Here is a 113376-nt window from a genome sequence, read left to right as displayed (position 1 = left end):
GCCAGCGGTAGCGCCACAGATAGGGCAACAGGCGGCCGACGGTGCCCCAGTCGCCGCGAGGGGCGGGGGTGGTGCCAGCCGAGATTGCCGGTGGCACGGTTGATGCTGAAGTGGAGGATCGCAAGCGCAGGACCGAGAATGAATGCCGATCTGTTGTACCCCATGGATGCCATGACCCAGGATTCAAGCCCTTTTCCCACTGCCGCGGCCTTTATCGGCGAACGCCAGTTGGTGCTGCGCATGATGCCCATGCCGGCCGATGCCAATGCCAATGGCGACATCTTTGGTGGCTGGATCATGGCCCAGGTGGACATCGCTGGCTCGATCCAGCCGGCGCGCCTCTCGCGCGGCCGCGTGGCCACCGTGGCGGTGAACCAGTTCATCTTCAAGCAGCCGGTGTCCATCGGCGACCTGCTGAGTTTCTACGCCACCGTTACCCGCGTGGGCCGCACGTCGATCACTGTCAATGTCGAGGTGGTGGCCGAGCGCGACCCCGAGAACCTGCACGCGGTCAAGGTGACGGAGGCCAACCTCACCTACGTCGCCATCGACATGCAGGGCAAGCCCCGGCCTTTTGCGACCGGCAGCTGAGCCACGATCAGCTCGGCCAGCACCATCGCCCAGCGCCGGTATCCCTCCGCATTCGGGTGGAAGCCGTCCTCGGCGATCAGCGCCGGCGCATGGCGGCGCATGTCCTCGGGCAGTTGCACGAGCTGACGTGCCGGCTGTGAACGCAGGGCATCTTCCAGCGCGCGGTTGAGGCGGCCCGCCTGCTGGCCGAAGAACCAGCGCAGCGGCTGAGGCAGCAGCGGGAAGGCGTGCATCGGCGGCACCGCGCAGTGCAGGCTCAGCCGCACGCCGGCGCGCTCGCGGGCCAGGCTGTCGATGCCGTCCAGCGCCTGCCGGCTCAGCGCCGGTGCCTGCTGGTCGACGACATCATTGACGCCCAGCGTCGTCACCAGCACATCAGCGGGTGTGAGCGTCGCGGCTTCGAGTTCGGCCAGTGCCTGCTCGCTGCGGTGGCCACTGCGCGCCACCAGTTGCCAGGCCACGGGCGCGCCGAGCCGGTCGGCCAGCGCATGCGCCAGTTGCATGGACAAAGCCTCACGCTGGTGCGTGGTGCCCACGCCTGCAGCGGAGGAGTCGCCGACGATGAGCAGGCGCAGTGCCGGCTCGCCGTCACCGACCTGGCCGGCGCGCGGGCCGGCCGCTTCAGGCAGGCGCAGCGCAGTCGCACGGACACGCCGGCCCTGCAGGATCAGCAGCGGCCCGAGCGCGACTCTGGCGACGGTCAGGAAAATTTGGTGAAGTCCGGCGCGCGTTTCTGGAAGAAGGCCTGGAAGGCTTCCATCGCCTCGGGGCTGCGTAGGCGGGCGCCGAAGATCCCGGCCTCGCGCGTGATCGCGGCCTTGACCGCCTCGCGCTGCGCGTCGCGGATCAGCTTCTTGCTGTCGCGCACGGCGCCCGGCGCCAGCGTGTTGAAACGCTCGGCAATGCGGCGCGCATGGTTCAGCACCTCGCTGCCCGGCAGAACGCGATTGGCGATGCCGCATTCCACGGCCTGCTCGCCGGTGAAGGGGTCACCCAGCAGCAGCTTCTCGGCCGCGCGGCGGTTGCCGATCAGCTGCGGCAGCACGACGCTGGACGCAAACTCGGGCACCAGGCCCAGCGCCACGAAGGGCATGGCCAGGCGGGCGTCGTCGGCGACGAAGACGAAGTCGCAGTGCAGCAGCATGGTCGTGCCGATGCCGATGGCGGCACCGGTAACGGCGGCGACCACGGGCTTGGTGCTGTCCACCAGCGCGTGCATGAACTGGAAGGTCGGCGCGTCTTCGCCACGCGTCGGGCCGGCCATGAAGTCTTCGAGGTCGTTGCCCGACGTGAAGATGCCGGGCTGGCCGGTGATCAGCACGGCGCGCACGGCCGGATCGGTGTCGGCTGCGCGCAGCGCATCCGCCATGGCCTGGTACATGGCCTGGGTGATGGCGTTCTTCTTCTCGGGGCGGGCGATCTCGATGGTCGCGACGCCGTTGACGGTGTAGCTCTTGATGGTCATGAAACTTCCTTCAAGCAGTGGCGGTCTTCGCGTGGAACTGGGTCCAGTGATTGGCCAGATGCATCAGATGGGCTCGCTCGTACTGGGGCTTGGTCAGCTCACCGTAGGCGAAATGAGGCCGCAGCGTACCGTTGAATTCGGCGAACGCGTCCATCGCGTCGAGCAGGCGCTGCACCGAGGTCTTCAACGCCTGCGAGGCGTCCAGCGCCGGTGCGCCAGGGATGGGCTCGTCCAGGCTGTGGCTCATCGCGCCGCGCGCGTTGAACACCGAGAACGCGGCCGAACCGATGGAGGAGCGGAACCAGGCGCCCTTGAGCGCCGGGAAGCCCTGCATCGAGAACTCGATGCTCTGGGCCAGATGCTGCATGACCTGGCTGAGGTTCCAGGGGTTGCCCTGCACGACCTTGGGCGTGAAGAGCAGTTCCAGCACGGCTTGCTGGGCTTGCTTCCAGCTCCTGAAGGTCGTCAGCTCGCCGGTGCAGCCGGCAAGCTGTGTGGCCACGACCGGCGCCGCGAGCAACACCGTGGTGGTCTTGAGCGCGCGGCGACGGTTCATGGTTTACAGCCTTTCGAAGATGCCAGCGGCGCCTTGGCCGGCGCCAACGCACATTGTGACCATGCCGTACTTGCCGCCGATGCGGCGCAGGTTGTGGATGACCGAGGCCGCGCGGATGGCACCGGTGGCGCCCAGCGGGTGGCCCAGGGCGATCGCGCCGCCGTTCGGGTTGACCTTGCTGCGGTCCAGCACGATGCCCTTGCTGTCGAGGTCGTTCAGCACGGCCAGCGACTGGGCGGCGAAGGCTTCGTTCAGCTCGATCCAGTCCAGGTCGGCGGCGGTGATGCCGGCGGCCTTCAGCGCGACGGGGATGGCGGCGATGGGGCCGATGCCCATGATCTCGGGCGGCACGCCGCGCACGGCGAAGGAGACAAAGCGGGCCAGCGGCGTCAGGTTGTAGCGCTTGAGGGCCGCTTCGCTGACGATGAGCAGGCCGCCGGAACCGTCAGAGGTCTGCGAGCTGTTGCCGGCGGTGACGCTGCCCTTGGCGGCGAACACGGGCTTGAGCTTGGCCAGGCCTTCGAGGCTGGTGTCGGGGCGGGCGCCTTCGTCGAGCTTGACGGTGCGGGTCTTGGTATTGACGGTGCCGTCGGCGAGATTGGGCGTGCGCTCGACGACGTCGAAAGGCGTCATCTCGGCATCGAAGTGGCCGGCGGCCATGGCGGCCACGGCGCGGCGGTGCGATTCCACCGAGAACTGGTCCTGCGCTTCGCGGCTGATCTTCCACTGAGCAGCGACCTTTTCGGCCGTCAGGCCCATGCCGTAGGCGATGCCGATGTTCTCGTCACGCTCGAAGATCAGCGGGCTCAGGGACGGCTTGTTGCCGCCCATGGGGATCATGGACATCGATTCGACGCCACCGGCGAACATCACGTCGGCTTCGCCGACGCGGATGCGGTCCGCGGCCATCTGCACGGCGGTGATGCCGGAGGCGCAGTAGCGGTTGATCGTCACGCCGCCGATGGTGGGGCCCAGGCCCGCCAGCACCGAGGCCACGCGGGCGATGTTCATGCCCTGCTCGCCTTCGGGGAAGGAGCAGCCGACGATGGCGTCTTCAATGGCGGCCGGGTCCAGGCCCGGGGCTTGCGCCAGCACGGCCTGCATGACCTTGACGAGCATCTCGTCGGGGCGGGTGTTCTTGTAGAAGCCACGGCCGCTCTTGCCGATGGGCAGACGGGTGGCGCTGACGATGTAGGCGTCTTGAACTTGCTTGCTCATGGTCTTTCCTTTACTTAAGCCTGGGGCTTTTCTTTGGGCACCCAGGCCCAGACAAATTCACACTCGATCGGCTCGATGCCGGCTTCGTCGGTAACGGTCACGGCGACCTTGACCTCACCCTTGGTTTCGTTCGCCATCGCGAAGCGCTGCGCCGCCGTCAGGTGCGCCTTGGCGACCAGGCCGCCAGTCGCACGCTTGCGGAAGTTCACCTGCAGCGACTTGCACAGCGGCAGGCAGTCGTCACGCACATTCATGCCCACCACCATGCCGGTGGCGGTCTCGGCGAGCAGCGACATCGCGGCCGCGTGCACGCCCTTGATGTGGTTCTGCACCGGGCGCTTGTTGGCGACGCGAATCTCGCTGCGCTCGGGGCTGAGCGCAATGAAATCCAGCGATGCAGTACCCGTGAAAGGCACTGCACGGCGCAGCGCGAAGTTGCGCGCGGCGCCCCGCAGCGGCCCGGGCAGGCCGTCCAGCTTGGCGAGGGTGCGTTGAAGCCGGTTCACGGTTGATCTCAGTTGCGGACGGGCTTGCCCGTTTGCAGCATCCCCATGATCCGCTCTTGCGTCTTGGGGTTGTCCAGCAGCGCGCAGAAGTGCTTGCGCTCCAGCGCCATCAGGTATTCCTCGGTGACGAGGGAGCCTGCCTCGACTTCGCCACCGCAGACCACGTCGGCAATCGCCGCGGCCAGGTGGTAGTCGTGCGCGCTGACGAAGCCACCGTCGCGCATGTTGGCGACCTGGCCCTTGATGGTCGCGATGCCGCTGCGGCCGGCGACGGGGAACAGCGCTTTGTGCGGCGGGCGGTAGCCGGCCTCGGACATGCCGATAGCGGTGGCCGTGGCCACGTGCAGCAGCTCATCCTTGTGCGGCACGATGATGTCGCTGTCGAGCAGGAAGCCGTTCTTCTTGGCCTCGTGCGCCGAGGTCGCGACCTTGGCGGTGGCCGCGGTCAGGAAGCCGTCCTTCAGGAAGCTCAGGATGTCGGCTCCAGCATTGCCGGCGGCGGCCATCTCGGCGGCGCGGCGGGCGATGTAGGTCAGGCCGCCGCCGCCGGGCACCAAGCCCACGCCGACTTCAACCAGGCCGACATAGCTCTCGACGTGGGCAACGCGGCGTGCGCAGTGCACAGCCAGCTCGGCGCCACCGCCCAGGGCAAGGCCACGCATGGCGGCGATGACCGGCACGCTGGCGTAGCGCAGGCGCAGCATCATGTCCTGCAGCTTCTTCTCTTCCGGCGCGATGCCCTTGCTGCCCATCTTCATGAAGACGGGCATCAGGCTCTCGAGGTTGGCGCCAGCGGAGAACACGTCGTCCGGGCTCCAGATCACCAGGCCCTTGTAGTCGGCTTCGGCAATCTCGACGGCCTTCAGCAGGCCCTCGGTGACGGCCGGGCTGATCAGGTGCAGCTTGGCGGTGATGGAGGCGATGACGACGTTGCCGTCCAACGTCCAGACGCGCACTTCCTCGTTCTTGAACAGCTCGGTGCCCGACTTCAGCGGATCGGCGGCGCCGGAGCCCAGCAGGGACTCGGGGAAGGCTTGACGCTTGTAGACAGGCAGCTCGCTGCGCGGCTTGAACTTGCCCTCAGCGGCGCTCCACGAGCCGGCCGGCGTGTGCACGCCACCGGCTTCGGCCACGGGGCCTTCGGTGACCCACGCGGGCAGCGGCGCGCTGGACAGCGTCTTGCCTTCGGCGATGTCGGCGGAAATCCATTCAGCCACTTGCTTCCAGCCGGCGGCTTGCCACAGCTCGAAGGGGCCTTGCGTGGTGCCGAAGCCCCAGCGCATCGCGAAGTCGATCTCGCGAGCCGTGTCGGCCACGGTGTTCAGGTGCACGGCGGCGTAGTGGAAGCTGTCGCGCAGGATGGCCCACAGGAACTGGGCCTGCGGGTTGGTGCTCTCGCGCAGCAGCTTCAGGCGGTCGGCCGGGGCCTTCTTCAGCATGCGGGCGACGATCTCGTCGGCCTTCTTGCCGCCGGCGACGTATTCACCGGTCGCGAAGTCCAGGCGCTGGATGTCCTTGCCGACCTTCTTGTAGAAGCCGCCACCGGTCTTCTGGCCCAGGGCGCCCTTCTCGATCAGGCCAGCCAGCACCTTGGGCGTGGCGTAGGTGCTGTAGAACGGGTCGTCCTTCAGGTTGTCCTGCATGGTCTTGACGACGTGGGCCATGGTGTCCAGGCCGACGACGTCCGCGGTGCGGAAGGTGCCGCTCGACGCGCGACCCAGCTTCTTGCCGGTCAGGTCGTCGACGACGTCCACCGTCAGGCCGAACTTCTCGGCCTCGATCATCGTGGCCATCATGCCGGCGATGCCGACGCGGTTCGCGACGAAGTTGGGCGTGTCATGAGCGCGCACGACGCTCTTGCCCAGCGACGTGGTCACGAAGGCTTCGAGCTGGTCCAGGATTTCCGGCTGCGTGGTCGGCGTGTTGATCAGCTCGACCAGGGCCATGTAGCGCGGCGGGTTGAAGAAGTGAATGCCGCAGAAACGCGGCTTGATTTCTTCGGGTAGCACTTCGGATAGCTTGGTGATGCTCAAGCCCGAGGTGTTGGACGCCACGATGGCGTGAGGCGCCACGAACGGCGCGATCTTGGTGTACAGGTCGAGCTTCCAGTCCATGCGCTCGGCGATGGCCTCGATGATGAGGTCGCAGCCCTTGAGGACTTCCAGGTGCTCTTCGTAGTTGGCCTGCTGGATCAGCGACGCTTCGCTGCTGTCGCCCAGCGGAGCCGGCTTGAGCTTCTTCAGGCCGTCGACGGCCTTGGTGACGATGCCGTTCTTGGCACCTTCCTTGGCGGGCAGGTCGAACAGCACGACCGGCACCTTGCAGTTGACGAGGTGGGCGGCGATCTGCGCGCCCATCACGCCGGCGCCGAGCACGGCGACCTTGCGGACTTGGAATCGACTCATGGGTTCTTGCTCCTTGGAATCTGATGAATTTGCGGGACTGACCAGGCGGGCTTGCCCGACTGCTCTGTCCCCAACTGACTTGTTACTCGACGCGAATCCACGTCTGCGTGCGGTAGAAGGGGCCGATGTAGCCGCGCATCTCCAGTTTCTTGCCACCGTCCACCGGCTTCAAGCGGGTGCGGTAGGTCTTGCCGTTATTGGGGTCGAGGATCTCGCCGCCGCCCCAGGTGCCCTCACCCTCGGCCTTCACGCCGCGGATGATCTGCAGGCCGACGACAGGCTTGTCCTTGCGGTCGTCGCTGCACTTGTCGCACTTGGAGTCGCCGGGATCTTTCGGGTCCAGCAGCTTGTCGATGCTGCCAACGAGGGTGCCCCCCTGTTCGCTGATGCGGACCAGCGACTTCGCGGTTTTGCCGTCGTCATCGATGGTCTTCCACAGGCCCACGGGGGTGGTTTGCGCGAACGCAAACGCGGGCAAAAGCAGGGCAGCAGCGAACAGGAATTTCATCGGGGCATCCTTGTCGTCAAGTCGGCAGATCAGAACAGGGCTTCTTCCATTTCCATCAGCGGCGCCAGACCGGCACGCGCGGTGCGGATCAGGCTCGCCGTCTCGGGCAGCAGCTTGGCAAAGTAGAAGCGCGCCGTTGCCAGCTTGGCCGTGTAGAACGGGTCGCCACTGTCCTTCTTGGCCAGCGCGATCTTGGCAGCTTGCGCGAAGAAGTAGGCAAACGTCATGTGGCCAACCACGCGCAGGTAGTCCACCGCCGCGGCACCGACTTCGTCGGGGTTGCCGAAGGCCTTCATGCCCAGTTCCTGCGTGAGCTTGTTGACCTTGTCGCCGAGGTCGGCGAGCGGGTTCACAAACTCCTGCATGGCTTCGTTCGTGCCTTCCTCTTCGACAAAGGCGGCGATCTTCTTGCCGAACTTCTTCAGCGTCGCGCCGTTATTGCCCAGCACCTTGCGGCCCAGCAGATCCAGCGACTGGATGGTGTTGGTGCCTTCATAGATCATGTTGATGCGCGCGTCGCGCACGAACTGCTCCATGCCCCACTCGTGGATGAAGCCGTGGCCACCGAACACCTGCATGCAATGCGACGTGGCCAGCCAGCCGTTGTCGGTGATGAAAGCCTTGATGATGGGCGTCAGCAGCGCGACTTCGGCGTCGGCATCCTTGCGCTCGTCCTCGTCGTCGCTCTTCAGCGCCTTGTCGAGTTGCAGCACCGTGTAGGCCTGCAGCATGCGACCACCTTCGGCGAAGGCACGGGCGGTCAGCAGCATCTTGCGCACGTCAGGGTGCACGATGATCGGGTCGGCGGGCTTGTCCGGGGCCTTCGGGCCACTCAGCGCGCGCATCTGCAGGCGGTCCTTGGCGTAGGCCACGGCGTTCTGGTAAGCCACCTCGGTCAGGCCGAGGGACTGGTTGCCCACGCCCAGACGGGCCGCGTTCATCATGACGAACATCGCAGCCAGGCCCTTGTTGGGCTGGCCGACCAGGCTGCCCACGGCGCCTTCCAGCACGATCTGCGCGGTGGAATTGCCGTGGATGCCCATCTTGTGCTCCAGGCCGGCGCAGAAGATGCCGTTGCGCGAGCCCAGCGAACCGTCGGCGTTCACGTTGAACTTGGGCACGACGAACAGCGAGATGCCCTTGGAACCCACGGGCGCGTCCGGCAGGCGGGCCAGCACCAGATGGATGATGTTGTCGGCCATATCGTGCTCGCCGGCCGAGATGAAGATCTTGGCGCCGGTGATCTTGTACGTGCCGTCGGCCTGCGGTTCGGCCTTGGTACGCAGCATGCCGAGGTCGGTGCCGCAGTGCGGCTCGGTCAGGCACATCGTGCCGGTCCACTCGCCGCTGGTCAGCTTGGGCAGGTAGGTGGCCTGCTGTTCGGGCGTGCCGTGGGCGTGCAGCGCTTCGTACGCGCCATGGCTCAGGCCAGGGTACATGCCCCATGCCTGGTTGGCCGAATTGAGCATTTCGTAGAAGAACTGGTTGACCGTGTGCGGCAGGCCCTGGCCGCCGAACTCGGGGTCGCAGCTCAGCGCCGGCCAGCCGCCTTCGACGTACTTGGCGTAGGCCTGCTTGAAGCCCTTGGGCGTGGTCACCTCGTGGGTGCTCTTGTCGAGCGTGCAGCCCTCGGCGTCGCCACTCAGGTTGATCGGGGCAAGCACCTCGGCGGCGAACTTGCCACCTTCCTCGAGCACCGCGTTGATCGTGTCGACGTCGATGTCGGCGTGGGCCGGCAGCATCTTCAGTTCGTCGACGACGTTCAACAGCTCGTGCATGACGAACTGCATGTCACGCATGGGCGGGGTGTACTGGGGCATCGGGTACTCCTGGAACTACGGTGGGGTGGTGAATCAGTCAGCGCCGGGTGGCGCCGTGCTTGGATGCGAGGCGGCTGCGGTCGACGTCCAGGCCCAGCGGGGTCGCGTAGAACTGGATGGTTCGCTCGAAGCCGTTGCCGGCGCGTGACAGCGCGCCGGGGATGCGCATGAAGCGCGCGTCGTGGTGCAGCGAAAGGATCAGGCCGTGCAGCTCGAAAACGATCTGGTCGACATCGGCATCGGCACGCAGATGGCCTTCGCCCAGCGACAGCGCGATGGCCTTGTGCAGCGCCGCATGCCAGGCCTTGACCATGCCGACCAGTGCATCGCGCACCGGGCCGGGCCGGTCGTCGAACTCGACGGCGCCGCTGATGTAGATGCAACCCGAATCGACCTCGACCGACACGCGGCGCACCCAGCGCTCGAACATCGCACGCAGCCTGGGCAGGCCACGCGGTTCGCGGATGGCGGTGAAGAAGACTTCCTCTTCGAACTTGGCGTGATACTCCGTGACGACCGCGATCTGCAGTTCCTCACGCGAGCCGAAGTGGGCAAAGACGCCCGACTTGCTCATGCCCGTCACGTCGGCCAGCGCGCCGATGGACAGGCCTTCCAGGCCCATGTGCGAGGCGAGACCCAGTGCGGCTTCGAGGATGGCCGCGCGGGTCTGCTGCCCTTTTTGCAGCGAACGCGCGACGCGTACCGGCTTCGCGGCGCGCAGCGGGGCGGCTTTCTTGGCAGGGACAGGTAGCGTGGACACAGGGGCAAGGAATAAAACGAACGATCGTTCTATTTTGCAGGTGCCTCCCGTGACAGCGCCAGCTTGCCCCAGCGATTTCCTAGGGTGATGTGCCTAATACTGCCGCCAACCTAGGGAACACCCGGGGGCGTCGGCTGTCATAGGCCCGCGCTTGAGCGGCAGGTCGCTTCTGAAGTAGTCTCGCGGTTGGAGGTTGACTTCTGTGGATGTGCTCCAACTCGACGTCTCTGGCCGCCCCCAGGCCTGGATCACGACCCGCGAAGCGGCCGTGATCTACGCCTGTGACGGCGTTGCCTGGACGTTGGGCGACCCCTGCCAGGTGCTGCGCGGAGGTTGGCAACGCATCAGCGGCCGCCAATCGCGCATCGAGGTCCACCCCATCATCGCCGTGCGCGGCGCCGTGCCCAGCCGGGCCTGGCGCCAGGCGCCGGCGCTGACCAACAGCAAGCTCTTCGTGCGCGACCGCTTCGTCTGCGCCTACTGCGGCCACCACGGCCTGCCCGAAGACCTGACGCGCGAGCACATCCAGCCCACGTCGCGCGGCGGCCGCGACACCTGGATGAACTGCATCACTGCCTGCCGGCCCTGCAACGGCCGCAAGGGCAGCCGCATGCCCGAAGAGGCGCACATGAGCCTGCTCTACCTGCCCTACGTGCCCAACCTGCACGAGGACATGATCCTGCGCGGCCGCCGCATCCTGGCCGACCAGATGGAGTTCCTGCTGGCCAGCGTGCCGCGCAGCTCGCGTTTGCACGGTTGACCGCAAACGGTAAAGAGTTGTAGCTGAGGGCATCGGGGCGTCAACGGCGGGACAATTCGACACGTTGGGCTGCTGTTCTGCCCAAGGAGTATTCGAATGTCCAAGCTCATGACTTCCCTCACCCTGGCCGCGGCCCTGGTGCTTTCTGCCTGCTCGACGACCAGCCCCGACGTCGTCCAGCGCGGTGACGCGCAGCGCCTGTCGCAAGTGCAGGACGCGACCGTGCTGTCCTCCCGCCCCGTCACCGTCGATGGCTCGCAGAGCGGCATCGGCGGCGTGGCCGGCGGCGTGACCGGCGCCATCGCCGGCAGCTCGGTCGGTGGCCGCCGTGAAGGCCAGGTCGTCGGCGTGCTGGGCGCCGTGGCCGGTGCCGTCATCGGCAACGCCATCGAGCGTTCGGCCACCCGTGAAGACGCGCTGGAAATCATCGTCCAGCTGCGCAACGGCGAACGCCGCGCCATCATCCAGGCCAAGGGTGCCGAAGCCTTCAACAGCGGCGATCCGGTCGTGCTGGTGACGACTGGCGGCAAGACCCGCGTGACGCGCGCACCGGCCGTCGTGCCTGCCGCGCCGGCCGCCAACGGCTGACCGGCAGCCGGTCGCTCAAGGGCCGGCGTCCCGAACAGGGACAATCCGGCCCATGAACATGAAGAAAACCGATCTCGAGCGCCTGGCCGGCCTGAAGCTGGACAGCGCGATGCGCGGCAAGGCGGCCCCCGGCCGCTTCGGCGCCGCCGCCGCTGCGCTACCCGACCGCAAGGCCCAGCGCCGCCTCGACGCCGCTGCCGGCCTTGTCCCCTTTGCGTGCAAGCTGCCCGCCGAGCTGACCGAACAGCTGCGCGAGCGCGCCACTGGCCATGAAGGTGGCTTGAACGCGCTGGTGGCCGAGTTGCTGGCCAAGGGGCTGAAGGGATGAGTGATCTGGACGAACCGGTCTTCGAAGCGCGCCTGTGGCGCGACAACGGCTGGACGGCCCAGGTCATCAAGAACGAAGACGACGAGGGCTGGGCCGTCGCGATGTTCAAGACCGGTGAGAGCGAACCCGCGCTCGTCGGCCCCTGGACGATGGGCCGCGACAAGAAGAACCCCAAGCCGCTGGACGTCAACGCCTTCAACACGCTGGTGAAGACGGCCTCCGAAGTCATCCGCCGCCACGAGCAGCAGCTGCATGCCCAGCTCAACAAGGCGCTCTACGTGGCGCGTGATGGTGTCTGGCTGAAGATCACGCTGGAGATCGTGCCCGCCGAGGACGACCCCTACGCCTGGCTCAACGCCTTCGACGCCGCAGGCGAGCGCCTGGCCCAGGTCAAGGTTGCGGCGGGCTTCAAGCTCAGCCAGAGCGCCGCCGAAGCCTGGGTGGACAACGGCTACGAGCGCCCCGCCGGCCGGGACTGACGACATCAACTGAAGGTCCGATTGCGGCCAGACGCGGCCCGGCTGTGTCTGAAGAATGGCGTGTATCCCCAACGGAGCACGCCATGTCCTTTCGCATCACCGGGCTGTCAGCCCAACCCTTCGAACATCTCTTCGGCCTGAGCGACGCCGAACTCGGCGCTCATGGCGCGCTGCGCTACCAAGGCGAGGGCCTGCCTGACCGCGTCGAGTTGCGCGACACCACGGGCGACGAGACCGTGCTGCTCATCAACCACGAGCACCAGCCCGCCGACACGCCCTACCGCTCGCGCCACGCCATCTTCGTGCGCGAACAGGCCGGTTCGCCCTTCGACGCCGTCGACACCGTGCCCGACGCGCTGCGCCGCCGCCTGCTGTCGCTGCGCGCCTTCGACGCGGCCGGCTTGATGGTCGATGCCGACATCGTCGACGGCACGGCCATCGAGGGCCTCATCGAGCGCCTGCTGGCCCAGCCCGAAGTCGCCTACGTCCACGCCCACTTCGCGCGCCGCGGCTGCTACGCAGCGCTGATCCGGCGCGTCTGATCCGCCCCCCGCGGTCGCGGGGGTCCCCCAAACTCGAAGCCCTTGGTGCGGCCGGGTGGCGGATAAATTCCGGCGAGCTGATACCGGAGACTTGCCATGCCCTCGATGCCCCGCCTGCCGCTGCTCGTCGCCACCGCCCTGCTGGCCGCCGCTCCCGCCTGGGCAGCGACGCTCTACACGCTGCCGGCACCGACGGCCGCGCTGGAGACCAACAGCGCCGTGACACTGGACTTCGCTGCCGGCGCCGGTGCGGGGCAGGTCGACTTCACGCTGGCCGGCTACGACACGCTCGACGGCGACAACGGCTACATCGACATCCTGCACGTGACGCTGAACGGCACCGAAGTCTTCAGCGGCACCTGGGACCTCGGCGGCGGCGGCGCCAACCGCGTGCTGCTGGACCCGAACGGCGCCACGGTCGGCACGGTCGCCAGCCAGCAGCTGACGATCAGCATCCCGCTCACGCTCACAGCCGGCAGCAACCAGCTGGTGTTCAGCTACGAAAGCCCCACCAGCTTCGAAGGCTCGGGCCGTTCCGGCTTCCAGGGCCTGGGCGACGAGGGCTGGGGCCTGAACGCCGTCACCGTGGCGGGCGTCGTGCCCGAGCCTGCCGGCAGCGGGCTGCTGCTGGCCGGCCTGGGCGTGATCGGCTGGCTGGCCAGCCGCCGCCAGCGCTGAGTCAGGCCAGATCCACGACGCGCAGCACGGCCGCGTCGCGCGGCAGCGTCGACACCCGCGTGCCGTCGGGCGCAATGACCACGCTGGCGCCAAACCCCTGCGGCCCGGGCAGGTTCAGCCCCTCGGGCCAATTGCTCTGCAGCACCCAGGCGCCCAACTCGCGCGCCAGGTGCTGCGCGCCCTCGCGATAAGCCGCGCACAGAGCCGCCTGCTCGGCGTCCGATTCACCGATATAGCTGGGCCAGAAGATCACCCGCAGGCCGGCATCTCCCGCGGGCAGCGCGGCCCGCAGCTCGGCGAGCAGTGCATCGCCGTCCAGCATCTCCCGGCAAAGCACCGAGGTCGCCAGCAGGCCACCGATGCCCGTCCAGCCGCGCGTGCCACCCGGCGCGAAGAACGTCGCTTCACTCGGTGTGAGGCCGCGCTTGTGCACGCGGCCGAGCTCCTGGCCGGTGGCGTCGATGTACACATGGCTGTTGAAGACCGCACCGCCCTCGCCCAGCGTCGGCAGGCCGATGGCGGCAGCGATGCCGAAGCGGGCGCAGGCGGCGCGCAGCTGGCCCTCGGCATCGGCCAGCGCAGCGGCGTCGAGCAACTCGGGCAGCCGGCGGTGGAACCCGGTCAGCGCCAGCTCCGTGCAGACGCAGCCCTCAGCGCCTGCCGCAGCCGCGGCCTCCAGCGTTGCCACCGTCTCGGCCAGATTGCCGGCCAGCGTCCAGTGCATGCGCGGCTGGGCGACGGCCCAACGCACGACACCCGTCAAGCCGCCATCTCGAACGTCAGCCCCGCACGCTCATGCAAGCGACGCACCAAGGCCAGGCCCATGGCGCTGCCAGGTGTCCAGACACCCCCCGGCGTCGCGTCGCGGCCCACATCCTGGGCCAGGCACAGGGCCGTCTCGCTGATGAGCTTGCAGGTCGAGCCATAACCGGGGTCACGGTCGCCCTTGACGATGGCGCGCAGCGTCTCGCCCCCCGCCGACTTGCCGGTGAACCAGAGCACGTAATGCCCGGCCTCGCGAGCGGCTTTGTCCGGGCCGTCGCCGGGCTGGGTCAGCACGAAGCGACGCAGCAGCGCACGAGTCGGCGTGAAGCCAAGCGCCAGGTTCTGCAGCTTGGTGAAGCGGGCCAGCGCGACGGCCTTCTTGCGGCCCTTGTCACCCTGGCCGGGCTTGCCGGTCAGCAGCTTCTCGCTGTAGATGAAATCCTGCCCCCACGGGTGGCCGCGCAGCGCGTTGCTGCGATGCACGTTCTTGGTGTTGATGGTGGCCATGAAGAAGGGGGCGCTCCAGGCGTCGGCCCAGTCGTCCAGCTCGGCGCCCTGGCCGCTGGGCTGGCGCGGGCCCTTGAAGCCCGGCGTCAGTGCAAAGGGGTTGGCCATCAGCTTGAAGAGCTGCGGCTCACGGCGCACGGCCTCGATGGTCTCCATCATGCTGGCGAAGGTGCCGCCCGAGGCCGTGCCCTTGACACGGGCGACGCGACCGCGCACCTCGGCCAGCGGCGCACCGAAACGCGCTTGAGCCTCGGCCTGCAGATAGACGACGCCCAGGTCAAACGGGATGGAATCGAAACCGCAGGAGAACACGATGCGCGCACCGCTCTTCTGGGCCAGCGGCGTCAGCTTGTCGATCATCCGGGCCATCCACAGCGGCTCTCCACAGAGGTCGACATAGTCGGCACCGCCCTCGGCGCAGGCGGTGGCGAGCGGCTCGCCATAGAGCTGATAGGGGCCGACCGTCGTGATGACGACGCGGGTGCGCGCGACCAGGGCCTTGAGCGCCGCGACATCGCTCGCATCGGCCTTCAGCAGCGCAACAGACGGCGGCAGATGCAACTCATCACGCACCTTGCCGAGCTTGTCGAGGCTGCGCCCGGCAATCGCCCAGCGCGCACCGGCAGCGCCGCTGAGGTGCAGGTATTCAGCGACGAGACGGCCGGTGAAGCCGGTCGCGCCGAAGACGATCAGATCGAATTCCTTGCTGTCTTTCACTCGCCCTTGCCTTTCATCGCCAACCACTCGCTGCGCAACAGCGACAGCGCATGGCAGTCCACATACTCACCGGCCACGAAGACGATGCCGCGCTGCACCCCCTCGTGCTTGAAGCCGCACTTCTCGGCCACGCGCCGCGAGGCATGGTTGTGCACCGACATGCCACAGGACAGGCGGTTCACCGGCCAGTTCTCGAACAGGTAGTCCACCAGCAGCGCGGCCGCCTCCGAAGCCAGCCCCTGGCCGCGCATCGCGACGTCGGCCATCGTCCAGCCGATCTCGCGCGCCGTCGTGTAGCGGGCCGCAGCGAAGTGCACCACGTCACCAATGACGCTGCCGTCGTGCAGGTGACAGATCAACAGGCGCTCAGCATCCTCGTTGGCAAAGCCGTTGTCCTTCCAGCGCTGGTCCACAGCGTGCGGCGTCATCATCCGCGTGCCCAGAAAGTCGCCGTAGATCTGCGGGTCGCCGCGCGTGCGTTTGAGCCAGGGAAGGTCGTCCTCCGTCAGGTAGCGCAGGCCGACGCGTTGTCCTCTCAACATGGATCTCGTCCTTGAATAAAAAAGGCCCTGCCGGAGCCGGGCCTGGGCAGAGTGTCTCTTCTTAGAAGTGGATGCCGCGCATCATCTGCTGCATCGCGATGGCTTCCGGTGACAGCCCCGACTTGCCCGACTTGTCGCCCTTGGCGGCGGAGCTGTCGGGGAACATGCGGAAGGTCGTGTTCATGACGATCTGCGCGATGCGCGGCGCGGCGGCATGCAGCATCTCGCCCGAGATGCCCAGGCGCGTGGCGATGCGCACCGGCTTGTTGATGCAGGCCTGCGCAATCATGTCGCCGGCCTCCTCGGGCGCCAGCGTCGGCACATTCTTGTAGATCGCCGTGGGGGCGATCATGGGCGTGCGCACCAGCGGCATGTTGATGGTCGTGAAGGTCACGCCGGTGTCGGCGAACTCGCTGGAAGCGCAGCGCGTCCAGGCGTCCAGCGCGGCCTTGCTGGCCACGTAGGCGCTGAAGCGCGGCGCGTTCGTCAGCACGCCGATGGAGCTGATGTTGACGACATGGCCCTTCTTCTTGGCCACCATGCCGGGCAGCAGGCCCATGGTCACGCGCAGGCAGCCGAAGTAGTTCAGGTCCATCGTGCGCTGGAAGTCGTGGAAGCGGTCGTAGCTGCTCTCGATGGCGCGGCGGATGGAGCGGCCGGCGTTGTTGATGAGGAAGTCGACGCCACCGAACTCGTCGTTGCACCACTGGATCAGCCCGGCGCAGCCGGCCTCGTCGGCGATGTCGCAGGCGTAGCTGTGGACTTGCGCGTCCTTGCCCGCCGCAGCCTTGATCTCCTTGACCGCCTCGGCCAACTTGACCTCGTCACGCGCGCAGATCAGCGTGATGGCGCCGGCCTCGGCGAACTTGATGGCTGCGGCCAGGCCGATGCCCGAGGAACCGCCCGTCACCAGCACCACCTTGCCGCCGGTCGCGCCACGCAGGCTGCGGTCGATGAAGAGGGCCGGGTCGAGATGGCGCTCCCAGTAGTCCCAGAGCCGCCAGGCGTAGTCGTTCAGGTCGGGGCAGGCGATGCCCGAGCCCTTCAGCGCGGCCTCGGTGTCGCGGCAGTCGAAACGGGTCGGGTAGTTGACGAAGGTCAGCATGTCCTCGGGGATGCCGAGATCCTTCATGACCGCGTTCTTGATGCGGCGCACCGGCGCCAGCGCCATCAGGCCCTTCTTCACGCTCTTGGGGATGAAACCCATCAGCGCGGCGTTGATGAACAGATTCATCTTGGGCGCGTGCGCGGCCTTGCTGAAGATGTCCAGCACGTCGCCGACGCGGTAGCCCTTGGGGTCGACGAGGTGGTAGCAGCCGTGGGCCTTGGTGACCTTGTGCGAGATGTGGTCGAGCGCGTCGACAACGAAGTCCACCGGCACGATGTTGATGCGGCCGCCTTCCAGGCCGACGCTGGGCAGCCACGGCGGCAGGATCTGGCGCATGCGCTGGATCAGCTTGAAGAAGTAGTAAGGCCCGTCGATCTTGTCCATCTCGCCAGAGGTGGAGTCGCCCACCACGAGCGCCGGGCGGTAGACCGTCCAGGGGCGCTTGCACTCCTTGCGCACGATCTTCTCGCTCTCGTGCTTGGTCATGAAGTACGGGTGATCGAGGTTCTCGGCCTCCTCGAACATGTCCTCGCGGAACACGCCTTCGTACAGGCCTGCCGCCGCAATCGAGCTGACGTGGTGCACATGGCCGGCGTCGATGGCCTGCGCGAACTCAACCATGCTGCGGGTGCCCTCGATGTTGACGGCGACCTGCGACTCCTCGTCGGCGCCGAGGTCGTAGACCGCGGCCAGGTGATACAGATGGTCGATCTTGCCTTTGAGGCTCTTGATGACGTCGCTGGCGACGCCGAGCTTCTTGCTCGTCAGGTCGCCGTAGACGGGGATCGCGCGGGTCTTGCTCACGCCCCAGTAGGCGAGCAGGTCGGGCAGCTTGGCTGCACTCTCCTCGCGCATCAGGAAGTGGACCGTGCTGCCGCGTCGCGCCAGCAGCTTCTTGACGAGCCGCTTGCCGATGAAGCCGGTGGCGCCAGTGACGAAATACTGCATGCGGGTCTCCTGCTTGTTGGATGGGGTAATCGAGCTGATTCTTCACCAGCGCTCGTGGGCCCTCGCTGGGCACTTTCCCCAGGGCAGGGAGCCTACACGGTAGAGGACGTGGCCCGCGTTGAGTCTGGCAAGGGCGCAGGCAAGGCGCGAGGAGGCCGCGGGCTCGCGCCCGCAACGACGAGCAACGCCGCATGCGCCCTTGCCAGACTCAACCCGAAGGGCCGGGGCGAGTTGCGGGGCCATGCGTCGTTACCGGCTCGTTGTGGGTCCCGACCCACGCCTCGCCGGACGCCTAGCCTGGCCCCGCAACTCGCCCCGGCGCGGGCTACGCCCTCTGCCGCGTAGGCTCCCCACGTAGAGCGCACTCACTAGGAATGGCCGTGCTGGAGCGGGATGCCGCCGCTACAGTGCCACCAGCAATTCGCAAACTCGCAAGGACACCAAATGGTCAAGAAGCTCCAAAAGATGGCTGACAAGAAGAAGGCTGCTGCCGCCACCGGCTTCCCGGCTGGCCTGCTCGACAGCGCGATGGCACAGAACGTCAAGGACAGCGCCCAGCAAATCTGGGCTGCCGGCCTGGCTTCCTTCTCCAAGGCCCAAGGTGAAGGCAGCAAGGTTTTCGAGGCCCTCGTCTCGGAAGGACTCAAATTGCAAAAGAAGACCCAATCCGCCGCTGAGGAAAAGCTCAGTGCCGTGGCCAGCAAGGTCAGCGGCATGGCTGGTGACGTTGGCTCCAAGGCCGGCCAGCACTGGGACAAGCTGGAAAGCATCTTCGAACAGCGCGTCGCCAAGGCGCTGAAGACGCTGAACGTGCCGTCCGCCGGTGACGTGGACAGCCTGATCAAGCGCATCGACGCGCTGGCCGTGTCGGCCGGCCTGAAGAAGGCTTCGCCCGCCAAGGCTGCCAAGAAGGCCGTCGTCAAGAAGGCTGCCGCCGTGAAGAAGGCCGTCGTCGCCAAGGCTGCGCCGGCCAAGAAGGCTGCCGTCAAGGCCGTCGCCAAGAAGGCCGCGCCCGTGAAGGCCGCCGTCAAGGCCGTGGCCAAGAAGGCTGCTGCTCCGGCCAAGGCTCCCGTGGCCAAGAAGGCCGCTCCGGCAAAGACCGTGGCGAAGAAGGCTCCGGCCGCCAAGAAGGCTGTCGCAGCTCCGGTTGCCGCTGAGCCCGCAGCTCAAGCCTAAGCACCGCTAGCTCTCTCCCACCATGAGCCAACCAAGGATTGGGTTGGCCCTGGCAGGCGGAGGCCCACTGGGCGCCATCTATGAAGTTGGCGCCCTTTGTGCTTTGGAGGAGGCCGTCGACGGCCTGGACTTCACCGCCTGCGACGGCTACATCGGCGTCAGCGCGGGCGGCTTCATCGCCGCCGGCCTGGCCAACGGCATGACGCCGCGCCAGCTCTGCGCCGCCTTCATCGAGAACACCGCCGAAGCGCCAGACCGCTTCGACCCCGCCGAACTGCTGCAACCGGCCTGGACCGAGTTCGGCGAGCGCCTGCGCCTGTTGCCGGGCCTGCTGGCCGACGCCGCGCGCGAGGTGCTGCTGGAAGGCCGCTCCGTGCTGGGTGCCGTCGAGCGCCTGGGCCGCGTGCTGCCCACCGGCCTGCTGTCCAGCGAGCGTTTCGGCGAGGCGCTGCAGCGCGTCTTCGCCCTGCCCGGCCGCAGCAACGACTTCCGCAAGCTGCGTCACCGCCTGGTGCTGGTGGCCACCGACCTCGACAGCGGCGAGGCCATCCCCTTCGGCGCCGAAGGCTGGGACCACGTGCCCATCTCGCAGGCCGTGCAGGCCAGCGCGGCGCTGCCCGGGCTGTTCCCGCCGGTCGAAATCGATGGCCGGCATTACGTGGACGGCGCGCTGAAGAAGACGCTGCACGCCTCCGTGCTGCTGGACCGCGGGCTGGACCTGCTGATCTGCCTGAACCCGCTGGTGCCCTACGAGAGCGACCGCCGCTCCACGGCGCGCGAGGACCGCTCGCGCCGCGCCAGGAAGCTGGCCAGCAAGCTCGGCCGCCCGGCCGTGCGCGCGCTGCAGCCGCGCATCCACCGCCTGGTGGATGGTGGCCTGCCGCTGGTGCTGTCGCAGACCTTCCGCTCGCTGATCCACTCGCGCCTGGCCCTCGGGCTCAAAGGCTATGAGCTGACGCATCCGCAGACCGACATCCTGCTGTTCGAGCCCGACCCGCGCGATGCCGAACTCTTCCTGGCCAACACCTTCAGCTACAGCCAGCGCCGCCACCTCGCCGAACACGCTTACCAGGCCACGCGCGAGCTGTTGCGCGAACGTGCCGCGGTGCTGAAGCCCCAGTTCGCACGCGCCGGCCTGGCCCTGCGCGAGGACGTGCTGGCCGACCGCGAGGCACGCCTGCTGCCCGCGCCGGGCGAAACGCGCACGGAACAAGCCCTGCGCTCGCTGCGCGGGTCGCTGAGCGTGCTGGAAGCTCGGGCCCGCTAGGCGTCCACCAGCCGACGCGTGATCGCCGCGCGCAGTGGCGGCAGGTACCGCGCGGCGTCGATGACGGCGCGGCGCAGCGCCAGCACTGGCGCGCGGTCGTCCGTGAAGAAGCGCACCAGCGCGTTCGTGCCGGCATACAACGAGCCCGCCGTGCGGCGGTGCTCGGCCTCGTAGGCCAGCAGCCCACCCATCTCACCGGGGTCGCGGGCCGGGTCCAGGCGCTTCGTCAGCGCCTCAATGCCATACAGGCCCAGGTTGTAGCCGTGTGCCGTGACCGGGTGCATGCCCACCGCCGCATCGCCGATCAGCGCCAGGCGCGGCGCAACGAAGCGCTGCGCCCACACGGCCACCAGCGGGTAGACATGGCGCGTGCCGTCAACACGCATCGCCCCCAGCCGGCCCTCGGCCGCGGCCTCGATGGCCGCAGCCAGCTCCACCTCATCCATCGCTGCCAGGCGCGGCAGCTCGGCGTTGGCCACCGTCCACACGGCCGAGCAGCGTTGCCCCGTCTTGGGCAGCAGCGCCAGCGTGTGGCCTTCCAGAAAGCATTCCTGGGCCACGCCCTCGTGGCTGCGCTCGTGCGCCAGCGGCACGAGCAGCGCGCTGCGGCCGAAGTCTTGATGACGGGCCCCGATGCCCGCCAGGCGGCGCAGCGGCGAGAAGCGGCTGTCGGCCGCGACGACCAGCGGCGCCTCGTGGCGCTCGCCACAGCGCGTGTCCACGATGGCGACATGGGCCTCGCGCCGGAAGCCGACGACCGCGCGGCCGCACAGCACCTCGATGCCACGCTGCTGTGCGCCAACCCAGGCCGCCGCCCGAATGCGATGGTTGGCCACCAGCCAGCCGAGATCCTGCCCGCTCGACTCGAACGGCAGCGCCGTGCGCGACCCGCTGGAGCGCACGCTCGCTCGCCGCAGCGGTGCAACGTCGCTCAGGCGTTCCCACAGACCCAGGCCTTCCAGCACGCGGCGCGAGCGGTGGGTCAGCGCAATCTCGCGGCCATCGTCCGCCGGGCTCGCCAGCGTGGCGGCGTCGGACTGCTCCAGCACACGCACGGCCAAGCCGCGGTCATGCAGGGCACAGGCCAGCGCCAGGCCGGCGGGACCGGCGCCACAGATCAGGACTTGGGGCGAGGTGCAGGCGAGTTCGGTCATGGTCACGCAGCCTAGGCGGCCGGGCGCTGCGCCGCCTTGACCCACGTCAGGTGGCGTCGGCTTCGGCCTCGGGCTCTTCCAGCGTCTGCAGCTCGACGAGGCGGCGGTAGAGGCCGCCCTCGATGGCCATCAGCGCCTCGTGCCGGCCGCGCTCCTGCAGGTGGCCGTGGTTGAGCACGAGGATCTGGTCGGCTGCACGGATGGTGGACAGGCGGTGCGCAATGGCCACCACCGTCACGCGGCCATGCAGCGCCGTCAGCGCCTCGCCGACGCGCTGCTCGGTCGCGCTGTCGATGTTGCTGGTGGCTTCGTCCAGGAAGAGGATGCGCGGCGCACCGGCCAAGGCCCGCGCCATCGCCAGCAGCTGCTTCTGGCCGGTGGACACACGCGCACCGCCTTCTCCGAGCAAGGTGTCGTAGCCCTGCGGCAGCGCCACGATGAAGTCATGCGCACGGGCGGCCCTGGCCGCATCCTGGATGTCTTCTTCGCTGATGCCCGGCCGGCCCATCGCGATGTTGTCGCGCACCGTGGCCGACATCAGGTAGGGCTCCTGCGGCACCAGACCCACCGCGTCGCGGAAGGCGGCGTCGGGCACGCTGGCCAGCGGCTGGCCGTCGACGGTGATGTGGCCCTGCTGCGCCGTGTAGAAGCGCAGCAGCAGCGACAGCAGCGTGCTCTTGCCGCTGCCCGTGTGGCCGACGATGCCGACGAAGCTGCCCGGCGGAATGTCCACGCTGACGCCATGCAACACCGGCCGCGCCGGGTCGTAGCCAAAGCTCAAGGCCTCGATGCGGATGCCGCCCTGCGCAATCTCGCGGCCATCCTGGGCCGGGCCACGATGCTCGTCCTCCTCCAGCAGCGCCCGCACCCGCGACGCGGCGACCATGGCCTGCTGCAGCTGGCCGAACTGCATGGTGATCTGGATCAGCGGCTCGACGACGCGGGCGATGTAGCTGAGGAAGGCGTACAGCAGCCCCACCTCCAGGCCCGACAGCTCGCGCCGGCCGAAGCTGTAGATGACGGTGACGAGCAGCAGCACGTTCATCAGATCCAGCGCGGGCCGCAGCAGCCAGGCGTTGGCGCGCAGCTCGGCGATGCGCGACAGGCGGTGCTCGGCATTCGTCGCCTCGAAGCGCGCGGCGAAGCGCTCGGCCGCGCCGCTGGCCTGCAGCACCGCCATGCCGGCCATGCTCTCGGCCATCTGCGCATTGATGTCGCTGCGCAACTGGCGGGTGCGTGCCACAGCCGGTGCCGACAGCTTCTGGTAGCCCGCGATGATGAGCACCATGGCCGGCACCAGCGTCGCCACGATGAGCATCAGCCGCCAGTCCAGGAAGGCCATCGCGATCAGCGAGCCGAAGACGACGATGGTCGAGTCCAGCATCACGTAGAGCACCTGGCGGTAGAGCTGGTTCACCGCCTCGGTGTCGTTGGTGACGCGACTGACGAGCTGGCCGGTGATGGCCTTGTCGAAGAAGGCCATGGGCAGGGCCAGCACGTGGGCGTAGACACGCTCGCGCAGCCTCAGCACCGAGCGCCGCGCGACGCCAGCCATGCGCGACAGCTGGGCGTAGCGGATCCAGCTCGCGGCCCAGCCGGTCAGCAGCATCAGCGCGAGCAGCGTGGCCATCTCGGCAATGTCGAACTGGCGCGGCAGCAGATGGTGGTCGATGTAGCGCTTGCCGAGGATGGGGGCGAGCACTTCGAGACCGGCAGCGGCGACGAGCCAGATGCCGCCGCTAATCAGGTGCGGTCGCTCCGGCCGTGCAGCGTCCAGCAGCAGGCCCACGCTCTTCCACGGTTTCTCAAGCGGCTTCAAGGCTGGCCTCGATCTGTTGATAGCGCCATTGCGCTGCGTACCAGCCGCCCAGTTCCAGCAGCTGTTGATGCGTGCCGCGCTCGATGACGTGGCCCTGCTTCAGCACGATGACCTCGTCGGCGTCCATCACCGCGGAGAGGCGATGCGCGATGACGATGACGCTGCGATCCGGGCGCGCGGCGCGCAGCTCGCGCAGGTGGTCGAGGATGTCCGTCTCGGTGCCGGTGTCGACGGCGGACAACGCATCGTCGAGCACGAGCAAGGGCGCATCGGACAGCAGCGCCCGCGCGATGGCGACGCGCTGCCGCTGGCCACCGGACAACGTCACGCCCCGCTCACCGACTTCGGTGGCGTAGCCACTGGGCAGGCGCGCGATGTCGTCGTGCACCGAGGCTAGCTGCGCGGCAGCCTCGATCTCGGCCGGTGTCGCACCGGGCCGAGCCAGCGCGATGTTGTCGGCCACCGAGGCCGAGAACAGGAAGGGCTCCTGCGGCACCCAGGCGATGTGGGCACGCAAGCTGGCGAGCGGCAGATCGGGCAGCGCCACGCCGCCCAGCGTCAGCCGCCCAGCGTCGGGCTCGGCCTGGCGAAGCAGCAAGCGCACGAACGTGGACTTGCCCGCGCCGGTCGCACCGACGATGCCGAGCGTGCGGCCCGGCGCGAGCGCGAGATCCACACCTTCCAGCGCCGGCCGCTTGGCGCCGGGGAAGCGGAAGTTCAGCCCTTCCGCGCGCAGCAAGGGGTCTGCCGGCATAGCCACCCTGCCCTCGTCCGCCAGCGTCAGCGGTGCATCCAGCACCGGCGCCAACCGCGTCCAGGCTGCGCGGCCGCGCTCCAGCAGGGCCAGCACCCAGCCGGCCGCGAACATCGGCCAGATCAGTTGGCCGAGATACATCGTGAAGGCCGTCAGCTGGCCAATGGTGATCTCGCTGCGTGCCACCAGCCAGCCGCCCATCGCGAGCGCGATGGCCGTGGCCGCACCCAGCGTCATGCCCACGGCCGGCTCGTAGGCAGCCTCCCAGCGCTGCGAGCGAAAGCTGGCCTCGGCGGCGCGCTCGGCCAGCTCGGTGAACTGAGCCTCGCTGCGTGAAACCAGCCCGAGGGCACGCACCGTGCGCACGCCGGTCAAGCTTTCCTGCACCTGCTGGTTCAGGCCGCTGAAGGCGCCCAGCGAGTCCTGAGCGGCCTGGTGCAGATGGCCCGAGATCCACCAGAAGGCCAGGCCCATCAGCGGGAATGGCACCAAGGCGGCAAGACCAAGGCGCCAATCGATGCCCAGCGTCATCATGGCCAGCACCAGCACCAGCGTCTGAGTGCCGTCAAAGCCCGCCAGCATGGCCTCGCCGGCGGCCTGCTCGACGGCGTCGATGTCGTTGGTGGCCAGCGCCATCAGGTCGCCCGTGCGTTGACTCTGGAAGTAAGCCGGGCCTTGCAGCGCGAGACGCCCGTAGAGCCTCGTGCGCAACCGCGCACCGAGGCGGAAGGCTGCCTTGAAGAGGGTCAGCCGCCAGCCCACGCGCAGCAGGTAGATGGCAAGGCCAGCCACAACCAGCAGGCCGAGTTGCTGCAGCAGCGGCGTGCCTCGCAGGCCGCCGGCCACGAGGGCGTCAACTACATGGCCGACCTGGCGCGGAATCCACACCGTCATCGCCGCGATGCAGCTCAGCATGGCGCCGGCTGCGGCGTAGGCGCGCCAGTGCTCGCGGACAAAGCCGGCGAGCATGCGGGAGAGGGTGGAGGAGGCTGTAGCTGTGGACAACATGCGAGGGCGAGTGTCGCCCGGTGGTGAGAAGAATCAGGCGCGGAGCCGGCGAGCCAGTGCCATGACTGCAGTGGCCGACAGCGCGAATGAAATGCTCGGATCGAGCAAGAGGGGAAGCCACCAGAAAACGCGAAGTTCGACGTCGGGATGCATCGCAATCAGCAGCGTGGCCAGCAAGCCCGAAAGAAAGGGCGGCGCAAACGAAAGACTGCGTTTCCTGAACGCGGCATCAATCAGCGCACCCCAGTTCGCAACGATGAGCAACGCGCAAACACCCAGTCCGAAGTTGAACGCCCAGATCACCGCTGTCGCCCGCGCCCAGCGAACCACAACAACCCGGCCCACGTCAGCAGCCCATTGAGCAGCAGCAACTCTAGTCCGATCTGATACCCGCCCCAAGGCTGCCCGAAATCCAGCATCGCGCACAGCAGCGGTGCCGCCACGCACACGACTACCAGCGCGCGAGCCGAGACCTGGCGCGGCGTGAACATCGCGAAGGCAAACAGGCCCAGCAACGGCCCATAGGTGTAGCCGGCGAGCTTGAGGATCAGGAAGATCATGCTGGTGCTGTCCAACGCCTTGAAGCCCAGCACCAAGGCCAGGAACAGCACCGCGAAGCCCAGGTGCACGCGACGACGCGTGCTCACGTCCTCCCGCGGCAGGCGCAGCAGATCCAGGCAGGTGCTGGCCGTCAGCGCGGTCAGCGCGCCGTCGGCGCTGGGCAGCAGGGCCGATACCAGGGCCAACACGAAGACGACCTGCACCCAGGCCGGCAGGTGCTGCATGACGACGGTGGGGAAGAGCGCATCGCCAGTCACTGCGAGGCCATGCTCACGCGCGAACAGCGTCAGCAGCCCGCCCAGCAGCAGGAAGACCGCGACGACGACGAGCATCAGCACGGCCAGCACGAAGAGGTTCTTCTGCGCGTCGCGCAGCTTCGCCACCGACAGGCTCTTCTGCATCATTTCCTGGTCCAGCCCCGTCATCGCGATGGCGATGAACATGCCGGCCAGCAAGGCCTTGGCCGAGAAGTCGCGGCTCAGCGGGTCGCCCACCCAGATGCGGCTCAGGCCGGCGGCATCGAGCTGGGCAAAGGCATCGAAGCGCCACAGCAGCGCCACGCAGACGACGAGGCCGGTCAGCATGCCGGCGGTCTGCAGCGTGTCCGTCCACACCAGCGCCTTCACGCCGCCTTCGACGGTGTAGAGCAGGATCATCGCCAGCACCACGGCCGCGCCCACGGCGAAGGGCACACCGAGCGGCTGCAGGATGAGTGTGTGCAGCACCTGCACGACGAGATAGAGCCGCGCCGTCGCGCCCAGCGTGCGGCTCAGCACGAAGAAGGCCGAGCCCAGGCGCTGGGCGGCCGGGCCGAGGCGGTCGCCCAGCAGCCCGTAGATGGAGGCCAATTTGAGGCAGTGGTAGGCCGGCAGCAGCAGCATGGCGATGACGACGTAGCCGACGACCTGGCCGAGCGCGATCTGCAGATAGGTGAAGCCGCTGGTGGCCACCGAACCCGGCACGCTGATGAAGGTGACGCCGGACAGCGACGTGCCGATCATCCCGAAGGCGACGATCGGCCAGGGACTTTGCCTGCCTCCCACGTAAAAGCCTTCGGCGCCTGACCCGTGCGAGACGCTTCGCGCCAGCACCAACAGCAGGCCGAAATAGGTCAGGACCCCGATCAAGAGCAGCGCTGGCGACATGGGCCGCGATCATGCCCGAGTACGAGCCCGTTGCACGGCGCTGCGGGCCGCCCGCGGCGGTTGCGGATGCACCAAGCAAACAGGGGCCCGAAGGCCCCTGTGTCTTAGGCGGCGGCCCTATCGAGCCGCCGATGGATGCGCCCCGAACTCAGGGATAGCTGATCGACAGCGTGTAGCCCGTCGTGGTGCTGAAGCCGCTGTAGCTCTGCACCTTGATGTACACCGTGCGCGCGCTGGCACCGTTGGTGTAGGTGAGCGACTCGGAGGCCGTCGTACCCTCGGAAGAGGCCAGGCCCGCGCCCGAGGAGGTGACGAGGTAGAGGTCGTAGTCCACACCGCTCGGGCCGGTCATGTCGACACGGATCTTCTTGTTGGCCGGCAGGTCAACCTTGAAGTAGTCCTTGTCGCTGGCGCTGCTGATGAAGCCGGAGAGGCTTGTCGCAGTGCCGACGGCGTTCGCGGTGGCAATGGTGTTGTTGGACTCGGTCTCGGTTGCCGATGCACCAGCGTTGGTGATGGTGAAAGCCACTGCCGTGGAGGTGGCGCTGTTGGCCGCCGCGTCGAAGGCCTTGGCGACCAGGCTGTGCGAACCGTTGGGCAGCGTGCGCGAGTCCATCGTCATCGAGTAAGGCGGGGTGGTGACCGTGCCCTTGAGCGCGCTGTCCACCCAGAACTCGACCTTCGTCACGCCGACGTTGTCGCTTGCGGCAGCCGACAGCGTGATGTTGCCGCTGTTGCCGGTTTCGCTCGCGCTGACGGTCGGGGGCGTGACGTCGCCGTTGTTGGCGGCGCCCTGGTTCACCCAGATCGGTGCGGACCACAGGATCTTGCCGTCGTTCTGCGTCAACTTGGCGTAGTAGACGTGCAGGCCGTCGGTAGGCGTGTGGCTGTAGGTCGCGCTGTTGGTCAGCAATGTCATCGTGCCGTTGCGGCCCGGGACACCCTGCCACACCTCGACCAGCGACACGGTCTTGCCAGTGGTGCTGGCGAAACCGATGTTCAGGTTCAGCGCACCCTGGTTGTTGATGCGCGAACCCATGATGGCGCCATTGGCGCTGAACACGAGCTGCGAGTTCTTGTCATGCGTGGCGAACACGCGGCGGGCGCGAACGGCATCGACAAAGCTTTCCTTGGTCAGCGGCGTGCCGTTGGGGATGAGGATGGCCGTGCGGTTGGTGTACGACGCACCCCAGTTCGCGCAATGGTTGTCCTGGTTGGTGGCCGGCGCCACGTGGAAGCCGCGCTCCAGGATCTTCCTGAACGCGCTCTCGTAGCCGGAACCCGGTTGCTGGGTTTCGTCGTCCTTGTTGGAGAAGGCGCTGGTGTTGGAGATCTCGGCGAGCACCATCACTTCGTCGCCGTCGGCGGTGTAGCCGAAGTCGGTGCCGTTCACGACGAACTGGCCGGAGGTGTCGGGGTGATTGAACTGGCCCACCTGGCCGGCCGCGCGCATCGTGGTGTACAGCGTCGCGTAGTCGCCCTTGGCGATGAAGCGGTGGCCGTAGAGCTGGTTGCTCGGGTCGTACTCCCAGGAGTAGAGCTCGTCGCTGTTGAAGATGTTCAGGTGGCCGCCACCGCTGATGACGCCCCACTCCATGCCGTACATGGCCAGGAAGCCAGGGGTGGCTGCGGTGTAGTTGGTTGCCGTGGCCACGCCCGCGGTGTAGCGGTTCTTCGCGGTGGCGGCGGGAATGCTGCCCAGGCCCGAGCTGCCGTCGAAGTAGTGGTTGTGGTCGGTGTTGCCGAAGAAGTCCAGGCCCCGGTTCTTGGCATACGGGAAGGCGGTGTCCGGGCCGTACTGGCCAGTCTGTGCGGGCTGCGACTCGTTGCAGGTGGACAGGTTGCCACCGCCGTCGGAGTCGTTGGTCTGGCCATGCAGCGAGCCGAAGTAGACCGTGTAGGGCCAGCTTGCGATGGCCGCGGCCGACATGGCCTTGGCGCGAGGCACCTCACCGCCGGTCACCTGGCTGCCCAGGGCCATGGCGCGGTAGGCCGGCATCTTGGCAGCCGGGACGGCACCGACGACGAACTGGAAGGACTCGGTGTGCGGCGCATGGCCGTGCTCGTCGGCTGCGGCGAGGGACTTCACGCGTGCGTCGTCGGTCTCGCCCTTGGCGGCCACGTCGGCATCCACGGCGAAGGCGGTCAGGCGGGCCTCATAGACGCCGTCGGCCAGGGCGGCCTTGTCGGTGCGGCCGGCCCAGTCGAAGTCCAGCGTCAAGGGCTTGCCCTTGAAGCGCTCCACGCCGGCGTAGGTCTGGACGACCTTGCCATTGGGCGCCACCAGCTCAAGGCGGTAGGCGAATTGCTCGCCTTCCGGTGCGCCCAGGTAGTTCATCGACACGCTGAAGCGGCGAGCGCCGCTGGCCAGCTCGCTGACGAACGGAACCTTCAGCTCCGTCTCGAACTCATGGTGGTCCGGGTACTTGACGCTGGGGTGCACGGCAGCGGACTTGGACATGCTGTCCGTGGCCGCGGGGGTGACGGTGGCTTCCGGCGAGTTGGCACCGCCGCAAGCGGCCAGTAGCAGGGGAAGCATGCACGCGGTGAGCGGGCGCAGGGGGAAGGAATAGGCTTTCACGACGTCCTCGGCAGAGAGTGGGTCCAGGGCTTGGAAGCTTGGAAGAGCGAGCGGTAGCTCTCAGCTCACGCGGCGGCGGCGGGCCAGCAGGCCGATGGCGGCCAGGCCACCGAGCATCAGCGCATAGGTCTGGGGCTCGGGCACGGCGGGCGGCAGGTCGGGGATGGCGTCGCCGGACAGCAGCACGTTGTCGTAGCGGATGGTGCCGCCCGTGGCGTAGGTCTGGCCGTTGGCCGTCGGTGCGTAGGCGCTGGTGCCCGGCGCAAAGATGGACAGGAAGCGGACGCCGAAGTTCTCGTTGTTGTTGACGTCGGCGGTGTTGCTGAAGTCAAAGGTCAGGCCGTTGACGAACACCGTGGCCGAGGCGGACGGCATGAAGAAGTTGGTCGCGCTGAGCCAGGTGCTGCCGTCGGTCGTGTACTGCAGCGTCGTCCAGGCCGATGCGGTGTTGCTGTTGCGCTGGGCAAAGCTCAGCACCAGGTCGGTGTAGCCCGTCGTGTCAATCATGAACTGCACGCCCTTGGTCAGGCTGCCCTGGCCCTGAGCGGCGTACGTGGTGGTGTTCATGGCGCTGCCAGTGCCCGAGCCGCCCACCGACGCGAACGTCACGCCGCCAACGATGCTCAGCGAACCGCCATTGGCGGTCTGGGTGGCCTTGGGCGTCGTCGTGCAGTTGCTGGTGCAGCTGAAGGTGTTGAAGTCCCACAGCGCGACGGTGTCGGCGTGGGCGTGAAAACTGGCGGCGGCCAGCGCGGCAAGGGCAAGAAGACGGAGTTTCATGGCGGGCGGTGGTGAGGGTTAAAGCTAAATTGGCCGCCGTGAAGCGCCGTTAGGCCCAGCGGACCTTCAGAGCGTAGTGATGCTTTTTTTACGCAATAGGAAGACATTCCCCCGGGCATACCCCTATCGAAGCGTCACCAAGCTGTCGCCGAGGTGTCGCAAGGGCTTGTTTTTCCTCAGGAAAACGTGATTTTTCACGGTTGCGCCGGCCAAACCAAAGGCCATCGGCTCCCCGCATCCAAGGGGTCGGCCGACGCCGGCGCGTTGCGAAGAAAACACGCCGCCGAACGGCAGCGCCGGCTCAATAAGTCCGGCCGCCCTTGAACTGCGCGTGCTGGCGCCGTTGCAGCGTCGTACTGCGGCTCATCGCCTCGAAGCTCACGCGCGCATGGGCATGCATGATGGCGATGCCCAGGGCGTCGGCGGCGTCCTTGCCGGGCACGCCGGGCAGGTTCAGCAGCCGCTGCACCATGGCCTGGACCTGTTCCTTCTTGGCGTGTCCATGGCCGACGATGGCCTTCTTCATCTGCAGGGCCGTGTACTCGCTGACGGGCAGGTCGGCCGACACCAGCGCCGTGATCGCCGCGCCGCGCGCCTGGCCCAGCAGCAGCGTGGACTGCGGATTCACGTTGACGAAGACGATTTCCACCGCCGCGCACTGCGGCTGGTAGCGGGTCGTGACCTCGCGGATGCCGTCGAACAGGATCTTCAGCCGCGCCGGCAGGTCGCCGGTGGCGACGGCGTTGGTCTTGATCGTGCCGCTGGCCACATAGGCCAGCCGCGGGCCGTCGGCTTCGATGACGCCAAAGCCTGTGGTTTGCAGGCCGGGGTCGATGCCGAGAATCCTCACATCACCGCCCGAAATACCAGCGCGCGGAGTGGAAGAACACCGGGGCTGCGAAGCACAGCACCGCGATGCGATCCAGCAGACCCACGGCACCGGTGATGGAGCTGCGGTTGCCCCAGTACAGCACGCCGGCATCCTTCTTCAAGGCCTTCATGACCAAGCCGCCGAAGCCGGCGGCGGCGGCCGTCAGGAAGGCCATGGCGAGCGCCTGGCCGACCTTGAAGGGCGTGATCCAGAACAGCAGCGCACCGGCAACCGAGCCGGTGAGCGTGCCTATCCACCAGGCCCGCATCGAAAAGCTGCGGCTGATGCGCCGCGCAACGGGCCGCCGCCGCAGCGAGCGCGTGGCGATCTCCTGCGCGATCTGCGAAGCCGCAACGACCATGACGAGGAAGAACAGCAGGAAGGCGCCACGCCCCGTGTAGCCAGGGAAGTCCAGCAGCAGCAGGGCCGGCGCGTGCGACAGGCCGTAGACGCAGACCATGACGCCCCACTGGATCTTGGCGTTGCGCTCCAGGAAACGGTTCGGATCGTCGGCCAGCGCGCCCACGATGGGCAGCACCAGGAAGCCATAGACCGGCAGGAAGACGGTGAAGAGGTCGAAGAAGCGAGTTCCGCAGATCATGTACTGCACCGGCAGCAGCACGAAGAAGGCGACGATCAGCGTGCGGTGGTCGCTGCGCTGGGTGTGCATCAGGGTGATGAACTCGCGCAACGCCAGGAAGGAGAACAGCGCGAACAGCAGCGTCGCGCCCAGCGGCCCCGAGATCCACGCGACCCAGAACATGCAGCCGCCGATCCAGGCCGCGCGCAGGTCACGGCGCACGCGCTCCCAGGTGAGCTGCGACGCGACCCGCTCGTCCTCGCTGCTGCGTTCGCGCAGCGAGTTCAAGAAGAGCCCCCCCGTCAACAGCATCAGGAAGCCGAACAGCACGACGAAGAGCAGGGCCACCTGCTCGCTGGAATTGAGCTGCTTGAGCCAGGCCACCATCAGTCGGACTCCACCACACGGCCGACCAGGGCGGGGTCAGGCCGCTGCTCCATGACGGCTTCGCGGGCACGGCACAGGAAGTCGGCCTTGCTCTCGCCCGGCAGCAGCTGGATGGGCGCGCCGAAGGTCACCGTGCACAGGATGGGCACCGGCACGACCTCGCCCTTGGGCATGACGCGCTGCACGTTGTCGATCCAGGTCGGGATCAGCTGCACGTGCGGGAACTGCTCGGCCAGGTGGTAGATGCCGGACTTGAACGGCATCGGGTTGCCCTTGTTGGAGCGCGTGCCTTCTGGAAAGATGACGAGGGAGTCGCCTTTGGCCAGCGCCTCCACGAGGGGTTCCAGCGGATCCTCGTCGGGGTTGCTGCGTGCGCGGCTGACGTAGATGGCGTTGAAGACGGCCGTCGTCAGCCAGGTGCGAAAGCGCGACTTGGTCCAGTAGTCGCGCGCGGCGATGGCGCGGGTCTGGGCGCGCAGCTCATGCGGGAACGCGGCCCAGATCAGGACGAGATCGAAATGACTCTGGTGGTTGGCGATGTAGATGCGCTGCTCCGCCATAGGCGGGCAGCCCTTCCAGTGGCCCTGGGCGCCCGTGATGAGTCGGGCGATGAAGGCGAGCAACTGGCCGGTGAAGGCGGCTAGCGTCATGGGCGGGATTATCAGGGTCCGCCCACGGCGCCAGGGTCAGCGCCCGGACTACCAGTCGTCGCTGCCGCCGCCACCGCCGACGTCGCCGCCAGCACCGCCGCTGTCCCAGCCGTCGCCGCTGCCGAAGTCGATGTTGCGGCGGCTCAGTTCGTCGGCGGCGCTGCCGGCATCGCTGTCGAAGCTGCCGGGGACGATGCCACCACTGCCCGCGCTGCTCCCGCCATCGCGCGGCAGGCTGCGTTCGTCATGGCCGCCATGCAGCAGCTTCTCGGCCAGCATGCCTGCCGCCACGCCACCGGCCGCGGCCAGGCCCACGCCCATCAGGCCGGGGCCGCCGGACGTGGGCGCCTGCGGCATGCCGGGGCCGTAGCCACCACCCATGCCGTAGCCACCGGCACCGCCGGCTGCACCCGCGAATGCCGGTTGGCTCTGCGCCGCGGTGCGGTTGCGCATCCAGCGCACGGCCAGCGCGATGAAGATGACGACGCCCACGACCAGCAGCCAGACCGGCACGCCGCCGCTGCTTTCACTGCGTTCGATGGGGGCAGCACGCGGCGGTGGCGCGGTGGCGCTGATGGCGGCTGGTGTCTGCACCGTGGCCTTGGCGGCCTGCTGGCGCTGCAGCAGCTGCTCGAAGGCGCTGAACTTGGCCGGGTCGGCGAACTTGATGGCCGGGTCCAACGCGCGCGCCCGGCTGGCGTGCTCGCCGGCTTCCTTGAACTGGCGCTCGTGGGCCAGGATCTCGGCCAGCACATAGTGGGCACGGGCACTGTCGGGCTTGGCCACGAGCACCTCGCGCATCATCTTCTCGGCACCGGCGTAGTCGCCGCGCTGGGCGGCGGCCTGCACCTCGTCGACGTTGGGCAGGGCCTGGGCAACGCCCAGCCACAACCCGGACAGCAGGGCCATGCAAAGCAGCAGGAATCTGGGGAACTTCATCGCAACACTCCTCGAACCATCGCCCGCTCGCCACGCGAGCATGCAGACGACAGCAGTTTGCGCCCCTGATCTGGCGCCGAGCCGCCCGGTTTCAAGGCTTTACGCGTAGGACTAGAACCAATAGTCCGCCACGCAGCGGCCATCGCGAGGGAGGTCGTCGAAGCTGTCCAGGCCATCGAAATGGTCGATGGGGATGGCGGCCACCGCTTGCGGCTCCGCCAGGCGCAGGTTGACGGCGATGCGGCGGCGTCCGTCGTCTTCAAGGCGCAGCCCGCGCCAGAAGGCGACGCAGCCGCAGGTCGGGCAGAAGTGAAACTCCAGCGCCTTGCCGCGGGCATAGGCCTGGGTCGGGCCGCTGACGTGGATGCCCTCGTCCACGTAGTCATAGGCCCACAGCGTGCCGTAGCGGCGGCAGGCGGTGCAGTTGCAGGCAGTCGCGCCGTCGGGCTCGCCGTCGAAGCGCCAGTGCACGCTGCCGCAAAGGCAGAAACCTTCGATCATGGACGTCACTCCTGCGTTGCGGGACGCACCGCGGCCGCGTAGACCGGGTCGATGTAGATCTCACCACCGAACAGGAACTCCTGCCCGCCGACCTTGGCGAAACCGAAGCGTTCGTAGAACTCGACGGCACGCACGTTGCGATCGTAGACGCCGAGCCACAGCGTGCGTGCGCCACGCCGGCTCGCCTGCTCGTGCACGGCCTGCATGAGCCGCGCGCCCAGGCCCTGGCCGATGAAGCCCTGGCCCAGGTAGATACGCCACAACTTCAGCGGTGCCGGCCCCGCTACGCAGGCGGGTGCTGGGTCGGCGCTGAGGATGGCGTAGCCCGCCAACTGCTCATCCACCCAGGCCAGCAGCGTGGTGCAGGCCGGTTCGCGGATGACGCCAGCCATGACCTCGGGCTGGAAATGCTCGGCCACGTAGTCGGCGATCTCCTGCGGATCGCTCAGCTCGCGGTAGGTGTCGGTAAAGGCCTGGGCAGCGAAGGCCGCCAGCAGCGGGGCGTCCTCGGCCGTGGCAAAGCGGATGGCAGGAATCGTCGGCATGCCGACGATTCTCCTTGCCTCAGGCCAGCTGCACTGCCTTGCCGCCCAGGCGCTGGATCAGCCCACTCGTCAGCCGCGTGGCAAGCCCGTAGACCGTCAGCTGCGGGTTGGCGCCCAGGCTGGTCGGGAACAGGGAGCCGTCATGCACCGACAGGTTGCCGAGCTGCCAGTGCTGGCCGTCGGGCCGCACGACACCGCGGCCGGCGTCGGCGGCCATCGTGCAGCCGCCCATCACATGGGCGCTGCCGAGCGTGGCCAGGAAGGGCTTCATCGCCAGCGTGGCAATGCCGGCCTTGGCCTCGGCGAGGTTGGCATAGCCCTTGGCCTGCTCGTGCACCGGCCGCACCGTCTTGGCGCCTGCCGCGAACTGGATCTCGGCCATGGTCACGTAGGCGCGGCGGGCACCGTCCAGCAGATAGTCGGTCAGCGCGTAGTCCAGCACCGGTGAGCCGTCGCTGCGCAGCTTGACGGCGCCGCCGGCCGCGTCGGCATGGAAGCCATCGCGCAGCAGGGCGATCATCAGCTGGGTGCGTGGCATGTCGCGCGCACGCTCGACGAGGTCCGCACCGATGCCGCCGCCGTTGGTCAACGCAAAGGCCGGGTGTATCGGCGCGACCTCGAGCTTGTAGCCCACGGGGCCGTCGATGGCGCCGGTGTGCAGGAAGTGGTCGCAGAACACCGACAGCGGTGCCCCCGCCCAGCCGGCCACCTCGTGGTCGAACAGCGCGACGCCACCGGCCGTCGGATGCAGGAAGGTGCGCTTGCCGAGCAGGCTGTGGGGGTCAGGGGCGCTCGAGCGCAGCAGCAGGGCCGGCGAGTTGATCGCGCCGCCGGCGACGACGTAATGCTTGGCAGTGATGCGCACCGACGCGCCCGTGACGCCGCCGTCCAGCGCGACCGGCTCGGCCACGAGCGCAGCGACCTTGTCGCCCTGCAGTTCCAGCCGCGCGGCGCGTGTCTGCACCAGCATCGTCGCGCCCAGGTCGAGTGCCGCGGGCAGCGTGCTGACCAGCATGGACTGCTTGGCATTCGTCGGGCAGCCCATGCCGCAGGAGCCGAGGTTCCAGCAGCCCTTGACGTTGCGGCGCACGACCTTGGTCGGGATGCCGAGCTTGTCGGCACCGCGCTTGAGCACGCCGTTGTTCTCGTTGGGCTCGGTCAGCCAGTCGCCGATGTTCAGGCGCCGCTCGGCCTGCTCGAACCACGGCGCCATCGCGGCGTCGTTGAAGTCGGTGAGGCCGAACTTGTCGCCCCAGTAGGCCAATGCGTCGGGCGGCGTGCGGAAGGAGCCGGTCCAGTTGACCGTCGTCGAGCCACCCACGCAGCGGCCCTGCAGGATGTTCATCGCCTGGTCCAGCGTCTTGCGGCCGGCGGCCTCCTGGTAGAGCTGCGGGTAGGCGTCGGCCTCGCGCTGCTTGAACTGGCTGCTGGAGCGCAGCGGGCCTTCTTCGACGATGACGATCTTCAAGCCGGCGCGCGCCAGCATCTCGGCCGTGATGCCGGCGCCAGCACCGCTGCCGATGATGGCGACGTCGCAATCCAGCGTAGCGGGCAGCGCGGCATGCGGGCCGCCGTGCACCTTCCAGCCGCGCTGCAGGCCTTCGAGGATGGGGTCAGGCAGGCTACTCATGGAATCTCTCTCGGGCCGGGGTAGCCGGCCGTCTGCCAATTGGCGGGCTCGGTGAAGAAGACGATGGCGTTCAGGTCGCGCAGCGCGTGATAGACCTGCTGCTTGGTGTTGGACGAGGACAGGCGCATGGCATTCAGTGCCTGCTGCACGTCCGCGGCGCCGGCCTCGCCCCAGGGCTTGGACAGGCCGACGAGGGCGTAGCGCCCGGCCGCCGTGCTGAGCAGCCCGAGGGCGTCGGACAGTTCCTTGCGTGTGATCGCCGGCATGCCGGCCACGAAGGCATTGAGCCGTTCGAGCTGGGCGTCCAGTGCCGCCTCACGCGCTGCGCCTTGCGGCGGCAGCAGGTCGGCCAGCACGGCCTGTGCCGTAGCACGCATCAGCTCGCGCGAGCCGGGGCTGAGCTTGCCATCCACCAGGCCGGGCTTGATCAGCGCCACGCCCGCACCGGCCACGCCGATGACGACGGCGGCACCAATGCCTAACTTCAAGAATCGTCGGCGTTGCATCACACCACCTTCTTCAACAGGTTCAACAGGCGCTCGAAGGTCGCGCCATAGGGTGGCTGGAACAGCTTGGTGCCGGCAAAGCGCGACTGGATGAAGATGGGCTTCTCCTTGCTGCAGGTGCGAAAACCCCATTCGCCGTGATAGGCCCCCATGCCGCTGGCGCCGACGCCACCGGTGGGCTGCTCTTCCTGGCCGAAGTGCCAGAGGCAGTCGTTGATGGTCACGCCGCCGGCATGGGTCTCGCACATCACATGCTTGCGGGCCGCGCCGTCGCGGCCGAACCAGTACAGCGCCAGAGGACGCTCGCCGCGGTTGATGTAAGCCAGGGCTTCTTCGACCTTGTCGTAGCCGACGATGGGCAGCAGCGGGCCAAAGATTTCCTCCTGCATGACCGTCATCTCGGGCGTCACATCCAGCAGCAGGGTGGGCACCAGGCGCCGGTCTTCGGGCTGCTCGTCATGGCTGCGGAGCAGTCGCGCGCCGCGGGCGGCAGCGTCGTCGAGCAGGCCTTGCAGGCGCGCGCGGTGGCGCGGGGCGGCGATGCTGGAGTAGTCGGCATTGCCGGAGATGCGCGGGTACATGCGGCGCATTTCGGCCAGGATCTTCTGGCTGAGCGGCTCGACCATCTCCCGCGGCACGAGCAGGTAGTCCGGCGCCACGCAGGTCTGGCCGGCGTTGAAGAGCTTGCCGAAGGCCAGGCGCGACGCGGTCAGGTCGAGATCGCAACTGCGGTCAACGACGACGGGCGACTTGCCGCCCAGCTCCAGCGTCACCGGCGTCAGGTTCTTCGCCGCGGCCTGGGCCACCAGGCGGCCGACGGCCGTGGAGCCGGTGAAGAAGAGATGGTCGAACGGCAGTTCGCAGAAGGCCTTGCCGGCGTCGGCCCCGCCGGTGATGACTTGCATCTCCTCGGGCTTGAAGTACTCCGCCACGATGCGGGCCATCAGTTCGCTGGTGGCCGGCGTCAGCTCGGACGGCTTGATCAGCACGCGGTTGCCGGCGGCCAGCGCGGCGACGGCGGGCTCCATGGCCAGGTAATAGGGGTAGTTCCAGGGCGAGACGATGCCGACGACACCCAGCGGCTGGCGCATCAGCACATTACTCGCGGGCAGGAAGTGCAGCGGCGTGGCCACGCGCCTGGGTTTCATCCAGCGGCGCAGATGACGCAGCGCGTGGCGGGCACCGGCTTCGACGGTGAAGATGTCGGCCAGCAGCGACTCCTGGCGGGCGCGGTGGCCGAAGTCCTGGGCGATGGCGGCGGCGAGGGCCTCGCCGTGCTGGCGCGTCATGGCCAACAGGCGCTGCAGGCGGTCGCGGCGCACCTCGTAGGTCGGCATGCGCTCGGCCTCGAACGCACGGCGTTGCGCGAGCAGCGCCAGATGCAGGCGCTCCTGCAGGGCGGTGTCCATGGGCTTGTCTCCGGTTCTCGATCTAATGCGTCGAGGCTAACCGCAAGCCGGGCCCCCACCATCGGGGGAGGCCCTGGACTAGAGAAGTACGTCTAGAGCCAAATCAATGGCGGAAATGGCGTACGCCGGTGACCACCATCGCGATGCCGCGCTCATTCGCCGCGGCGATCACTTCGTCGTCGCGCATCGAGCCGCCCGGCTGGATGACACAGTTGGCGCCGGCGTCGGCCAACACGTCCAGGCCGTCGCGGAAGGGGAAGAAGGCGTCGCTGGCGACGGCCGAACCCTGCAGGCTCAAGGACGCATGCTGGGCCTTGATGGACGCGATGCGGGCCGAGTCCAGGCGGCTCATCTGGCCGGCACCCACGCCCAGCGTCATGCCACCACCGCAGAAGACGATGGCATTGCTCTTGACGTACTGGGCCACGGTCCAGGCGAACATCAGGTCGTCGAGCTGCTGGGCGGTGGGCTGCAGCGTCGTGACGACTTTGAGGTCTTCCTTCTTCAGGAAATGGTTGTCGGACGTCTGTAGCAGCAGGCCCGAGCCGACGCGCTTGCTGTCGCCAGCATTGCGGCCCTGGTCCCAGGGGCGCGGGCCGCCCGGCGGCAGTGCGATCTGCATGAGGCGCACATTGGCCTTGGCCTTGAAGATCTCCAGCGCCTCGGCGCTGAAGCTCGGCGCCATCAGCACCTCGACGAACTGCTTGGCGACGAGCTGCGCCGCCGCGCCGTCCACTTCGCGGTTGAAGGCAATGATGCCGCCGAAGGCGCTGGTGGGGTCCGTCTTGAAGGCCTTGCTGTAGGCCTCGGCGGCCGTGCCCGCCACGGCCACGCCGCAGGGGTTGGCGTGCTTGACGATGACACAGGCGGGCGTGTCGAAGCTCTTCACGCACTCCCAGGCGGCATCGGCATCGGCGATGTTGTTGTACGAGAGTTCCTTGCCCTGCAGCTGCTTGCCGGTGACGAGCGAGCCGGGTGCGGGATACAGGTCGCGGTACAGCGCGGCGCTCTGGTGCGAGTTCTCGCCGTAGCGCAGGTCCTGCACCTTCACGAACGTCGAGTTCATCTGCGCCGGGTACTCGGACTTGCTGCCGTCGTCCTGCAGCGCCGACAGGTAGTTGCTGATCGCCGCGTCGTACTGCGCGATGCGGTTGAAGGCGGCGACGCTGCAGGCAAAGCGCGTCTTGTCGCTGGTCTTGCCGCTGGCCTTGAGTTCGGCAAGCACGCCGGCGTACTGGGCCGCGTCGGTCAGCACCGTCACGTCGCCCCAGTTCTTGGCCGCACTGCGCACCATGGCCGGGCCGCCGATGTCGATGTTCTCGATGGCGTCTTCCAGCGTGCAGCCGGGCTTGGCGATGGTGGCTTCGAACGGGTAGAGGTTGACGGCCAGGATGTCGATGCGCGTGATGCCGTGCTGCTGCATCGCCGCCACGTGCTCGGGCAGGTCGGAGCGGGCCAGCAGGCCGCCGTGGATCTTGGGGTGCAGCGTCTTCACGCGGCCGTCCATCATCTCGGGGAAGCCGGTGTGCTCGGCCACCTCGGTGACGGGCAGGCCGGCATCGGCCAGCAGCTTGGCGGTGCCGCCGGTGGACAGCAGCTGGGTGCCGAGGGCGTGCAGTTCCTTGGCGAATTCCAGGATGCCGGTCTTGTCGGAGACCGAGAGAAGTGCGGTGAGTGCCATGTGGTCAGCCAAGGTTGTGATCGTTCAGTTTGCGGCGCAGCGTGTTGCGGTTCATGCCCAGCCACTGCGCGGCCTTGCTCTGGTTGCCGCCGGCTTCGCGCATGACGATCTCGAACAGCGGCTTTTCGACGAGCTTGATCAGCATCTCGTGCATCGAGTGCGGCTCCTGGCCGTCGAGGTCACGGAAAAAGGCTTCGAGGTTGTCACGCACGCAGGCGTCGATGGGGTTGGGCGGGGTGTTCTTCTGGGCACTCATGACAGAGAGCGAATAGGGTTTCAGGCGGCGCAGGCTTCGTGGGCCTGGCTGTCCTCGTCGTGGGGTTCGTCGTGGGCGGCCGCAGCAGGCGGCAGCCGGTCGTGGGTCTGGCCGAGTTCATCGAACCAGTCGCGCAGAGCCTGCAACTGCAGGTCGCAGCGCTCCAACGTGTTCATGTGCTGGCGGAAGGCTTCACCGCCTGGCAGGCCGCGCACGGCCCAGCCGATGTGCTTGCGTGCGCTGCGCACGCCGCTGAGTTCGCCGTACAGGCCGTAGTGATCGTGCAGATGTTCGGTGAGCACGTCGCGGGCTTCGACGACGGTGGGCGCCACCAAGTGTTCGCCCGTCGCCAGAAAATGTGACACCTCGCGGAAGATCCAGGGGCGCCCCTGGGCGGCGCGGCCGATCATCACCGCGTCGGCACCCGTGTAGGCCAGCACATCGCGCGCCTTCTCGGGCGAGTCGATGTCGCCATTGGCGACCACGGGGATGGTCAACGCTGTCTTTACCGCGGCGATCGTGTCGTACTCGGCCAGGCCCTTGTAGCCCTGCTCGCGCGTGCGGCCATGGATGGTCAGCATCGCGATGCCGGCAGCTTCGAACAGGTGTGCCAGGCGCAGCGCGTTGCGTTCGTCGGCACTCCAGCCGGTGCGCATCTTCAGCGTGACCGGCACGCCACGCGGCGCGCACACGGCCACCACGGCCTCGACGATCTCCAGCGCCAGCGCCTCGTTGCGCATCAGCGCCGAGCCTGCCCATTTGTTGCAGACCTTCTTGGCCGGGCAACCCATGTTGATGTCGATGATCTGCGCGCCGCGGTCGATGTTGTAGGCGGCGGCCTCGGCCATCATGGCCGCGTCGGTGCCGGCGATCTGCACAGCGATCGGCCCGGGCTCGCCGGCGTGGTCCGCGCGGCGCGACGTCTTCAGGCTGCCCCAAAGCTCCTTGCGCGACGTGACCATCTCGCTGACCGCGTAGCCCGCGCCCAGGCGCCGGCAGAGCTGGCGGAAGGGCCGGTCCGTCACCCCTGCCATCGGCGCCACGAAGAGCCGGTTGGGGAGAAGGTGAGGGCCGATTTGCACGAGACGTCTGCTTAAAAAAGAGGCGAGATTGTAGCCATCCGGTCTGAACGACCCGGCCCACAATGGTGGCATGGAAGCTTGGCTCTCGCAGTTCATCGGCAGCCTGCTCGCCGCCCTCGCCCTGCCGCAGGTCGGGCTCGTCGCAGTCTTCATCATCACTTTCGTCTCGGCCACGCTGCTGCCGCTAGGCTCGGAACCGGCCGTCTACCTCGTCGTCAAGGCTGATCCGAGCATGTTCTGGGCCGTGATTGCCGTGGCAACGGTAGGCAACACGCTGGGCGGCGTGACGAGTTGGTGGATAGGCTACGGCGCCGAGAAGGCCGTCGAGGCGGTCAAGCATCACGAGCCCTCGCACTCCCGCGCGATGCAGTGGCTGCAGCGCTTCGGCCCCAAGGCCTGCGTGATGAGCTGGCTGCCCATCGTGGGCGACCCGCTCTGCGCCGTGGCCGGCTGGCTCAAGCTGCCGTTCTGGCCCTGCGTAGGCTGGATGGCCCTCGGCAAGTTCCTGCGCTTTCTGCTCTACACCGTTGCCCTTATTTGGTTGATTCCGGAGACCTGGCTTTCATGACCACCACCACCGCTTACCAAGACCTGAGCGCGCGCCAGCAGCGCCTGCACCGCCTCGGCCACCTGCAAGCCATCGCGCAGTGGGACCAGGCCGCCAACATGCCGGCCAACGGCAACGAGGCGCGCAGCCTGGCGCTGGCCGAGATGGACGGGCTGCTGCATCAGCTGGCCACCGACCCGGCGCTGTCAGGCCTGCTGGACAGCGCCGCCAGCGAGCCACTGGACGACACGCAGCGCGCCAACCTGCGCGAAATCCGCCGCGCCTGGCGCGCCGCGAACGCACTTCCGCAGGCGCTGGTGGAAGCCAAGAGCCTGGCCAACAACCGCTGCGAGCATGCCTGGCGCAGCCAGCGCCCGGCCAACGACTGGGCCGGCTTCGTGCCCAACCTGCGCGAGGTGCTGAAGATCGCCCGCCAGGAGGCCGAGTTGCTGTCGCAGAGTGCGGGGCTGTCCAGGTACGACGCGCTGCTGGACAACTACGAGCCGGGCATGCGCTCAGCAGACGTCGAGCGCGCCTTTGCGCCGTTGCGCCAATGGCTGCCTGGGCTGATCCGCGACGTCATCGCCAAGCAGGCGCGCGAGACCGTCATCGAGCCGGTCGGCCCCTTCCCCACCGCGGCGCAGAAGGCCCTCGGCCTGGACGCGATGAAGCTGTTGGGCTTCGACTTCGCCGCCGGCCGCATGGACGAAAGCACCCACCCCTTCTGCGGCGGCGTGCCCGAGGACGTGCGCATGACGACGCGCTACCGCGAAGACAACTTCCTGCCCAGCCTGATGGGCACCATCCACGAGACCGGCCACGGCCGCTACGAGCAGAACCTGCCCCGCGAGCTGCTGGGCCAGCCCATCGGCCGCGCGCGCTCCATGGGCATCCACGAAAGCCAGAGCCTGAGCTTCGAGATGCAGCTGGGCAGCCACCCGGCCTTCGCCGGCCTGCTATCGCCACTGCTCGTGAAGCACTTCGGCGACCAGCCGGCCTTTGAGCCCGGCAATCTGCACAAGCTGCTGACGCGCGTGCAGCCTGGCTATATCCGCGTCGATGCCGATGAGGTGACCTACCCCGCCCACATCCTGCTGCGCTTCGACATCGAACGCGCGCTGATCGAAGGCCAGGCCGAGGTGGAAGACATCCCGGCGCTGTGGGACGCCAAGATGGCCGAACTGCTGGGCCTGGACACGCGCGGCAACTTCAAGGACGGCCCCATGCAGGACGTGCACTGGCCCGCCGGGCTGTTCGGCTACTTCCCCTGCTACACGCTGGGCGCGATGTATGCCGCGCAATGGTTCGCGACGATGCGGGCGCAGCAGCCCACGCTGGACAACCAGATTGCCAGCGGTGAACTGGGCGGTGTGTTCGACTGGCTCAATGCCCATGTCTGGCAGGTCGCCAGCCGCCACGAGACCCCCGAACTGGTGCAACGCGCCAGCGGCGAGGCGCTGAACCCGGCGCATTTCGAGGCCCACCTGCGCGGGCGCTACCTCGGCAACTGAACGACAGCTTGCCGACAGCCGGCACTGTGGCGCATACGCAAAAAAAGGCCGCTCCAGCCGGAGCGGCCTTAACTACTTCGAAGATCTCTCTTTCAAACCAACGACGCTTCCCCGGCCCCCCGGCCTTCTCCACGCGTGGCACCCGGTTCGTTGCTCTTCCCCGGACTGGGCCGCTGCAACTCGAACAGCGACCGTGAACCTATTCTGAGCATGCCGGGCCGCGCTGCCATCCCCGCAAGCCAAGGGGGGCCCGCAGATGGATGTGACGGGCGTCACAGCAGCAGGGCCAACCGCTCCAGGATCAGCACGCCGAAGAAGGCCAGGCCGGCAATCAGCGTCCATTTCATGATGACGATGCCCATGCGCCGCCAGCGCGCCTGGCCGGTGGCGATGGCGAGGGCGAAGCAGACGACAGCCGCGAACAGCAGCAGGCCAACGACGAGGCGGGCGATCAGCATTCGCTCACCAAGCTGGTGCGAGTTCGGCGAAGCCCTTGGGCGCCGCCCGCTCATCATCAAAGCTAACGACCTCGTAGGCCGACTCGTCCGCCAGCAGCGCACGCAGCAGCTTGTTGTTCAGCGCGTGGCCGCCTTTGAACGAGGTGTAGGCCGCCAGCAGCGGCATGCCGGCCACCTGCATGTCGCCGATGGCGTCGAGGATCTTGTGCTTGACGAACTCGTCGTCGTAGCGAAGGCCATCGGCGTTCAGCACCTTGTAGTCGTCCACGACGATGGCGTTGTCCATGGAGCCGCCCAGCGTCAGGCCACGCGAGCGCATCAGGTCGATATCGGCCGTCATGCCGAAGGTGCGGGCGCGGGCGATTTCCTTCTTGTACTTGCCCGAGCCCATGTCGAAGACGAACTGGCTGCCCGTGGCGGCCACGGCCGGGTTGTCGAATTCGATCTCGAAGCTCAGCGTGTAGCCGTGATGCGGCTCCAGCCGCGCCCACATCAGCTTCTTGCCCTCGCCCTGGCGCACCTCGACGGGCTTCTTGACCTTCAGGAAGCGCTTGGGCGCGTCCTGCATGACGATGCCGGCCGACTGCAGCAGGAAGACGAAGCTCGCCGCCGAGCCGTCCAGCACGGGCACCTCGTCGGCGTTGATGTCGATGACGAGGTTGTCCAGGCCCAGACCGGCGCAGGCCGACAGCAGATGCTCGATGGTCTGGACCTTGGGGCCGCCGGGGTCACCGCCGGGGCTGATGGTGGTGGCCATGCGGGTGTCGCTGACCGACGTGACGCCAACCGGGATGTCCACCGGCGGGCAGAGGTCGACGCGGCGAAAGACGATGCCGGTGTCGATGGGCGCGGGGCGCAGCGTCAGCTCGACCTTCTGGCCGCTGTGGATGCCCACGCCAACGGCGCGCGTGATCGACTTCAGGGTGCGTTGCTTGACCATCCTCGGATTGTCCCGGATCAGGGCTAGGCTTTGCGTTCGACAGGTAATCGCAACGACAGGCGCGTCCCCATGCCCGGCTGCGAATCGATGCGCAGCTTGCCACCCAGGCGCTGGGCCCGCTTGATCTGGCTCTTCAGGCCGCGGCCATGCTGGATGGTCTGCAGGTCGAAGCCGGCACCGTCGTCCTCCACGCGGATCTCGACATAGCTGCCGTGGTGACGCGTGACCATGCGCACGCGGCTGGCCTGGGCGTGCTTGAGGACGTTGTTCAACGCCTCCTGCATCAGGCGCAGCACATGCAGCGCGTCGGGCGGCTCCAGCCAGGTCAGGGGCGGCAGGTCCTGCACATCCCAGTCGAGCTTGAGGCCGCCGATCTGCAGCCTTTTTCCCAGGCGGTAGCGCATCGTCGCCAGCAGCGAGACGAGATCGTGGCCGACGGGCTCCAGCGAGTCGATGACGAGGCGCAGGTCGTCCACGCATTCGCGCAGCACCTCAACACACTGCTCGTGCGACATGCTGCCCTGCTCCATCGCCACCAGCGCCGACAGCAGCGAGGAGCCCAGGCCGTCGTGCATGTCGGCCATGATGCGCTGGCGCTCCAGCAGCAAGGCCTGCTGGCGCTCCACCTCGCGCAGCTGGGCGTTCTGCGCCTGCAGCACCGAGACCTGCTCGTCCAGATCCTCCTGCAGCTGGCTGTTCTCAGCCTTGACCTGCTCGACCGCACCCACATAACGCCGCTGCACCGCGTGCAGGAAGCTGAGCATGACGGCCAGCGTCGCGAACGGCATCAGGAAGAAGTGCTCGGGCCAGGCCCAGCCGGCCAGCACGGCGAGGTCATGGCCGCCGATGACGACGCCGATGATCAAAGCCAGCGCCATGATGCGCAGCTCGGTGCGGCGCTCGCGCCAGGCCAGGAAAGCCACCCAGGCCGTGCCGATGGCGGCCACGCCCGCCGTCACCGTGTACTGCATGACGACCATGTCGAGCTGGCGCAGCCACACCGGCATGCTGAGCACACTGACGATCAGCACGCTGGCGGTCAGTGCCCACTCCAGCCACAGCACGCGCCGACTTGCAAAGCGAAGCGCGAACAACAGCGCCGTCAGCATCACCCAGCCCATGGACGCATGCGTGGCCCACCAGAACCAGTCCTGGGCCCAGGGCGACACCGGCAGGCTCACGTAGTAGTGCAGATTGCGCACCATCCACGCGGCGGCCCCCAGGGCGAACAGGCCGTAGATGGCCTCGCCCGGGCGGCGCAGCCACAGCGTCAGCGCAAACAGGCCGAGCACGGCCAGCGTCAGGCTGACGGCCTGGGGCAGGCCAGTCTGTGCGCGCACCCGCCACAGCCAGCGTCTCTCCAGGTGTTCGCGCGGACCGACCCAGATACGTGACACCGCGTGATAGCTGCCCGCCGGCACCGGCAGCGCGACAACCAGCTCCAGGCCCTCTGCCCCGATGCCGGGCAGCGGTAGCCAGAGCGGCTGCACCCATTGCTCACGTTCGGCATGCTGGTTGTCCAGCAAAACCTGCCAGCCTCGGTCGGTCTTGGCCAGCACGGCGGCCGACAGCGTAACCAGGCGCGGCAGATAGAGCGCCATGGCGTCATCTCCGCCGGACGGCACGTGCAGGCGATACCAGCGCATCTCGTAGCCGCCCGTATCGCTGATCATGGCCGCACCGGGGCGGGTCAGCACATCGGGCATGGCCACATGCTTCCAGGCGGCGGCGCCCTCGGGTGGCAGCAGTTGGGCGGGCAGGTCGAGACGGTCGCCGCCGGCCACCGTGTGGTGGCGCAGCGCAGCCCACCAGGCATCGAGTTCGGCACGCGTCCAGGCCGTGGTGGCAAGTTCGGCAGGGGCCGAATCGTCACCGGCGACGCGGTTGCTGGGCTGGGGCAGGCGCTGCGCCAGCGTGGGCAGACATGCCCCCAACACCAGCATCAGCAGCCAGGCGCGCAGCATGAGACTTAACTCACGCATCCCTACGATTTGTTCTAGGCGTTGACATGGGGCGCGAGCATGCCACACAGGGTCAACCACCACAGCACCGCTCGGGGCTGCTGGGGCAACCGTTCAGCCGGTGCTGACCGGTAGGCTCTTGCGTGCCGCCTCGCGCAGTTCGCGCGACAGGCCGGCGTCGCCCACCGCACGAGACAGCAGCAGCGAGCCGACCAGCGTCGACAGCATGGCCAGAGCCTGCTCGCGGCGCTCAGCCGCGTCGGCCGCGGGCATCTGATCCTGCAGCGTCGCAGCCAGGCTATCGACGCCCTCGGCAAACACCTCGCGCACGGCCGGCCCGCCGCGCGCGGCGTCGCCCGCCAACGCGACGAGGCCGCAGCCCGCGCCGATGTGGTCGCGGTGGGTGTCCGACAGGTAGGCCTTGATCCAGGCCGACATGCTGCGGTCGGTCTGCTTCTTCCACTGCTCGCGGTTGGCCGCCAGCGCGCGCCGGCTGGCCTGCGCGGCCAGGTCGTCCTTGGACTCGAAGTGGCCATAGAAGCCGCCCCGCGTGAGGCCGGCGGCCTGCATCAGGTCGTTCAGGCCGATGCCGTCGAAGCCGCGCTCGCGGAACAACTGCGCGGCGTTGTCGAGGATGCGTTCGCGGTTCTCTTCGGCCTGGGCGCGGCTGACTTTCATCGCGGTCTCCTGGGGTCTTTGTGGAAGGGGCTTGACGCATTTTATATGTTGAACGACATTTATATCAATCATGTCGGTCGACATGAATAAACGGATTTGAAGGAACCGCCATGCAGCTCAAGAACGCCGTCGTCTTCGTCACCGGTGCCAACCGCGGCCTCGGCCGCGCCTTTGCCCAGGCCGCGCTGGCCGCCGGCGCCGCCAAGGTCTACGCCGCCGCGCGTGACCCCTCGTCCATCGACCTGCCGGGCGTCGTTCCCGTCGCGCTGGACGTGACCGACCCCGCCCAGGTGGCCGCCGCGGCCGCGCAGTGCGCCGACGTGACGCTGCTGATCAACAACGCCGGCATTTCGCAAGGCGCGGGGGTACTCGCCGACGACGCCATCGCCACCGCGCGCCGACACCTCGACACCAACTTCTTCGGCGTCTGGGCGCTGACCCAGGCCTTCGCGCCGGTGCTGTGGGCCAACGGCGGCGGCGCGGTGCTGAACGTGCTGTCGGTGCTGAGCTGGGTAACGCTGCCGGGCCTCACGCCCTACAGCGCCAGCAAGGCCGCTGCCTGGGCACTGAGCAACGGCCTGCGCCAGGAGCTGAAGGCTCAGGGCACGCAGCTGACCAGCCTGCACGTCGGCTACATGGACACCGACATGACGCGCGGCCTGGACGCGCCGAAGTCAGCGCCCGCCGACGTAGCCCGCCTGGCGCTGGAAGGCATCGAGGCCGGCGCCTTCGAGGTGCTGGCCGACGACATCAGCCGCCAGGTCAAGCAGAGCCTGTCCACCGCCGCACCGGCTTACGCCGGCTGACGCTTCGCTCAAGGAGATCGCCATGGTCGAGTCCCCTGCCCTTGCCGCGCGCACCACCGCACCGCTCGCGGCGCATGCCGACGGCCACCTGGCCGCCGCCCGCCATGCCTTCTCGGCGCCTGAACGCATCGGGCTCAGCGAGCAGGAGAAGGCCATCCTGGCCGGCGCTGCCGAGCCTCTGCTGCGCCATGAGGGCATCAAGCTCGCGCGCTGGACGCTGGGCAGCGGCCCGCGCGTCGTCCTCGTACACGGCTGGAACAGCCGCGGCTCGCATCTGCTGGGCTTCGCCCGCCCGCTGGTCGAGGCCGGCTTTTCGGTGACCCTGTTCGACCTGCCCGGCCATGGCGATTCCGGCGGCCACGCGGCCAGCGTCGTGCACGCCGGCCGCGCCCTGCGCACGGTGATGACGGCGGCCGGCGAAGTCCATGCCGTCATCGGTCATTCGATGGGCTCGGCCGCGGCGCTGCTGGCCTTCGCGCATGGGCTGCCGGTGAAGCGCAGCGTGCATCTCGCCGGGCCTTCATCGCTGACGCCGATGGTCAAGGGCCTGGCCGCGGCCCACGGCCTCGGGCCGGCGGATGCAGCGGCGCTTGCAGGCTGGGTGGAGGGCTTCATCGGCACGCGCATCACCTACGTGGACCTGGAGCGACTGCAGCACGGCCTGCGCCACCCTGGCCTCATCGTGCACGACCCGGAAGACCGCACCGTGCCCGTCGCGGCCTCCGAGGCCTTGCACGCGGCCTGGGCGGGTTCGCGATTCGAACGCGTCACGGGCCTGGGCCATCGCCGCCTGCTGGCGGACGCCGACGTCATCGCGCGCAGCGTCGCCTTCGTCGCCGAAGGGCGGCTGCAATGAGCGCGGTGCCTCGCCCCTGGCTGCTGACGCTGGCCGCGCTGTCCGCGTTGGGAACGCTGTCCACCAACATCCTGCTGCCGTCGCTGCCCGTGATGGCGCAGGCTCTCGGCTCGAGCGAAGCCGCGATGACGGCGGTGCTCAGCCTCTTCCTCGCCGTGTTCGCCGTGGCGCAGTTGATCGTCGGGCCGTTGTCCGACCGCATCGGCCGCCGGCCCGTCGTGCTCGGCGGGCTGGTTGTCTTCATCATTGGCAGCCTGGTGTGCGCGCTGGCAGGCGACCTGCCGCTGCTGCTCGCCGGGCGCGCACTGCAGGCCGTTGGCGTGGCGGCGGCTTCGGTGCTGGCGCGCGCCGCCGCGCGGGACCGTTTCGAAGGCCCGCAGCTCGCCGCGCTGCTCGGCCGCATCATGGTCGTCATGGCCGCGGCGCCGGGCTTCTCGCCGCTGCTCGGCGGCCTCGTTCAGGCGGCCTGGGGTTGGCGGGCCCTGTTCGTCGTGCTCGTGGTGGCCGGGTTGGCGCTCGCGGCGGCCTATGTCGGCATCGTCGGCGAGACGCTGCCCGCAGAGCGGCAACGGCACCAGCCGGCCGGCGCGCTGGCGCGGGGCTATGTCTTGCTGCTGGGCGACGCGCATTTCATGCGCCCAGCGCTCGCTACCGCCGCCATCCTGGGCGCGCTGTTCGCCTTCTTCGGCACTGCGCCGCTGGTGCTGGCGCGTGACTTCGGCTTCAGCGCCTTGCAGGTCGGCCTGTTCTTTGCCACGTCCGTGTTCGTCGTCTTCGCCGCGGGCCAGACCGCGCCGCGCTGGGCAGCGCGTTGGGGTGGCCCGACCGTGCTGCGCCTAGGTGCGGCGTTGGCAACACTGGGCGGCTTGACGATGCTTGTCGCCGGCGGAGCGGGTCTCGCTGGCTTTGCCGTCGCGGTGGCCATCTTCCTGTTCGGCATGGGCCTGGTGTCGCCCACGGGCACGGCGCTGGCGCTGACGCCGTTTGCGTCTCAAGCCGGTCAGGCGTCGGCGCTGCTGGGCTTTCTGCAGATGGCCGCCGCGGCGACGCTGACGACAACTGCGGCAACGCTGCCGGGTGCGCGCATGGACGCGTTAGCCCTGGTGCTGGCCGGTGGCGGGTTGCTGGCTTTGCTCTCAGGCGTTGCGAAGCCGGCTGCGGTGGTGGCACGCGCTTCCTGACAAAGCAAAAGGGCGAGCCTTACGACTCGCCCTTTCTAGAAAGAGAGTTAGGTTCTCAGTCAGCTTGCTTGCGCAGGAAGGCCGGGATCTCGATCTCGTCCATGCCGTTGGACGACAGCGCCTCGACCTTGGCGGCCGCGCTGCCCGAACGGCCATGGCGCCACACGCTCGGCACATTGGCGTTCGCGAAATCACCCAGGCCCAGACCGACATTGGCCTGCTGCGCCGTCGGCGTGGCCATGGCAACCGCCTGCGTCAGCACGGGCATGCCATCGGTGCCGTTGCGCACCACCGGCTGGGTCTGGATGACCTGCAGCGGCGCCTGCTGGCGGGCGCGGCCAGCCGTCAGGCCGGTGGCGATGACGGTCACGCGCAGCGCGTCGCCCAGGCTCTCGTCATAGGCCGTGCCGAAGATGACGTGCGCTTCTTCCGAGGCGTAGCGCTTGATCGCATTCATCGCGTTGCGCGACTCGCTCAGCTTGAAGTTGCTGCGGCCCGCGGCGATCAGCACCAGCACGCCACGCGCGCCCGACAGATCGATGCCTTCCAGCAGCGGGCAGGCCACGGCCGCTTCAGCCGCCTTGGCAGCGCGATCCGGGCCGGTGGCCTGGGCCGTGCCCATCATGGCCTTGCCGGGCTCGCTCATCACGGTCTTCACGTCTTCGAAGTCGACGTTGACGAGGCCGGGGATGTGGATGATGTCCGAAATGCCGCCAACAGCGTTCTTCAGCACGTCATTGGCGTGCGCGAAGGCCTGATCCTGCGTGACGTCGTCGCCCAGCACGTCGAGCAGCTTGTCGTTCAGCACGACGATCAGCGAGTCGACATTGGCTTCGAGCTCGGCAAGGCCCGCATCGGCCGCCTTGGCGCGCCGGCCGCCTTCGAAATCGAAGGGTTTGGTGACGACGCCGACGGTCAGGATGCCCATTTCCTTGGCGACGCGGGCAATCACCGGTGCGGCGCCCGTGCCAGTACCACCACCCATACCGGCGGTGATGAACAGCATATTGGCGCCGGCGATGGATTCGCGAATGCGGTTTTCGGCTTCTTCAGCCGCCGCCCGGCCCATTTCGGGTTTGGCGCCAGCGCCGAGACCCGAGGTGCCGAGTTGCAGCAACTGATCCGCCTTGGAGCGGTTCAGCGCCTGCGCGTCGGTATTCGCGCAGATGAATTCCACGCCTTGAACGCCCTGGGCGATCATGTGGTCAACCGCGTTGCCGCCGCCACCACCGACCCCGATCACCTTGATTTGGGTGCCTTGGTCAAACTCTTCGATCATCTCGATGGGCATATCAAACCTCCTACTGCAATTGTGCCGTGGCACACAATGATTGACTAGTTGCTGAAACAAATTTTTCGTATTTCATGGGGGTCAAAAATTCCCCATGAACCAATCTTTGATGCGGCTGAGCAGGGTTTGCACCGACCCAGCCTGCTGCGCCGCCTTGAAACCCCGGCTGCGCGACAGCCGCGCTTCTTCAAGCAGCCCCATGACGGTGGCGGAACGCGGGTTGGCGACCATGTCATAAAGGGCCCCCGAATAGGTGGGCAGGCCACGCCGGACGGGTTTCAGGAAAATGTCCTCGGCGAGTTCCACCATGCCGGGCATGACGGCCGATCCGCCGGTCAAAACGATGCCGCTGGACAGCAATTCCTCATACCCGCTCTCGCGAATGACCTGGTGCACGAGGGAAAAGATTTCTTCGACGCGCGGTTCGATGACGCCGGCCAGCGCCTGCTTGGACAACATCCGGGGGCTGCGGTCGCCCAGCCCGGGCACTTCCACTTGGTCGGACGGGTCGGCCAGCAGCTGCTTGGCGACGCCATATTCGACCTTGATTTCCTCGGCATCCTTGGTCGGCGTACGCAGCGCCATCGCGATATCGCTGGTGATCAGATCCCCGGCAATGGGGATCACGGCGGTATGGCGGATGGAGCCGCCGGTAAATATCGCCACATCGGTCGTGCCGGCGCCGATATCCACCAGCGCTACCCCCAGGTCGCGTTCATCGGCGGTCAGGGCGGCGTGGCTGGAGGCACTGGGATTCAAAACCAGTTGATCGACCTCCAGGCCACAGCGCCGCACGCATTTGACGATGTTTTCGGCCGCGCTTTGGGCGCCGGTCACGATATGGACCTTGACCTCCAGCCGGCCGCCGCTCATGCCGATGGGCTCTTTCACCTCATGGCCGTCGATGACAAATTCCTGCGGCTCGACCAGCAGCAGGCGCTGATCGTTGGGAATATTGATGGCCTTGGCGGTTTCGACAACCCGGGTCACATCAACCGGCGTGACCTCTTTGTCGCGCACGATGACCATGCCGGTGGAGTTCTGGCCGCGGATATGGCTGCCGGTAATCCCCGTGTAAACCCGCGATATTTTGCAGTCGGCCATCATTTCGGCCTCTTTCAGCGCCTGCTGGATGGACTGCACGGTGGCGTCGATATTGACGACAACGCCGCGCTTGAGGCCGGTCGACGGCGCCACGCCGAGGCCGGCGATGCGCAATTCACCGCCCGGCAAAACCTCGGCCACCACGGCCATGATCTTGGCGGTCCCAATATCCAGCCCGACGACCAAATCCTTGTATTCCTTGGCCATGTCCGTCCTCAGCGTTTTCTATTTACGGGTTTACCCGGAATTTGTGTCGTCACGCCGCGCAGCTTGACCGCGTAGCCGTCGGCGTGGCGCAGGTCGGCCGACAGCAGCGGGCTGCGGTAGGTCGCCGTGACCTGCGTGATGGAATTGGCGAAGCGGCCGAAACGGTCGACGACTTCCGTCGCGCTGCCGCGGCCGAGTTCGACGACGGCGCCGCTGCCGAAGGTCGCGCGCCAGGAGCCGCGGCCGGACAAGTCCAGGCGCTCGATGCTTTCGCCCAGCTTTTCAGCGGCCGGCGACAGCGCGCGCCACATCTGCAGCATCTGGCCCGCGGTCTGGGCGGGGCCGGCCAGCACGGGCAGCGTCTCGTCCTCGACGTCACCGAGGTTGGCTTGGAAGACTTCGCCGAAGCTGTTGACGAGGGCACGCTCCGCAGCGGCCTCGCTGCCGGAATCGGCGCCGTCGACACGGGCTTCCCAGTAGGCGGCGGCGCGGTGCTCTTCCAGATTGACCCTGAGCCGCATCGGCCAGATGCGCTGCAGCTGCGCATGCCGAACCCAGGGCACGGCCTCGAAGGCGGCGCGGCCGTCCTTCAGGTTCATGCTGAGGAAGGAACCGTGCAGGCGCGGCAGCGCATTCGCGCGCAGCGAGGCCACGCTGTTGCGGCTGACATCGCCCTCGACCTGGATGGCGCGCAGGTTGAACACCGGCAGGCGCACGACCCAGCGCAGCGCAGCCCAAGCTGCCGTTGCCACCAATGCCGCGACGAGCAGCGCCGACACCGCATTCATCAGGCGGACGTCGGACGGCAGCGCGGCGGTGGCGGCGGCGGAATTCATCAGTTCAAGCGCGATCAAGGCGTGCCTGCGACAGCAACCAAAGACACAGATGCGGGTAGTCGATACCCACGGCCTGCGCGGCCTTGGGCACCAGCGAGTGCGAGGTCATGCCCGGGCTGGTGTTCATCTCCAGCAGGAAGGGCTTCATGTCGGACTTGCGCAGCATCAGGTCGGCACGGCCCCAGCCGCGGCAGCCGAGCAGGCGGTAGGCGTGCAGCACGAGTTGGCCGATCTCGGCTTCGAGCGCGGCGGGCAGCGAGCCGAAGACGTACTGCGTCGTGTCGGTCTCGTACTTGTTCGCGAAGTCGTAGTTGCCAGCCTCGGCGCGGATCTCGATGACCGGAAGCGACACGGCGCCTTCGCCTTCACCCAGCACGGCGCAGGTCAGCTCGGGGCCTTCGATGCATTGCTCGAACAGCAGCTCGTCGTCGAAGCCCAACGCCAGCTCGACCGCGCCTTGCATGTCTGAATAGCCGGCGGCCTTGGTGATGCCGATGCTGCTGCCCTCGTGCGGCGGCTTGACGACGACCGGCAGGCCGAGCTCGTCGGGAATCGTGCGGATGCGCTCGCGTGTCAGCTCGGTGCGTGCGAGCGCCAGGTATTGCGGCGTCGGCAGGCCCTCGTTGGCCCAGATCCGCTTGGTCATCGTCTTGTCCATCGCGACGCCAGACGCCGTCACGCCGGAGCCGGTGTACGGGATGCCCAACCATTCGAGGGCGCCCTGGATGGTGCCGTCTTCACCGCCACGGCCATGCAGCGCGATGAAGGCGCGGGCGAAGCCCTCGTCCTTCAGCGCCTGCAACGGCCGCTCGGCGGGATCGAAGGCGTGCGCATCGACACCGATGGACTGAAGTGCGGCCAGCACGCCGTTGCCGCTCATCAGCGACACGGGCCGCTCGGCGCTGTGGCCGCCAAACAGCACGGCGACTTTGCCGAGACTCTTGGCGTCGATGTTCAGGTTGATGGGAGAGGTCATGCCGCGCCTCCTTGGAAATGCGCCGCCACGCGTCCCGGCAGGCTGCTCATCGAACCCGCGCCCATGCCGATGACGACATCGCCATCGCGCGTCAGTTGGGCCAGCGCGGCCGGCATGTCGGCAACGCTGGCGACGAAGTTCGGCGTGCCAACGGCCTGAGCCAGCGCGGTGCCGGTCGCGCCTTCGATGGGCGCTTCGCCCGCCGAATACACCTCGGTCAACAGCACGACGTCCGCGCCGCCCATCACGCGAACGAAGTCCGCAAAGCAGTCCCGCGTGCGGGTGTAGCGGTGCGGCTGGAAGGCCAGCACGAGGCGGCGGCCCGGGTAGGCGCCGCGCGCGGCGGCGAGCACGGCGGCCATCTCGACTGGGTGGTGGCCGTAGTCGTCGACCAGCTCGAAGCGGCCGCCGTCGGCTGCCGGCCATTCGCCATGCTTCTCGAAGCGGCGGCCCACGCCGGAGAAGCTGGCGAGCGCCTTCTGGATGTCGGCGTCCGCGCAGTCCAGCTCGGTGGCGATGGCAATGGCCGCCAGCGCGTTGCGCACGTTGTGCTCGCCGGCCAGGTTCAGCAGCACGTCGAGGTCAGCGGTGCCTTCACGCTGGCAGGTGAAGCGCATCTGCGCGCCGGCCAGTGCCTGCACGTTGACCGCGCGCACGCTGACGCCGGCGGACAAGCCGTAGCTGACGACGGGCCGCTCGATGCTGCCGAGGATGGCCTGCACGCCGGGGTCGTCCGCGCAGACCACCGCCGCGCCGTAGAAGGGCATGCGGTGCAGGAACTCGATGAAGGCCGCGTGCAGACGCTCGACCGAATGGTCGTAGGTGTCCATGTGGTCCTCGTCGATGTTGGTGACGACGGCCAGCACGGGGCTGAGCTTCAGGAAGGAGGCGTCGCTCTCATCAGCTTCGACGACGATGAACTCGCCGCCGCCCAGGCGCGAGTTGGCGCCGGCCGCATTGAGCTTGCCGCCGATGACGAAGGTCGGGTCCAGGCCCGCTTCGACGAGGATGGCCGTGACCAGCGAGGTGGTCGTCGTCTTGCCATGCGTGCCGGCGATGGCGATGCCGCGGCGCAGCCGCATCAGCTCGGCCAGCATGATGGCGCGCGGCACGACCGGGACCTGACGGCCGCGGGCCGACTGCACCTCGGGGTTGTCGGCGGCCACCGCGGTGCTGGTGACCAGCGCCTGTGCGTCGCCGATGTTGGGCGCGGCATGGCCGATCTCGACGCGCAGGCCCAAGGCCCGCAGCCGCTCGGTCGTCGCGCTCTCGACGGCGTCCGAGCCGCTGACGGTGAAGCCGAGGTTGTGCAGGATCTCGGCGATGCCGCTCATGCCGGCGCCGCCGATGCCCACGAAATGCAGCCGTTGAACCGCGTGCTTCACTTCAACATTCCTTCGATTTCGTCGGCCACACGGGCGGCCGCGCGGGGGCGGGCCAGCGCGCGGGCCTTCTCGCCCATCGCGAGCAGTGCCGTGCGGTCCAGGCCCGTCAACAGTTCGTGCAGCTTCGCCGGCGTCAACTCGCCCTGCGGCAGATGGATGGCCGCGCCGTGCTGGGCCATGAAGACGGCGTTATCACGCTGGTGCGAGGTGGTGCTGACCACCAGCGGCACCAGCACCGCGGCGCAACCCGCGGCGCAGAGTTCGCTGACGGTGATCGCGCCGGCGCGGCAGACGACGACATCGGCCCAGGCGAGCGCCGCGGCCATGTCGTCGATGAAAGGGCGTACTTCCGCCGTCAGGCCGGCGTCTGTGTAGGCCTGCCAGACGGCGCCGAGGTGGTCCTGCCCCGACTGATGCAGCACCAGCGGCCGCTGCTCTTGCGGCCACAAGGCCAGTGCCTCGGGCAGCGCCTGGTTCAGCGCTCGTGCGCCGAGCGAGCCGCCCAGCACCAGCACATGCAGCGGGCCCGTGCGTTCGGCCATTCGCTCGGCGGGCAACGGCAGTTCCTCGATCTCGGCGCGCACCGGGTTGCCGCTGACGACTGCGCCGGAGGTGGAGGCCGCAGCCGCGCCGTCGAAGCCGAAGGCGATGCGGCGGGCGAACGGCTTCAGCGCGAGATTGCTCTTCAGCATGGCCGCGTCGGCGTTGACCAGCATCAGCGGCCGGCCGGTGAAGGCCGCCGTCAGGCCACCGGGCAGGCAGACATAGCCGCCCATGCCCAGCACGGCCGTCGCACGGCGCTGGGCGAACACGCGACGCGCCTGGCCCAGCGACTTGAAGAAGCCGACAACACCGCGCAGCGCATGCTTGAACCCCTTGCCGCGCAGGCCGGCGAAGGGCAGCGCATCCAGCTCGATGCCGCGCGCGGGCACGAGGCGGTTCTCCATGCCTTTGGGCGTGCCGATCCACGACACGGTCCAGCCGCGGCGTTGCATTTCCTCCGCGACGGCGAGGCCCGGAATGATGTGGCCGCCCGTGCCGGCGGCCATCACGACGAGGTGACGTTCACTCATGAACGCCCTCCCCGCATCATTTGCCTGTTCTCGAGGTCGATGCGCAACACCACGGCCAGCGCCACGCAGTTCATCAAGATCGCCGACCCGCCAAAGCTCAGCAGCGGCAGCGTCAGCCCCTTGGTCGGCAGCGCGCCGAGGTTCACACCCATGTTGATGAAGGCCTGGCCGCCCATCCAGATGCCGATGCCTTGTGCGTACAGGCCCGCGAACACGCGGTCCAGCGCGATGGCCTGGCGGCCGATGAGGAAGCAGCGGCGGGTCAGCCAGAAGAACGCAAGGATCACCACGGCCACTCCAGCAAAGCCCAGCTCCTCGCCGATGACGGCGAGCAGGAAATCGGTGTGCGCTTCGGGCAGGTAGTGCAGCTTCTCGACGCTGCCGCCCAGGCCCTGGCCGAGCCACTCGCCGCGGCCGAAGGCGATGAGGCTGTGCGTCAGTTGGTAGGCCTTGCCCTGGGCGTACTTCTCGTCCCACGGGTTGAGGTAGGCAAAGATGCGTTCGCGGCGGAACTCGCTGAAGGTGATCATCAGCGTGAAGGCGCCCACCAACACCAGCGTGATCAGCAGGAACATGCGGCCGTTGACGCCGCCCAGGAACAGGATGCCCATCGCGATGGCCGCGATGACCATGAAGGCGCCCATGTCCGGCTCGGCCAGCAGCAGCAGGCCGATGAAGGCCAGCGAGATCGCCATCGGCGTGACGGCCTGGAAGAAGTTCTCCCGGGCGTCCATCTTGCGCATCATGTAGTTGGCCGCGTACAGCGCAATGCCGAACTTGGCCAGCTCAGACGGCTGGAAGTTCATGACACCCAGCGGGATCCAGCGGCGCGCGCCGTAGACGACCTTGCCGATGCCGGGGATCAACACACCCACCAGCAGCACCAGCGCCACGACGAAGACCCAGGGCGCGTAGCGCTCCCACAGCGCCACCGGGATCTGCACGGTGACGAGGCCCGCCACCAGCGCGAAGCCGATGGCCACCATGTGCCGCGTCAGGAAGTGCGTGGGCAGGTACTTGGAGAAGCGCGGGTTGTCCGGCATCGCGATGGACGCCGAATAGACCATCAGCAGGCCGAAGGCCATCAGCGCGAGCACGACCCAGACCATCGTGATGTCGAAGCCCTGCAGCTGGGTGGGCCGGCCGGCGGACGTGGACACCCAGTCGCGCACGGGCACGCTGGCGTCCTCGGCGTCGCCCTTCTTCCAGAGCGACTGCAGCTTGGCGGTGAAGCCGTTCAGCACCGCGTTCACAGCGCCACCCCGCGCTCGTCGGCGAGCTGCTGCACCGTGGCGACGAAGACCTCGGCGCGGTGGGCGTAGTTCTTGAACATGTCCAGGCTGGCGCAGGCGGGGGACAGCAGCACGCTGTCGCCGGATTGCGCCTGGCTCAGGCACCAGGTGGTGGCGGCTTCGAGCGTTGCGTGGCGCTGCAGCGCCACGCCGGTGTTGGCAAGGGCGGCTTCGATCTGCGGCGCATCGCGGCCGATCAGCGCGACGGCGCGGGCATGGCGCGCGACGCCATCGGCCAGCGGAGCGAAGTCCTGGCCCTTGCCGTCGCCGCCCAGGATGAGCACCAGCTTGGCCGGCGCGCGGTCGGCGCCCAGGCCAGTGACGGCGGCGACGGTGGCGCCGACGTTGGTGCCCTTGCTGTCGTCGAAGAACTCGACGCCGTCGATGCTGCCGACGGGCTCCACGCGGTGCGGCTCGCCGCGGTACTCGCGCAGGCCGTGCAGCATGGGCGCCAGTTCGCAGCCGGCGGCGCAGGCCAATGCCAAGGCGGCCAGCGCATTCGCTGCGTTGTGGCGGCCGCGCACGCGCAGCGCGTCGGCGGGCATCAGGCGCTGGATGATGAGCGGCTCTGCGTCATCGGTCTTCTTGCGCTTGATCGTCGGGTCCAGCTCGAGGGCGCGCACCAGCCAGGTCAGGCCGCCTTCGATGACGAGGCCGAAGTCGCCGGCTGAGTGCGGCGGGTTCAGGCCGAAGCGCACGGCGCGGCGCGACACCGTGCGGCCGGGCTTGCCGCGGCTGCCCTTGACGAACACCGGCGCGGGCACGAGGCCTTCGACTTCGGCGTCGTCGCGGTTGGAGACGATGACGGACTCGCGGCCGAAGATGCGCGCCTTGGCGCGGCCGTAGGCGGCCATGTCGCCATGCCAGTCGAGATGGTCCTGCGTCAGGTTCAGCACGGCGCCGGCGGTGGGCTCGAAGCCGGTGACGCCATCCAGCTGGAAGCTGGACAGCTCCAGCACCCAGACCTCGGGCAGCGTCTCGAACACCGGGCCGCGCGGCAGCGGCGGGGCGATGGGGAGTGGTGTTTCCTCGTCGGGCAGCACCGACTCGGCTTCGTCAGCCTCTTCGACGGGCACGTCTTCAATCTCGGCCGCGACCACTTCGGCCGGCGTCTCGACCCGTGCCGGGTCCGGCTCCTTGGCCAACGCCTCGGTCAGCGTGTCCAGCAGCGTCGGGCCGATGTTGCCGGCGATGGCGACTCGCTTGCCGGCCCGCTCCACCAGCAGCCCGGTCATGCAGGTCGTCGTCGTCTTGCCGTTGGTGCCGGTGATGGCAAGCACGGCGGGCGCGTAGCCATGCTGGGCCTTCAGCGCGGCCAGCGCGTCGGCGAACAGATCCAGTTCGCCGCGCACGGCTGGGCCATGCGAGTAAACAGCGGTGAGGCGTGCGTCCAGCGGCGACAGGCCGGGGCTCTTCAGCACGGCGTTGAAGCCCGACACGACCTCAGCCGTCAGCTCGCCGGAGATGAAGGCCGCCGTGTCGCCCAGCGCTTGTAGCTGCGGTGGCTGCGCGCGTGAGTCCCACACCGTGACCTGCGCGCCAAACCTCGCACACCAGCGCGCCATCGCCAGGCCGGAGTCACCCAGGCCCAGCACGAGCACGCGCTGATCAACGAGTTGCGGCAGGTCCAGCTTCATGCGCTTACCGGAGCTTCAAGCTCGCCAGGCCGATGAGGCACAGCAGCATGGTGATGATCCAGAAGCGGATGACGACCTGCGTCTCGTTCCAGCCGCTCTTCTCGAAGTGGTGGTGCAGCGGCGCCATCTTGAAGATGCGCCGGCCCGTGCCGAACTTCTTCTTCGTGAACTTGAACCAGCTGACCTGCAGCATCACGCTCAACACTTCGGCCACGAAGATGCCGCCCATGATGCCCAGCAGGATTTCCTGGCGCGTGATGACGGCCAGCGTGCCCAGGCCGCCACCCAGCGACAGCGCGCCGACGTCGCCCATGAAGACTTGCGCCGGGTGGGCGTTGAACCACAGGAAGGCCAACCCCGCGCCGGCCATCGCGGCGCAGAAGATCAGCAACTCGCCAGCACCCGGGATGTAGGGCAGCAGCAGGTATTTGGAGAACACCGACGAGCCGGTCAGGTAGGCGAACAGGCCCAGCGCCGAGCCGACCATGACGACGGGCATGATGGCCAGGCCGTCCAGGCCGTCGGTGAAGTTGACGGCGTTGCTGGTGCCGACGATGACGAAGTAGGCCAGCGCCACAAAGCCCCACACGCCCAGCGGCATGCTGATGGTCTTGAAGAACGGGATCAGCAGGTCGGCCTTGGGCGGCAGCTCGGTGGAGAAGCCGCTGCTCACCCAGCGGAAGAAGAGCTGAACGACGCCGAGAAAGCTCGTCTCGGACACGCTGAACGCGAGGTAGAGCGCCGCGACCAGGCCGATCAGCGATTGCCAGAAGAACTTCTCGCGGCTGCGCATGCCTTCCGGGTTCTTGTCGACGACCTTGCGCCAGTCGTCCACCCAGCCGATGGCGCCGAAACCCATCGTGACCAGCATGACGACCCAGACGAAGCGGTTGCTCCAGTCGAACCACAGCAGCGTCGAGATGCCGATGCCGATGAGGACGAGGACCCCGCCCATGGTGGGCGTACCGCTCTTGGCCAGATGCGCCTGCACGCCATAGGCGCGCACGGGCTGGCCGATCTTCATTTCGGTCAGGCGGCGGATGACCCAGGGCCCGAAGGCCAGCCCGATCAGCAGCGCCGTCATCGCGGCCATCACCGCGCGGAAGGTGATGTACTGGAAGAGGCGCAGGAAGCCCAGGTCGGGGTAGAGACCCTGCAGCCACTGGGCGAGGCTAAGCAGCATGCGTGTCTCCGGTGGTGGTGTTTTGCAGTGCAGCGACCACTTGTTCCATCTTCATGAAGCGCGAACCCTTGACCAGGGTCTGGGCCGCGTCGGGTTGTTCCTTGAGGGCCGCAATCAGCGCGGCGGTGTTCGCGAAGGCACGCGCCTTGGGGCCATAGGCCGCGGCCGCATCGCGGGCGGCGGCACCAGCCGTCCAGAAGTGAGCGATGCCGCGCTCGGCGGCATAGGCACCCACTTCGTGGTGGAAGGCCGGGCCGTCGTTGCCCACCTCGCCCATGTCGCCCAGCACCAGCCAGCCGTCGCCCGGCATGCCCGCGAGCACGTCGATGGCGGCGCGCACGCTGTCGGGGTTGGCGTTGTAGCTGTCGTCGATGAGCGTGCGGCCACGCGCGTCCGTCTTCAACTCGGAGCGGCCCTTGACGGCGCGGAAGGCTTCCAGGCCCTGGGCGATCGGCCCCAGCGGCGCCCCGGCGGCCAGCGCGCAGGCGGCGGCGGCCAGCGCGTTGCGCACGTTGTGCTCGCCGGCCATGTGCAGCGCCACCGGCACGCTGCCCGCGGGCGTGTGGATCTCCAGCGCCCAGTGCGTATTCATCCAGGCCGCATCACCCGTCACGTCGGCCTCGCCGCGCAGTGCAAAGCTCAGATGCGGGCGTGAGCCGGCCAGTTCCAGCCAGATCGGCGCGCAGGCGTCTTCGGCGGGGAAGACGGCGCAGCCACTGGACGCGAGCGCCTCGATGACGGCGCCGTTTTCGCGCGCGACGGCCTCAACGGTCGCCATGAACTCCTGGTGTTCGCGCTGGGCGTTGTTGACCAGGGCCACCGTCGGTTGGGTCATCGCAGCCAGCGGCGCGATCTCGCCCGGATGGTTCATGCCCAGCTCGATGACGGCGGCGCGGTGGCTGGTCTCGTCGTCGTGGCGCAGGCGCAGCAGCGTCAGCGGCACGCCGATGTCGTTGTTGTAGTTGCCCTCGGTGGCCAACGCACCCTCGCCCACCCAGGCACGCAGGATGGCCGCGATCATCTGCGTCGTCGTCGTCTTGCCGTTGCTGCCGGTGACGGCGATGACCGGCAGTTGCTGCTGGCGGCGCCAGGCGGCGGCGAGTTGGCCGAGCGCCGCCTTGGCATCAGGCACGAGCAGGCCAGGCAGGTCGGCTTCGGCGAGGCCACGTTCGGCCAGTGCCGCAACGGCGCCCGAGGCTTTGGCCTGGGCCAGGAAATCGTTCGCGTCGAAGCGCTCGCCGCGCAGCGCGACGAACAGGTCGCCCGCACGCAGCGTGCGCGTGTCGCTGTGCACGCGGGCGAAGCCGGTCGCACCGTCGCCCACAAGCACGGAACCAGGCAGCAGCACCTGCGCTTCGACCAAGGTCAGGAACGTCACAGACCCGCCCTTTCCAGCAGCGCCGCGCGCGCCTCGGCCACGTCGGAGAACGGCCGGCGCACGCCGTGCGCCTCCTGGTAGTCCTCGTGGCCCTTGCCGGCGACGAGCACGATGTCGCGTGCACCGGCTTGCGTGACGGCCGAGCGGATGGCTTCCTCACGCGCTTCGATGACGATGGCACCGGGCGCGCCGGCGGTGATGTCGGCCAGGATCTGCGCCGGCAGCTCGCTACGCGGGTTGTCGGTCGTGACGATGACGTGGGCGGACAGGCGCGCGGCAATGGCGCCCATCTGCGGCCGCTTGCCGCGGTCGCGGTCGCCACCGCAGCCGAACACGCAGACCAGCTCGCCACCACGCGCCTTGGCCAGGCCTTGCAGGGCGGACAGCGCCTTGTCGAGTGCGTCCGGCGTGTGGGCGTAGTCGATGACGACTTGCGGCAGCTCGCGGCCGTTGCCCACGCGCTGCATGCGCCCCGGCACCGGTGTCACGCTGGCCAGGGCGCGCGCCACGTCGGCCAGCGCATGGCCTTGCGCGCGCAACGCGCCGGCCACGCCGAGCAGGTTGGCGGCGTTGTAGTCGCCGATCAGGCTGGTCTGCACCGCGATGGCCCCACCCTCATCTCCGCCCTCTTGCAGCGTGAAGACCAGGCCTTCGCCGGTGTAGTGCAGATCGCGCGCCGTCAGGCGTGCATCCAGGCGCTCGACGCCAGTGGTCCACACATCCAGCGCCGCCAACTCGGCCGCGAGCGCGTCGCCCTTGGCGTCGTCGAGGTTGACGACCGCCGCGCGCAGGCCGGGAAAGCCGAACAACGCGCGCTTGGCCACCCAGTAGGCGTTCATGTCGCCGTGGTAGTCGAGGTGGTCTTGCGTGAAGTTGGTGAACACGGCGACGCGGATGGCACTGCCGGCCAGCCGCCCTTCGACGATGCCGATGCTGCTGGCCTCGATGGCGCAGGCCGCGAAGTCGTCGTCGCGCATGCGGGCGAACGCGGCCTGCAGCAGCACGGGGTCGGGCGTGGTCAGGCCGTTGTAGTCCAGCTTGGGCGGCTCGCCGATGCCCAGCGTGCCGACGACGCCGCAGCGCTTGTTCAGCGTCGCCAAGGCCTGCGCGATCCACCAGGCCGACGAGGTCTTGCCGTTGGTGCCGGTGACGGCGATGACGTCCAGCTTGTCGGTCGGCTTGCCGAAGAAGGCGGAGGCGATCTCGCCGGTGCGGGCCTTCAGGCCGGGCAGCGACGCGACGCGGGCATCGACGAAGCCGAAGCGCTCGACGTCGCCGTCTTCCACCAGGCAGGTGGCGGCGCCGGCGGCCAGCGCGGCGGCGACGAACTCGCGGCCATCACGCGCGTAGCCGGGCCAGGCGATGAAGGCGTCGCCGGGCTGCACGTGGCGGCTGTCGGTGCGCAGCGTGCCGGTGCACCATTCGGCGAGCCACCGTGCGGCGGCTTCGGGAGATTTGAGGCGGGTCAACATCATCGACCGCCGGGCCGCCCCAAGGGCGATGAAGCCCCCTCGGGGGGCAGTGAACGAAGTGAGCGTGGGGGCGTCATCTCTAGAAGCTTTCTTCCGTGGCCACGGCCTTCTGGTTGGCGACGATCTGGCTCTTCACGTCCAGGTCGGGCGGCACGCCCAGCAGGCGCAGCGTCTGCGCGGTGACCTGGCTGAACACCGGCCCGGCGACCTTGCCGCCGTAATAGACGCCGGCAGTCGGCTCGTCGACCATGACGGCCACGACGATGCGCGGGTTGCTGATGGGCGCAATGCCGACGAACCACGAGCGGTACTTGTGGCTGGCGTAGCCGCGGCCTTCCTGCTTGTGGGCCGTGCCGCTCTTGCCGCCGATGCTGTAGCCCGGCACCTGCGCGTCGGGCGCCGTGCCACCGGGGCCGGCTGCGGCTTGCAGCATCAGGCGCAGGTCCTGCGTGACCTTGGGGCTGAACACGCGGATGCCGGCGACCGGGTGGTCGTGCTGCTGGCGCAGCATGCTGACGGGGACGATCTCGCCGTCGCGCGCGAACACCGTGTAGGCACGCGCCAGTTGAAAGAGCGATGCCGACAGGCCGTAGCCGTAGCTCATCGTCGCCTGCTCGATGGGCCGCCAGGTCTTGTAGGGGCGTAGCTTGCCGCTGATGGCGCCAGGGAAGCTGATCTGCGGCCGCTGGCCCAGGCCGATGGCCGTGAACATCTCGTGCATCTCGCGCGGCTGCATCTGCATCGCGAGCTTGGTGGCGCCGATGTTGCTGGAGAACTTGATGACCTCGCGCACCGGGATGACGCCGTGCGGCTTGGTGTCGCTGATGACGGCACCCTGGAAGGCGTACTTGCCGTTGCCGGTGTCCACCAGGCTGTCGGGCGTGGTGCGGCCCGTCTCCATGGACAGGCCGGCAATGAAGGGCTTCATCGTCGAGCCCGGCTCGAAGACGTCGGTCAGCGCGCGGTTGCGCAGCTGCTCGCCCGAGAGGTTCTGACGGCTGCCCGGGTCGTAGCTCGGGAAGTTGGCCAGGGCCAGCACCTCGCCGCTCTGCGCGTCCAGCACGACGACCGAGCCGGCCTTGGCCTTGTTCTCGGCCACCGCGTCGCGGATGCGCTGGTAGGCGAAGAACTGCACCTTGGAGTCGACCGACAGGTCGATGTCATGGCCGTTGGCGGCGGGCACGATGTCGCCGATGTCTTCCACAACGCGCCCCAGGCGGTCGCGCACGACGGAGCGCGAGCCGTCGCGGCCCTGCAGCTCCTTCTGGAAGGCCAGCTCGATGCCCTCCTGGCCGCGGTCCTCGACGTTGGTGAAGCCGACGACGTGCGCCGCCGCCTCGCCCTCGGGGTATTTGCGGCGGTATTCGCGGTCCTGGAAGATGCCCTTCAGGCCAAGGGCCTTCACCTTGGCCGCCGTCTCGTCGTCGGCCAGGCGGCGCAGCCAGACGAAGCGCGACTCGGGGTTGAGCTTGGCCTCCAGCTCCTTGCCCGACAGGCCCAGGGCCTTGGCGAGCTCGCGGCGCTTGTCGGCGTCGGTGTCGACTTCCTTGGGAATGGCCCAGATCGACGGCACCGCCACGCTTGCGGCCAGCACCTGGCCGCTGCGGTCGTTGATGCGGCCGCGGCTGGCCGGCAGCTCCAGCGTGTGGGCGTAGCGAGCCTCGCCCTGCTTCTGGAAGAACTCGGTGTGCAGCACCTGCACATAGATGGCGCGCGCCAGCAGGCCGGCGAAGGCCAGGCCCACCAGGGCGACGAGAAAGCGCGAGCGCCACGGCGGCGTCTTGGACGCGAGCAGCGGGCTGGTGGAATAGCTGACGCCGCGGCCCGAGCCGAGGGCGCGCGCGCCGGACTTGTTGCCGCCCTTGCTCACGGCGCCACCCCGGAAGCAACGACGGCCGGCGAGATCAGCCGCATGCCCAGACGCTCGCGCGCCACCTGCTCGACGCGCAGGTTGGTGGCCTGCGCGTGGCGCTCGGCCTTCAGCCGCTCGGCATCGGCGGCCAGGCGCTGGCCCTCGTTCTTGGCACGCTCGCGCTCGGCGAACAGGCGGCGCGACTCATAGGCGCTGTGCACAAGGACGAGGCCGCTGGCCAGCACGGCCAGGATGAGGATGAAGTTGAGTTTGGCCATGTCAGCGCCGCCCGGCCGCCCGAAGGCGCTGGCGCACCCCCTTGGGGGGCAGCGAACGAAGAGAGCGTGGGGGCCTCATGTCAGCGCCTGGAGGTGACGGGCGGCAAGGGGGCGTCGGTGCGCTCCGCGACGCGCAACACAGCGGAGCGCGAGCGCGGATTGGCCGCCACCTCGGCATCACTGGGCTTGATGCGGCCCAGCGCGTTCAGGATCAGCGGCGCGGGTTCCGCAAACGGTGCACGGCGGTCGAACACGGGCTTGCTGTGCTCAGCGATGAAGGTCTTGACGCGGCGGTCTTCCAGCGAATGGAAGCTGATGATGGACAGCCGCCCGCCGGGCGCCAGCAAGCGCAGCGCCGAGTTCAGCCCTTGCTCAAGCTCCTCAAGCTCGCCATTGACATGAATCCGAAGGGCTTGAAAGGTACGCGTGGCCGGGTCTTGGCCGGGCTCGCGGGTCTTGACCGCGCGAGCCACGAGTTCGCGCAGCTCGTCGGTGCGCGTGAGGGGCGTACCGGTTTCTCGGCGAGCAACAACCGCCTTTGCAATCTGTGAAGCAAACCGTTCTTCGCCATAGTCTCGAATCACCCGTGCAATCTCGCGCTCGTCGGCGCCCGCGAGGAAGTCCGCCGCGCTCTTGCCCTGCGTCGTGTCCATGCGCATGTCCAGCGGGCCTTCGAAGCGAAAGCTGAAGCCGCGCGCCGGGTTGTCGATCTGCGGGCTGGACACACCGAGGTCCAGCAGCACACCATCCACCTGATGAACACCCAGGCCCGCCAGTTGATCGGCCATGTCGGCGAAGGCGCTGTGGACGATGGTGAAGCGCGGGTCCGTGATCGCGGCCGCCGCGGCAACCGCCTCGGGATCACGGTCGATGCCGATCAGCCGGCCTGCCGGGCCGAGCCGCGCCAGCAGCGCACGGGAATGGCCACCGCGGCCGAAGGTGCCGTCGACATAGACGCCGTCGGGGCGCACAAGCACGCCGTCGACCGCCTCGTCCAGCAACACAGTGGTGTGGCGGAACTCGGCGCTTTCATTCATCTCGGCGCCCATCAGAAGCTGAAATCCTTGAGCGCGTCGGGCAGTTCACCGGCCATCACTTCGGCCTCGTGGGCGGCATGGGTTTCGGCATCCCACAGCTCGAAGTGGCTACCCATGCCCAGCAGCATCACGTCGTTCTTCAGCCCGGCGCTCTTGCGCAACTCGGGCGAGACCAGCACGCGGGCCGCCGAATCGATGTCGACGTCCATCGCGTTACCTAGGAAAACACGCTTCCAGCCCGCGGCCGACATCGGCAAGGCGGCGACCTTGTCGCGAAAAGCTTCCCAGGTGGGGCGCGGAAACAGCATCAGACAGCCGTCCGGATGCTTGGTGACGGTCAGGCGCCCCTGGCAGATCAGCTGCAGCACCTCACGGTGTCGACTGGGCACACTCAGGCGGCCCTTGGCATCTAAGGCCAAGTTGGAGGCTCCCTGAAAGACGATTTCCGACACTTTTCACCACGAAAGAACACTTCCTCCCACTTTAAGTGCCGAGCCACCCCCGGTCAAGGTTCGGCACAAGTTTTTTCAATGAAATCAAGTACTTAGGTTGGCTGTTGTTTTATACAGCCACTCTAAAAAATCTTGTTTATAAATAAGGACTTGACGAGACATTGCGAAGTGGCGCTTGAACTAAGGCCCAAACCGGCTTGGCGTTTGTCCCCAGCAACTGCTCCACTCACGCGATTCGAGTGGGCCCAACCGCGGCCACGACTGCCGGGGTTTTGCTGCACAAATCACGGCATGCCTTTCGCGCTGCCAGCCCAGAATGCTTGGGCAGAGGCGATTTCTGATGAAATTTCAGGTTGTTTCAGCCCCCTTTAGTCAAGAACTCAAACCGGGGGCTCCCACCGAATATTCAAAACCGAGGCAGCCCCATGAATTTCTTGTCCCATATGCGCATCGGACAGCGTCTCACCGCTGGCTTCGCCGTGGTGATTGCCTGCCTGATGGCCATGGCCGGACTGGGCTACTTCGGCATCCAGACGCTGAACGGCGAGATCAGTCAGCTGATCAGCAGCGACTACAAGACGGTCGCACTGGCCAACCGGGCCAAGGCCGAGCTGGGTGACGCCTCGCGCAGCATGATGACCACGCTGATCATGACGGGCGAGGAGCAGATCAAGAAGGAACTGGACAACGTCGCCAGTCTGATGGGCGCCCATGAGAAGACCATGGCCGAACTCAAGCCCCTGCTGACCGATGAGGCCAGCCAGGAGCAACTCAAGGTGGTGGAGGAAGCGCGCGCCAAGTTCATGACCGGCCAGGCGGCCTTCGTGAAGACCGTGGCTTCGGGCGACACCGAAGGCGCGCCGCTGAAGTACCAGTTCTCGGTGCGCGCCGCCCAGGGCAAGTACATGGCGGCCCTGGACAAGCTGGTCCAGACCCGCAACGCTGCGATGGAAGAAGCGGGCCTCAAGTCGAACAAGGTGGCGGGCAAGACGGCCCTGCTGCTGCTGGCCCTGGCTGCGGGCGCGATCGCGGCCAGCGTGCTGACCGGCGTGCTGATCACCCGCGGCATCGTCAACCCGCTGCGTGGCGCGGTGAACGTGGCCCGCAAGGTGGCGTCGGGCAACCTGACCAGCGAGATCGAGGTGCGCAGCCGTGACGAGACCGGTGAGCTGTTGCAGGCCCTGCACGACATGAACGAGAGCCTCAAGGGCATCGTCGGCCGCGTCCGCGAGGGCACGGAGTCCATCGCGTCGGCGTCCAGCGAGATCGCCAGCGGCAACATGGACCTGTCCGTTCGCACCGAGGCGCAGGCCGCGTCGCTGGAGCAGACGCTTTCAGCCATGAAGACACTGACCGACGCCGTGCAGCAGAACGCGCAGAACGCCCAGCAGGCCAATCAGCTGGCCAAGGCCGCCTCGCAGGTGGCTGGCGAAGGCGGCGCGGTGGTGGCCAAGGTCGTGACGACCATGGGCAGCATCGACGCGTCGAGCAAGAAGATCGTCGACATCATCAGCGTCATCGACGGCATCGCCTTCCAGACCAACATCCTGGCGCTGAACGCGGCCGTCGAGGCCGCGCGGGCGGGCGAGCAGGGCCGCGGTTTCGCGGTCGTTGCCGGTGAGGTGCGTTCGCTCGCCGGCCGCAGCGCCGACGCGGCCAAGGAGATCAAGCGCCTCATCGGCGACTCGGTCGAGAAGGTGGCGCTGGGCAGCCAGCTCGTCGCCCAGGCTGGTAACACCATGCAAGGCGTGGTGGCGAGCGTGCAACGGATGACCGACATCATGGGCGAGATCACGCACGCCAGCGCCGAACAGAGCTCCGGCATCGAGCGTGTCACGCATACCATCCACGACATGGACAAGAGCACGCAGCAGAACGCCGCGCTGGTGGAAGAAGCCGCCGCCGCTGCCGACTCCCTGCGCGCCCAGGCCCAAGGCCTCGAAGAAGTGGTCAGCCTCTTCAAGCTCGAGGCCGCGCACTGAGGTGCACCGACATCCCATCCCCCAAGATCAGGAGACTGCATGAAGACGAACAACGCCATCCGATGGATTGCCGGCCTGGGCTTAGCCCTCGGGCTGGGCGGCGCGGCTCAAGCCATTGAGGTCGGCGGCCTGAAGTTCGACGACACCGTCAAGGTCGCCGGCAAGGAGCTGAAGGTCAACGGCGCCGGCGTGCGCGTGCGCATCGTCGTCAAGGTCTATGCGCTGGTCCTGTACCTGCCCGAGAAGAAGGACACCGCGGCCGGCGTGCTCGAGACCCAGGGCCCGCGCCGCTTCAGCCTGGGCCTGCTGCGCGAAGTGACCGGTGACGAGCTGGGCCAAGCCTTCATGGCCGGCATCACGGCCAACACCGACAAGGCCGAGCGCTCCAAGTTCGTCAACCAGCTGGCCCAGTTCGGCGAGACCTTCGTCAACATCCCGCAGGGCAAGAAGGGCGACGTCATCACCGTCGACTGGGTGCCCGACACCGGTACCGTCATGTTCCTCAACGGCAAGCCCATCGGCGAGCCAATGAAGGACATCGCTTTCTACAACGCGGTGCTGAAGATCTGGCTGGGCGAAAAGCCGGTCGATTCGTCGCTGAAGCCCGCACTGCTGGGCAAGGGCTGACCCCGGTGCGCCGGGAAACGCGCCACGCCGCCGCTGCGACGTGGCGCGTTTTTCCTTGCGCAGGCCATTCTCATGGCAGCATGATCACATCTTGAGCCGCAAGCCCTCGTCATCGCTCTTTGCCGCCCTGGCCCTGGGCGCCAGCATCGGCCTGCTGCTGCCTGCCCTGATCGTGGGCGGCCTCTTCATCGGCCTGCGCGAGGCCAAGGTCGCCGAGCAGTCCCTGCAGCGCGACCTCGACGCCAAGCTCGACGTGCTGGCCAGCAGCCTGCCCGAGCTGCTGTGGAACCTGGACGCCGTGGCCGCGCGCGAGGTGGTGTCGGCAATCGTCAAGTCGCCCGAGGTCGTGCGCGTCAGCGTCAGCGACGCCTCGCAAGGCCTGCCCTTCATCGAGAACCACCTGCCCGAGCGGCGCCTGGGGCAGACGCTGACCGGCGAGCGCGACATCCTGCGTGGCTCCACCCGCATCGGCCACATCCAGATCGAGATCGACGACCACCTCAGCACCACGGCTGTGCTGCGCCAGCGCTGGCTGTATGGCGCCACCGTCGGCGGCCAGCTGCTGGCCTCGCTGGCCCTGGTGCTGTGGCTGCTGAATTTGCGCCTGTTCCGCCCGCTGCGTGAGCTGGGCGACTTCGCCAATGACCTCGCCGAGGGCCGCTTCAGCGCCAAACTGGAGCACAAGCGCCAGGACGAGATCGGCCTGCTGGGCGGCCACCTGGAGCACATGCGCGACGCGCTGCAGCAGCAGTTCGACGCCCAGCGCAACCTCATCGAACGCCTGCGCGGCATGGCCGAGACGGTGCCTGGCGTCGTCTACCAGCTGCGCCTGGCCGTCAACGGCGAATTTTCATTCGCCTACGTCAGCGAGGCGGTGCGCGAATACTTTCTGCTCGGCAGCGCCGAGCTCAGCCGCAGCGCGGTGCCCTGGTTCGAGCGCATCCACCCCGATGACCGCGCCGCCGTGCGCGAGAGCCTGCTGGCCTCGGCGCGCAACCTCAGCCCCTGGCAGCAGGAGTTCCGCACGCCGCTGGCCGACGGCAGCGAACGCTGGCTCTACGGCAATGCCATCGCCCAGCGCGAGGCCGACGGCAGCGTGCTCTGGCACGGCTTCCTGACCGACATCTCGCGCCAGCGCCGCGACGCGCTGGAGCTGGAGCGCTACCGCCACCACCTCGAGGAACTCGTCGAGGCGCGCACCGCCGAGCTGGCCGAGGCCACGCAGGCCGCCCAGGCCGCCAGCCTCGCCAAGAGCGCCTTCCTGGCCAACATGAGCCACGAGATCCGCACACCGATGAACGCCATCATCGGCCTGACCTACCTGGCGCAGAGCGACACCGTCGAGCCCGAGCAGCAGCAGCGCCTGCAAAAGGTGGCCAACGCGGCCGAGCACCTGCTCAGCGTCATCAACAACGTGCTGGACTTCTCCAAGATCGAGGCCGGCAAGGTGCGCCTGGACCAACGCGACTTCACCGTCGACCAGGTGCTGGACAACATCGCCAACATGACGACCCAGGCCGCCGCCGCCAAGCGCCTGCGCGTCGAGACCGACATCGCGCCCGAGCTGCGCGGCAAACAGCTGATCGGCGACCCGCAGCGCATCTCCGAGGTGCTGCTGAACTTCGCCGGCAACGCGGTCAAGTTCACCGAAACCGGTTTTGTGCGCCTGACCGCCCGCGTCGACGCCAACAACCCCGGCCCCGGCCTGGCGCTGCGCTTCGAGGTACAGGACAGCGGCATCGGCATCGCCGCAGAAGCCCAGGACCGGCTGTTCCGCGACTTCGAGCAAGCTGACAGCTCGACGACCCGCCGCTACGGGGGCACGGGCCTGGGCCTGGCCATCTGCCGCCGCCTGGCCGCGCTGATGGGTGGCGTTGTCGGCGTTGAAAGCACGCTCGGCCACGGCAGCAGCTTCTGGTTCACGCTCAACGTCGAGGCTGCCGCACATGCCCCGGCGGCGCCGGTCGCGGCGCCGCGGCCGCATTCGGCGCGTGAGCGGCTGGCCGAGCTGGCCCAGTCTCATCCGCGCCGCATCCTGTTGGCCGAGGACAACCCGGTCAACCAGGAGGTCGCCGTCGCGCTGATCGGCAGCGCCGGCTGGGCGGTGGACGTTGCCGCCGACGGCCAGCAGGCCATCGACATGGTCCAGGCCGGCAACTACGCCCTGGTGCTGATGGACGTGCAGATGCCCGTCATGGATGGCCTTGACGCGACGCGCGCCATCCGCCGGCTGGCCAAGGGCGCCGAGCTGCCCATCCTGGCCATGACGGCCAATGCCTTCGACGAGGAGCGCCAGCGCTGCCTGGACGCCGGCATGGACGACCACGTCGCCAAGCCCGTCGTTGCCGAACAGCTGTTCGCCACGTTGTACGACTGGCTGTCCGGCGCGCGGCGCGTGCAGCACCGGGCGCCCCTCTGAAGCCTTGTTGACAGCGGGGTGACCGGATCTGGCGCCCGCTGCGGGGCTAGAGTCGTTGAGCCCGATGCGATGGCATCCGAGGAGGCGCCATGAAGACGTTTGTTTTCGGCCTGCTGGTTCTTTGCGGTCCCGTGCTCGCGCAAGCCCAGCAGCGGCTGGTGCTGACGACCGAGGAATATCCGCCCTACAACATGAGCGATGCCCAGGGCCGCGTCGTCGGCGTCTCGACCGAGATCGTCAAGACCCTGCTCGAAACCGCGGGCGTGGAGTACGAGGTGGCGGTCTATCCCTGGGCGCGAGCCATCGCGATGGCCCGCACGCAGGTCAACACCTGCGTGTACTCCATGTCGCGCACGCCCGAGCGTGAAGACCTGTACCGCTGGATCGGGCCGTTGGTGGCCAATGACTGGGCGCTGTTCGCGCGCAGCGGGGCCAGCCGCCCCGCGCACCTGGAGGAGGCGCTGAACATGCGCATCGGCAGCTACCAGGGCGACGCCATCGTCAGCTATCTGCAGACGCGCGGCTACGTGGTGGACGTTGCGCCCAGCGACGACGCCAACCCCAAGAAGCTGCTGGCCGGCCGCATCGATTACTGGGCTACCGGCCGGCTGATCGGCCAATACCGGCTCAAGCAGCAAGGCATCAGTGGCGTCGAGTCCGTCCTGATCTTCAACCGCACCGAGATGTACCTGGCCTGCCACAAGCAACTGCCGGACGAGCAGGTGAAGTTGCTCAACATGACGCTGCAACAGCTGGACAAGAAGGGCACGATCAAGAAGATCTACGCCGCCGCCGGCTACGGCTCCTGAGCGGCGCGCGCGGCCTGCCTATTGCGATTCCTTGATCAGCCGCCCCGAGCCGGCCTGCAGCGGCCGCGCGTTCATCGGGTAGAGCTTGGCGAAGATGCCCAGCTGCTGGCCGGACAGCGCGACCGGCTGGCGCATCACCATCCACAGCACGCCCTCGCTGCACGGCGGTGTCGTCAGCGAGCCCATGTAGGTGTAGTAGCCGCGCTCGGCGGGTAGCAACTGGTTCAGGTCGATCTGCACCTGGGCCGGCAGGGCCTCGCCCTTCTCCAGCGGCAGATTGGCCCAGATCGTCTGGATCAGCGGCTGGGGCTTGTTGTCGGGCCCGCGCTCCAGCAGCACGGCGACGACGGCCAGCCGGCCCTGCGCATCCTTGTGCACGAGGTGGGCCACCATCTCGAACTGCTTGCCGTTGACGCGTTCCTCGCTCGGGCGATGGAAGTGGAACTGCACGAGTTCGTAGCGCCGGCCCATGACCGTCAGGCCATTGCCGGGCGCCACGTTCACCTGGACGGTGTGGCCGTTGTCCAGCACCGAGAAGCTGCTGGCGCGGTAGTCGAAGGCCACCTTCTCGAGTTCGACGGCAATGCCCTCGCGGATGTCGATGGGGCTTTGGCGCGTGCCGACTGCGCAGAGCTTGTTCTCCGGCGCCAGCTCGGCCCAGCGCTCGGGCCCGATATCGCCGGCATAGCCCCAATGGGGTGGTGGCTTCACCTCGCCCTTGGCGGGCTTCGCCGACCTGGGTGTCGTCTTGGCGGTGGCGCCACCCTCGCCCTTGGTGGACAGACGCTCCGCCAGGCGCTGGCGCAGCACCTCGACAGGCTCCTTGGTGGGTTCCTCGGCCTGGGCGGCAAGCGCGAACAGGCAGGCGGCAACGAGTACGCGCTTTCTCATGCGCTGATTTTCGGCATCCCAGCCGCCGGCTTGAGCCGCGAGCCACGATATGCGCTACCAATTAGTTCGAGAACCAGCCCAATGTGCTGGCGCCTTGGTCACCTGCAATCTGGCAAATCTCCGCGTAAACACGGCTTCACCGCCCCATGCCGGCTTCGCTACATTGAAATGGTTGCGCTATCAGTCAACATAAAACAAGGATGGAGACATGCTGGATCTGGTCAAGTCATGGCGGGCGCGCCTCGCGTTGCGCGCCCTGGGAGCGCTGCTCCTCCTTTGCGGCGGCATGGCCGCGCAGGCCCAGGTGGTGCAGTCCACCTGGGAGGACGGCAGCGTGCAGGGCTGGGCGCCGTTCGGCGGCGTCACGCTCAGCAACAGCACCGCGGCGGCTCACGGCGGCACGCGCAGCCTGCTGACGACGGGCCGCACGGCCACCTTCAACGGCCCGAGCCTGAACCTGACCGGCAAGCTGGTCGCGGGCGCCACCTACCAGATCACGGGCTGGGCGCGCCTGGCAGCAGGCACACCCGCCACCCAGGTCAAGCTGTCCATGCAGCGCACGGCCGGCGGCTCGACAAGCTATGACAGCGTCGGCGCCAGCGCCGCCACCGGTGTCAGCGACAGCGCCTGGACTCAAATCACCGGCCTCTACGCCTTCGCCGAACCGGCGCCGAGCAATCTCGTGCTCTACGTCGAGGCAACCAGCGCGACGGCGGCCTACTACCTGGACGACGTCACGGTCACGCTGATCTCCGGCCCGCCCGGCCTGCCGCCCAACACGACCGGCCTCTCGTCCAACTTCGAAACCGGCACCCAGCAATGGGCCGGCCGCGGCGCCACGCTGGCGACGACGACGGACAGCGCCCACGGCGGCAACCAGTCCCTGCTGGCCACGGCCCGCCAGGGCACCTGGGCCGGCCCGTCCTACGACGTGAGCAACGTGATGTTCAACGGCTCGATCTACACGGTCACGGCCTGGGCCCGGCTGCCGGCCAGCGCCGGTACGGCCACGTCGCAGCTCAAGCTCAGCCTGCAGCGCGACGCCGGCACGATCACGACGTATCACACCGTCGTCAACAGCACGGCGGTGGGCGCCACGGCGTGGGTCAAGCTGTCGGCCACCTACTCGGTCGCGCTGGCCAACAGCAAGCTCACCCTGTATGTCGAGTCGGGCGACACCAACCCCTTCATGATCGACGACGTGCAGATCAGCTACGTGCCGCCGCCCAGCATCGAGACGGGGCTGCCCTCGCTGTCGCAGAGCCAGTCCGCCTATTTCCCTGTCGGCACCATCGCCTACAACGGCGGCATCAGCGGCGTGCAGGGCGACCTGGTCGTCAAGCACTTCAACAGCCTGGTGTCCGAGAACGACATGAAGTGGTCGTCGCTGCAGGCCCAGCAAGGCGTGTTCACGTACACGAACGCCGATGCCCAGGTCGCCTTCGCCAAGGCCAAGGGCCTGAAGCTGCGCGGCCACACGCTGGTGTGGCACGAGCAGGTGCCGGCCTGGGTGTTCCAGGACGCAGGCGGCGTGGCGCTGACGCCCTCGGCCGCGAGCAAGGCCCTGGTGCTGCAACGCGAGGTGGATCACATCACCGCCGTGCTCAACCACTTCGCGCCGAACGTCGCCAGCTTCTACGCCTGGGACGTCGCCAACGAGGTGGTCGATGCGTCGCAGGCCGACTGCATGCGCAAGAGCTCCTGGTACACGCTGACGGGCACCGACTTCATCGACACGGCCTTCCGCACCGCTCGCGCGCTGCTGCCGGCCAGCGTCAAGCTCTACTACAACGACTACAGCACGACGGACGCGCCCAAGCTCGCCTGCATCCACAAGCTGGTGGCCGGCATGAAGGCGCGCGGCGTGCCCGTCGACGGTGTGGGCCACCAGATGCACATCTCGCTGGGCTACCCCTCGCCCGGCGCGGTCGGCAGCATGGTGCGCTCGCTGGCCACGGCCTTCCCCGGCATCTCGCAGCAGGTGACGGAGATGGACATCAAGATCAGCGACAACGGGCCCTTCTACGCCGCGTATGAAGACATCCCGGCCGCCGTGCATGCCCAGCTCGGCTACGCCTGGCGCAACTACTTCAACACCTTCCGCCAGTTGAACGGCCTGATCGACTCGGTCACCATCTGGGGCCAGGCCGACAACCACACCTGGCTGAGCACCGGCGCGCGCGCCGAGGCGCCGCTGCTCTTCGACACCTCGCTGAAGGCCAAGCCGGCCTACTGGGGCATCGTCGACGCGTCCAGGCTGCCCGGCGCCAGCCTGAGCGGCACCATCGCCACCAAGGTCGGTACGCCGGATGCACGGGTCTGGACACTGAGCTTCAGCAACCCAGGCCCCGGCACGGCCTACGGCGTGCGCCTGGCCGGCCTGACGCTGCGCCAGACCGGCGGTGCGGCCTGCACACCGGTCGTCAAGACGCCCTTCCCCGTCTCGCTCGGCGACATCGCCAGCAGCGGCTCGGCAAGCACCAACGTCGTCATCGACTTCAGCACATGCCCGGCTCTGGCCGCCTTTGCCGTGGACGCGCCGTTCAACGCCGCCAACGGCTGGCACGGCGACCCCGCCAAGGGCTCGCCGGCCCTAAGCATCAGCCGCAGCAACCAGTTCCGCTGAATCCAACTCTTTCGAGCACCTCATGAAACGACTTCAACTGCTCTGCGCGGCCGCTGCCACGCTGCTCGCCACCGCGGCCCAGGCCGCGGTGCTGACCCTCTCGCCCGCCGCCCTCAGCGCACAACCCGGCGAGACCGCCGGCTGGGGCTTCACGCTGCTGAACGACGACACGGCCAACTTCCTGCTGGTCACCGGCACCGAGTTCTCGCTGGCGCCGGGCTCGGCCTTCGGCAGCTATGCCGACCTGCTGGCCTCACGGCCCGACTTCGTCGTGCTGGCGCCTCTGGCCAGCCTCAGCGAAAGCTATGACGCCGTGCTACCCGCCGGCGTCGGCCAGTTCAGCTTTGCGGCCTCGGCCAGCGGCCAGGTCGACGGCCAGGTGCAGCTGCACTACGCGCTGTTCTCGGTCGACCCCAACAGCGCGGCCTTCGACCCCGACCTGCATCTCGTCACCGCCGACGCGACCGCCTTTGCGCTGGCCAGCGTGCAGGCCGTGCCCGAGCCGGCGAGCTGGGCACTGTTCGGCGCCGCGGGCTTGTTGGCCCTGATGCGCCACCGATTGAGGGCTTAAGCCGGTATCGACTTCCGCACGCCGTACCAGGCTACCAGGCCCACCAGCATCAGGCCGGCCGATGCGACGGCCAGGGCCACGGTGGAATGCATGACCAGGGGCACCAGCAGGCCGGCGACCAACCCGTTGGCCGCCGAGCCGATGCTGGCCTGCAGCGACGAGGCCATGCCGCGGCGCTCGGGCACCTGGTCCAGCACCAGCAGCGTGACGACGGGCACCATCAGTGCCCAGCCGAAGGCGAACAGGCCCACGATGGGCAGGGCCCAGAAGGCGCTCAGCGGCACGAACAGGTTGAGCAGCACATTGGTGATCGACACCGCCACCATGATGCGAAAGCCCCGCATGATCTGGCGCTTCGGGCTCATCGTGCCGGCCAGCCGGCCGCTGACCGCCGCGCCGGCCATGATGCCGCCGATGGAGCACAGGAAGAACCAGAAGAACTCCTGCGGCGCGAAGCCCAGGTGCTCGCCCAGGAAGACCGGCGTGGCCAGCACGTAGAGGAACAAGCCGTTGAACGGGATGCCGCTGGCCAGCACCAGCATCATGAACTGGCGGCTGCTGCACAGCCGCCGGTACTCGCGCATCAGCGTGCCCACATGGAAGGATTGCCGCATGTTGGCGTGCAGCGTCTCGGGCAGCAACCGCCAGTTGGACACCAGCAGGGCGGCACCGACCGCGGCCAGGAACCAGAAGATGGAATGCCAGTCGGCGTGCACGAACAGGAAGCCGCCCACCATGGGCGCGATGGCCGGCGCCACGCCGAAGAAAAGCGTCACCTGCGACATCACGCGCTGCGCGTCTGCCGGCGGGAACATGTCGCGGATGATGGCGCGTGACACGACGATGCCGGCGCCCGCCGACATGCCCTGCACCGTGCGCCAGAACACCAGCTGGCCGATGGAGCCGGCCACCGCGCAGCCCACGCTCGCCCCCGTGAACACCGCCAGGCCGATCAGCACGACGGGCCGGCGGCCGAAGCAGTCCGACAGCGCGCCGTGGAAGAGGTTCATGAAGGCGAACCCCAGCAGATAGGCTGATAGCGTCTGCTGCATCTGCACCGGCGTCGCATCCAGCGCCGCCGCAATGCCCGAGAAGGCCGGCAGATAGGTGTCGATGGAGAAGGGCCCCACCATGGCCAAACAGGCCAACAGCACGGACAGGGCCCAGCGAGGCGCGCGCCACAGGCGGCTGGCTTCAGGATTCATCGAGGCGGTCGGGTAGACGTGCGGAGCGGCCGCGGGTTCGCGGCCGCAGGTCAGTGTATCGACCCGACTCGATGCGCGCTGTCGTCAGCGCGTCTCAGGCGAACCCGTGGCGCGGCTGGCCCGTCTTGAACTGCGCGATGACCTCCAGCAGCCCGGCCGCCTGCTGCTGCAGGCTCTCGGCTGCCGCAGCGCTTTCCTCGACGAGCGCCGCGTTCTGCTGCGTGCCCTGGTCGATGGAGGCGACTGCCTGGTTGACCTGGCCGATGCCGCTGCTCTGTTCGGTCGCCGAGGCATTGATCTCCGCCATCAAGTCCGTCATGCGGCGCACCTGGCTGACGATGTCGCCCATCGTCGTGCCGGCCTCGCCGACGAGCTGGCTGCCCGCTTCCACCTTCTCGACGCTGGCGCCGATCAAGCCCTTGATCTCACGCGCCGCCTGCGCGCTGCGCTGGGCCAGGGCCCGCACCTCGCCCGCCACGACCGCAAAGCCGCGGCCCTGCTCGCCGGCGCGGGCCGCTTCCACCGCGGCGTTCAGCGCCAGGATGTTGGTCTGGAAGGCGATGCCGTCGATGGTGCCGATGATGTCGGCGATCTTGCGGCTGGAGTCGCTGATCTCGCCCATCGTCGTGACGACGCGCTGCACGACATCGCCGCCGCGGCCTGCCACTTCCGTCGCCGCGCTGGCCAATTTGCTGGCCTGGCGTGAGCTCTCGGCCGTCTGCTGCACGGTGGACGTCATCTGCTGCATGGACGCTGCCGTCTGCTGCAGCGCGCTGGCCTGCTGCTCGGTGCGGCTGGACAGGTCGTGGTTGCCGCTGGCGATCTGTTGCGACGCCGTCGAGATGCTGTCGGCCGACTCGCGCACGCGGCCCACCATGTCAACCAGGCCGTCGTTCATGCGCTTGAGCGCTGCCAGCAGTTGGCCGGTTTCGTCGTCGCTGTCGATGACGATGTCGGAGCTCAGGTCGCCCGAGGCCACGGCCTCGGCCAGCAGCACGGCCCGCTGCAGCGGCCGCGTGATGGCATTGCTCAACATCCAGCCCAGCAGCACGGCGGCGCCCACCGCGGCGAGGCTGACGCACACCATCAGGATGCGGTCACTGCCGTAGGCGCTTTCGGCCTGCTGCACGCGCAGCTGAGCCTGCTGGGTCTCGTACTCGATGTAATCGTTGGTTGCCTTCAGCAGGGCGGCCAGCAGCGGCCGGCATTCGGCGTTCATCTTGGTCACGGCTTCGTCGCGCTTGCCGTCCAGGGCCATGCCAACGATGGCCAGCGCCACCGGACCGTACTGGGCCTCGACACGCTCCATCTCGCCCACCAGGGCGGTGTCGCGCTCGCTCACATCGCTCGCCTTGGCCAACGCCTGCTTGAGCTTGGCCAGCGACTTCTGCATGTCTTCGTGCGCCTTGACGACGGCCACTTTTTCGACATCGCGGTCGGCCGGCGCCGTCACCAGCACCAGGTTGCGCGCCGCAATGGCCCGCCGCGCCGCGGCGTTGCGCACTTCGTTGGCCAGGCTCTCGCGGTCACCCACGCCTTCCAGAAAACCGGTGAAGCGCCCGTTGGAGCGGCTCAGCGAATTCAAGGCCAGGCCCGACACCAGCAGCACGACGGCCGCCAGCAACGCAAACCCAAGCATCAGCTTGGACCGCAGACGCAGATTGCTCAACTTCATCGCAATACTCCCTTAGGCATGGCCCAGCACAGAGTCCGGCAGTCGATTGGGCGTATCGGCGTACCGGTGAAACTCCAATTTGGTCGACTGAAATCGATATCACAAGGACGCCCAGCGGGGGCGCCGTGACTTAAAGCCGTAGCGACTGGTAGCGGCAGCATGCCGCTGCGCTCTAGAGCGGGGAAACGTTTGCTGGCACGACCGTCCAAGCAAAACAGTGGCCGACAGGGCGCCGACGTTGGCGCCAGCCCTGGCCAGAGCATGAACCTGATCCACGCTTGTGTGGGACCATTTTTTTCTCCCTGCCGCATGCAGCGCACGCGGCTGATCCGAATGTCGATGATCTGGCGTTGACGCGCCAGCCTAACGTCACGACAACGCGTAATCTAGCCGCCGCCTGGGCGCTTGACCAGGGGGAGAAAGGTATAAGAAAGAAAGAGTGAAGCAAGCCGATAGGCCGGATTCTGTGCACCGCCCTAACCTTGCGGTTGAGACGATGTGACCGCCATTCCTCTGGGCCGGACATCACTGCCCGGCTCGGTGCCACCTACCCGCCAGCTCTGCGAGCCGCATCAACGCTGGCCTACTTGGTGTTGCTGCGCGTAGAGATTGCCCGTTTCACCTCTATCGGGCAGAGCCCGACAGAGGTGCTATTCGGTTCGCGCTTTCGCGCGATGTGGCGGGGCTTTCGCCCCACCTCACGCCAGCTTGCGCTGGCGCCTCATAGACCACCCATCGGGGTGTCCCAACAGAACTCGTCTCTGTTGCTCTGATCCTCGGCTTTCGCCGGGCAGCCGTTAGCTGCTACGCCGCTCTATGCAGTCCGGACCTTCCTCCAGGGCCATGTTTCCATGATTGCCCCAGCGGCGGTCTGGCTTGCTTCACACTACTGATTATCCCCGCATCACCGACAGGAGAGCCCATGAAGGCCAGCAGCGTCCTCGACACCATCGGCAACACGCCCCACATCCGGCTGCAGCGCCTGTTCAGCGGCGCGCAAGTCTGGGTCAAGTCGGAACGCAGCAACCCCGGCGGCTCGATCAAGGACCGCATCGCCCTGTCCATGGTGGAGGACGCCGAGGCGCAAGGCCTGCTGAAGCCCGGCGGCACCATCATCGAACCGACCTCGGGCAACACCGGCGTCGGCCTCGCGATGGTCGCGGCCGTGAAAGGCTACAAGCTCATCCTCGTCATGCCCGACAGCATGAGCGTCGAGCGCCGCCGCCTGATGCTGGCCTACGGCGCCAGCTTCGACCTGACCCCCCGCGAGAAGGGCATGAAGGGCGCCATCGCCCGCGCCCGCGAACTGCTGGAGCAGCACCCGGGCTCGTGGATGCCGCAGCAGTTCGAGAACGCGGCCAACCCGGCGGTGCACGTCAAGACGACGGCGCAGGAGATCCTGCGCGACTTCCCTGAAGGCCTCGACGCGCTCATCACCGGCGTGGGCACGGGCGGCCACATTACCGGCTGCGCGCAGGTGCTCAAGAGCGCCTGGCCGCAGCTCAAGGTCTATGCGGTGGAGCCCACCGCCTCGCCCGTCATCAGCGGCGGCCAGCCCAGCCCGCATCCCATCCAGGGCATCGGCGCGGGCTTCATCCCGGCGGTGCTGGACACGGCGCTGCTGGACGGCGTCATCCAGGTCGAAGCCGAAGCGGCACGGGAATTCGCCCGCCGCTGCGCTCGCGAGGAGGGCCTGCTGGTGGGCATCTCCAGCGGTGCGACGCTGGCGGCCATTGCCCAGAAGCTGCCCGATCTGCCCGCAGGCGCCCGGGTGCTGGGCTTCAACTACGACACCGGCGAGCGGTATTTGTCCGTGGACGGCTTCCTGCCCCAGACCTAGACGCCTGAGCAGCAGAGGGCGCAGCCGCCCTCCGCCGTTCACGCGGCGCTCACTCGCTGCCGTCGTCGTCGCCTGCCCCCTCGTTGTCCTTGCGTGCCTGGCGGGCGAGCTCGGCCTTGAGCGGCTTCAGCGATTCAATCAGCGATTCGGGCGACTGGGTGCCGACGATGCGCAAGGCCGGCGGCGGCAGGCTGGCCAGGTAGGGCGGGCCGAAGACGTATTGCTGCTCCTGGCGGTTGCCCACCTGCAGGCCCAGCCCGAGCAGGAGCAAGGCCGCGATGCCGCCGTTCAACGTGCGCCGCGCCCCCGGCCACACTAAGCGGGCATGCCAGGCGATCAACACCGCAGCACCCACCGGCGTGGCCAGCGATTCCAGAGTCATCAAACGCGGCAGGGAGAAGGCGTAGGCCAGCACCGGCAGCAGCCACTCCAGCACCTGCAACGCAACGATGACGACCAGCGCGCGGCGCAGGTGGGTCGTGAACGGGAAGCGGTGCTGGAAGATCTGGCTGGCCAGCGACCACAGCCCAGCCCAGCCGAGGATGAAGGCCAGCGGCGCGAGCAGCGGCGACGCGTAGTCCACCCAGCGCGCATCGGGGTCCACGGCGCTCCAGCGGTCTACCCACTGGAAGAACACCATCGACAGCAGCAGCAGCGGCACCAGCGCCCAGTGGCGCGTCTTGTCCACGAGAAGCAGGTGTTCAGGTGCGAGCACGTCCGCGCTGGTGCGCAGGCGCAGCGAGCAGCCGGCGAGCTGGAAGGCGCCGCCTTCGGGCAGCGAGGCCTCGTCACCCGCCGCCAGGCGCTTGCCGGCGACCGAGCCGCCATTGCGGCTGCCCAGCAGCTTCAGCCGCACGCCGCCTTCGGGCGTGAGGTGCAGCTCGGCATGCTCGGCGGCCAAGTGGCCGTCGTCCAGCACGATGTCGCAGGCCGGCGAGCGGCCGATGCGCACCGGCCAGTGCGTCACGCGCTGCACGAGGGCGACGCGGCCATCCCGGCCCAGCAGTTCGACGACGGCAGCGGCAGGCGCGGGCGGAGCAGTCACTTCTTCGGGCATCACTTGGCCTTGCTGCTGTTCGTCCACGCGAAGCCCTCCAGGTAATGCGCAGCGAGCTTGAGCGCGTTGTCGAAACTGACGCCACGGGCGTCGAAGCGGCCCAGGGCGCCTTCCTTGGCGGCGTCCACCGTCGTCACGAGCACGCTGAGGTCATGCAGGCCGTCCAGCTTGCGGTAGGCGCGCAGGCAGACGACGGCGCGCAGCGGCAGGCCGTCGCGGTCGACGAACTGCTCCTTGCAATAAGGCGCCGTGCGCGACTTGTCGGCAGCGCCCAGGCGCTCGTTGCGGAAGCTCCCCGAGTACTGGCGCGCAAAGCGCAGCGCGCCCAGCTTGCTACCGTCATAGGCCTCGTGGGACATGTCCAGCCAGCCGGTCTGCAGATTGCCGCTGACAAACAGGGCATGGTCCATGCGGCATTGCGAGCGCTCGAAGCTCAAGCCCTTGGAATCGGCCGCCGTGCCCCGGCCCCAGCAGCGCATGAAGTCTTGCTTGGGCACCGGCAACCGGTAGCGGTCGTGGTTGGCGCTTTCCCAGGGTGCGCTCAGGAAGCGGGTGACGAGTTCGTCCTGGTAGCGCGTCAGCTGCTCGCGCAGCCGGCTCCAGGCCGCGGTGCGGATGGGCTTGGCGGTGAGGCTGCGCTGGACCAGCGCTGAAGCGAACTCACCGGGCACGAGGAAGCTGACCTGCTGGGCAAACAGCAGCGTCGACACGTTGACGCCGACGACGAGGCCGTCTTCGTCTAGCACCGGGCCGCCGCTCATGCCGGGGTTGATGCCGCCGGCGTAGTAGATCAGCGGGTCGAAGCTGCGCTCCACCAGGCCGTTGTAGTTGCCCTCGACGACGGCGAAGGCGACGTCGTGCGGGTTGCCCATCGAGTAGATGCGCTCACCCTTGGCCAGCGGCTGGGCCTGCGGCCTGAAGGCCAGTGCGCCTCGGCCCTTGAGGCCGCTACCCTTGCCGTCATCGACGGCGCGCAGCAGCGCCAGGTCGCGGCGGGCGTCGAAGTCCAGCAGCTCCAGCGCGCCGCTCTGGCCGTCGGTCGTCGCGTAGCGCAGCCGGTAGCTGTCGGGCTCCAGCGCGAACTGGCTGATGACGTGATAGTTGGTGACGACATGGCCGTCGTCGCTGACCACAAAGCCCGAGCCCACCGAGGCCTGGCTGTCCTGGGTCTTGAGCAGCGTGCGGATCTGCAACAGCTGGCTCTTGCTGCGCTCGTACAGCCGCCGCGCGCTGGCCGACACCGTGGGCGGTGGCTGCTGGGCTTGCTGGGCTGGCGAAACAGCGGCGGGCGCGGAGGCGGCGGGCGGCGGCGACTGTGCGCCGGCGACGCAGGCCAGGCCGGCGACGGCAAGGCCCAACAACGACTTCAAACAGGACTTCATCAACAAGCGAGACCTCCCCGGGGGCGGGCGTCGATGCTAGCTGCTTTGAGCAGAAGCCCTGGCGGGCCGCCTGTAAGCCCCGTGACGCATTCGCCGGCCCGCGGTCGGGCGCGGTCAGCCGTGGCCGAAGCGAACCTGGTTGGGCGTCTTTTCCGGCTGCAGCTGGAAGGCCTTCGGGTGCTTGCGGAACAGCTTGGTCGAGGGCGCCGTCTTGGGCAGCAGCCCGGCTTCCTTCAGCGCCTTGGCGGCAGCGCCGAGGTCATGCCACTGGCCATCGGTCAGCTTCGGGCAAGTCGCCAGGATGGCGTTGATCTCCCTCGCTGCGGCGACGTTGGCGTCGACAGGGGCCGGCGCGGCGGCCTGCTTCGGTGCAGGTGCCGCTACCGGCTTGGGCGTCGGCGTTGGCGTCGGCGCTGCTACCGGCTTGGGTGCCGGCGCAGGCGCGGGCATCGGCTTGGGAGCCGGCGCCGCGGCCTTGGGCGGCGCGGCCTTCTTGGCGGCAGGCCGGCGGGCCGCAGCCTTTCTTGCGGGCTCGCGCTTGGGCGAAGACTTACCGCTGTCGTGGGCCAGCTCGTTGAACTGGTCGTAGATCTGGATCACGCCGTCGCCCGTCTTGCCTTGCTGGCCGAAGCCGCGCAGCCAGGCGCCCTTCTCGCGCAGCCTCAGCACCAGCGGCGCAAAGTCGCTGTCGGAGGACACCAGCACGATGACGTCGGGCTTCTCGGTGATGGCCAGGTCCATCGCGTCCACGGCCATGGCGATGTCGGTCGAGTTCTTGCCGATGGCCAGGTTGACGATGGCGCGCAGGCCCAGGCGCTTCAGGAAGCCTTGGTGGTTCTGGGCCTGCTCGGCATTGCAGTAGGCGCGGCGGATGTGGACGGCCTCGTAGTCCTTGAAGGCCATCTGCAGGGCTTGCTCGATGACGTCGGTGGCGACGTTGTCGAAGTCGACGAGGAAGGCAACTTTCTTCATGCGATGAGTTTCCAGTTCAGGGTTTCGCCGCCGCGCAGGGGCTTGAGCTGTGCTTCGCCGAACGGCACGGCACTGGGCAGCGTCCAGGGCTCGCGCTTGAGCGTCACCGTGCCGGTGTTGCGCGGCAGGCCATAGAAGTCGGGGCCGTGGTGGCCGGCAAAGGCGTCGAGCTTGTCCAGCGCGCCTATACCTTCGAAGGCCTCGGCATACAGCTCCAGCGCCGAGATGGCCGTGAAGCACCCGGCACCGCAGACCGAGTTTTCCTTCAACTGAGCGGCGTGCGGCGCGCTGTCGGTGCCGAGGAAGAACTTCGGCAGGCCGGAGGCTGCGGCCTTCAGCAGCGCCTGGCGGTGCTCCTCGCGCTTGAGCACCGGCAGGCAGTAGTAGTGCGGGCGCAGGCCGCCGGTGAAGATGGCGTTGCGGTTGTAGAGCAGATGCTGGGGCGTGATGGTGGCGGCCGTGAAGCGGTCGCTCTCCGTCACGTACTCGGTGGCTTCCTTGGTCGTGATGTGCTCGAACACGACCTTCAACTCAGGCATGGCCGCGCGCAGCGGCTTCATGACGCGCTCGACAAACACGGCCTCGCGGTCGAAGACGTCGATGTCGCCATCCGTCACTTCGCCGTGCACCAGGAACAGCAGACCCTCGCGCTGCATGGCTTCCAGCGTCTTGTAGGTCTTGCTGATGTCGGTCACGCCGGCATCGCTGTTGGTCGTGGCGCCGGCCGGGTAGAGCTTGAGCGCGACGACGCCGGCGTCCTTGGCACGCTTGATCTCGTCCGGCGGCGTGTTGTCCGTCAGGTACATCGTCATCAGCGGCTCGAAGGCTAAGCCCTCGGGCAAGGCGGCCAGGATGCGCTCGCGGTAGGCCACGGCCTGGGCGGCCGTCGTGATCGGCGGGCGCAGATTGGGCATGACGATGGCGCGGGCGAACTGGCGCGCCGTGTAGGGCAGCACGCTGGCCAGCGCCGCCTCGTCGCGCAGGTGCAAGTGCCAGTCGTCAGGTCGGGTGAGGGTAAGGATGTCACTCATGGCGCGAGATTGTCGTCGCCAGGAGGAGGCACACTTCGGCTCTGATTGAAAGGAGCTTGCTTCCCCTCATGAACACCCCAAAACGTCTGGCCGGCACCCTCGTCCTGCTCGCGCTGTTTGGCGGCGCCCTGTTTTTTGCGTTGCGCGCCAATGACGAAACCAAGCAGATCGCCCAGGAGCAGGCCGCCATCGCGACGGCCGAGCCGCTCAGGGGCTTGATCGCCGTCGACGTGGAGGCGTTCTTCAAGGACGAGCGGGTGAGCAAGGTGCTGGCCCAAGGCAAGCTCCCGGTGCAGGTGGCCCGCGTGGGCAGCCGTGACATGGCGGCCAAGATCGGCGCGGCCGACCAGCCCGACTTCTTCATCGCCAGCGGCGTGGTGGCCGCCAACATGATTGCCGACGCCGCCCGCAAGGCCGGCAAGACGGCGACGCAGACCTCGCCCTTCCACACGCCGCTGGTCGTCGCGTCGTGGGAGCCGGTCGCCAAGATCCTGGCCGCCAACGGCATGGCCAAGGCGCAGGCGCCCAAGGTCTACAGCCTAGACATGGAGAAGCTCACGCAGGCCATGCTGGCCAAGCAGCGCTGGCGCGACCTGAAGGGCAGTGGCGAGTACGCGGTGTCGCGCAGCGTGCTGGTGAGCACGACCGACATCCGCCGCAGCAACTCGGCTGCCATGTACCTGGCGCTGACCTCGGCCGCGCTGAACGGCGACGTGGTGGCCGACCGCACTGCCGCGCAGAAGTACGCGACCCAGCTGGCCGAGCTGTTCAAGCGCCAGGGCTTCCAGGAGAACTACGTCAACGGCGCCTTCGATGACTACCTGTCCATCGGCATGGGCAAGACGCCGCTGACCTTCATCTACGAGGCGCAGATGGTGGCTCAGGCGCAGAAGGGCGGCGTACGGCCCGAGATGGTGCTGATGTATCCCCAGCCCACCATCGTCAACAAATGGGTGCTGGTGGCGCTGAACGAGCGCGGCAAGCAACTGGCCGAACTGCTGGCCACGAACAAGACGCTGCAGGCGGTGGCGCTGGAGCAGGGTTTCCGCACCGGCGACACGGCCGCGTTTGCCGCCGCCACGCAGAAGGCCGGCCTGGCCGTGGACGTGAAGATGAACCAGGTCATCGACCCGCCGGGGTTCGACCTGATGTTTGAAATGATCGACATCGTCAGCCGGGAGATGAACCAGTGATGCGCCGTGCCCTACTGCTGTTGAGCTTCACGCTGCTGGCCGCCTGCGGCAAGAAGCCGGAGCCTGATGTTCCCGCCGCGCCCGCCCCGACCGCACAGGCCGGCGCCACGCTGCAGGTGCTGGCCACCAGCGACCTGAAGGACATCGAGCCGCTGGCCGCCCAGATCAAGTCGGCCACCGGCGTGGACGTGCAGTTCCGCTTCGGCGGCACGATGGAGAGCACCCAGGAAGTGCTCAGCGGCGACAGCGGCAGCAACGCCAAGCCCGACGTGGCCTGGTTCGCCAACGCCAAGTACCTGCTCAGCGACGCAGCCGGCCAGGGCAAGGTCAAGGTGCAGGAAAAGATCATGCTGTCGCCCATGGCTGTGGGCGTCAGCAAGAGCGACGCGGCCAAGAACGGCTGGGACAAGCCCGATGCCAAGCTCACCTGGGCCGACATCACCCGCGCCGCCAAGACGGGCAAGCTGCAGTACGCGCTGTCCAACCCGGCCACCAGCAACCAGGGCTTCATGGCCCTGCTGGGCGTGGTGGCCGCGGCCGGCGGCAAGGGCGAGGCGCTGACCGCCGCCGACGTGGACCGCGGTGCGATTGCCGACTTCCTGAAGGGCTACAAGATCGTGGGCGACAACTCCACGTATCTGGCCGAGCAGTTCATCAAGGGCCAGGGCACGCGCGCCAATGCCTTCATCAACTACGAGAGCTGGCTGCTGACGTTGAACGCCAGCGGCAAGCTGCGCGAGCCGCTGCATCTCATCTACCCGTTCGAAGGCGTGGCCACGGCGGACTACCCGTTCATGCTGCTCAACGAGGCCAAGCGCGCCGACTACCTGAAGGTCGTCGAATACCTGAAGGGCGACACCGCGCAGCTGTGGCTGGCGCGCCAGACGCTGCGCCGCCCGATGCGCGCCGAAGTGGCCGCCAAGGTGGCCGACATCCTGCCGGCGCGCGGCTTCCAGGTCGAGCTGCCGTTCTCGCCCGACCGGCAGTTGGCCGACGGCCTCATCGACGCCTACCTGAACGAGTTCCGCAAACCGATTGCCAGCACCTTCGTGCTGGACACCAGCGGCAGCATGCAGGGCAAGCGGCGCGAGCAGTTGGTCGAGGCCATCCACTACCTGGCCGGCGCCGACGTATCGCTGACCGGCCGCGTCGCCAAGCTGACCAACCGCGAACGGCTGTGGTTCCTGCCCTTCAGCGACAAGCCGCGCGCGCCGGTGCCTTTCGAGATCCCGGCCGGCAGCAAGGTGGCCAAGGGCGTGCTGCCGCAGGCCGACACCGAGGCCAAGCGCGCCGAGCTGCAACGCGTGAGAGACGCCGCCGACGGCCTGCAGATGGCTGGTGGCACCGCCCTCTACGACGCAGTGCTGGCCGGCTTGCAGCACATGCTGGAAGAGCGCAAGCGCAACCCCGAGTACCAGTACTCGGTGGTGGCCTTTACCGACGGCAAGAACAACATGGGCCGCAAGCTCGAGGACTTCAAGCGCGCCTACGAACAACTGCCCGAGGACGTGCGTGGCATTCCCGTCTTTATGGTGCTGTTCGGTGAAGCCCAGGAGGGCGACCTGAAGGAGCTGGTGAGCATCACCGGTGGCCGGGTCTTCGACGCGCGCAAGACACCGCTGTATGCGGTGTTCAAGGACATCCGGGCTTATCAATGAGCGGACTCATCAGATGGCTGAATGCGCCCGCCAACTGGTGCGGCCTGCTGGCGGCCACCGGCGTGCTGGTACTGAAGGCACTGGGCTTTCTGGGCGGCTGGGGTCTTGGCGTGGCAGCGCTCGGCTATGCCGTTGGCCTGGTTGGCGGCGCGCTGTGGTGGGGCTGGCCCAGCACCAAGGAAGATGACTGGGAGGCGCTGAACTTCGCGGACGAAGGCGATGCCCGAGAGGCCATGGGCCGGGCGCTGAGCGGTGTGCGCGGACTGACCGAGCACAACCCGGGCGGCCGCATCCCGGCGCCACTGGCCCAGCGCATCAAGCAGCTGTGCCAGCGCCTGGAAGGCCTGCTCGACCAGTGGGAGCGCAGCAAGGGTCATCTCAGCCTGCAGGAGACCTTCCACGCGCGCCACATCGCCATCAGCTATCTGCCGCAGGCGCTCAACACCTACCTCAGCATCCCGGCGCAGTTCGCCACCACCAAGCTGCTGGCCAACGGCAAGACGGCGCAGACCACCTTCGAGGGCGTGCTGGCCGAGCTGGAGCTGAAGGTGGAGCAGCTCGGCGACGATCTCGCCTCGCAGGACGCCCAGGCCTTCCTGCGCCACAGTGAATTCCTGAACCAGAAGTTCGGCAACAAGGACATCGCATGAACACGACCACCACCACCGCGACCGCCGCCCCCACCTTCACGCTGACCCCGCCCGAGGTCATCACGCCGGTGCAACCGGCCGCCGCCGTCGAGGCCGTGCCGCTGAAGGCTGAGGTCAGCACTCAGGTGGACGCGCAGGTGCAGCGCTTCATCGAGGCGCTCGAGAAGGAAGACCTGCACAGCGAGCCCTTCAAGGCCAAGCTCGACAGCGCCTTCCAGCTCGGCCGCCAGGAGATCAGCTTTGCCGCCGGCCTGATGCAGGGCAGCCTGATGCAGCGCAATTTCGTCGGCGCGACGGACACGCCGGCCTACAAGGCCATCGCCGCCATCCGCGGCCAGCTCGACGAGCTCAACCCCGGCAAGGACGGCGACCTGCTGCAGCCGCGCAAGCTGCTGGGGCTGATACCCTTCGGCAACAAGCTGGAGGCCTATTTCCGCCGCTTCCAGTCGGCCAGCTCGCAGCTGCAGACGGCCATGACCCAGCTCTACGCCGCCAAGGACGACATCCAGCGCGACGTCGTCGACATCGAGGCCACGCGCGCCAAGCTTTGGGACGCGATGCAGAAGCTCGCCGCCGCCGCGCGCTTCGCTCGCGTGCTGGACGAGCGCCTGGCCACGCGGGTGCAGCAGCTGCAACCCACCGACCCGATGAAGGCCAAGGCGCTGGAGCAGGAGGTGCTGTTCTACGCGCGCCAGAACCTGGCCGACATCCAGACCCAGCAGGCCGTCTGCGTGAACGGCTACCTGGCGCTGGACGTGCTGAAGAAGACCGGCCGCGAAATGATGATCGGCTGCGACCGCGTGGCCACCACCGGCATGAGCGCCCTGGCCGTGGCCCAGACCGTGGCGCGCGCCACCGGCAACCAGATCGAGGTCATGCAGATGCTGCAGGGCGTCAACAAGACCATCGGTGACCTGATCAGCCAGACCGGCACGGCGCTGAACCAGCATGTGGACGCGACGGCCGAGTTCTCGTCCAACCCCATGCTGGGCATCCAGCAGATCCAGTCGATGTTCGACCAGACCTTCCAGGCCATGGACGCGATGGACAACTTCCGCAGCAAGGCCATCGAGACGATGGGCACCAACAACAAGCTCATTCAGGAACAGCTGCAGCGCTCCGAGGGCTATCTGGACCGCGTGCGCCAGCAGCAGGCCAAGGCGGCGGTGGCGGGCGCGGCCATCGACGGTCCGGTCAAGCTTTGAGCTAAATAGCGAGGTGATCGGCCAGCAGGCCGGTCAACCAGTCCATGAACACGCGCACCCGCCGCGGCGTGTGGCGGCGCTGGCTCATGACGAGCTGCACCGGTAGCGGCGCCGGCTCGTAGCCTTCCAGCAGGCGCACGAGGCGCCCGTCCGCCACGGCCGCCGCCATGCCCACGCAGGGTGCCTGCACGATGCCCATGCCGTTCAGCGCGGCAACCTCGTAGGCGTCGGTGTGGTTGACGGCGACGCGGGACGGCAGGCTCAGGCTGTGCGGCCGGCCCTCGGCGTCCACCCAGTCGAAGCGCGCGCGGCGGTCGGCCCAGGTCTGGCTGTAGTGCACCAGCTCATGGCCCTGGGCGACCAGATCCTCCGGCGTGGCCGGCGTGCCGCGGGCGGCGAGATAGGCCGGGCTGGCGACATTCATCATCTTCAACTCGCCCACCGGCTTGGCCACCAGCATGGGGTCGTGCACGGCGCCCACGCGCAGCACGCAGTCGAAGCCCTCTTCCACCAGGTCCACGCGCCGGTCCGTGCAGCTCACCTCGACCTGCAGGCCCGGGTGGGCGGCCAGGAAGGCGGGCAGCGCCGGCAGCACGGCGTCCAGCGCCAAACGTACCGGTAGGTCAACGCGCAGCCGGCCGCCCAGCTGCTGGTCTTGCTGGAACAAGGCCTCGATCTCGCCCGCGTCGGCCAGCAGCGTGCGGGCTCGCTCGGCGAGCAGCTCGCCGTCCGACGTCAGGCTGACGCGTCGCGTCGTGCGCTGGAAGAGCCGCGTACCCAGCTTGGCCTCCAGCTCGCGCACGATCTGGCTGACCCGGCCCTTGGGCAGACCCAGCTCATCGGCGGCACGGCTGAAATGGGCCAGCTCGGCCACCTGCATGAAGACGCGAAGCGCTGCGAGGTCCAGATTGGTTGACATTCAAAGCACAGTCATTTCAATTCAGGCAACTTTATCCAAATTGATGTGAACAATAAATTTCAGTCCGTCCCACAACACCCCTGACGGAGCTGACATGACTTCCACCCCCATCACCCTCATCACCGGCGGCAGCCGCGGCCTGGGCGCGCAGATGGCGCTCGCGCTGGCCCGCGACGGCCACGACATCGTGCTGACCTACCGTGAGGCCGCCTCGGCCGCGAACACCGTCGTCGCCCAGATCCAGGCCCTCGGCCGCCGCGCGCTGGCCCTGCCGCTGGATGTGACCGAAGCGGCCGGCTTCGGCGCCTTCGCCGACCGCGTGCGCCATGGCCTGCACTCCTGGGGCGCAACCCAGCTCGACGGCCTCGTCAACAACGCCGGCGCCGGCGCTCACGCCAGCTTTGCCGAGACAACGCCGGCCCAGTTCGACAGCATGGTCGCCATCCACCTGAAGGGCCCGTTCTTCCTGACCCAGGCCCTGCTGCCTGTGTTGGCCGACAACGCCCGCGTGCTCAACATCTCCAGCGGCCTGGCCCGCTTCACGATTCCCGGCTACGCCGCCTACGCGGCCATGAAGGGTGCGATGGAGGTGCTGAGCCGCTACCAAGCCAAGGAGTTGGCGGCGCGCGGCATCCGCGTCAACACGCTGGCACCCGGCGCGATCGCAACCGACTTCGGCGGCGGCGCGGTGCGCGACAACGCGGAGCTGAACCGCTTCGTCGCCTCCGTCACGGCGCTGGGCCGCGTTGGCGAGGCCGAGGACATCGGCGGCGCCGCGGCCGCGCTGATGCGCCCGGGCGCCGGCTGGATCACCGGCCAGCGCATCGAGGCCTCGGGCGGCATGTTCCTCTAACCCTGACGCCGAGCGGGGCTGAGGCATCCATTGCAGGGGCGGCGCACGTATAAACCGTCCGCCCCCCAACCTTCTGGAGATGCCATGACCCGTCACGCCCTCACGCTTGCCGCTACTGCCACGCTGCTTGCCGCCTGTGCCACCGCGCCCATGGAACCCATGGGCCCGCCGGCCAAGGAGATGATCTACGCGGTGACGGCGGATGCCCAGCTGCTGGTTCAGTTCAACGCCGGCCAGCCGCAGAAGACGCTGTCCAGCAAGCCGTTGACCGGATTTGTCGCGGGCGACAAGCTGGTGGGCATCGACTACCGCGTGGCCAAGGGCCAGCTCTTCGGCCTGGGCGCCAGCGGCCAGCTGTACCGCATCGATACCAAGACCGGCACGCTCAGCACCATCGGCACGCCCAACGCCCTGCCCAAGGACGGCGTGACCGAATGGGGTTTCGACTTCAACCCGACGGTGGACCGCATCCGCGTCGTCAATGACGCCGGCTACAACCTGCGCCTGCACCCGGACACCGGCGCCGTCGTCGACGGCAACCCCAACGAGCCCGGCGTGCAGTTCGACGGCCGCCTGGCTTATGACGCCGCGGACGCGAACGCCGGCAAGACACCGGGCGTCGTGGCGGCCGGCTACACCTACAACAAGGACAACGACAAGATCACGACCAACTACGCGCTGGACGGCCGCCAGGGCGTGCTGGTGCATCAAGGCAGCAAGGAAGGCGTGCAGCCGGTCGTGTCGCCGAACACGGGCAAGCTCTACACCGTCGGGTCGCTGGGCATCGGCAGCTTCCAGCGCGCGACGCTGGACATCTCCGACCTGTCGAACGCGGCCTACGCGGCCATCACGGCGGATGGCAAGTCGAGCTGGTACCGCGTTGACCTGGCGACGGGCAAGGCGACGCGCATCGGTACCGTCGAGGCCGGTGCGGTTGTGGGCGCGGCGATCGAGCCTTGAGGCGCTTGGCTAGGCCGCGCCGCGCGCCTGCTGGCTGCTGAAATAGGCCACCTTGCGGGCGCGCATCACTTCGCCCAGCGGGCGGTGCGCGGCCAGGGCCTGCCAGGGGTCGAAGACGCCGGCCTCGACGTGGGCGATGAAGTCGGTGTCGGTGGACGGCGCGGCCAGCGTCAACTCGGCCACGTCGACGAAGGGCGCGACGGGTTCGGGCCATTCGACGCTGGCGTCCTCGAGGGGCGTGCGCGCTTCGTCGACGAAGAACTGCAGTTGCAGCCGGTAGGTCAGCGGCCCGGCGGCCGCGTGGGCGGCCAGGTCGCCAGCCCAGTCGCCGTTCACGTCGGCACGCGGCTTGCACCCGGCCGGCGGCAGCAGGCGCAGCTTGACGGCCGCGGGGCCGCAGCTGATGGGCAGCGTGCTGGCGAAGGCCTCGGTGGCAAAGCCCGTGAACGGCTTACCGGCGGTGGCGGCCAGTTTCTTGATCTGCTTGAGCCCGCCCACCAGGCCGAAGGTCTTGAACACCCAGGCCAGCAAAGCGCCCGGGCTGCGGCCGGCGGCCAGCACGAGGCCGAAGAAGTGGCGGCTGTCGGGGAAGGCGAAAGCCGTCTGGTTGATCAGCGACAGGTCCTGATGGTCGGTGCGGCCGCCCAGGGCCGACTCGCCCTCGACACCGAAGACACGCATCGCGAAGCCGCGGATGTCGGGCCGGCGGTTGCTCTGCTTGTCCATCGCGCCGTTGGACAGGCGCACCCAGACCTCGTGCTCACCCGGCGCGGCAAAGAGGCCGTGGCGGGCGTGCTCGGGCAGCCCATCCAGCACGCGCAGCCGGCCGCGCAGGGCGGCAACAGCCTTGCGGTGCAGCGCGCGGCCGGCGCCGAAGCGCTCGTCCTTGCGCTTCTGCATCTCGGCCATGGCCCGCGCTGCCTCGGCGTGTCGGGCGGCCTCGTCGGCCGCGATGACTTCTCTCCATCCGGTGCCGACGCTGCTCATGGTGTGCTCCGACTAGTGTTGGAGGATCTTGGCCAGGAAGTCCTTGGCGCGCGGCGAGCGCTCCTCGGGCTTGGTGAAGAAGTCGGTGCTGCTGCAGTCTTCGACGATCTTGCCGGCATCCATGAAGATGACGCGGTTGCTGACGCGCTTGGCGAAGCCCATCTCGTGGGTCACGCACATCATGGTCATGCCCTCGTTGGCCAACTGCACCATCACGTCCAGCACTTCGCCGACCATCTCCGGGTCCAGCGCCGACGTCGGCTCGTCGAACAGCATGACGATGGGGTCCATCGACAGCGCACGGGCGATGGCCACGCGCTGCTGCTGGCCGCCGGACAGCTGGCCGGGGAACTTGTCCTTGTGGGCAGAGAGACCGACGCGGTCCAGCATCTTCAGGCCGCGCACCTTGGCGTCTTCGGGCGAGCGACCCAGCACCTTGATTTGGGCGATGGTCAGGTTCTCGGTCACCGACAGGTGCGGGAAGAGCTCGAAATGCTGAAACACCATGCCCACGCGCGAACGCAGCTTGGGAAGGTTGGTCTTGGAGTCGGCGATGGAGATGCCGTCGACGACGATGTCGCCCTTCTGGAAGGGCTCCAGCGCGTTGACGGTCTTGATCAGCGTCGACTTGCCCGAGCCCGACGGCCCGCAGACGACAACGACCTCACCCTTCTGGATGGTGGTCGTGCAGCCGGTCAGCACCTGGAAGCTGCCGTACCACTTGGAGATGTTCTTGATGTCAATCATGGCTTGAGACTCCGACGAGCCGCCTCTAGGAGGCTCAGCGCCCCCTCGGGGGGCAGCGAACAAATGTGAACGTGGGGGTACACGTCAATCAGCGAATGATGGCGATCTTCTTCTGCAGGCGGCGCACGAGCTGCGAGAAGCCGAAGCAGATGACGAAATAGACGACGGCGGCGACGAGGTAGGTCTCGACCGGGCGGTTGAAGTTCTTGCCCGCGACCTCGAAGCCCTTCAGCAGGTCATACATGCCCACCGCATAGACCAGCGACGTGTCCTGGAACAGGATGATGGTCTGCGTCAGCAGCACCGGCAGCATGTTGCGGAAGGCCTGGGGCAGCACGACGTAGCGCATGCTCTGGCCGTAGGTCATGCCCACGGCATAGCCGGCGTTCACCTGCCCCCGGGACACGCTCTGGATACCCGCCCGCATGATCTCGGAGTAGTAGGTGGCCTCGAACAGCGTGAAGGTGATGAAAGCCGAAGCCTCGGCGCTCACCGGCGCGATCTTGGGGATCAGCAGGAAGAACCACAGGATCACCATCACCAGCGGGATGGAGCGCAGCGTGTCCACGTAGACCGCCGCCGGCGTTGCGAGCCAGGGCTTGCCGGACAGCCGCATCATCGCCAGCAGGGTGCCGAGGATGATGCCGCCGATCATGGCGACCAGGGTCAGCTTGAACGAGAAGATGAGCCCCTTGAAGACGAAGCTCTGGATGACGGCCCAGCTCAGGAAGGAATAGTCAAGATTCAGCATCACTTGGCTCCCGACTGGCCAGGGATGCGCACCCGCGCCTCGATGAACTTGGCGACACGGTTGACGACGAAGGCAGAGGCGAAATAGAGCAGCGTCACGGGGATGAAGATTTCCTCGAAGTGGGACGTCTCCTCGCCCGCCTGCTGGGCGAACTGGGCCAACTCGGGAATGCTGACCGCGAAGGCCACGGCCGAGTTCTTGACGATGTTCATGCTCTCGCTGGTGAGCGGTGGGATGACGATGCGAAACGCCATCGGCAGCAGAACGAAGCGATAGGTCTGAGGCAAGGTCATGCCCATTGCCAGGCCGGCATAACGCTGGCCGGTCGGCAAGGTCTTGATGCCCGCCTTGACCTGCTCACCGATGCGGGCACTGGTGAAGAAGCCCAGGGCCAGAACCACCAGCACCGACGAAGGTACTTCCTTGAGCACGGGAATGAAGGCCGGCAGCACGTGGTACCAGAGGAAGACCTGCACCAGCAGCGGGATGTTGCGGAAGAGCTCTGTCCAGGCCTCGCCAAACCTCGCCAACCAACGGTTGGGTGCGGTGCGCGCAATGCCGATGAAGGAGCCGATCACCAGCGCAACGAACAGCGCGAGCACCGAGACGCTCAGCGTCCAGCCCCAGGCGTTCAGCATCCATTGCAGATAGGTCTGCTCCTTGCCGCCAGGGCCGAAGCAGCCGGCGACCGCCTCTCCGGTGGCGGTGTCGTTGCAGTAGAACTGCCAGTCCCAACTCATGGCTCTCTCCTCAAGCCTTCTATCTAAAGCAAAGCGGGTGCCAGGCACCCGCTTTGCGGTGGTTCAGAGCAACGCGCGAATCACTTCTTCGCGGCGTAGTCTTCCATCGGCTTGTCGTTGGGGTTGGCCCAGGCGTCCTTGGTCGCAGCGGACAGCGGCAGGCCGATCTTGGTGTTGGTCGGCGGGATGGGCTGCAGGAACCACTTGTCGTACAGCTTGGCCAGCTCGCCCGACTTCATCATGGCCTTGATGCTGTTGTCGACCGCGGTCTTGAAGCCGGGGTCTTCCTTGCGGATCATGATGGCGATCGGCTCGACCGACAGCACCTCGCCGACGATCTTGAAGTCAGCCGGGGCCTTGGACGTGGCGATGTTCTTGGCCAGGATGGAACCATCCATGACGAAGGCATCGGCGCGGCCGGAGTCCAGCAGCAGGAAGCTGTCGGCGTGGTCCTTGCCGAAGACTTCCTTGAAGTCCACGCCGGTGGCGCGCTCATGCTTGCGCAGCGTCTGCACCGAGGTGGTGCCGGTGGTTGTGGCCACCGTCTTGCCGTTGAGCTGGTTGATCGCGGTGATGCCCGAGTTGGCCTTCACCGCGATGCGCACTTCCTCGACATAGGTCGTCACGGCGAAGGCGACGTCCTTTTGGCGGGCGGCGTTGTTCGTGGTGGAGCCGCACTCCAGGTCGACCGTGCCATTGACGGTCAGCGGGATGCGGTTGGCCGACGTGACGGGCTGGTACTTGACCTCGATCTTGCTGCCCAGCTGCTTGCGCAGGTCGGCAATGACGTGCTCGCAGACGTCGATGTGATAACCGACGTACTTGCCGTCACCAATGGTGTACGACAGACCGGAGGATTCGCGCACGCCCATCGTGATTGAGCCGCTGTCCTTGATCTTCTTCAGCGTGTCTTCGGCATGCACGGCGGTGACGCCGGCCATCAGGGCTGCGACGAGCAAAACATTCTTCATGGAGACTCCAACAACAGGAAGTGGATATCGATAACAGCCGTGAGCAGACCACGGCGCGCACTCAGCTCGAATACGGGTTTACACGATGCATGCGCAAGCGGGATGGGGTCATGCCGCGGACGCAAGATAGTCCCAGAGCGCTTGGGCTGCGGGCTTCTGGCGGCGCGACATCTCGGGTCGCTCGCGATAGATGCGCAGCTCCATGCTGACGCTGAAGGTGCCCGACGCAGCGGCCGGCACGAGGCGCCCACTGGCCAGTTCCTTCTGCACGGAGCTGGCGGGCAGGAAAGCGAATCCGTGGCCTTCCAGCGCCATCGCCTTCAAGCCCTCGGCCATGTCGGTCTCGTAGATGGCGTCCAGGTTCAGCGCGAAGTCGGCTTCCTTGACGATGAGCTCGACCAGGCGGCCGAGATAGGCGCCAGCGGCATAGCTCAAGAAAGGGATCTTTTGGCCGGCCCGGCCCGGCAGGCGGAACATCGGCTCGCCCTGGCTGTCGGCCCTGGCATACGGCGACAAGGTCTCGTGGCCCAGCGACACCATCTGATAGCGCTCCGGGTCCAGCTGCAACGGCTGGCTGGCGTGGTGATAGACCAGCAGCAGATCGCAATTGCCTTCACTGAGCTGCAGCATTGCGTCATGCACGTTGGCTGCATTGAGCCGGCACTTGATGGCGCCAAAGCCACGGCGCAGGCCCATCAGCCAGTGCGGGAAGAAGGAGAACGCCAGCGAATGCGGCACGGCGAACTCGATCATGTCCTGGTCGGCCGCCTGGTGGCTGCGCAGCATGTTGCGCGTCGATTGCAGGTTGCCCAGCAACTCGACGGCCTGGGCCAGCAAGGTGGCGCCAGCGGCTGTCAGCCGCGTCGGATAGGACGAACGGTCAACCAGGTCGACCCCGGCCCAGGCCTCTAAAGCCTGGATGCGCCGCGAGAACGCCGGTTGGGTCACATGGCGCAGCTGGGCGGAGCGGGAAAAGCTGCGCGTCTCGGCCAGGCTGACGAAGTCTTCAAGCCATTTGGTTTCCACCCAAGGCAGTGTAACCAAGGGTCCCGGCGCGTCGCCGGCACCCGTCCGCCCCGTGATTTCCCGCACAGGCTCCAAATCACCCCCCTAAGCGCGGTCTCACGGCCTCCAGGCCCCCTCAACTGAAGGGGCGCGGCAGCGCCCGGTATGAGAGTGCTTGTTTACAGTCCCGACCACAAACCCAACTCGAACCCTGGACGGAGAACGCCATGCGCACGACGAGCAAACTTCTGGCACTCGCCTTGACGGCAACTATGCAATCGGCCATGGCCGGCGCGGTCTTCCTGGATTTCGAGGATCTGGCGGCCACCGCCCATCTCCCCGCCATCTACAAAGGCGTCAATGTCGACGGCGCTGCTTGGGGCGCCACGTCGGCGACTGCCGTCTGCCATGGCAGCATCAGCTTCACTCGCACCAACAGTTGCGGCGCGCTCTGGCTGGCCAAGCAACCCAACATCGGAAAGACGAACAAGGGTGAGTCGCTGACGCTGAGCCTGGCCGATGGCTTCATCGATGCGCTGTCCTTCGTCTTTTCTGCCAGCAACAGCGGGTCAAAACTAGCGGTTCACGTCTACGACGCTGCAGGCAACGAACTGGGAACGGGTCTGGACAACTTGGCTGGCACCGGTGGCAGTGGCGGCTTCCTTTTCAGCAATTGGTCGAACACGGTTTCGCTGAGCTTCACCGGCGTGGCCAGCTCCGTCATCTTCACCGGCCTTGACCAAGCCTTCCTGATTGACGATCTGCGCTTCACGACACCCGCTGCCAACGGTCGCCTGCCCGAGCCGACCAGCGTCGCGCTGGTGCTCGGCGCCCTGGGCGCGCTGGGCTGGGCCCGCAAGCGCGCTGCTCGCTGAGCTTCACGCCTCCTCAAAAACGACCGCCGCGGCGGTCGTTTTTCTTTTCCGGCGCACACATTGAAGCGCGACCGGGCGACTTGAATCGCCACAGTCCGTCCTTATAATCCTGGACTGCTAGCACTCGATGCGATTGAGTGCTAACGAAATCGGGTCGATTCCGCGGCCCCATTTTTCGGCGAGCCGCCCAGCGTTGCGGCCGCTTCGGTTCCAACTCTCAAGGAGATTCCATGAAACTGCGCCCCCTGCACGATCGCGTGATCGTTCGCCGTCTGGAGCAAGAAACCAAGACCGCCTCGGGCATCGTCATCCCCGACAACGCCGCCGAGAAGCCCGATCAGGGTGAAGTCCTGGCCGTCGGCCCGGGCAAGCGCAATGACAAGGGCGAGTTCGTGGCCCTGAATGTCGTCGTCGGCGACCGCGTTCTGTTCGGCAAGTACTCGGGCCAGACCGTCAAGGTCGATGGCGACGAATTGCTGGTCATGCGCGAGGAAGACCTCTTCGCTGTGGTGCAGAAGTAATGTCTTGCGGGACAGACCGAAGCGCTTAGCGCGAGCTCTGTCCCCGACTGACTCAGAGAAATTGTCTCTGACCCCAATTTAAGTATTCGGAGAATCAAATGGCAGCAAAAGACGTGATCTTTGGCGGCGAGGCACGTGCCCGCATGGTTGAAGGCGTGAACATCCTGGCCAACGCGGTCAAGGTGACCCTGGGCCCCAAGGGCCGCAATGTGGTGCTCGAGCGCTCCTTCGGCGCCCCCACCGTGACCAAGGACGGCGTGTCCGTGGCCAAGGAAATCGAGCTGAAGGACAAGCTGCAGAACATGGGCGCGCAGATGGTCAAGGAAGTTGCTTCCAAGACGTCTGACAACGCCGGTGACGGCACCACGACCGCCACGGTCCTGGCCCAAGCCATCGTCCGCGAAGGCATGAAGTACGTGGCCGCCGGCATGAACCCGATGGACCTGAAGCGCGGCATCGACAAGGCGGTCACCGCCCTGGTCGCCGAGCTGAAGAAGGCCTCCAAGGCCACCACCACCTCCAAGGAAATCGCTCAAGTCGGCACGATCTCGGCCAACAGCGACGTGGAAGTGGGCCGCATCATTGCCGAAGCAATGGACAAGGTTGGCAAGGAAGGCGTCATCACCGTCGAAGACGGCAAGAGCCTGGACAGCGAACTCGACGTCGTCGAAGGCATGCAGTTCGACCGCGGCTACCTGTCGCCCTACTTCATCAACAACCCCGAGAAGCAAGCCGCGCTGCTGGACAACCCGTTTGTCCTGCTGTTCGACAAGAAGATCTCGAACATCCGCGACCTGCTGCCCACGCTGGAGCAAGTCGCCAAGGCTGGCCGTCCGCTGCTGATCATTGCCGAAGAAGTCGAAGGCGAAGCCCTGGCGACGCTGGTGGTCAACACCATCCGCGGCATCCTGAAGGTCGTCGCCGTCAAGGCGCCTGGCTTCGGTGACCGTCGCAAGGCCATGCTGGAAGACATCGCCGTCCTGACGGGCGGCAAGGTCATCGCCGAAGAAGTCGGCCTGACGCTCGAGAAGGTCACGCTGGCTGACCTGGGCCAGGCCAAGCGCGTCGAAGTGGGCAAGGAAAACACCACCATCATCGACGGCGCCGGCGCTGCGGGCGACATCGAAGCCCGCGTCAAGCAAGTGCGCATCCAGATCGAGGAAGCCACCAGCGACTACGACCGCGAAAAGCTGCAAGAGCGCGTGGCCAAGCTGGCCGGCGGTGTTGCCGTCATCAAGGTCGGTGCTGCCACCGAAGTCGAGATGAAGGAAAAGAAGGCCCGCGTCGAAGACGCGCTGCACGCCACGCGCGCAGCCGTTGAAGAAGGCATCGTGGCTGGTGGCGGCGTCGCGCTGCTGCGCGCCAAGCAAGCTGCTGGCGCCATCAAGGGCGACAACGCCGACCAAGACGCCGGCATCAAGCTGGTGCTCAAGGCCATCGAAGCCCCGCTGCGCGAGATCGTCTACAACGCCGGTGGCGAAGCCTCCGTCGTCGTGAACGCCGTGCTGGCCGGTTCGGGCAACTACGGCTTCAACGCCGCCAACGACACCTATGGCGACATGATCGAAATGGGCATCCTGGACCCGACCAAGGTGACGCGCACTGCCCTGCAGAACGCCGCTTCGGTCTCGTCGCTGATGCTGACGACCGAAGCCATGGTCGCCGAGTCCCCCAAGGACGACGCAGCCGGCGGCGGCATGCCTGGTGGCATGGGCGGCATGGGTGGCATGGGCGGCATGGACATGTAAGTCCACGCCGGCGACACACCCGTCGCTGACGAACGAAGGGGCTGCTCAGGCAGCCCCTTTTCTTTTTGCACGTCCGAACCGGCCTTAGTCGTTAGCGCGCGCGGCCGAGCGCTTCAGCGTGTAGCTCAGCCCGATGCCGTAGCTGGCGCCCGTCATCTGCCGCACCAGCGGGCTCTCGCGGTTCGCCGCACCGGCCAGGCTGTCGAAGCGGCCGAAGGCGTAGACGCGCAGGTCTGGCGTCAGGCTCGTCGTCAGGCTGCCGCCAAGCCGCCAGGCGATCAGGCCGGCACGCGCGTCGAACGCCGGCCGGTCCGGCCGGGCCTCACCGGGCGCCACACCATAGAAGGTCGAGCCCAACCGGCGGTCGCCGAACAGCGCGCCAACGCTCAACCCATACCCCCACCCGTCCGCCTTGGGGCGGTACTGCCAGCTCAGCCTGGGCTCGAAGCTCATGCCCCGATGCCGGCTGGGGTTGCGCGCCTCGAACACCCCGCGCAGCGGCAGATCGAGGGTGATGCGCTCGCCGGCGCCGCGCCCGTTCACGAACCAGCGCGCCACCGGCCCTGCCTCCACCAACGTGCCCAGCCGCGCCATGCCCTCGCGCGCCCGCAGCGATTCGGAGCCCGAACTCAGCGACCCCGAGAACGACACATCCAGCTCGAAGTGTTCCGTGCGCACCGCGCGCAGGCCGGCGCCGTCGCCATCCGCGCGCAGCACCTTGCCGCGGTAAACCAGGTAGGGCAGCGCCAGCGCGCGGCGGACCTGCTGATCCGACCCCGGATAGGCCTGCTGCGAGACGCCGGCGGCTGCGATGCCGATCTCCCACAAGGGCAGGTCCTCGCGCTTGGGTGCGGATTCGTCGGCCTGAGCGCCAGCACCGATGAGGCTGAGCAGAAGAACGAAATGCTTCATGGACGATGCGGGAGTGGAGCGCCGCGCATCATGCCGTTAGTTGGGCGAGCAGCTCGTCGGCAAAGCGGCCGGCGTCGCACAGGGGGCTGGCCGCCATGCGCTCGCGCAAACTGGCGCGCAACGCAGCCAGGCCCACGCGGTCCCGTGAGTGCTGCTCAGCCAGGCGCGCAAAGTCGCCCGCGTCCGCCGCAACCCAGTCCTGCGCCAGGCCAAGCGTCTGCATGAAGCTCAAGCCCTGGCGCGAGATCGGTGCCGGCCCAGGCAACGTCAGCACCGGCACGCCCATCCACAACCCGTCCAGCGTCGTCATGCCGCCGCTGTGCGGGAAGGGGTCGAGGGCGATGTCGATGCGGCCGAAGGCGGCGAGGTAGTCGGCCAGCGGGCCTGGGCCTTCCAGATCCAGCCGCGCCGCATCGCCAGGCCAGCGGCCGAGCAGCGCTGCGCGCTCGGCCGCATGCTGCAGGCCCGGCGCTTTCAGCAGCAGCCGGCTGCCAGGCACCGCGTCCAGCACACGGGCCCAAAGCGCCAGCACCTCGTCGCCCAGCTTGTGCAGCGCGTTGAAGCTGCCGAAGCAGAAACCGCCATCCCGCCGCGCAACGGCGGGCGCATCCGGCGATGGCGCGTAGACCGTGAAGCTCTGCGGCAACCGCCGCAGCGGTTCAACGAAGCCGGCCTCGGCACCGTCGGGCAACAGCCAGCGGTCGCCGATGAACCCGTCCATCTCGGCCAGCCCCGTGCTGGCGGCATAGCCCAGCCAGCTGAACTGGCGCGGCGCAGGCCGGCGCGCGAACACGCCCAGGCGATGCCCGCCGGTGTGGCCGTTCAGGTCGACCAGCACATCAATGCCATCGGCCGCGATGCGCGCTGCCAGTGCCGCATCGTCGAGATCCGTCACGCCGAGCCAATGCGGCACCGCCGCGCGCAGCCGCTGCGTCAGCGCGTCGTCGGCGCGCGAGTTCGCGTAGACAAACAGTTCGCAGCGCTGCGCCAGCGCCGGCAACCAGGCCTCGGCCAGGTGCCCTACCGGGTGGCCGCGCAAGTCGGCAGACACCAGACCCACGCGCAAGGGCCCAGCTGGCCGCGCCGGGCGTTGTAGTTGCGGCGCGCGCACGACACGGCCGAAAGCCTCGGCCTCGGTCCGCAGGCCCCCGGCCTCGTCGGCGCTGGTTTGCCGGTAGCTGCGCAGCAGCAGCCGGTCGCTGCGCGCCGTCGTCAGCGCCGGGTCCAGGTCGATGAGGCGGCTAAACACCGCGTCCGCCTCGTCCAGCGCACCTTGCCGTTTCAGGGCCTGGGCGAGATTGCTCAGCGCCTGGCGCGACGAGGGCGTCTCGGCCAGGGCCTGTCGGTAGCTGTCCACAGCCTCGCCGAAGCGCCCGTCCTGCAACCTCAACCCGCCCAGATTGGCCAGCACGGCCGCGCGGCGTTCGCCGTCAACGCCCGCGGCCAGCGCAGCGCTCAACACGGCTTCGCCGCGCTCGGGTCGCAGTACCGCCAGATTGCAGGCAGCTTCCGCATGGCCGGCGTCCCGGGCCAGCACATGCTCCCAGGCATCGGCCGCGCCCACCACGTCACCCGCATCGTTGAGCAGATTGCCCAGCATGAACCCGGCCTCGACGCGATCCGGCGCCAGCGCCACGGCTTCGCGCAGCTGCGTCACGGCCTCGGCGGCGCGGCCGGCTGCGGTCAGTGCCGTGGCGGCGTGCAGGCGCAGGCCGGCGTCAACGGGCCGCGCGGCGATGGCACGCCCAAAGGCATCGGCCGCCTCGTCATGTCGCTCCAGGGCCAGCAACGCGCGTGCGCGGTTGCCAAGCGCCGCGCTCAGCCCTGGCTGCAAGGCCAAGGCGACGTCGAAAGCGGCCAACGCCTCGGCCGGTTGGCGCAGCGCCAGCAGCGCGTTGCCGAGGTTGTTGTGTGCACCCGCCAGCCGGGGTTGCAGGCTCAGCGCCTGCTCGTAGGCGGCACGCGCCTCATCCCAGCGGCCGCGCGCCGCCAGCAAAGCGCCCAGGTTGGCCGCCAATTCCGCGTCGCCTGGCAGCAACGCCATCGCGCGGCGCAGCGCGGGCAGCGCGTCCTCGCCGAGCATCTGCTGGGCCACGGACAGCGCTTTCCACAGGTCACCGTCCTGCGGCTGCTCAGCAAGCAGGGCTCGCGCCTGTGCGGCCATCTCGGCATGTCGCCCAGACTGGAAAAGCGTGAAAAGGTTCTGAAGTCTGGCGTTTGCCATGCGGTTCGGGGGTGGGTAAGAGTGGGCAACACGCCGGGGCGCACCAGCTTGGCGCCAGATAATCTCATCTCGCCGCCCCAATGCATCCATGCTTTCCAGCCTGCATCCCCACGACCTGCTTGACCACGCACTGACCGAGGCCGGGCCTCTTGCGCGTGAACTGCTGAACGTGGTGCATGACGAACTCGATGCCCAGCCCCAGCACTACCCGCTGCGCGAGGCCTGGCGCAAGGTGCGCGCCCATTTCGCCGCCGACTTCGAAGGCAAGCTCATCGAGCTGCTGCAGGCCGGCCGCCGCGGCGAAGACCCGTTGCACCGCGCCCCGCTGCAGCTCGGCGGCCTGGAAAGCCTCAGCCTCGTGGACGAACACCAGGCCCTGCAGGACGTGGCCATCGCCCACGTTGCCCATACGGCCGAGGACTTGAACCGGGCCGAACTGCATCAGATCGGCAACTTCTTCGCCGCACTGCGCGGCACCGCCCGGGCCCGCGAACGCGACAACCCGCTGCGCCCCGCCCTCTACGCCCACGCGCTGCACCATGCGCTGGCGTCCAGCCCGCTCGGCGCGCAGACCCAGTACGAGCTGATGCGCGTGGCCGCAACGCCGCTGGCCCGCGCCCTGCACCGCCTCTACGCCCAGATCTGCGCCACGCTGCGCGACGCCGACATCAGCGACATGGTGGCCTCGCACGGCCATGCCCAGACCGATCCGCTGGCTCACCAGCGCCTGGCGGCCGCCCGCGGCGTTGGCCAGCGGCCGGCGAACCACGGCACGCTGGACGGCCTGTCACGCCGCGTTGAGGTCATCAATTCCCGACCGCAGGGCCTCGCGCCCCTGACGCAGCGTGACCCGCTGGCACCGGCCCCCTTCGTGCGCACGACCGGGCCGGACATGCTGAGCCGGCTCTACGACCAGATCCTGGCCGACCCGCGCCTGCTGCCGCCGCTCAAGGCCCTGCTGGCGCGGCTGCAGATCGCCGTCGTGCGCCTGGCGCGCAGCGACGCGATGCTGCTGCGCCGCCAGGACCACCCCACCTGGGCGCTGCTGAACCGCGTCGCCTCCCACGGCATGGCCTTCGACCGCGCCGACGACCCGCGCTTCGTGGACTTCCTGCGCTTCATGGAAGCCGAGGCCCAGCTCCTCGTCGACGCACCGACACCGACCGCCCTGCTCTTCCAGCAAGTGCTGGCGCGCGTCGATGCCCGCATCGACACGCAGGCGCGCCAGAGCGGCGAGCTCAATGCCGTTGCCCTGGCCGCGCTGGAGCGTGAGCACCTGCGCAACGACTGGCGCGACCTGCTGCGCGAGCAGGTCGACCACCAGATCGCGGACTCGCCGCTGGGCCCGCGCATGCACCGCTTCCTGCAGACGAGCTGGGTCGACGTCATCGTCACCGCCATGGTTCGCCACGGCCGCGATTCGCGCGAAGCCCAGGCCGCAATGGAAATGGTCGACGCCGTGCTCGACAGCCTCATCACGCCGCGCGACACGGCCGACCGCGAGGCGCTGCGCATGCGCCTGCCGGTGCTCATCGAACGCCTCGTCACCGGCTGCGACAGCATCCAATTGCCCGAGGCCAAGCGCGAGCCGCCCCTCAGCGAGCTGATGGCCCAGCATTCCCGCCTGCTGCGCGGCCTGCCGGCCGTGGATCCGGCCGAACGCCGCGCCAGCCCACCCAAGCCGGCGGCCACCTCCAGCGCCGCGCCGGCCTCGGCCGATGAAATCGTGCAGCGGCTGATGGAAGAGCGCGACTCCCAGGTGCCCTCGCACTGGCTGAGCGCCGACGTCGACCGTGGCGAGCTGCCGACCGTGCCGGTGCAGCTCTACAACGAGCATGACTCGCCCGACGCCCGCGCCGCGCTTCAGCGCTGGATCGAAGGCCTGCAGATCGGCCGCTGGTTCCACATGTTCATCCAGGGCGACTGGCACACCGCGCAGATCGCCTGGATCGGCGAAGGCCGCCAGTTCATGCTCTTCGTCGGCCGCGAGGCCGACGAGCGCCTGCCGCTGACGCGCCGCGCGCTGGAGGCCTTGCTGGCCAACGGCCTCATCACGGCACTGGAGGACGACAGCGTCGTCCAGCGCGCCGTCGATACGCTGATGAGCGATCTCGACGGCGGCTGAGCCTCAATCGGCCGGTTGAACCGGCTCGTCCGCCGGCTCCGCCGATGCCGCTTCAGGCAACCGGTGCGCCAACACCCATTCGCGCAGCGCAATCGCCACGTCGCCGACACCGCTCTTCTTCAGCGCCGAAAACAGCGTCACGGCCACGTCGGACTCCTCGGTCGTCATGCCGGCCAGGAACTCCGTCGTCGCGCGCAAAGCCGCGTCGGCCTCCTTGCGGTTGAGCTTGTCGGACTTCGTCAGCAGCACCAGCAACCGGATGGAACCGCTGGCGACGCGGGCGGCAACGAACTCCAGCAGTTGCTTGTCCAGGTCGGTCAGCCCCAGGCGCGAGTCGACCATCAGCACGACGCCAGACAGGCTGCGGCGCACCTCCAGGTAGTCGGCCATCACCTTCTGCCAGCGCAGCTTGGCCGCCTTGGCCACGGCCGCGTAGCCATAGCCGGGCAGGTCGGCAAACAGGGCGTCGGCGGCGTCCTTGGGGCCCAGCTCGAAAAGGTTGATGTGCTGGGTGCGGCCGGGCGTCTTGGACGCGAAGGCCAGGCGCTTCTGCTGGGCCAGCGTGTTGATGGCAGTGGACTTGCCGGCGTTGGAGCGGCCGACGAAGGCAATCTCCGGCAAATCGGTGGCGGGCAGGTGCACGAGCTGGCTGGCGGTGGTCAGGAAACGCGTGGTGTGCGTCCAGGCCAGAGCCAGTTTCTCGGTGATCTTCTCAGGGGTGGCTGCAGCCTCGGGAATCGTGTCGGTCATGGGTGTGTCTGAGGCTTTGGTGGGGCATTGTAAAATTCTGAGGTTGCGCCCAACGAAACCTCATAAATCCATGAAGACTGTCGCCTTCCTCCTGTCGAGTCTGCTGCTGGCCGCCACGGCTCATGCGAACGAGCCTGCTGCCGCTCCGGCCAAGCCCGACCTCGCCAAGGGTGGCGCCATCTCTACCCAGGTCTGCGCCGCCTGCCACACGGCCGACGGTTCGCGCGGCAGCCCGGCCAACCCCATCCTGCAGGGCCAGCACGCCGAGTACCTGGCCAAGCAGCTGACCGAGTTCAAGTCGGGCAAGCGCAAGAACGCCGTCATGAGTGGCATGGCCGCCCCGCTGTCTGAGGAAGACATCCGCAACGTCGCCGCCTTCTACGCGGCCAAGACCGCCAAGCCGGGCTTCGCCAAGAACAAGGACACCGTCGCCCTGGGCGAGAAGATCTACCGCGGCGGCATCGCCGAGCGCAACGTGCCGGCCTGCGCAGGCTGCCACAGCCCGACCGGTGCCGGCCTGCCGGCCCAGTACCCGCGCCTGTCGGGCCAGCACAGCGACTACGTTGAAGCCCAGATGACGGCCTTCCGTGGCGGCGCCCGCGCCAACGGCCCCATGATGGTGGCCATCGCCGCCAAGATGAACGACAAGGAAATCAAGGCCGTGTCCGACTACATCGCCGGCCTGCGCTGAACCTCACGCAAGCCTCGAGGAACGAAGGCCGGTGATCCCCACCGGCCTTTTTTATTGATCGCTGATGTCCACCGCCGCTTCTCGCTCATCGCCCGCCCGCGAACTGCTGGACCTGTTCTCGTCCATGCGCTTCGCCATCACGCTGCTCAGCGTGATCTGCATCGCCTCCGTCATCGGCACGGTGCTGCGCCAGAGCGAGCCCATGGGCAACTACATCAACCAGTTCGGCCCCTTCTGGGCCGAGGTGTTCGGCAAGCTCGGCCTCTACACGGTCTACAGCGCGACATGGTTCCTCGTCATCCTGACCTTCCTGGTCGTGTCGACGAGCCTGTGCATCGCGCGCAACGCGCCCAAGATCCTCGTCGACCTGCGCAGCTACAAGGAAGGCGTGCGTGAGCAGTCGCTGCAGGCCCACCACCACAAGGCCATCGCCGAGTTGCCCAGCAACCCGCAGATGGCCCTGGCCGAGATCGGCGCGACGCTGACCCAGCTCGGCTGGAAGGCCCGCGTGCAGCAGCGCGACCACGGCACCATGGTCGCGGCGCGGCGCGGCGCGGCCAACAAGATCGGCTATCTGTCGGCCCACTCGGCCATCGTGCTCATCCTCATCGGCGGCGTGCTGGACGGCAACGCCATGGTCAAGCTGGCCATGTGGGCCCAGGGCAAGCAGCTCTACACGGGCTCGGGCTTCGTGTCGGACATCAAGCCCGAACATCGCCTCTCCACCGGCAACCCGAGCTTTCGCGGCAATGTCTCGGTCGCCGAGAAGCAGCGCCAGGGCATCGCCGTGCTCAGCCTGCCCAACGGCGTCGTGCTGCAAGACCTGCCCTTCGACATCGAGCTCAAGAAGTTCAACGTCGACTACTACCCCACCGGCATGCCCAAGAGCTTCGCCAGCGACATCGTCATCCACGACGGCGGCGCAACGCGCGAGGCCACGGTCAAGGTCAACGAGCCCGTCATTCACAAGGGCCTGGCCATCTACCAGAGCAGCTTCGAGGACGGCGGCAGCAAGCTGCAGATCAAGGGCTTCCCGCTGAACAGCGCCGGCACGCCCGTCAAGCTCGAAGGCCGCGTCGGCACCAAGCTGGGTTTCGGCGAGCAGACGCTGGAACTCGATGGCCTGCGCGTCATCAACGTCGAGAACCTCGCGGGCGACGGCAGCAACGCCAGCGGCGCCGACGTGCGCAAGGTCGACCTCGGTGCCACCCTGGGCAAGCACCTGGGCAGCGGCGCCAAGGGCGACACGGCCAAGTCCCTGCACAACGTCGGCCCCAGCTTCAGCTACAAGCTGCGCGACACCGCCGGCCAGGCGCGCGAGTTCAACAACTACATGCTGCCCGTCGAGCTGGACGGCCAGAAGCTCTTCCTCGCCGGCGTGCGCGACACCCCGGCCGAAGCTTTCCGCTACCTGCGCATGCCGGCCGACGAGAACAGCGAGCTGGCCGGCTGGCTGCGCCTGCGCCAGGCCCTGGCCGACCCGGCCCTGCGCGACACCGCCGCGCAGCGCTACGCATTGGCAGCCACACCGCCCAACCAGCCGCAGCTGACGCCGCAGCTCAAGCTCACCGCCCAGCGCGCGCTCACGCTCTTCTCGGGCGCCGCCGCCAAGCCGGGTGACGAGGTGAAGGGCGGCCTGCCCGCGCTGTCGCAGTTCATCGAGCGCGACGTGCCCGAATCCGACCGCCAGCGCGTCTCCGAGGTGCTGCTGCGCATCCTCAACGGCAGCCTGTTCGAGCTGCACCAGATCGCCCGCCAGCACGCCGGCCTCAAGCCCGCCACCACCGACGCGGCCAGCCAGAGCTTCATGACCCAGGCCGTGCTGTCCCTGTCCGACAGCCTCTACTACCCGTCGCCCGTGCTGCTGCAGTTGCAGGATTTCGACCAGGTGCAGGCCAGCGTCTTCCAGGTCGCCCGCGCGCCGGGCCAGAAACTGGTTTACCTGGGCGCCCTCTTGCTCATCGTCGGCGTCTTCGCCATGCTCTATATCAAGGAGAGGCGGCTGTGGATCTGGATCGCGCCCAGCGCCGACATGGGGGGCTCGCAAGTGCGCATGGCCATGTCCAGCACGCGTGAATCGCCCGACAACGCTACGCTCTTTGCCCAGCTCAAGGCTGCAGTGCTCAAGGATCACACATGAACACGACCACCTTCGACCTGCCGCGCCGCCACGCGCTGCAGCGCCGTGACGCCCTCGACTGGGTCTTCGCCGCCCTCGTGTTGCTCGGCGGCGGCTATGCCTTCAGCCGCTATCACGCCAGCATGGACGGCTACGAGCAGGGCATCCTGTTGTGCGCCATGCCCGCGCTGATCGCGCTGGGCTGGTTCTGGAAGCCGCTGCGGGCCCTCAGCCTCGCGGCCGGCGCGGCCACGCTGCTGGCCATCGGCCTGTACGGCCAGCACACCGACGGCTTCGGCGCCGACCTCGCCGCGGGCGAGCAGGTCTTCTGGCTCAAGTACATGCTGTCCAGCCAGAGCGCCATCCTGTGGATGAGCCTGCTGTTCTACATGAGCATGCTCTTCTACTGGGGCGGCTTCTTCACCGGCGCCGGGCGCAACAGCGTGGCGGAGGTCATCGGCTCCAAGCTGGCCTGGGGCGGCGTCTTCATGGCGCTGGTCGGCACGCTGGTGCGCTGGTACGAAAGCCACCAGATCGGTGCCGACATCGGCCACATCCCCGTCAGCAACCTCTACGAAGTCTTCGTGCTGTTCTGCTGGATGACGACCCTCTTCTATCTCTACTACGAGCAGCGCTTCGCCACGCGCTCGCTGGGCGCCTACGTGATGCTGGTCGTCAGCGGCGCGGTCAGCTTCCTGCTCTGGTACACGCTGGCCCGCGAGGCGCAGGAGATCCAGCCGCTGGTGCCGGCCCTGCAGAGCTGGTGGATGAAGATCCACGTGCCGGCCAACTTCGTCGGCTACGGCAGCTTCGCGCTGGCGGCCATGGTGGCCCTGGCCTATCTGCTGAAGACGGCCAACACGCGCGCGCTGTGGACGGGCCTGGTGGCGATGCCGCTGGGCGTCATCGCCCTGATCCTCGCCGTGCGCTTCGGCGCCTCGGTGGACGCCGCCACCGTCGCCGGCCTGGACGGCTGGGCGCGCAAGATCGCTGGCGTCGCCGCCTTCCTGGCCCTTGCCGTTGCGCTGCGCAGCCACCTGACCGCGCGCCTGCCTGATGTCGTGCAGCTCGACGACCTCATGTACAAGTCCATCGCGCTGGGCTTTGCCTTCTTCACCATCGCCACCATCCTCGGCGCCTTCTGGGCCGCCGAGGCCTGGGGCGGCTACTGGAGCTGGGACCCGAAGGAAACCTGGGCGCTGATCGTCTGGCTCAACTACGCGGCCTGGCTGCACATGCGGCTGATGAAGGGCCTGCGCGGCGCCGTGTCGGCCTGGTGGGCGCTTGTCGGCCTGCTGGTGACGACCTTCGCCTTCCTGGGTGTCAACATGTTCCTCTCGGGCCTGCACAGCTACGGAACCCTTTGATGAGCCCCTCGTCCAAGGCGTACCTTGGCCGGTCCCCCGCGGGGACGGCGATGCTTGCCGGATCGACCGGCAAGCACATCGCCAGGACGGACCGGCTTGGGAGCGGCCCGGCGCTCGGTCCGCAGAAGCCGCACCGCAAACACCGCACGACGGGCAACTGAAGTGCTGGACCGCGAGCCCTGGACCCAGGCCTCGCCGGCCATCGCGGCAGCCATTCCCGATCTGTGCTTCCTGATCGGCCCCGACCTGCGCTTCGTGGCCTGCAACCACCCCGAGCACGCCGACCTGCACGCGCCTTGGGCGACGCTACAAGGCCGCTCGCTGCACAGCGCCGGCCCGCCGGCCCTGGCGCGGAAGGCCGCAGCGGCCTGCACCGCGAGCCCCCAGCGGCTGCGCTACGCGCTGCGCACGCAGGGCGGCCGCATCGCCCGCTTCGAGGCCAGCATCGCGCCTCTGCCGGACGGCGCCGGCTGGCTCTACGTTGCCCACGACCTCGGCACCGCTGACGCAGAACAGGCCCGCTATGCCCGCGCCATGCAGGGCGCGGCCGATGGTCTTTGGGAATGGGACATCGCCGCCGACAGCGAATACCTGTCGCCACGCGCCCTGGCCCTGCTGGGCCGGGATGGCCACCGCTTCGCTGAGCATCTGCACACCGACGACCAAGGCCAATGGCGCGCCGCGCTGCAGTCCCATCTGCGCCATGGCGCGCCGCTCGACATCGACGTGCGCCTCGCTGGCCCCGCGCCTCGCTGGCTGCGCTGCCGCGGCTGGACGGAGCGCGACGCGCGGGGCCAGCCGGCGCGCGTGCTCGCCACGCTGTCCGACGTGACCGTCGCCAAGTTCACCGAGCA

The 113376-nt window shown here is 67.9% G+C and carries 104 protein-coding genes and 1 other RNA gene (2 of these 105 cut by a window edge); 35 read left to right on the top strand and 70 right to left on the bottom strand.

The window, feature by feature from the left end:
- Positions 1-97, bottom strand: the start of a protein-coding gene (locus AC07V5_RS10385; RefSeq protein WP_495115571.1) for an ABCB family ABC transporter ATP-binding protein/permease. It extends 1694 nt beyond the left edge of the window; only the first 97 of its 1791 coding nucleotides appear in the window; the start codon lies at positions 95-97; the stop codon falls past the left edge of the window.
- Positions 98-171: 74 nt separating this feature from the next.
- On the opposite strand from AC07V5_RS10385, the gene AC07V5_RS10380 reads away from it, so the two are divergent.
- Positions 172-591 carry an acyl-CoA thioesterase gene (locus AC07V5_RS10380; protein WP_495115676.1) on the top strand — a complete coding sequence of 140 codons (420 nt, stop codon included), beginning with the start codon at positions 172-174 and terminating at the stop codon, positions 589-591.
- Here the strand turns inward: AC07V5_RS10380 and AC07V5_RS10375 are convergent.
- The 9 genes from AC07V5_RS10375 to AC07V5_RS10335 all read right to left on the bottom strand — a co-directional run bounded on the left by AC07V5_RS10375 (position 537) and on the right by AC07V5_RS10335 (position 9829).
- On the bottom strand, positions 537-1154 hold the full coding sequence (locus AC07V5_RS10375; protein WP_495115675.1) for an SGNH/GDSL hydrolase family protein: 618 nt from the start codon (positions 1152-1154) through the stop codon (positions 537-539). The two genes, AC07V5_RS10380 and AC07V5_RS10375, sit on opposite strands and share 55 nt — an antisense overlap.
- Positions 1155-1291: 137 nt before the next feature.
- A complete protein-coding gene (locus AC07V5_RS10370) occupies positions 1292-2056 on the bottom strand; it encodes an enoyl-CoA hydratase (RefSeq protein WP_495115570.1) in 765 nt (254 codons plus the stop codon).
- Positions 2057-2066: 10 nt separating this feature from the next.
- Positions 2067-2612, bottom strand: a complete 546-nt coding sequence (locus tag AC07V5_RS10365; protein ID WP_495115569.1) for a DUF1569 domain-containing protein — start codon at positions 2610-2612, stop codon at positions 2067-2069.
- A 3-nt stretch (positions 2613-2615) separates the two neighbouring features.
- Positions 2616-3830 carry an acetyl-CoA C-acyltransferase gene (locus AC07V5_RS10360; protein ID WP_495115568.1) on the bottom strand — a complete coding sequence of 405 codons (1215 nt, stop codon included), beginning with the start codon at positions 3828-3830 and terminating at the stop codon, positions 2616-2618.
- Positions 3831-3844: 14 nt separating this feature from the next.
- The gene (locus AC07V5_RS10355; protein WP_495115567.1) at positions 3845-4336 is read right to left on the bottom strand and encodes a DUF4442 domain-containing protein; all 492 of its coding nucleotides are present in this window, start codon (positions 4334-4336) and stop codon (positions 3845-3847) included.
- Positions 4337-4344: 8 nt separating this feature from the next.
- Positions 4345-6741 (bottom strand): 3-hydroxyacyl-CoA dehydrogenase/enoyl-CoA hydratase family protein, encoded by a 2397-nt coding sequence (locus tag AC07V5_RS10350; RefSeq protein WP_495115566.1) that lies wholly within the window; start codon positions 6739-6741, stop codon positions 4345-4347.
- 82 nt (positions 6742-6823) lie between these two features.
- Complete coding sequence (locus tag AC07V5_RS10345) at positions 6824-7249, bottom strand: DUF2147 domain-containing protein (protein ID WP_495115565.1); 426 nt, start codon at positions 7247-7249, stop codon at positions 6824-6826.
- A gap of 29 nt (positions 7250-7278) precedes the next feature.
- Entirely contained in the window at positions 7279-9069 is a 1791-nt protein-coding gene (locus AC07V5_RS10340; RefSeq protein ID WP_495115564.1) for an acyl-CoA dehydrogenase C-terminal domain-containing protein, read from the bottom strand.
- A 37-nt stretch (positions 9070-9106) separates the two neighbouring features.
- Positions 9107-9829, bottom strand: a complete 723-nt coding sequence (locus AC07V5_RS10335; protein WP_495115563.1) for a TetR/AcrR family transcriptional regulator — start codon at positions 9827-9829, stop codon at positions 9107-9109.
- A gap of 202 nt (positions 9830-10031) precedes the next feature.
- Here AC07V5_RS10335 and AC07V5_RS10330 point away from each other — a divergent pair, with 202 nt between their 5' ends.
- The 6 genes from AC07V5_RS10330 (at position 10032) to AC07V5_RS10305 (ending at position 13204) form a co-directional block, all read left to right on the top strand.
- Positions 10032-10589 (top strand): HNH endonuclease, encoded by a 558-nt coding sequence (locus AC07V5_RS10330; protein ID WP_495115562.1) that lies wholly within the window; start codon positions 10032-10034, stop codon positions 10587-10589.
- 108 nt (positions 10590-10697) lie between these two features.
- Complete coding sequence (locus AC07V5_RS10325) at positions 10698-11177, top strand: outer membrane lipoprotein (RefSeq protein WP_495115561.1); 480 nt, start codon at positions 10698-10700, stop codon at positions 11175-11177.
- Between the two features lie 52 nt (positions 11178-11229).
- A complete protein-coding gene (locus AC07V5_RS10320; protein ID WP_495115560.1) occupies positions 11230-11505 on the top strand; it encodes a hypothetical protein in 276 nt (91 codons plus the stop codon).
- Positions 11502-11984, top strand: a complete 483-nt coding sequence (locus tag AC07V5_RS10315) for a hypothetical protein (protein WP_495115559.1) — start codon at positions 11502-11504, stop codon at positions 11982-11984. The genes AC07V5_RS10320 and AC07V5_RS10315 overlap by 4 nt, the downstream gene beginning before the upstream one ends.
- Positions 11985-12067: 83 nt before the next feature.
- Positions 12068-12526, top strand: a complete 459-nt coding sequence (locus tag AC07V5_RS10310; RefSeq protein ID WP_495115558.1) for a DUF1203 domain-containing protein — start codon at positions 12068-12070, stop codon at positions 12524-12526.
- Positions 12527-12622: 96 nt separating this feature from the next.
- Positions 12623-13204: a PEP-CTERM sorting domain-containing protein gene (locus tag AC07V5_RS10305; RefSeq protein WP_495115557.1), complete on the top strand. Its 582-nt coding sequence runs from the start codon at positions 12623-12625 to the stop codon at positions 13202-13204.
- Between the two features lies 1 nt (position 13205).
- Here AC07V5_RS10305 and AC07V5_RS10300 read toward each other — a convergent pair whose 3' ends face one another.
- The 4 genes from AC07V5_RS10300 to AC07V5_RS10285 form a co-directional block, all read right to left on the bottom strand.
- Positions 13206-13967: a nitrilase-related carbon-nitrogen hydrolase gene (locus tag AC07V5_RS10300; RefSeq protein WP_495115556.1), complete on the bottom strand. Its 762-nt coding sequence runs from the start codon at positions 13965-13967 to the stop codon at positions 13206-13208.
- Positions 13964-15193 (bottom strand): saccharopine dehydrogenase family protein, encoded by a 1230-nt coding sequence (locus AC07V5_RS10295; protein ID WP_495115555.1) that lies wholly within the window; start codon positions 15191-15193, stop codon positions 13964-13966. The genes AC07V5_RS10300 and AC07V5_RS10295 overlap by 4 nt, the downstream gene beginning before the upstream one ends.
- Positions 15190-15735: a GNAT family N-acetyltransferase gene (locus tag AC07V5_RS10290; RefSeq protein ID WP_495115554.1), complete on the bottom strand. Its 546-nt coding sequence runs from the start codon at positions 15733-15735 to the stop codon at positions 15190-15192. Before AC07V5_RS10290 ends, AC07V5_RS10295 begins: the two co-directional genes overlap by 4 nt.
- Before the next feature lie 61 nt (positions 15736-15796).
- Entirely contained in the window at positions 15797-17791 is a 1995-nt protein-coding gene (locus AC07V5_RS10285; protein ID WP_495115553.1) for an SDR family oxidoreductase, read from the bottom strand.
- A gap of 444 nt (positions 17792-18235) precedes the next feature.
- Here AC07V5_RS10285 and AC07V5_RS10280 point away from each other — a divergent pair, with 444 nt between their 5' ends.
- Both AC07V5_RS10280 and AC07V5_RS10275 read left to right on the top strand, forming a co-directional pair.
- Entirely contained in the window at positions 18236-18967 is a 732-nt protein-coding gene (locus AC07V5_RS10280) for a phasin family protein (protein WP_495115552.1), read from the top strand.
- 22 nt (positions 18968-18989) lie between these two features.
- Positions 18990-20234: a patatin-like phospholipase family protein gene (locus tag AC07V5_RS10275; protein WP_495115551.1), complete on the top strand. Its 1245-nt coding sequence runs from the start codon at positions 18990-18992 to the stop codon at positions 20232-20234.
- Here AC07V5_RS10275 and ubiM read toward each other — a convergent pair.
- The 19 genes from ubiM to dusB all read right to left on the bottom strand — a co-directional run bounded on the left by ubiM (position 20231) and on the right by dusB (position 41073).
- Positions 20231-21388, bottom strand: coding sequence for a 5-demethoxyubiquinol-8 5-hydroxylase UbiM (ubiM, locus tag AC07V5_RS10270; protein WP_495115550.1), 1158 nt, complete (start codon positions 21386-21388; stop codon positions 20231-20233). The genes AC07V5_RS10275 and ubiM overlap by 4 nt on opposite strands.
- Positions 21389-21434: 46 nt before the next feature.
- Positions 21435-23207 (bottom strand): ABC transporter ATP-binding protein, encoded by a 1773-nt coding sequence (locus AC07V5_RS10265; protein ID WP_495115549.1) that lies wholly within the window; start codon positions 23205-23207, stop codon positions 21435-21437.
- Complete coding sequence (locus AC07V5_RS10260) at positions 23194-24969, bottom strand: ABC transporter ATP-binding protein (RefSeq protein ID WP_495115548.1); 1776 nt, start codon at positions 24967-24969, stop codon at positions 23194-23196. The genes AC07V5_RS10265 and AC07V5_RS10260 overlap by 14 nt, the downstream gene beginning before the upstream one ends.
- Before the next feature lie 33 nt (positions 24970-25002).
- A complete protein-coding gene (locus AC07V5_RS10255) occupies positions 25003-25272 on the bottom strand; it encodes a hypothetical protein (RefSeq protein WP_495115547.1) in 270 nt (89 codons plus the stop codon).
- Positions 25269-26675: a sodium:solute symporter gene (locus AC07V5_RS10250; RefSeq protein ID WP_495115546.1), complete on the bottom strand. Its 1407-nt coding sequence runs from the start codon at positions 26673-26675 to the stop codon at positions 25269-25271. The genes AC07V5_RS10255 and AC07V5_RS10250 overlap by 4 nt, the downstream gene beginning before the upstream one ends.
- A 148-nt stretch (positions 26676-26823) precedes the next feature.
- Entirely contained in the window at positions 26824-29214 is a 2391-nt protein-coding gene (locus AC07V5_RS10245) for an Ig-like domain-containing protein (protein ID WP_495115545.1), read from the bottom strand.
- Positions 29215-29316: 102 nt separating this feature from the next.
- Positions 29317-30036: a PEP-CTERM sorting domain-containing protein gene (locus tag AC07V5_RS10240; protein WP_495115544.1), complete on the bottom strand. Its 720-nt coding sequence runs from the start codon at positions 30034-30036 to the stop codon at positions 29317-29319.
- A 301-nt stretch (positions 30037-30337) separates the two neighbouring features.
- Positions 30338-30886, bottom strand: coding sequence for a crossover junction endodeoxyribonuclease RuvC (gene ruvC / locus AC07V5_RS10235; protein WP_495115543.1), 549 nt, complete (start codon positions 30884-30886; stop codon positions 30338-30340).
- A gap of 1 nt (position 30887) precedes the next feature.
- A complete protein-coding gene (locus AC07V5_RS10230) occupies positions 30888-31874 on the bottom strand; it encodes a phosphatidate cytidylyltransferase (protein WP_495115542.1) in 987 nt (328 codons plus the stop codon).
- Entirely contained in the window at positions 31874-32524 is a 651-nt protein-coding gene (locus AC07V5_RS10225) for a lysophospholipid acyltransferase family protein (RefSeq protein WP_495115541.1), read from the bottom strand. Before AC07V5_RS10225 ends, AC07V5_RS10230 begins: the two co-directional genes overlap by 1 nt.
- A 48-nt stretch (positions 32525-32572) precedes the next feature.
- On the bottom strand, positions 32573-33463 hold the full coding sequence (locus AC07V5_RS10220; RefSeq protein ID WP_495115540.1) for a tetratricopeptide repeat protein: 891 nt from the start codon (positions 33461-33463) through the stop codon (positions 32573-32575).
- 111 nt (positions 33464-33574) lie between these two features.
- On the bottom strand, positions 33575-33964 hold the full coding sequence (locus AC07V5_RS10215; RefSeq protein WP_495115539.1) for a GFA family protein: 390 nt from the start codon (positions 33962-33964) through the stop codon (positions 33575-33577).
- A 5-nt stretch (positions 33965-33969) separates the two neighbouring features.
- Positions 33970-34509, bottom strand: coding sequence for a GNAT family N-acetyltransferase (locus AC07V5_RS10210; protein WP_495115538.1), 540 nt, complete (start codon positions 34507-34509; stop codon positions 33970-33972).
- Between the two features lie 19 nt (positions 34510-34528).
- Positions 34529-36139: a GMC family oxidoreductase N-terminal domain-containing protein gene (locus AC07V5_RS10205; protein WP_495115537.1), complete on the bottom strand. Its 1611-nt coding sequence runs from the start codon at positions 36137-36139 to the stop codon at positions 34529-34531.
- Entirely contained in the window at positions 36136-36645 is a 510-nt protein-coding gene (locus AC07V5_RS10200) for a hypothetical protein (RefSeq protein ID WP_495115536.1), read from the bottom strand. Before AC07V5_RS10200 ends, AC07V5_RS10205 begins: the two co-directional genes overlap by 4 nt.
- Complete coding sequence (locus AC07V5_RS10195) at positions 36645-38054, bottom strand: coniferyl aldehyde dehydrogenase (RefSeq protein WP_495115535.1); 1410 nt, start codon at positions 38052-38054, stop codon at positions 36645-36647. Before AC07V5_RS10195 ends, AC07V5_RS10200 begins: the two co-directional genes overlap by 1 nt.
- 103 nt (positions 38055-38157) lie before the next feature.
- Entirely contained in the window at positions 38158-39735 is a 1578-nt protein-coding gene (purH, locus tag AC07V5_RS10190) for a bifunctional phosphoribosylaminoimidazolecarboxamide formyltransferase/IMP cyclohydrolase (RefSeq protein ID WP_495115534.1), read from the bottom strand.
- Between the two features lie 4 nt (positions 39736-39739).
- Positions 39740-39991 (bottom strand): helix-turn-helix domain-containing protein, encoded by a 252-nt coding sequence (locus AC07V5_RS10185; protein WP_495115533.1) that lies wholly within the window; start codon positions 39989-39991, stop codon positions 39740-39742.
- Between the two features lie 20 nt (positions 39992-40011).
- Positions 40012-41073, bottom strand: coding sequence for a tRNA dihydrouridine synthase DusB (gene dusB, locus AC07V5_RS10180; RefSeq protein ID WP_495115532.1), 1062 nt, complete (start codon positions 41071-41073; stop codon positions 40012-40014).
- A gap of 70 nt (positions 41074-41143) precedes the next feature.
- Here dusB and AC07V5_RS10175 point away from each other — a divergent pair, with 70 nt between their 5' ends.
- Complete coding sequence (locus AC07V5_RS10175; RefSeq protein ID WP_495115531.1) at positions 41144-41641, top strand: YqaA family protein; 498 nt, start codon at positions 41144-41146, stop codon at positions 41639-41641.
- Positions 41638-43131, top strand: a complete 1494-nt coding sequence (locus AC07V5_RS10170) for a carboxypeptidase M32 (RefSeq protein WP_495115530.1) — start codon at positions 41638-41640, stop codon at positions 43129-43131. The genes AC07V5_RS10175 and AC07V5_RS10170 overlap by 4 nt, the downstream gene beginning before the upstream one ends.
- 272 nt (positions 43132-43403) lie before the next feature.
- On the opposite strand, the gene AC07V5_RS10165 is transcribed toward AC07V5_RS10170, so the two are convergent.
- From AC07V5_RS10165 to AC07V5_RS10150, 4 genes are all read right to left on the bottom strand, one after another.
- Positions 43404-43589: a hypothetical protein gene (locus tag AC07V5_RS10165; protein ID WP_495115529.1), complete on the bottom strand. Its 186-nt coding sequence runs from the start codon at positions 43587-43589 to the stop codon at positions 43404-43406.
- 4 nt (positions 43590-43593) lie between these two features.
- On the bottom strand, positions 43594-44529 hold the full coding sequence (gene lpxC, locus AC07V5_RS10160) for a UDP-3-O-acyl-N-acetylglucosamine deacetylase (RefSeq protein ID WP_495115528.1): 936 nt from the start codon (positions 44527-44529) through the stop codon (positions 43594-43596).
- Positions 44530-44552: 23 nt separating this feature from the next.
- On the bottom strand, positions 44553-46493 hold the full coding sequence (locus AC07V5_RS10155; RefSeq protein ID WP_495115527.1) for a sensor histidine kinase: 1941 nt from the start codon (positions 46491-46493) through the stop codon (positions 44553-44555).
- 111 nt (positions 46494-46604) lie between these two features.
- A complete protein-coding gene (locus tag AC07V5_RS10150; RefSeq protein WP_495115526.1) occupies positions 46605-47168 on the bottom strand; it encodes a TetR/AcrR family transcriptional regulator in 564 nt (187 codons plus the stop codon).
- Between the two features lie 110 nt (positions 47169-47278).
- On the opposite strand from AC07V5_RS10150, the gene AC07V5_RS10145 reads away from it, so the two are divergent.
- Genes AC07V5_RS10145 through AC07V5_RS10135 form a run of 3 tightly spaced genes read left to right on the top strand, consistent with a single transcriptional unit; the run spans position 47279 to position 50011 of the window.
- Complete coding sequence (locus AC07V5_RS10145; RefSeq protein ID WP_495115525.1) at positions 47279-47974, top strand: SDR family oxidoreductase; 696 nt, start codon at positions 47279-47281, stop codon at positions 47972-47974.
- A 22-nt stretch (positions 47975-47996) separates the two neighbouring features.
- Positions 47997-48830 carry an alpha/beta hydrolase gene (locus tag AC07V5_RS10140; RefSeq protein WP_495115524.1) on the top strand — a complete coding sequence of 278 codons (834 nt, stop codon included), beginning with the start codon at positions 47997-47999 and terminating at the stop codon, positions 48828-48830.
- Positions 48827-50011 carry a Bcr/CflA family efflux MFS transporter gene (locus tag AC07V5_RS10135; RefSeq protein WP_495115523.1) on the top strand — a complete coding sequence of 395 codons (1185 nt, stop codon included), beginning with the start codon at positions 48827-48829 and terminating at the stop codon, positions 50009-50011. Before AC07V5_RS10140 ends, AC07V5_RS10135 begins: the two co-directional genes overlap by 4 nt.
- Positions 50012-50066: 55 nt before the next feature.
- Here the strand turns inward: AC07V5_RS10135 and ftsZ are convergent, their stop codons facing one another.
- The 15 genes from ftsZ to mraZ form a co-directional block, all read right to left on the bottom strand.
- Positions 50067-51302, bottom strand: coding sequence for a cell division protein FtsZ (gene ftsZ, locus AC07V5_RS10130; protein ID WP_495115674.1), 1236 nt, complete (start codon positions 51300-51302; stop codon positions 50067-50069).
- Positions 51303-51383: 81 nt separating this feature from the next.
- Positions 51384-52613 (bottom strand): cell division protein FtsA, encoded by a 1230-nt coding sequence (ftsA, locus tag AC07V5_RS10125; RefSeq protein WP_495115522.1) that lies wholly within the window; start codon positions 52611-52613, stop codon positions 51384-51386.
- Between the two features lie 8 nt (positions 52614-52621).
- On the bottom strand, positions 52622-53449 hold the full coding sequence (locus tag AC07V5_RS10120; RefSeq protein WP_495115521.1) for a cell division protein FtsQ/DivIB: 828 nt from the start codon (positions 53447-53449) through the stop codon (positions 52622-52624).
- 4 nt (positions 53450-53453) lie between these two features.
- Complete coding sequence (locus tag AC07V5_RS10115; RefSeq protein ID WP_495115520.1) at positions 53454-54425, bottom strand: D-alanine--D-alanine ligase; 972 nt, start codon at positions 54423-54425, stop codon at positions 53454-53456.
- Positions 54422-55810 (bottom strand): UDP-N-acetylmuramate--L-alanine ligase, encoded by a 1389-nt coding sequence (gene murC, locus AC07V5_RS10110; protein ID WP_495115519.1) that lies wholly within the window; start codon positions 55808-55810, stop codon positions 54422-54424. The genes AC07V5_RS10115 and murC overlap by 4 nt, the downstream gene beginning before the upstream one ends.
- The gene (murG, locus tag AC07V5_RS10105; RefSeq protein ID WP_495115518.1) at positions 55807-56883 is read right to left on the bottom strand and encodes an undecaprenyldiphospho-muramoylpentapeptide beta-N-acetylglucosaminyltransferase; all 1077 of its coding nucleotides are present in this window, start codon (positions 56881-56883) and stop codon (positions 55807-55809) included. The genes murC and murG overlap by 4 nt, the downstream gene beginning before the upstream one ends.
- Positions 56880-58136, bottom strand: coding sequence for a putative lipid II flippase FtsW (gene ftsW / locus AC07V5_RS10100; RefSeq protein ID WP_495115517.1), 1257 nt, complete (start codon positions 58134-58136; stop codon positions 56880-56882). The genes murG and ftsW overlap by 4 nt, the downstream gene beginning before the upstream one ends.
- Positions 58133-59812 (bottom strand): UDP-N-acetylmuramoyl-L-alanine--D-glutamate ligase, encoded by a 1680-nt coding sequence (gene murD, locus AC07V5_RS10095; protein ID WP_495115516.1) that lies wholly within the window; start codon positions 59810-59812, stop codon positions 58133-58135. Before murD ends, ftsW begins: the two co-directional genes overlap by 4 nt.
- A gap of 4 nt (positions 59813-59816) precedes the next feature.
- Complete coding sequence (mraY, locus tag AC07V5_RS10090) at positions 59817-60995, bottom strand: phospho-N-acetylmuramoyl-pentapeptide-transferase (protein ID WP_495115515.1); 1179 nt, start codon at positions 60993-60995, stop codon at positions 59817-59819.
- Entirely contained in the window at positions 60985-62364 is a 1380-nt protein-coding gene (locus AC07V5_RS10085) for a UDP-N-acetylmuramoyl-tripeptide--D-alanyl-D-alanine ligase (RefSeq protein WP_495115673.1), read from the bottom strand. Before AC07V5_RS10085 ends, mraY begins: the two co-directional genes overlap by 11 nt.
- 5 nt (positions 62365-62369) lie before the next feature.
- Positions 62370-63848, bottom strand: a complete 1479-nt coding sequence (locus AC07V5_RS10080) for a UDP-N-acetylmuramoyl-L-alanyl-D-glutamate--2,6-diaminopimelate ligase (protein WP_495115514.1) — start codon at positions 63846-63848, stop codon at positions 62370-62372.
- A 76-nt stretch (positions 63849-63924) separates the two neighbouring features.
- Positions 63925-65715 (bottom strand): peptidoglycan D,D-transpeptidase FtsI family protein, encoded by a 1791-nt coding sequence (locus AC07V5_RS10075; protein ID WP_495115513.1) that lies wholly within the window; start codon positions 65713-65715, stop codon positions 63925-63927.
- A complete protein-coding gene (gene ftsL, locus AC07V5_RS10070) occupies positions 65712-65975 on the bottom strand; it encodes a cell division protein FtsL (RefSeq protein ID WP_495115512.1) in 264 nt (87 codons plus the stop codon). Before ftsL ends, AC07V5_RS10075 begins: the two co-directional genes overlap by 4 nt.
- Before the next feature lie 80 nt (positions 65976-66055).
- Complete coding sequence (gene rsmH, locus AC07V5_RS10065) at positions 66056-67012, bottom strand: 16S rRNA (cytosine(1402)-N(4))-methyltransferase RsmH (RefSeq protein WP_495115511.1); 957 nt, start codon at positions 67010-67012, stop codon at positions 66056-66058.
- Between the two features lie 11 nt (positions 67013-67023).
- Complete coding sequence (mraZ, locus tag AC07V5_RS10060) at positions 67024-67455, bottom strand: division/cell wall cluster transcriptional repressor MraZ (RefSeq protein WP_495115672.1); 432 nt, start codon at positions 67453-67455, stop codon at positions 67024-67026.
- A 434-nt stretch (positions 67456-67889) separates the two neighbouring features.
- On the opposite strand from mraZ, the gene AC07V5_RS10055 reads away from it, so the two are divergent.
- The 4 genes from AC07V5_RS10055 to AC07V5_RS10040 all read left to right on the top strand — a co-directional run bounded on the left by AC07V5_RS10055 (position 67890) and on the right by AC07V5_RS10040 (position 73301).
- Positions 67890-69446 (top strand): methyl-accepting chemotaxis protein, encoded by a 1557-nt coding sequence (locus tag AC07V5_RS10055; protein ID WP_495115510.1) that lies wholly within the window; start codon positions 67890-67892, stop codon positions 69444-69446.
- Between the two features lie 39 nt (positions 69447-69485).
- Complete coding sequence (locus tag AC07V5_RS10050; RefSeq protein ID WP_495115509.1) at positions 69486-70073, top strand: chalcone isomerase family protein; 588 nt, start codon at positions 69486-69488, stop codon at positions 70071-70073.
- A 91-nt stretch (positions 70074-70164) separates the two neighbouring features.
- On the top strand, positions 70165-72492 hold the full coding sequence (locus AC07V5_RS10045; protein ID WP_495115508.1) for an ATP-binding protein: 2328 nt from the start codon (positions 70165-70167) through the stop codon (positions 72490-72492).
- An 89-nt stretch (positions 72493-72581) separates the two neighbouring features.
- Positions 72582-73301, top strand: a complete 720-nt coding sequence (locus AC07V5_RS10040; protein WP_495115507.1) for a substrate-binding periplasmic protein — start codon at positions 72582-72584, stop codon at positions 73299-73301.
- An 18-nt stretch (positions 73302-73319) separates the two neighbouring features.
- On the opposite strand, the gene AC07V5_RS10035 is transcribed toward AC07V5_RS10040, so the two are convergent.
- On the bottom strand, positions 73320-74192 hold the full coding sequence (locus AC07V5_RS10035) for a carbonic anhydrase (protein ID WP_495115506.1): 873 nt from the start codon (positions 74190-74192) through the stop codon (positions 73320-73322).
- Between the two features lie 208 nt (positions 74193-74400).
- Here AC07V5_RS10035 and AC07V5_RS10030 point away from each other — a divergent pair, with 208 nt between their 5' ends.
- Both AC07V5_RS10030 and AC07V5_RS10025 read left to right on the top strand, forming a co-directional pair.
- Positions 74401-76818, top strand: coding sequence for an endo-1,4-beta-xylanase (locus AC07V5_RS10030; protein WP_495115505.1), 2418 nt, complete (start codon positions 74401-74403; stop codon positions 76816-76818).
- A 22-nt stretch (positions 76819-76840) separates the two neighbouring features.
- Positions 76841-77389 carry a PEP-CTERM sorting domain-containing protein gene (locus AC07V5_RS10025; protein ID WP_495115504.1) on the top strand — a complete coding sequence of 183 codons (549 nt, stop codon included), beginning with the start codon at positions 76841-76843 and terminating at the stop codon, positions 77387-77389.
- On the opposite strand, the gene AC07V5_RS10020 is transcribed toward AC07V5_RS10025, so the two are convergent.
- From AC07V5_RS10020 to rnpB, 3 genes are all read right to left on the bottom strand, one after another.
- On the bottom strand, positions 77386-78594 hold the full coding sequence (locus AC07V5_RS10020) for a multidrug effflux MFS transporter (RefSeq protein WP_495115503.1): 1209 nt from the start codon (positions 78592-78594) through the stop codon (positions 77386-77388). The genes AC07V5_RS10025 and AC07V5_RS10020 overlap by 4 nt on opposite strands.
- 94 nt (positions 78595-78688) lie before the next feature.
- Positions 78689-80269 carry a methyl-accepting chemotaxis protein gene (locus AC07V5_RS10015; RefSeq protein WP_495115502.1) on the bottom strand — a complete coding sequence of 527 codons (1581 nt, stop codon included), beginning with the start codon at positions 80267-80269 and terminating at the stop codon, positions 78689-78691.
- 437 nt (positions 80270-80706) lie between these two features.
- Positions 80707-81152: RNase P RNA component class A (gene rnpB / locus AC07V5_RS10010), an RNA gene on the bottom strand.
- Positions 81153-81191: 39 nt separating this feature from the next.
- Between rnpB and cysK the strand changes: the two genes are divergently transcribed.
- A complete protein-coding gene (gene cysK / locus AC07V5_RS10005; protein WP_495115501.1) occupies positions 81192-82109 on the top strand; it encodes a cysteine synthase A in 918 nt (305 codons plus the stop codon).
- A gap of 49 nt (positions 82110-82158) precedes the next feature.
- Here the strand turns inward: cysK and AC07V5_RS10000 are convergent, their stop codons facing one another.
- The 4 genes from AC07V5_RS10000 to pyrC all read right to left on the bottom strand — a co-directional run bounded on the left by AC07V5_RS10000 (position 82159) and on the right by pyrC (position 86551).
- Entirely contained in the window at positions 82159-83166 is a 1008-nt protein-coding gene (locus tag AC07V5_RS10000; protein WP_495115500.1) for an FHA domain-containing protein, read from the bottom strand.
- Entirely contained in the window at positions 83166-84536 is a 1371-nt protein-coding gene (locus AC07V5_RS09995) for a S1 family peptidase (RefSeq protein ID WP_495115499.1), read from the bottom strand. Before AC07V5_RS09995 ends, AC07V5_RS10000 begins: the two co-directional genes overlap by 1 nt.
- A 126-nt stretch (positions 84537-84662) precedes the next feature.
- Positions 84663-85520: an NYN domain-containing protein gene (locus AC07V5_RS09990; protein ID WP_495115498.1), complete on the bottom strand. Its 858-nt coding sequence runs from the start codon at positions 85518-85520 to the stop codon at positions 84663-84665.
- The gene (gene pyrC, locus AC07V5_RS09985) at positions 85517-86551 is read right to left on the bottom strand and encodes a dihydroorotase (RefSeq protein WP_495115497.1); all 1035 of its coding nucleotides are present in this window, start codon (positions 86549-86551) and stop codon (positions 85517-85519) included. The genes AC07V5_RS09990 and pyrC overlap by 4 nt, the downstream gene beginning before the upstream one ends.
- A gap of 68 nt (positions 86552-86619) precedes the next feature.
- Between pyrC and AC07V5_RS09980 the strand changes: the two genes are divergently transcribed.
- Genes AC07V5_RS09980 through AC07V5_RS09965 form a run of 4 tightly spaced genes read left to right on the top strand, consistent with a single transcriptional unit; the run spans position 86620 to position 91257 of the window.
- Positions 86620-87744 (top strand): hypothetical protein, encoded by a 1125-nt coding sequence (locus tag AC07V5_RS09980; protein ID WP_495115496.1) that lies wholly within the window; start codon positions 86620-86622, stop codon positions 87742-87744.
- Positions 87744-89402: a substrate-binding and vWA domain-containing protein gene (locus AC07V5_RS09975; RefSeq protein WP_495115495.1), complete on the top strand. Its 1659-nt coding sequence runs from the start codon at positions 87744-87746 to the stop codon at positions 89400-89402. Before AC07V5_RS09980 ends, AC07V5_RS09975 begins: the two co-directional genes overlap by 1 nt.
- The gene (locus AC07V5_RS09970) at positions 89399-90052 is read left to right on the top strand and encodes a hypothetical protein (protein WP_495115494.1); all 654 of its coding nucleotides are present in this window, start codon (positions 89399-89401) and stop codon (positions 90050-90052) included. The genes AC07V5_RS09975 and AC07V5_RS09970 overlap by 4 nt, the downstream gene beginning before the upstream one ends.
- On the top strand, positions 90049-91257 hold the full coding sequence (locus AC07V5_RS09965) for a toxic anion resistance protein (protein ID WP_495115493.1): 1209 nt from the start codon (positions 90049-90051) through the stop codon (positions 91255-91257). Before AC07V5_RS09970 ends, AC07V5_RS09965 begins: the two co-directional genes overlap by 4 nt.
- Before the next feature lies 1 nt (position 91258).
- Here the strand turns inward: AC07V5_RS09965 and AC07V5_RS09960 are convergent, their stop codons facing one another.
- Complete coding sequence (locus tag AC07V5_RS09960) at positions 91259-92176, bottom strand: LysR family transcriptional regulator (protein ID WP_495115492.1); 918 nt, start codon at positions 92174-92176, stop codon at positions 91259-91261.
- Positions 92177-92270: 94 nt separating this feature from the next.
- Between AC07V5_RS09960 and AC07V5_RS09955 the strand changes: the two genes are divergently transcribed.
- Both AC07V5_RS09955 and AC07V5_RS09950 read left to right on the top strand, forming a co-directional pair.
- Complete coding sequence (locus AC07V5_RS09955; protein ID WP_495115491.1) at positions 92271-93029, top strand: SDR family NAD(P)-dependent oxidoreductase; 759 nt, start codon at positions 92271-92273, stop codon at positions 93027-93029.
- Positions 93030-93113: 84 nt separating this feature from the next.
- Positions 93114-93989 carry a DUF4394 domain-containing protein gene (locus tag AC07V5_RS09950; RefSeq protein WP_495115490.1) on the top strand — a complete coding sequence of 292 codons (876 nt, stop codon included), beginning with the start codon at positions 93114-93116 and terminating at the stop codon, positions 93987-93989.
- A gap of 9 nt (positions 93990-93998) precedes the next feature.
- Here AC07V5_RS09950 and AC07V5_RS09945 read toward each other — a convergent pair whose 3' ends face one another.
- The 6 genes from AC07V5_RS09945 to AC07V5_RS09920 all read right to left on the bottom strand — a co-directional run bounded on the left by AC07V5_RS09945 (position 93999) and on the right by AC07V5_RS09920 (position 99211).
- Positions 93999-94976: a catalase family protein gene (locus AC07V5_RS09945; RefSeq protein WP_495115489.1), complete on the bottom strand. Its 978-nt coding sequence runs from the start codon at positions 94974-94976 to the stop codon at positions 93999-94001.
- Positions 94977-94988: 12 nt separating this feature from the next.
- A complete protein-coding gene (locus AC07V5_RS09940) occupies positions 94989-95723 on the bottom strand; it encodes an amino acid ABC transporter ATP-binding protein (protein WP_495115488.1) in 735 nt (244 codons plus the stop codon).
- Between the two features lie 88 nt (positions 95724-95811).
- Positions 95812-96474: an amino acid ABC transporter permease gene (locus AC07V5_RS09935; protein ID WP_495115487.1), complete on the bottom strand. Its 663-nt coding sequence runs from the start codon at positions 96472-96474 to the stop codon at positions 95812-95814.
- Complete coding sequence (locus AC07V5_RS09930) at positions 96474-97214, bottom strand: amino acid ABC transporter permease (protein ID WP_495115486.1); 741 nt, start codon at positions 97212-97214, stop codon at positions 96474-96476. Before AC07V5_RS09930 ends, AC07V5_RS09935 begins: the two co-directional genes overlap by 1 nt.
- 80 nt (positions 97215-97294) lie before the next feature.
- Positions 97295-98185, bottom strand: a complete 891-nt coding sequence (locus tag AC07V5_RS09925) for an amino acid ABC transporter substrate-binding protein (RefSeq protein WP_495115485.1) — start codon at positions 98183-98185, stop codon at positions 97295-97297.
- 108 nt (positions 98186-98293) lie between these two features.
- The gene (locus AC07V5_RS09920; RefSeq protein ID WP_495115484.1) at positions 98294-99211 is read right to left on the bottom strand and encodes a LysR substrate-binding domain-containing protein; all 918 of its coding nucleotides are present in this window, start codon (positions 99209-99211) and stop codon (positions 98294-98296) included.
- Positions 99212-99417: 206 nt separating this feature from the next.
- Between AC07V5_RS09920 and AC07V5_RS09915 the strand changes: the two genes are divergently transcribed.
- The 3 genes from AC07V5_RS09915 to groL all read left to right on the top strand — a co-directional run bounded on the left by AC07V5_RS09915 (position 99418) and on the right by groL (position 102334).
- Entirely contained in the window at positions 99418-100065 is a 648-nt protein-coding gene (locus AC07V5_RS09915) for a PEP-CTERM sorting domain-containing protein (protein WP_495115483.1), read from the top strand.
- Between the two features lie 230 nt (positions 100066-100295).
- A complete protein-coding gene (locus tag AC07V5_RS09910) occupies positions 100296-100586 on the top strand; it encodes a co-chaperone GroES (RefSeq protein ID WP_056202831.1) in 291 nt (96 codons plus the stop codon).
- A gap of 98 nt (positions 100587-100684) precedes the next feature.
- Positions 100685-102334, top strand: a complete 1650-nt coding sequence (gene groL / locus AC07V5_RS09905) for a chaperonin GroEL (RefSeq protein WP_495115482.1) — start codon at positions 100685-100687, stop codon at positions 102332-102334.
- An 84-nt stretch (positions 102335-102418) separates the two neighbouring features.
- Here the strand turns inward: groL and AC07V5_RS09900 are convergent, their stop codons facing one another.
- Together AC07V5_RS09900 and AC07V5_RS09895 are read right to left on the bottom strand one after the other, a co-directional pair.
- Positions 102419-103246 carry a MipA/OmpV family protein gene (locus AC07V5_RS09900; RefSeq protein WP_495115481.1) on the bottom strand — a complete coding sequence of 276 codons (828 nt, stop codon included), beginning with the start codon at positions 103244-103246 and terminating at the stop codon, positions 102419-102421.
- A 28-nt stretch (positions 103247-103274) separates the two neighbouring features.
- Complete coding sequence (locus tag AC07V5_RS09895) at positions 103275-105410, bottom strand: tetratricopeptide repeat protein (RefSeq protein ID WP_495115480.1); 2136 nt, start codon at positions 105408-105410, stop codon at positions 103275-103277.
- A 148-nt stretch (positions 105411-105558) separates the two neighbouring features.
- On the opposite strand from AC07V5_RS09895, the gene AC07V5_RS09890 reads away from it, so the two are divergent.
- Complete coding sequence (locus tag AC07V5_RS09890) at positions 105559-107595, top strand: DUF1631 family protein (RefSeq protein WP_495115479.1); 2037 nt, start codon at positions 105559-105561, stop codon at positions 107593-107595.
- A 3-nt stretch (positions 107596-107598) separates the two neighbouring features.
- On the opposite strand, the gene yihA is transcribed toward AC07V5_RS09890, so the two are convergent.
- Positions 107599-108345: a ribosome biogenesis GTP-binding protein YihA/YsxC gene (gene yihA, locus AC07V5_RS09885; RefSeq protein WP_495115478.1), complete on the bottom strand. Its 747-nt coding sequence runs from the start codon at positions 108343-108345 to the stop codon at positions 107599-107601.
- A 70-nt stretch (positions 108346-108415) separates the two neighbouring features.
- On the opposite strand from yihA, the gene AC07V5_RS09880 reads away from it, so the two are divergent.
- The 4 genes from AC07V5_RS09880 to AC07V5_RS09865 all read left to right on the top strand — a co-directional run.
- On the top strand, positions 108416-109036 hold the full coding sequence (locus AC07V5_RS09880) for a c-type cytochrome (RefSeq protein ID WP_495115477.1): 621 nt from the start codon (positions 108416-108418) through the stop codon (positions 109034-109036).
- 64 nt (positions 109037-109100) lie between these two features.
- Positions 109101-111176 (top strand): cytochrome c biogenesis protein ResB, encoded by a 2076-nt coding sequence (locus tag AC07V5_RS09875; RefSeq protein ID WP_495115476.1) that lies wholly within the window; start codon positions 109101-109103, stop codon positions 111174-111176.
- Positions 111173-112522 carry a c-type cytochrome biogenesis protein CcsB gene (gene ccsB / locus AC07V5_RS09870; RefSeq protein ID WP_495115475.1) on the top strand — a complete coding sequence of 450 codons (1350 nt, stop codon included), beginning with the start codon at positions 111173-111175 and terminating at the stop codon, positions 112520-112522. The genes AC07V5_RS09875 and ccsB overlap by 4 nt, the downstream gene beginning before the upstream one ends.
- A gap of 162 nt (positions 112523-112684) precedes the next feature.
- Positions 112685-113376: the 5' end (the start) of a PAS domain-containing sensor histidine kinase gene (locus AC07V5_RS09865; RefSeq protein WP_495115474.1), read on the top strand. It continues 973 nt past the right edge of the window; only the first 692 of its 1665 coding nucleotides appear in the window; the start codon lies at positions 112685-112687; the stop codon falls past the right edge of the window.

This window comes from Roseateles sp. GW821-FHT02E12, assembly GCF_059421665.1.
Note: the sequence above shows the minus strand (reverse complement) of the source record. Positions and strands in the feature narration are given on the sequence as shown.

Coding starts and splice junctions, on each gene's coding strand:
- AC07V5_RS10365 (WP_495115569.1), bottom strand. CDS start 2,612: ATGAACCGTCGCCGCGCGCTCAAGACCACCACGGTGTTGCTCGCGGCG.
- ftsL (WP_495115512.1), bottom strand. CDS start 65,975: ATGGCCAAACTCAACTTCATCCTCATCCTGGCCGTGCTGGCCAGCGGC.
- AC07V5_RS10135 (WP_495115523.1), top strand. CDS start 48,827: ATGAGCGCGGTGCCTCGCCCCTGGCTGCTGACGCTGGCCGCGCTGTCC.
- AC07V5_RS10345 (WP_495115565.1), bottom strand. CDS start 7,249: ATGAAATTCCTGTTCGCTGCTGCCCTGCTTTTGCCCGCGTTTGCGTTC.
- AC07V5_RS09955 (WP_495115491.1), top strand. CDS start 92,271: ATGACTTCCACCCCCATCACCCTCATCACCGGCGGCAGCCGCGGCCTG.
- AC07V5_RS09875 (WP_495115476.1), top strand. CDS start 109,101: ATGTCCACCGCCGCTTCTCGCTCATCGCCCGCCCGCGAACTGCTGGAC.
- murG (WP_495115518.1), bottom strand. CDS start 56,883: ATGAGTGAACGTCACCTCGTCGTGATGGCCGCCGGCACGGGCGGCCAC.
- AC07V5_RS10015 (WP_495115502.1), bottom strand. CDS start 80,269: ATGAAGTTGAGCAATCTGCGTCTGCGGTCCAAGCTGATGCTTGGGTTT.
- AC07V5_RS10340 (WP_495115564.1), bottom strand. CDS start 9,069: ATGCCCCAGTACACCCCGCCCATGCGTGACATGCAGTTCGTCATGCAC.
- murD (WP_495115516.1), bottom strand. CDS start 59,812: ATGAAGCTGGACCTGCCGCAACTCGTTGATCAGCGCGTGCTCGTGCTG.
- yihA (WP_495115478.1), bottom strand. CDS start 108,345: ATGACCGACACGATTCCCGAGGCTGCAGCCACCCCTGAGAAGATCACC.
- AC07V5_RS10120 (WP_495115521.1), bottom strand. CDS start 53,449: ATGAATTCCGCCGCCGCCACCGCCGCGCTGCCGTCCGACGTCCGCCTG.
- purH (WP_495115534.1), bottom strand. CDS start 39,735: ATGGCACTCACCGCACTTCTCTCGGTCTCCGACAAGACCGGCATCCTG.
- AC07V5_RS10370 (WP_495115570.1), bottom strand. CDS start 2,056: ATGACCATCAAGAGCTACACCGTCAACGGCGTCGCGACCATCGAGATC.
- AC07V5_RS10245 (WP_495115545.1), bottom strand. CDS start 29,214: ATGCTTCCCCTGCTACTGGCCGCTTGCGGCGGTGCCAACTCGCCGGAA.
- AC07V5_RS10115 (WP_495115520.1), bottom strand. CDS start 54,425: ATGACCTCTCCCATCAACCTGAACATCGACGCCAAGAGTCTCGGCAAA.
- AC07V5_RS10000 (WP_495115500.1), bottom strand. CDS start 83,166: ATGCCCGAAGAAGTGACTGCTCCGCCCGCGCCTGCCGCTGCCGTCGTC.
- AC07V5_RS09915 (WP_495115483.1), top strand. CDS start 99,418: ATGCGCACGACGAGCAAACTTCTGGCACTCGCCTTGACGGCAACTATG.
- AC07V5_RS10290 (WP_495115554.1), bottom strand. CDS start 15,735: ATGTTGAGAGGACAACGCGTCGGCCTGCGCTACCTGACGGAGGACGAC.
- mraY (WP_495115515.1), bottom strand. CDS start 60,995: ATGCTGCTTAGCCTCGCCCAGTGGCTGCAGGGTCTCTACCCCGACCTG.
- AC07V5_RS10360 (WP_495115568.1), bottom strand. CDS start 3,830: ATGAGCAAGCAAGTTCAAGACGCCTACATCGTCAGCGCCACCCGTCTG.
- AC07V5_RS09960 (WP_495115492.1), bottom strand. CDS start 92,176: ATGTCAACCAATCTGGACCTCGCAGCGCTTCGCGTCTTCATGCAGGTG.
- AC07V5_RS09940 (WP_495115488.1), bottom strand. CDS start 95,723: ATGATTGACATCAAGAACATCTCCAAGTGGTACGGCAGCTTCCAGGTG.
- AC07V5_RS09945 (WP_495115489.1), bottom strand. CDS start 94,976: ATGAGCAGCGTCGGCACCGGATGGAGAGAAGTCATCGCGGCCGACGAG.
- rsmH (WP_495115511.1), bottom strand. CDS start 67,012: ATGAATGAAAGCGCCGAGTTCCGCCACACCACTGTGTTGCTGGACGAG.
- ubiM (WP_495115550.1), bottom strand. CDS start 21,388: ATGACCGAACTCGCCTGCACCTCGCCCCAAGTCCTGATCTGTGGCGCC.
- AC07V5_RS10320 (WP_495115560.1), top strand. CDS start 11,230: ATGAACATGAAGAAAACCGATCTCGAGCGCCTGGCCGGCCTGAAGCTG.
- AC07V5_RS09975 (WP_495115495.1), top strand. CDS start 87,744: ATGCGCCGTGCCCTACTGCTGTTGAGCTTCACGCTGCTGGCCGCCTGC.
- AC07V5_RS10185 (WP_495115533.1), bottom strand. CDS start 39,991: ATGAGTGCCCAGAAGAACACCCCGCCCAACCCCATCGACGCCTGCGTG.
- AC07V5_RS10275 (WP_495115551.1), top strand. CDS start 18,990: ATGAGCCAACCAAGGATTGGGTTGGCCCTGGCAGGCGGAGGCCCACTG.
- AC07V5_RS10285 (WP_495115553.1), bottom strand. CDS start 17,791: ATGCAGTATTTCGTCACTGGCGCCACCGGCTTCATCGGCAAGCGGCTC.
- AC07V5_RS10035 (WP_495115506.1), bottom strand. CDS start 74,192: ATGAGAAAGCGCGTACTCGTTGCCGCCTGCCTGTTCGCGCTTGCCGCC.
- AC07V5_RS09990 (WP_495115498.1), bottom strand. CDS start 85,520: ATGAAGAAAGTTGCCTTCCTCGTCGACTTCGACAACGTCGCCACCGAC.
- AC07V5_RS10030 (WP_495115505.1), top strand. CDS start 74,401: ATGCTGGATCTGGTCAAGTCATGGCGGGCGCGCCTCGCGTTGCGCGCC.
- AC07V5_RS10250 (WP_495115546.1), bottom strand. CDS start 26,675: ATGTCGCCAGCGCTGCTCTTGATCGGGGTCCTGACCTATTTCGGCCTG.
- AC07V5_RS10305 (WP_495115557.1), top strand. CDS start 12,623: ATGCCCTCGATGCCCCGCCTGCCGCTGCTCGTCGCCACCGCCCTGCTG.
- AC07V5_RS09965 (WP_495115493.1), top strand. CDS start 90,049: ATGAACACGACCACCACCACCGCGACCGCCGCCCCCACCTTCACGCTG.
- AC07V5_RS10155 (WP_495115527.1), bottom strand. CDS start 46,493: ATGCTGCGCGCCTGGCTGCTGATGCTGGTGTTGGGGGCATGTCTGCCC.
- ccsB (WP_495115475.1), top strand. CDS start 111,173: ATGAACACGACCACCTTCGACCTGCCGCGCCGCCACGCGCTGCAGCGC.
- AC07V5_RS10170 (WP_495115530.1), top strand. CDS start 41,638: ATGACCACCACCACCGCTTACCAAGACCTGAGCGCGCGCCAGCAGCGC.
- lpxC (WP_495115528.1), bottom strand. CDS start 44,529: ATGGTCAAGCAACGCACCCTGAAGTCGATCACGCGCGCCGTTGGCGTG.
- AC07V5_RS10240 (WP_495115544.1), bottom strand. CDS start 30,036: ATGAAACTCCGTCTTCTTGCCCTTGCCGCGCTGGCCGCCGCCAGTTTT.
- AC07V5_RS10315 (WP_495115559.1), top strand. CDS start 11,502: ATGAGTGATCTGGACGAACCGGTCTTCGAAGCGCGCCTGTGGCGCGAC.
- AC07V5_RS09895 (WP_495115480.1), bottom strand. CDS start 105,410: ATGGCCGCACAGGCGCGAGCCCTGCTTGCTGAGCAGCCGCAGGACGGT.
- AC07V5_RS09925 (WP_495115485.1), bottom strand. CDS start 98,185: ATGAAGAATGTTTTGCTCGTCGCAGCCCTGATGGCCGGCGTCACCGCC.
- AC07V5_RS10380 (WP_495115676.1), top strand. CDS start 172: ATGACCCAGGATTCAAGCCCTTTTCCCACTGCCGCGGCCTTTATCGGC.
- AC07V5_RS10165 (WP_495115529.1), bottom strand. CDS start 43,589: ATGCTGATCGCCCGCCTCGTCGTTGGCCTGCTGCTGTTCGCGGCTGTC.
- cysK (WP_495115501.1), top strand. CDS start 81,192: ATGAAGGCCAGCAGCGTCCTCGACACCATCGGCAACACGCCCCACATC.
- AC07V5_RS10310 (WP_495115558.1), top strand. CDS start 12,068: ATGTCCTTTCGCATCACCGGGCTGTCAGCCCAACCCTTCGAACATCTC.
- ftsA (WP_495115522.1), bottom strand. CDS start 52,613: ATGGCCAAGGAATACAAGGATTTGGTCGTCGGGCTGGATATTGGGACC.
- AC07V5_RS10050 (WP_495115509.1), top strand. CDS start 69,486: ATGAAGACGAACAACGCCATCCGATGGATTGCCGGCCTGGGCTTAGCC.
- AC07V5_RS09935 (WP_495115487.1), bottom strand. CDS start 96,474: ATGCTGAATCTTGACTATTCCTTCCTGAGCTGGGCCGTCATCCAGAGC.
- AC07V5_RS10350 (WP_495115566.1), bottom strand. CDS start 6,741: ATGAGTCGATTCCAAGTCCGCAAGGTCGCCGTGCTCGGCGCCGGCGTG.
- AC07V5_RS10215 (WP_495115539.1), bottom strand. CDS start 33,964: ATGATCGAAGGTTTCTGCCTTTGCGGCAGCGTGCACTGGCGCTTCGAC.
- AC07V5_RS10210 (WP_495115538.1), bottom strand. CDS start 34,509: ATGCCGACGATTCCTGCCATCCGCTTTGCCACGGCCGAGGACGCCCCG.
- AC07V5_RS10145 (WP_495115525.1), top strand. CDS start 47,279: ATGCAGCTCAAGAACGCCGTCGTCTTCGTCACCGGTGCCAACCGCGGC.
- AC07V5_RS09880 (WP_495115477.1), top strand. CDS start 108,416: ATGAAGACTGTCGCCTTCCTCCTGTCGAGTCTGCTGCTGGCCGCCACG.
- AC07V5_RS10055 (WP_495115510.1), top strand. CDS start 67,890: ATGAATTTCTTGTCCCATATGCGCATCGGACAGCGTCTCACCGCTGGC.
- AC07V5_RS10225 (WP_495115541.1), bottom strand. CDS start 32,524: ATGACGCTAGCCGCCTTCACCGGCCAGTTGCTCGCCTTCATCGCCCGA.
- AC07V5_RS10280 (WP_495115552.1), top strand. CDS start 18,236: ATGGTCAAGAAGCTCCAAAAGATGGCTGACAAGAAGAAGGCTGCTGCC.
- ftsZ (WP_495115674.1), bottom strand. CDS start 51,302: ATGCCCATCGAGATGATCGAAGAGTTTGACCAAGGCACCCAAATCAAG.
- AC07V5_RS10140 (WP_495115524.1), top strand. CDS start 47,997: ATGGTCGAGTCCCCTGCCCTTGCCGCGCGCACCACCGCACCGCTCGCG.
- AC07V5_RS09950 (WP_495115490.1), top strand. CDS start 93,114: ATGACCCGTCACGCCCTCACGCTTGCCGCTACTGCCACGCTGCTTGCC.
- AC07V5_RS09910 (WP_056202831.1), top strand. CDS start 100,296: ATGAAACTGCGCCCCCTGCACGATCGCGTGATCGTTCGCCGTCTGGAG.
- AC07V5_RS10195 (WP_495115535.1), bottom strand. CDS start 38,054: ATGGACACCGCCCTGCAGGAGCGCCTGCATCTGGCGCTGCTCGCGCAA.
- AC07V5_RS10200 (WP_495115536.1), bottom strand. CDS start 36,645: ATGCAACGCCGACGATTCTTGAAGTTAGGCATTGGTGCCGCCGTCGTC.
- AC07V5_RS10175 (WP_495115531.1), top strand. CDS start 41,144: ATGGAAGCTTGGCTCTCGCAGTTCATCGGCAGCCTGCTCGCCGCCCTC.
- AC07V5_RS10325 (WP_495115561.1), top strand. CDS start 10,698: ATGACTTCCCTCACCCTGGCCGCGGCCCTGGTGCTTTCTGCCTGCTCG.
- groL (WP_495115482.1), top strand. CDS start 100,685: ATGGCAGCAAAAGACGTGATCTTTGGCGGCGAGGCACGTGCCCGCATG.
- AC07V5_RS10025 (WP_495115504.1), top strand. CDS start 76,841: ATGAAACGACTTCAACTGCTCTGCGCGGCCGCTGCCACGCTGCTCGCC.
- AC07V5_RS09900 (WP_495115481.1), bottom strand. CDS start 103,246: ATGAAGCATTTCGTTCTTCTGCTCAGCCTCATCGGTGCTGGCGCTCAG.
- AC07V5_RS10230 (WP_495115542.1), bottom strand. CDS start 31,874: ATGGTGGCCTGGCTCAAGCAGCTCAATTCCAGCGAGCAGGTGGCCCTG.
- AC07V5_RS09930 (WP_495115486.1), bottom strand. CDS start 97,214: ATGAGTTGGGACTGGCAGTTCTACTGCAACGACACCGCCACCGGAGAG.
- AC07V5_RS10040 (WP_495115507.1), top strand. CDS start 72,582: ATGAAGACGTTTGTTTTCGGCCTGCTGGTTCTTTGCGGTCCCGTGCTC.
- AC07V5_RS10020 (WP_495115503.1), bottom strand. CDS start 78,594: ATGAATCCTGAAGCCAGCCGCCTGTGGCGCGCGCCTCGCTGGGCCCTG.
- pyrC (WP_495115497.1), bottom strand. CDS start 86,551: ATGAGTGACATCCTTACCCTCACCCGACCTGACGACTGGCACTTGCAC.
- AC07V5_RS09890 (WP_495115479.1), top strand. CDS start 105,559: ATGCTTTCCAGCCTGCATCCCCACGACCTGCTTGACCACGCACTGACC.
- AC07V5_RS09970 (WP_495115494.1), top strand. CDS start 89,399: ATGAGCGGACTCATCAGATGGCTGAATGCGCCCGCCAACTGGTGCGGC.
- AC07V5_RS10220 (WP_495115540.1), bottom strand. CDS start 33,463: ATGAAGTTCCCCAGATTCCTGCTGCTTTGCATGGCCCTGCTGTCCGGG.
- AC07V5_RS10150 (WP_495115526.1), bottom strand. CDS start 47,168: ATGAAAGTCAGCCGCGCCCAGGCCGAAGAGAACCGCGAACGCATCCTC.
- AC07V5_RS09980 (WP_495115496.1), top strand. CDS start 86,620: ATGAACACCCCAAAACGTCTGGCCGGCACCCTCGTCCTGCTCGCGCTG.
- AC07V5_RS10080 (WP_495115514.1), bottom strand. CDS start 63,848: ATGATGTTGACCCGCCTCAAATCTCCCGAAGCCGCCGCACGGTGGCTC.
- AC07V5_RS10260 (WP_495115548.1), bottom strand. CDS start 24,969: ATGTTGTCCACAGCTACAGCCTCCTCCACCCTCTCCCGCATGCTCGCC.
- AC07V5_RS10205 (WP_495115537.1), bottom strand. CDS start 36,139: ATGAGTAGCCTGCCTGACCCCATCCTCGAAGGCCTGCAGCGCGGCTGG.